Here is a 109,778-nt window from a genome sequence, read left to right on the forward strand (position 1 = left end):
GGGGCCTGACCTTCGGAGGGATATCCGTTCGAGTTGTGGGTTCTCCTCTCGTCTGCGAGGGGAGAACCCACAAGCGAAGGGGTTATCCCCTCGAATGGGAGGTTTCGGCTGGGGACGGGAGGTTCGGGCCGGCGGCGGGAGGTTCAGGCCGGGGCCTACGTCGTTGGGGGCAGGCGGCCGGAGATTGGGGATGGTGCGGGCCCGGGTCAGGGGGTGGTGGTGGGGACGGGGATTAGGTGGCAGGCGACTTCGGTGGGGTCGGTTGCGGGGAGGATGGAGAGGGTCGCGGTTCGGCAGGCGTCGACGCCTTTGCCGGCAGCGACTAGGTGGCAGCGGGGGTGGAAGCGGCAGCCGGTGGGGATTCGGGTCGGGTCGGGTGGCTCGCCGGTGAGGACGATGCGTTCCGGGGACTCCGGCAGGACCGACAGCAACGCCTGTGTGTAGGGGTGTTGCGGGTTCGTGAGGACTTCCTCGGTCGCGCCGGACTCGACGATGCGGCCGAGGTACATGACCGCGACCCGGTCGGCGATGTTCCAGGCCAGGCCGAGGTCGTGGGTGACGACCAGCGCGCCAAGACCGAGTTCGTCTCGCAACCGCAGCAGCAACGCGAGGATCTCACCCCGCACCGACGCATCCAGCGACGCGACCGGCTCGTCGGCGATCAGGAACTTCGGGCTCAACGCCAACGCACCCGCGATCACCACGCGCTGTCGCTGACCGCCCGACAGCTCGTGCGGGTACCGCAGGAAGAACCGCTCAGGCGGCCGCAGCCCAGCACGCGACAGCGCCGACGCGACCACCGCCTCCTCGTCCGGCAGCCCGTGGATCCGCGGCCCCTCGGCCACGGCCTCGTAGACCGTCTGCCGAGGATTCAGCGACCCCATCGGATCCTGCAGCACCAACTGCACTTGTCGGCGGAACGCGCGGAGGCGGCGACCCGTGTAGCTCAGCGGCGTACCGTCGTACGAGATCTGGCCGGAGGTCGGGCGTTCGAGGCCGAGCAGGGTCCGGGCGAGCGTGGTCTTGCCACAGCCGGACTCGCCGACCAGCGCGACGATCTCACCGGCGCCGACGGACAGGTTGACTCCGTCCACGGCCCGCGCCCGCCGGCCGCCGCGACCGTTGAACTCGACCTTGACCTCAGTTGCCTCTAGCAAGTTCCCTCCCCCACCAGGACGCAAGCCGCCGTACGCCCGGAGCCGGCCGGACGCAGGTCGACAGCAACGGTCGAACATGTCTCCAGCGCCACCGGGCAGCGCGGATGGAACGTGCATCCACCCGGCAACTGCTGGGGATCCGGCGGATCGCCGGCCAACCCACGCGGAGCCAGCCGCGACGCCGGATCGCCGACTGTCGGGAACGCCGCCGCGAGCGCCTGGCTGTACGGGTGCTGGAAGTCCCCGGACGACGGACCTGCTTCGACGAGGCGCCCGGCGTACATCACGGCCAGCCGGTCGCACACGTCGGCGAGCACCGACAAGTCGTGCGAGATCATCAGCAGCGAGATGTCGTGCTCGGCGATCAACTGCCGGATCAGCGTCAGCACCTGCGCCTGGACCATCAGGTCGAGCGCGGTGGTCGGCTCGTCCGCGATGATCAGCCGCGGCGAGCACGCCAGCGCCATCGCGATCATCACTCGTTGCCGTTGGCCACCACTGAGCTCGTGCGGGTAACTCCGCTCCCGCCAGGCCGGCAGCCCAACCTGCTCCAGCAACTCCCGCACCCGAGCACGGGCCTGATCCCCCGAGGCCAACCGGTGCACCAGCAGCGGTTCGGCGATCTGATCCCCGATCCGCTGCACCGGGTTCAGCCCATGCTGCGCCCCCTGGAACACGATCGACGCCGCGGACCACCGGACCGCCCGCAGCCGGCCCCATTTCATCGCCAGGATGTCTTCGCCGTCGAGCATCACGCGCCCGCCGAGACGCGCCGATCGAGGCAGCAACCGCAGCAGGGCCATCGCAACGGATGACTTCCCCGATCCCGACTCACCCGCCAGCCCGACGGCTTCACCGGCCGCCAAGGACAGCGACACCCCGCGTACGGCGGGAACCTCGCCGGATGCGATCCGGTACGTCACGGACAGGTCGTCCAGTTCGAGCAGAGTCATCATGCCGCCCTCGTCCGCAGCCGGGGATTGAGCACACTCTCCAGCGCCCGCCCGCAGAGCGTGAACGCCATCACCACGATCACGATGCACAGACCCGGCACCAGGATGTACCACCACGCACCGGCGGTCGCCGCACCCCAGTCGTAGGACCCGCGCAGCATCGTGCCCCACGAGGTCTTGTTCGCACTCACCCCGAGGAACGCGAGCGTCGACTCGGTGACGATCGCGCTGGCCACCTCGAGCGTCGTACTTGCCAACAGCAACGGTGCGACGTTCGGCAGCACGTGCCGGGTGGTGATGTGCCAGTGGCCGGCGCCGAGGGCGAGCGACCGCTCGATGTACGGGCGCGCCTCGACCGCGAGGGTCTGGGCCCGGATCAACCGGGCCGTGGACGGCCAGGACGTCACCCCGATCGCGACGATGATGGTCGCCGTACTGCCGCCGAGGATCGCCGCCAGCACCAGCGCGGTGACCAGCGACGGCAGCACCAGGAACCAGTCGGTGATCCGCAGGATGATCGCCCCGAGCCAGCCGCGGAAGTGCCCCGCCGCGATACCGAGGACGGTCCCGATCACCATGCTCAGCAGGGCCGCGAGGAAACCGATCAGCAGCGAGGTCCGCGAACCCCACCAGATCATCAGCAGCACCGAGCGCCCGGACTCGTCGGTCCCGAGCGGGTAGTCGAGGCTCGGCGGCGCCATCTTCTCGCCGGTGCCGCTGACCACGTTGGTCACGCCGGAGTCGATGAACAGCGGCGCGATCAGCGCAAGCACCACCGCCAGCACGAGGATGGCGAGCCCGGCCACACCGGCCCGGTACGTCCGGAAGTCGGCCCAGAACCGTTTGAACGCCCGCTGCCGGCGCATCCACGCAACGTTACTCATCCACGTCCTCGCTTCGCTCCGGGCGCGGATGAGGCACGAGTACGCTGTGTTTGATGATGAACTCGCTTCGCTCGTTCATGCCGACCTCACTCGCGGATCGAGAACGTGGTAGACCACGTCGGCCAGCGTGTTCATCACGATCACCGACACCGTGATCAGCAGGAACGTGCCCTGCATCAAGGTGAAGTCCGGCACCCGGATCGCCTCGTAGAACAGCTGCCCGAGCCCCGGCCAGCTGAAGATCGCCTCGACCGTCACCGCACCTCCGACCACGAACCCGATCCGCATGAACACCAGCGTCACGGTCGGCAGCAACGCGTTCGGTACGGCGTGCTTCCGCCGGATGTCGTCGTCCCGGAGCCCCTTCGCGCGTGCCGTGGTGATGTAGTCCTGCCCGACCTCGTCGAGCACAGACGACCGCATCACCAGCAGGTACTGCGCGTAGACGACAGCGACCATGGTCAGACAGGGCAGCACCATGTGCTGCGCGACGTCGAGCACGTACGCGAACCCGTCCGGCGCGTCCACGCTCGAGCTCCCCCGGGTCGGGAACACCCCGGGAATCGGCCCGACCCCGGCCGCGAACACCATCAGCAGCAGCAGTCCGAGCCAGAACGTCGGCACCGACCACAGCACCAGCGAGATCGCGGTCGAGAACTTGTCGAACCGGCTGCCCGGTTTCCAGCCCGCCCGCGCGCCCTGCCAGATCCCGAGGCTGACCGCCATCACCAGCGCGGTCCCGGTGAGCAGCAGCGTCGACCCGATCCGCTCCCCGATCAGGTCCAGCACCGGGCGCTTGTACTCGTACGACGTACCGAGGTCGAACTGCAGCGTCTGCTTGACGAACTGCAGGAACTGCTCCGGCAACGACTTGTCCAGGCCGAGCCGGGCCCGTTCGAGGTCGAGCTGCTCCGGCGTCATGTTCCGGCCCTGCGCGAGCGCCCGGACCGGGTCACCCGGCAGCAGCCGGAACAGGAAGAACGTCGCGACGATCACCATTGCGATGCTGAACAGCGCCCCGCCCGCCTTGGTCGCCGCGTACCGCAGCAGACCGTGGCGGGCCGGGGCCTCGTCCAGGACCTCGACGGCCGGTTGACCGACGGTCATTCGCGCTCGTCGGCGGCGCCCTGGCGGCGCCGCATCACGAAGAACCCACCGACCGCGAGTACGGCGGCGCCGCCCGCGACCCCGCCGATCATCCCGGCGCTCGAACCACCCTCGTCCGACGACGCGGCGTCCGTCGTCACGGCCTCCAGCGTGTAGAACGGCCAGTAGCCGCTACCGCCGTACAGCAGGCCCTTGTCCTCGGGGATCGGCGTCACCTTGGCGATCCGGTCCTTGCGGTAGCCCTCGAGGTTGTTCGGGTAGTACAGCGCGATCACCGGCGCGTCGGTGTAGAGGCGCTCCTCCATCTTCTTGATGAAGTCGGCGCGCTTCGGCCGGTCGAGCTCCTTCTGCTGCTGCTTGTAGAGGTCCTCGTACTGCGGGTCGCAGTAGAACGACTCGGTCCCGCCGCCCGTACCGGCTGCGGTCGGCCGCCGGCTGCACAGGTGCGTCGCCAGCACCTCCTCCGGGTCCGGGTTCACCGACCAGCCGCTGATCGCGATGTCGAACAGCGCGGTCGTCCCGGTCTCCTCGGTGAACTTGCTGGAGTCGAGCCGCTTGGTGGTCAGCGTGATGCCGATCTCCTTGAACCACCCGGTCAGGTACTCCGACAGCTTGTCCTCGATCGGGGTGTCGGTGTGGATGCTGAACCGGAACGCCAGCTTCTTCGACCCGTCCGGCATCGTCCGGATGCCGTCGGCGCCCTTCTTGTACCCGGCGTCGTCCAGGATCTTGTTGGCCTTGGCAACGTCGTACGTCACCTTCTTGTCGCCCTCGGCCTGCCAGAAGAAGTCCTTGTACATCGGCGGCACGATCGAGCCGTCGGCCGGGACCGCGAGGCCGTTCTGCACCTCGTCGACCAGCTTCTGCTTGTCGATCGCGTAGTGCAGCGCCTGCCGGACCAGCGGGTCCTTCAGCGCCGGGTGCCCGTCGCCGATCGGCTTGTTGTCGCTGGTCGTCGCGCCGTGGTTGATCTGCAGGTACGTCGCCCGCCGGCCGGCCGTGTTCCACTGCACGATGTTGTCGTCACCCTTGAGCGAGTCGAAGTCCGGCGGCGCGAGCCGGCCGATCAGGTCGATGTCGCCCTTCTTCAGGCCGACGATCGCGGCGGCCGGGTTGTCGTAGAAGATCATCTGCAGCTGGTCGATCTTCGGGGCGCCACGCCAGTAGTTCGGGTTCGCCTCGAGCTTCACGTACTGGTCCTTCTTGTGCTCGACCGCGATGTACGGGCCGCTGCCGACCGCCGGGTAGACGTCGGCCTCGTACTTCGAGATGTCCGAGACCTTCTCCCAGACGTGCTTCGGCATGATCGGGACCGGGTTGTCCAGCATCGAGGCCTGCGGGGCCTTCAGCTTGATGGTCAGCTCCTGACCGTTCGCGCTGACGCTGGCGAAGTTCTCCACCGCCGGTCCGTTGCCGGTCTTGGCTCCGTCGTCGGTCATCATCTTGTTGAACGTCCAGGCCGCGTCCGCCGCGGTCACCGGCTGCCCGTCCGACCACTTCGTCTCCCGGATCTTGAAGGTCCAGGTCAGCCCGTCCGGCGACGTCGTCCAGGACTCGGCCAGGTCCGGGCTCGGCTGCAGGGTCTTGGAGTCGGGCACGGTCAGGAAGCCGTACATCCACCGCTGCAGCGAGCCGGACACCAGCCGGACCGCCAGGAACGGGTTCATCGAGTCGACCGCCTGGGTGACCCCGACCCGGATCACCTTCTCCGACGGTTCGGCCGCCTGCGCCGCCGTCCCGGGTAACACCAGCAGTGCAATGGCAGCCGCAGCCGCCAGGACCTTCCTCATCCGCCCCACGCACCTTCCGCCCTAGTCCGTTTGGGGAAGAAACCACACCAGCAAGCGTTCTCCTGTCAACGAGTTACGGACATTTGTCACTGCTTTGTTTCCGAACGTAGTCATAATTTTCCACTTGACTACACAATCGTGTAGTAGGTGCGGTGAGTGGCGTGCAGCCTGGGCTGTACGACGCGGGCGCCTGCGGAGCACGCAGAGGCCGACCACACCACCCACTGGATGCGCAGCACGCGTGGGCTGGACCACATCCCACCGCCTTGACTACACGATCGTGTAGTAGTTTGCTTTTGTGTGTAGCGAGAGGATCTGAAATGGATCGACCAGCAGATGACCTGACCGCCCGCGCCCGAATCCGCGACGCGGCGATGAAGTTGTTCACCGAGCGCGGGATCGAGGGCGCCTCGATCCGCGACATCGCGGCCGAGGCGGGGGTCTCGTCCGGGCTGGTCCGGCACCACTTCGGCTCCAAGCAGGCTTTGCGCGAGGCCTGTGACCGGTACGCCAAGGAGCGGATGCTGCAGATCGGCGAGGAGCTCGTGTACCAGGGCGGCGCGGCGCACACCGACGTCAGCGCGATGCACCCGATCACGATGCCGCTGCAGACGTACCTGGTGCGCTCGATGATGGACGGCTCGGAGACCGCGACCGCGCTGTTCCTGGAGATGGTCGACGCCGGCGAGGAGTTCACCAAGACCCTGCCCACCGACCCCAGCGACCGGCGGGCGTACGCCGCCGTGCTGGCGGCGATGAAGATGGGCGTCTTCGTGCTCCGCGACCAGGTCTCGAAGGCGATCGGCGAGGACATCGCCGGTCCCTCCGGCTACGCCCGGCTCACCAAGGCCATGCTCGACATCTTCACGATCCCGGTGATGACGCCGGAGCAGGCCGAACAACTACGGAAATACTCAGAGGAGCACTGACAAGCAATGACCGCTGCGATCAGCACCGACGGGCTGGTCAAGACCTTCGGGCGCACCCGCGCCCTGGACGGCCTGGACCTCACGGTCCGCACCGGCGAGGTGCACGGCTTCCTGGGCCCGAACGGCGCCGGGAAGACCACCACGATCCGGATTCTGCTCGGCCTGACCCGCGCATCCTCGGGCAGTGCGCGGCTCCTGGACGGCGACCCGTGGTCGGACGCGACCGAGCTGCACCGGCGGCTGGCGTACGTGCCCGGCGACGTGACGCTGTGGCCGACCCTGTCCGGCGGCGAGGCGATCGACCTGCTCGGCCGGATGCGCGGCGGCGTCGACCAGAAGCGCAAGGCAGAGCTGCTCGAGCGCTTCGACCTGGATCCGCGGAAGAAGGCCCGGACGTACTCGAAGGGCAACCGCCAGAAGGTCGCGCTGGTCGCCGCGTTCGCCTCCGACGTCGAGCTGCTGCTGCTCGACGAGCCGACCTCCGGGCTGGACCCGTTGATGGAGGAGGTGTTCCGCGAGGTCGTGCAGGAGGTGAGCGACCGCGACGGCCGGACGGTCCTGCTGTCCAGCCACATCCTGTCCGAGGTCGAGGCGCTCTGCGACCGGGTCACCATCATCCGGGCCGGCCGCGCGGTCGAGAGCGGCACGCTGTCCGAGCTGCGCCACCTGACGCGTACGTCGATCAAGGCGGAGCTCGTCGGCCCGATGGACGGCCTGGCGCAGCTGACCGGCGTCCACGACGTACGGGTCGAGGACGGCCAGGTCCGGTTCGACGTCGACACCGACGAGATCAACCCGGTGCTGAAGCGGCTGACCGACATCGGCGTACGGAGCCTCGTCAGTCAGCCGCCGACGCTGGAGGAGCTGTTCCTGCGGCTGTACGAGCCGGAGGGATCACGATGAAGACCCTGGCCGGCACCGGCGGCCTGATCCGGCTGATCCTGCGCCGCGACCGCATCGTGCTGCCGATCTGGCTCATCCTGATCATCGGCATCCCGATCAGCTACGTCGGATCCTTCGACGAGCTGTTCCCGACCGCCGAGTCCCGGCTCCAGTACGCGAGCAACGCCGGCTTCGTCACCCTGTACGGCGAGCTGCACGGCACCAGCCTGGGCGAGTTCCTCACCTGGCGACTCGGGTTCGTCCCGGTGATGGTCGGCCTGATCAGCCTGCTGACGGTGATCCGGCACACGCGGGTCGAGGAGGAGACCGGCCGCGCCGAGCTGCTCGGCTCGAGTGTCGTCGGCAGGCACGCCGGCCTCGCGGCCGCTCTGGTGACCACGTTCCTCGCAAACCTGCTGCTCGCCGTACTGCTTGCCTTGGGCATGAACAGCCAGGGTCTACCGCTCGCCGGATCGTTTGCCTTGGGCCTCGAGTTCGCCTGTGTCGGTTGGCTCTTCGGAGGGGTTGGAGCCATCGCCGCGCAACTGACCGCGAGCGCAAGCACGGCGCGTGGGATCGCGCTCAGCGTGCTCGGCGCGGCGTACGTACTGCGTGCCGCCGGTGACACGAGTGCGCACTCAGACGGCCCACTGGCATGGTTGTCGTACCTGTCACCCATCGGCTGGGCACAACGCATCCGCCCGTACGGCGACAACCGCTGGTGGCTCGTCGTCGTGGTGCTCGCGGTGTCCGTCGTACTCGTGGCCGTTGCCGTCCAACTGCAGTCCCGGCGAGACGTCGGCGCCGGCCTGTTGGCGGACCGGCTGGGTCCGGCCGACGGTGCGCCGAGTCTGAGCTCGCCGCTGGCGCTTGCATGGCGTCTGCACCGCGGTCTGCTGATCGCGTGGACGTCCGGGTTCGCCGTACTCGGCGTGCTGTTCGGCGGAGTGGCCGAAGGGGTCGGCGACCTGATGCGGGACGACTCGGGTGTGCAGGAGGTGTTCGCGCGGCTTGGTGGCGCGGCCAGATTGATCGACTCGTACTTCGCCGGCGTGATGGCGATCGTCGGGCTGATCGCCTCGGCGTACGCCGTCCAGGCGACACTGCGGCTGCGTACCGAGGAGATGAGCGGGCGCGCCGAGCCGGTGCTCGTGACGCGTGTTGGACGACTGCAGTGGGCCGCGAGTCACTTGTTCTTCGGCCTGCTCGGGCCGGCGGTGACGTTGCTGGTCGCAGGGCTGGGTGCCGGCTTGGCGTACGGCGCAGCGATCGGTGACGTCGGCGGGCAGGTGCCGCGGCTGATCGGTGCTGCACTCGTGCAACTGCCGGCGGTCTGGGTGCTGGCCGCGATCACGATCGCGTTGTTCGGCCTGTTCCCGCGATGGTCCGCGGTTGCCTGGGTTCCGCCGTCGATCTGTCTGGTGATCGTGATGACGACGACCGGGACCGAGTTGTCCAAGTGGGTCAAGGACATCTCGCCGTTCAGCCATCTTCCGCAACTGCCCGGCGGCTCGGTGTCGGCCGCTCCGGTGATCACGCTGGTCGCGATCGCCGTTGTAGTCGGCGCGGTCGGCCTGGTCGGGCTGCGGCGGCGGGACATGCCGGTCGGCTGATCAGCGGCGGGCGTTGCGGGACCACGCGAACGCGAACACCCCGAAGGCGGCGATTCCGATCGCCAGCACCGACAGCAGGACGGAGCCGAAGGGCTGCTCCTTGATGGTGTGGAGGGCGGCGTCCAGGCCGCCCGCCTTCTCCGGGTCGTAGTCGATCGCTGCCCAGCCGAACAGGGCTCCCGCGACGATGAACGCGATCCCCTTGGCGGCGTACCCGATCCGGCCGAGCAGCACGGTCACCTCGGAGACGCCGCCGACCAGATCCTCCATGAACTTGACCGTGATCGCCTTGTAGATCTGGTGTCCGCCGATCCCGATGATCACCAGCCCGATGACCACGATCAGTGCCCGGCCGGCGCCGTACTCCATCAGCCGGGCGCTGATCGTCTTCTGCTCGCCACTGCTCGAGCCGCCGGACCCGACGGCGACCTTGATCGCCAGGAACCCCAGGCCGAGGTAGACCAGGCCTCGTCCGACGGCGGAGATCTTCTTCGAGGTCTTCAACGATCCGTAGGTGAGTTGCAGGCCTTGCCAGATCACCAGCGCGAACAGGCCGATCGCGACCGCCCAGAGCAGTACGCCGCCGAGCGGTTTGCCGGCCAACTCCTCCAAGGCTCCTTGTTGCGAGGCTTCCTGGTCGGACTTGCCCAGGGCGAGTTGCAGGGCGACCCAGGCGATCAACAGGTGGACGACGCCGTACGCGATGAGGCCGACGGTGATCGCGACGTCGTACGCGCGGCTTTGGCGGGTTTGCTGAGCGGTACTCACCCACCTCTAGTGCCCACGACTATGCAGAAACCGGCGCCGTCGCCTCACGGTCGGCCTCGTCGATGTCGCCGTACTCGCCCGCGCGGAAGGCGCGTCGGCCGAGGATCCAGACGTAGAGGACGAAGCCGATCTCGACCAGTACGCCGACGCCGACCCGGACCGCGGTCGGCAGGCCGGACGGCGTGACGAAGCCCTCGATGATGCCGGTGACCAGCAGGATCGCGGCCAGGCCGATCGCCATCCCGATGGTGGCGCGGCCAGTTTGAGCAAGCGCTTGCATGCGGGTTCGCGGACCCGGGACGATCCAGGACCAGCCGAGTCGCAGACCGGCCGCGGCCGCGACGAAGACCGCGGTCAGCTCGAGCAGGCCGTGCGGGGTGATCAGGCCGAAGAAGACATTCGCGCGATCGTGTCCGATCATCAGGCCGGCGTTGACGCCCAGGTTCAGCGCGTTGTCCCAGAGGATGAAGATCGACGGGATCAGCAGGATGCCGAGTGCGAGCACGGCGGCGCTGATGGTGGCGTTGTTGATCCAGACCTGGAAGGCGAAATCCTGAGCCGGGTTCTCCGAGTAGTAGGCGGCGAACTCGTTGTCGACCAACTCCTGGACCTGCGCCGAGGTGGCGAACGAGTCCACCACCTCCGGGTGCGCGATGATCCGCCAGGCGGCCCAGGCTGCGACCAGGTAGAAGAGCAGGCCGATGGTGAGCCACCAGCGTCTGGATGCGTAGAGCGCGGCCGGGAAGCTCACGAGGAAGTACTTGGAGATGTCACGCCAGACAGGAGCGTGCGCACCGGTGACGGCACCACGTGCGTCGGCGATGAGGCCGGAGAGGCGACCGATGGACACCGGGTCCGCACCGGCTGCCCTGAGCGCGGCCAGGTGAGTGCCGACGCGCTGGTAGAGGGTGACGAGTTCCTCGGCCTCTGCACCGGTCAGCCGGCGCTGACGGCGCGTCAGGTACGCCAGCCGGTCCCACTGCGCCTGGTGCACGGACACGAACGCCTCGACGTCCACAGTGGCCCCTCCTCCCGGTTCTGGCTCCCCGCGCTGGCAGACTAGCCGGAACTGGTGTCTCGGCAGGAGGGGGGCGACGACGAAGTGTCTCAGCTGGTCACGGGCGAGGCGGTCGTCCTTCAGGTGCGGATCGCACGGATGCCGACCCGGGCGCTGGCGTGCGCGATCGACGTGATCCTGCAGGGCGTCGTACTCGGGGTGCTGATCTCGCTGCTGACCGGGTTTCTGATCGGCGGCGAGGCCAGTGAGGCGCTGGCGGTGGCGCTGATCTTCCTCGTCGTCCTGGTCGTCGTGGTCGGCTACCGGGTGGTGATGGAGACGCTGACCCGCGGCCGGACGCTCGGCAAGATGGTGCTCGGGCTCAAGGTGGTCCGCGACGACGGCAGCTCGATCCGGTTCCGGCACGCGCTGGTGCGGACGCTGATGTGGTGCTTCGTCGACTTCGCGCCCTGGTTCGCGGCCTGCCCCGGCATCGTGGCGAGCCTGATGAACAAGCAGGGCAAGCGGATCGGCGACATGGTCGCGGGCACCGTGGTGATCCGCGAACGGCACCAGCCGATGGCGTCGCCGCCGCTGTTCGTGCCGGGGCATCTGGTGCAGTGGGCGCAGTCGCTGGAGTTGTCGCGGCTGTCTGATGAGCTGGCCAATGCTTCGCGGGAGTACCTGGCGCGGTACACCGAGTTGTTGCCGGGGGCTCGGGATGCGATCGGTGATGCGCTGGCCTATCGGGTCAGTCAGGTGACTGCGCCGGTGCCGCCGGTGCCTATGGTCGCGCCGGCGTTTCTGTCCGCAGTGCTGGCTGAGCGTCGGCGGCGCGAGCTGAACCGGCTCGCAGTGCCTCGAGCGGCTGTCAACACCGGTCCGTTTGGGCCGTACGCCGTACCTGCCGGGCAGGCTGGGCCGTACGCCGTGCCTGCTGGGCCGTATGCCGTGCCTGCTGGGCCGTTTGCTGCGCCGAGTCCGTACGGCGCGTTGCCGCCGGCGCCGCCTGCTGGTGTGCCTGCGCCTGGGCCTTTCCCGGCGCCAGCTCCGGTTGCGCCGTACCGGCCTGCTGCGGTCAATCCGCAGGGGTGGGCGGCACCGGGCAGCAACGAGTCTGGACAGTGGTTCTAGTCTTGCGACTATGTCGCAGATAGTGGATTGGGCCGGCTGGCTGAAGCGGTGGGACGACCAGCAGGCCGGTTATCTGCCGGACCGCGAGGAACAGTTCGCGTTGATGCTCGACATCGTCGCCCGCCTGGTCGGCGACCCCAGCCGCTTCGTGGACCTGGCGTGCGGCCCCGGCTCGATCTCGGCCCGCGCCGCCGCCCGCTTCCCGTCGGCCGAGATCATCGGCGTCGAGTGAGCCGGCTTCCTTCTCCCCCCGCCGTAACCTCAGCCCGGGGCGAGCCGGCTTCCTTCTCCCCCGCCGTAACCTCGGCCACCCACAACGGAAAGGCGCCCCACCGGCCGGTGGGGCGCCTGTCTGGCGTACTGAAAACTCAGTAGCGGTAGTGGTCTGACTTGTACGGGCCTTCGACGGGGACGCCGAGGTAGTTGGCCTGCTCCTTGGTGAGCTCGGTGAGCTTCACGCCCAGGGCATCGAGGTGGAGGCGGGCGACCATCTCGTCGAGGTGCTTGGGCAGGACGTAGACCTCGGTCGGGTAGTCGGCGGTCTTCACGAAGAGCTCGATCTGGGCGAGGACCTGGTTGGTGAAGGAGTTCGACATCACGAACGACGGGTGCCCGGTGGCGTTGCCGAGATTCAGCAGGCGGCCCTCGGACAGGACGATCACCGTGTGGCCGTCGGGGAAGCGGAACTCGTCCACCTGCGGCTTGATCGTGACCCGCTCGATGCCGTCCACCTTGTACAGGCCGGCCATGTCGATCTCGTTGTCGAAGTGGCCGATGTTGCCGACGATCGCCTGGTGCTTCATCGCCGCCATGTGGTCGGCGGTGATGACGTCCTTGTTGCCGGTGGTGGTGACGAAGATGTCGGCGGTCCCGACCACGTCGTCCACGGTGCTGACCTGGTAGCCGTCCATCGCCGCCTGCAGCGCGCAGATCGGGTCGATCTCGGTGACGATCACCCGGGCGCCCTGGCCGCGCAGCGACTCCGCGCAGCCCTTGCCGACGTCGCCGTACCCGCAGACGACCGCGACCTTGCCGCCGATCAGTACGTCGGTGGCCCGGTTGATGCCGTCGATCAGCGAGTGCCGGCAGCCGTACTTGTTGTCGAACTTCGACTTGGTCACCGAGTCGTTCACGTTGATCGCCGGGAACAGCAGCGCGCCGGCCTTGTGCATCTCGTACAGCCGGTGCACACCGGTGGTGGTCTCCTCGGTGACACCCTTGATGCCCTGGCCGATGGTCGTCCACAGCTGCGGGTCGTCCTGCAGCGTGCGGGTCAGCAGCTTGAGGACGACGGCGTACTCCTCGGAGTCCGCGGTCGACGGGTCCGGAACGGCGCCGGCCTTCTCGAACTCGGTGCCCTTGTGGACGAGCATGGTGGCGTCGCCGCCGTCGTCCAGGATCATGTTCGGGCCCTCACCGGGCCACCTGAGCGCCTGCTCGGTGCACCACCAGTACTCCTCCAGGGTCTCGCCCTTCCAGGCGAAGACCGGCACACCGGCCGGGTTCTCGGCGGTGCCCTCCGGGCCGACGACGACGGCCGCGGCGGCGTGGTCCTGGGTGGAGAAGATGTTGCAGGAGACCCAGCGCACCTCGGCCCCGAGGGCGACCAGCGTCTCGATCAGCACGGCGGTCTGGATCGTCATGTGCAGCGAGCCCATGATCTTCGCGCCGGCCAGCGGCTTGCTGTCGCCGTACTGCTTGCGCATCGCCATCAGGCCGGGCATCTCGTGCTCGGCCAGCCGGATCTCCTTGCGGCCGAACTCGGCCAGCCCGAGGTCCGCCACCTTGTAGTCGAAGGTCATACCGGTTCCGCTCCCCTGAAGACTGTGATTGCTTCCTGCCTGCCAGAGCCTAGAGGGCCCAGGCCCGGGGTTTGATCGGTGGGGGAGCGTTTCTGACACTGAAATGTCAGGATTGAGGTATGCGCATCACCGAGGCGGCCCGCCGGCTGGGCACCACTCCGCGGATGCTGCGGTACCGGGAGGCCCTCGGCCTGCTCCCCCGTTCCCGCTCCGCGCACACGGCCCAGCGCCAGTACGACGACCGCGACCTGGCCGCCGTACAGCTTGCGCTGGACCTGGAACGCCGGTACGACGTGACGCCGGCCGCGCTGGCGTTCGCACTCCGGGCCCTGGCCGAGCCGTCGGTCGCCGCGGACATCCGCAACCTCGGCTACCGCACCGGCCGCCTCACCGCTCCGCCGACCCGCTCGGAGATCGACCGCGAACGAGCCCTCCGCTGGCTCGGCCGCTCCGGCGTCCTCCCACCCGAACCCCGCTGACCCCGCCGCCTCGCGTTCGAGGGGATAACCCCTCGACTCGTGCCTTCTCCCCGCGTGCACGAGCAGGGAACCCTGCGTTCGCGGGGATATCCCCTCGAACGCCGGCCGCGGGGTGGGGTTAGTGGGAGGGGGCTTCGGGGACGGGGGGGCGTTCGGCGCGTTGGTAGCCCTCGACGTAGATGTCGGGCTCCAGGTAAACGTGGATCGACATCGGCTCGGCTTCCCGGATGGCGCGTTCGGCGGCGTCGATGGTCTGGGCCACCACGGACGCGTCGGTGGTCGGCTCGACGCCGACCTTGGCGGCGACCAGGACCTCCTCCGGACCCAGGTGCAGGGTCTTGATGTGGATCAGCCGCTGCACACCCGGGGTGTTCTCGATCGCGGCGACGATCTTCTGCTGCGACTCCCGGGTCGCGGACTCGCCGAGCAGCAGCGACTTCATCTCGATCGCCAGGAAGATCGCGACGCAGACCAGCAGCGCGCCGATCGCCATCGAGCCCAGGCCGTCGTACACACCGTTGCCGGTGGCAAGCGTCAGGACGACGCCGATCAGCGCCAGCACCAGGCCGGTGAGCGCGGCGAAGTCCTCCAGCAGGATGACCGGCAGTTCGGGCGAGCGGGCGTTGCGGATGAACCTGGCCCAGCCGACCGGCCCGCGGACCTTGTTCGCCTCGACGATCGCGGTCCGGAACGAGAACGTCTCCATGATGATCGCGGCCACCAGGACGACGACCGGGACCCACTTCCAGTCGTCGATCCCGTGCGGGTCGTGGATCTTGTGGTAGCCCTCGTACAGCGCGAACAGGCCACCGACGCTGAACAGCACGATCGCCACGATGAACGAGTAGACGTACCGCTCCCGGCCGAAGCCGAACTGGTGCAGTTCGTCGGCCTCCCGCTGGGCCCGCTTGCCGCCGACCAGCAGCAGCACCTGGTTGCCGGCGTCGGCGACCGAGTGGATCGCCTCGGCGAGCATCGATGCCGACTGGGTCAGGCCCCAGGCGGCGAACTTGGTGATCGCGATCCCGGTGTTCGCCAGCAGTGCCGCGACGACCGCCTTGGTTCCGCCACCAGCCATTTCTCCAGGTCCTCCAACAATCGGGTGATCAGCGCGCGGACACGACGAACGCCGTGCCGGAACCACGCAGGCTACAGGGTCCTTCGGGTCCCGCAGCGAACGCGGACTGACCGGCGGACAACATCACAGCGCCATCGGTGCCCTCGGCATCGACCTCGACACTCCCGGCCACACAGCAGACGATCCGCGGCCCCTCGCCGGTGACCGTTTGTTCACCGCCGTCCAGGTCGATTCGGCGGATGGCGTAGTACTCACAGCCGGTCTCGTACGACGAGACGCCGTCGCTCAGCGGGGTCGCCGTCAGCACCGGGTCGGCCAGTGGCTCGAAGTCGACCACCGAGACCAGTTCGGGTACGTCGATGTGCTTGCTGGTCAGGCCGCCGCGCAGCACGTTGTCGGAGTTCGCCATCACCTCGAACCCGAGCCCGTGCAGGTAGGCGTGTACGTTTCCGGCCGGCAGGTAGACGGCCTGGAACCGCTCCAGGCGGACCCGGTTCAGCAGCAGGGCGGCCAGTACGCCGGGGTCGTCCGGGAAGTCCGCGCACAGCTTGGCCAGCGCCTCCCGCTCCAGCTCGAAGGCCTGGCCGGCGTACTGCGCGATGGCCTCGCCGAGAGCGGCGACCAGCGGCCGGATGGTGTCCCGGTCGCTGCTCATGATCTGGGTGAACACGTCCTGCAGCTTGCCGTTGCGGAGCAGGTCGGTGCACTCCTCGAACCCGGCCGGCGCCAGCGCGTCGAGGAACGCGACCGTGGCCTCCAGCGGCCGGAACCCGACCAGCGCGTCGAACGGGCCGAGCGCGATCAGGATCTCCGGCTTCGGCCAGGCGTCCTTGTAGTTGCGGTCGGCAGCGTCGCGCGGGATCCCGGCGGCCTCGTCCCGCGCGTACCCGTCGATCGCCTGCTCCCGCGAGGGGTGGGCCTGGATCGACAACGGCTGTGCGGCCGCCAGCAGCTTGGCCAGGAACGGGAACCGGCCGTCGAACCGCTCAGCCGTCTCCGGCCCGAGTACGTCGGACGGCCCGGCGGAGACCACGTCGTACAGGGAGTCGCCCGAGGGCAGCACAGACGGCGCGGACTCGTGCGCGCCCATCCACATCTCCGCCTGCGGGCGGCCGTCCGGCTCCACCCCGGTCAACTCGGGGATCGCGGTCGGTGAGCCCCAGGCGTAGTCCCGGATGGTGTTCTGCAGCCGCACTACCACGCTGGGTCCTCCGAGGGGATTCCTGGTTCGGTGGGCTCGGCGTCGGTCGCAGTACCGTAGCGGCCGAGGCCGATGCCGAGGTAGGCCGCGGCGTAGCGGCCGTGCTGGGTCAGGGCGGCGTACCGGGCGATGTCGGTGCCGTCGGCCTGCGTGACGACGTGCACGCGGACGTCGTGGGCCTCCGCCTTCGCCTCCAGCTTGCGCCGGTGCTCGGCGACGCCCGCGTCCTCCACACCGTCGTCGAGGATGACCAGACCGGGCCGCAGCTCCTCCGGCTTGTCGAACGGGTCGGCGAACAGATCGCGCGGCGGCTGGTTGAGCACTGGCATCAGGTGCCCGGCGTCAGCGGCCAGGGCCGGCCGGCCACTCGCCAGCCGCAGGGCCTCCACCACACGACGCGCTGCACGCGCGGACAGCACGGAGCCACCCCAGACCAGCGGCAGCGCATCCGCCAGCATCAGGGCCAGGTCCTTGGCCGGGTTGGACGCGACGTCGTTGTTCGGCGAGCACTCGATGGCCACGTCATCCAGCAGCGCCGCAACCGCCTTGTGGTCGACCTCAGGACCGAGCTCCATCTGGTGCAGACCCTGCAGTACGGCGACAGCCGAAGCCAACTGGTCGTCGGACTGCGACGGCAGCCGGATGGCGTGCCGCGAGCCCGCGGAGGCCTGTGCGACCGGGGAGTCCGGCGGGCAGGCCACCATCAGACCGCAACCGCGGCGCTCCGCCTCCGAGGCGGCCGACACCGCGTCGGAGTCCTCGGTCAGGCCGCCCAGGACGATCACCAGGTCCAGCGGACCGGCCCAGCCCGGCAGACCGGGACCGGGCCAGGCGACGAACGGGACCGGGCAGACCGGCTCCAGGATGGCCCGGACCAACCGGGCGTCCCGGCCGGCCGCCAGCACCGCCCGCGGCCGGAAGCCGTCGGAGTCGACCTTGGACAGGGCCTCCTCGGCCGCTTCCAGCTCGGCCCGGACCCGGGCGCCGGCCATCGCCAGCCGCCGGAGCAGGTGGTCCGCCGCGCCGAGCGCGGCCGGGTCGTCCAGCCGCGAGTCGTCGAAGAAGCTCATCAGTTCTCCGCGACCTCTTTGGTGTCTCGCGCCTCGTCGATCAGCAGCACCGGGATGTCGTCGCGGACCGGGTAGGCCAGCGCGCAGGCGCCGTTCGTGCAGACCAGCTCGTTCGCCTCGTCGTCCACCCGGAACTCCGACCGGCACTTGGGGCAGACCAGGATGCTCAGCAGGTCCGGGTCCAGATTGACTGCCATTCAGTTCTCCTTCACCGATGCGCCGGTGATCAGCGCCAGTACCTCGTCGCGGACGCGTTCCATGGTGGGCCGGTCCGCAGCCTCGACGTTCAGCCGCAGCAACGGTTCCGTGTTCGACGCACGGACGTTGAACCACCACTGTCCCGCCGACACGGTCAGACCGTCCAGATGGTCAACGGTAATGCCGTCCCGGCCGCCGTAGGTGTCCTCGATCGCCGCCACCGTCGCGGCCGCGTCGTCGACCTTGTTGTTCAGCTCGCCGGACGCGACGTACCGCTCGTACTCCGCGAACAGCTCACTGGCCGGCTTGTCCTGCTCACCGAGCGCGGCCAGCACGTGCAGCGCGGCCAGCATGCCGGTGTCGGCCCGCCAGAAGTCCCGGAAGTAGTAGTGGGCGGAGTGCTCGCCGCCGAACACCGCGTCGGTCTCGGCCATCTTCTGCTTGATGTAGGAGTGCCCGACCCGGGACCGGACCGGCGTGCCGCCGTGCTCGGTGATCAGCTCCGGCACGGCCTTGGAGGTGATCAGGTTGTGGATGACGGCCGAGCCGGGGTGCTTGGCCAGCTCCCGGACCGCGACCGCGCCGGTGACCGCGCTCGGCGAGATCGGGTCGCCCTTCTCGTCCACCACGAAGCAGCGGTCCGCGTCGCCGTCGAAGGCCAGGCCGAGGTCGGCCCCGAGCTCGCGGACCTTGGCCTGCAGGTCGACCAGGTTCTTCGGGTCGAGCGGGTTCGCCTCGTGGTTCGGGAAGTTGCCGTCCAGCTCGAAGTACATCGGCACGATCGTGATCGGGCCGGAGGCGAACACGGCCGGCACGGTGTGGCCACCCATCCCGTTGCCGGCGTCGACAACGACTGTGAGCGGACGGCTGCCGCTCAGGTCGACCAGGTCGTGCAGGTGGTCGGCGTACGCGGTGAGCAGGTTCTTGCGGGTCACCTTGCCCGGCACGGAGCCGGTCGACGGGCCCTCGGTGAGCGCCTTGGCGACCAGGTCGGCGATGTCGCGCAGACCGGAGTCCGAGCCGACCGGGGCGGCGCCCGAGCGGCACAGCTTGATGCCGTTGTACTGCGCCGGGTTGTGGCTCGCGGTGAACATCGCGCCGGGCAGCTGCAGCCTGCCGGAGGCGAAGTAGAGCTGGTCGGTGGAGGCCAGGCCGATGTCGATCACGTCGGCGCCGGTGCTGGTCACCCCCTCGGCGAACGCCGCCGCCAGTCCCGGGCTGGACGGCCGCATGTCGTAGCCGACCACGACTGCCCCCGGAGACGAGAGGACGTCCAGGACCTCGACGAAGGCTGCCCCGGTCGCCCGGGCCACCGACTCGTCCAGCTGGTCCGGGACGACCCCTCGTACGTCGTACGCCTTGAAGATCGCAGCAACGTCAACCATGCGTGGACCCTATCCGCCCCGCCCGCAAAGCTGTATTTCAGGTGACGCTGCCCCCCTCGTTCCGTATCTTCGGCCCAGGTCACCGACCCGGGGTGGCATGGCGGCTGGGGGGGTGGCCAGTGATGTTCCTGCGGCAGGCTCTGCGGTACCGGTGGTCCCAAGCCCTGGTCCTGGCCGGCGTCAGCCTCTTGATCGGCACGTGCGCGGCGTTCGCGCCCTGGTTCGCCCGGGCGGTCGAGCAGACGGTCGCAACCGAGACGCTGACCCGTCAGTGGAACGCCGCGGCCTGGCAGCTGGATGCGACCCCGCCGACTGCGGTGTCCGGGCCGACCGATCCGACCCCGCCGGAGGACCTGGCCCAGCTCATCCCGGCGGACCTGAAGCCGTTGTTCACGCCGCCGTCGTACGGGATGACCGTCGGCGTGACGTGGGGTCTCGGCAAGGACAAGGCAACGATCGGAGGCCGACTGGTCTGGCGGGACGGGTACTGCGCCCAGCTCGAGGTGACCGCCGGCCGCTGCCCGACCAGCCCCGGTGAGGTAGTCGCATCGACCGCTGACGCGAAGAACTTCGGCGCCACGGTCGGGACGACGATCAAGGCCGAGACCAGCAGCTACACGGACAGCGGTCTCCGCGTGGTCGGGCTCTATCAGGCGGACGACGAGGCCACCTACTGGTTCGGCCGCGGACCGACCGGCCACTCGAGGCCGGCCAGCGAGAGCAGACCGGCGGAGGCCGACTTCCTGCTCACCGAACGCGAGACGTTCGCCGCCGGGAGATGGGGCTACCACTCGACGCTGGACACCCGCCCGCAGCCGGGAAGCGCGCGAGTCGACGACCTGGACCGCATCCGGCAGGTGACCGATCAGCTCGAAGCCCGGAACTCCGAGCTCAACCTCGACGCCAGGAACAACTCCGGGTTGATCGACGTCATCGACGGGATCCAGGCCGAGCGCCGGCAGGCCGGCACGATCATCCCGTTGGTGATGGTGCAGGTCGCTCTGTTCGGTGTGGTCGTACTGGGCCTGGCGCTGGCAGCGGTAGTCGACCAACGCCGCCCGGAACTGGCTGTCGCACGACTGCGCGGATCAGGTGCCGGCCGGATCGGCCGGACGCTCGCTGTGGAGCTGAGCGTGCCCGTCCTGATCGGTACGGCGATCGGCGTGGCCTCCGGCTTCGTCCTGCTCCTCGTGGTCCGTGCGGCCTGGCTCGGCGGAGCAGCGCCGCTCGAGGTGCCGTGGACCGTTCCCGCAGCGGCCGCCCTCGCGGCGCTGGCCGGGCTGGCGGTGGTCGCGCTGTCGATCCGTGCCGTCGTCCGCCAGCCGATCTCCAGCCTGCTCCGGCGCATCCCGCCCCGCCGACGGCACCGAGCCATCGGCCTGATCGATCTCACCGTCATCGTCCTCGCCTCGGCCGGCCTCCTAAGCGGGCTGACCAGTGGCGGACGCGGCCCCCTGCCTGTGCTGACTCCGACCTTGCTCGCTCTGGCGGCCGGCCTGGCGTTCGCCCACCTGCTGCTGCCAGCAGCCGGTTTGCTGAGCCGGCACGCGCTGCGCAAGGGACGACTCGGACTCGCCCTCGGCGCTCTGCAGGTGTCCCGGCACCCGGCCGTCACGCGACTCGTCGCCGTCGTCGCGGTCGCGACTGGCTTGGTGTCGTTCGCCGGTCAGGCCTCGTCGGTGGCTGACCGCAACCGGGAGACGCGGGCCGGCTACGAGACCGGCGCCGAGGCGGTCCTGGCAATGGACACGACCAACCTCGGCGATTTCACGGCAGCGGTCGACAAGGTCGACCCGGACCGGCGATGGCTGACCCCTGTCGTCCTTTCGCAACCGCCTTCCATCGAGAGCCTGCGCGCCGTACTGATCGAGCCGGACAGCTATCGGCGGATCGCGTTCCGCGGCAACGAGCTGACCGATGCCGAGGGGTTCGGCAACCTCCAGGCACCCACGGAGCCGAAAGCGATCGAGCTGAGCGGCGATCGGCTGATGGTGACCGCGAGCCTCGGCAAGATGACGCCGTACGTGCCGCCCTCCAATGAGGGTGTGCTGCCGCCGCCCGAGGAGCAGGCCAGATCCGTGGTCCTGCAGGCGACCGTGATCAATCAGCGCCGAGGTGCGCGCTACCTGGTGCAGTTCCCTCCGCTGGCGTTGCGCGCCGGCAAGCCGGTCCGGCTGAGTACGCCGATCGACTGCAAGCCGTCCTGCCACCTGATCCGGCTCGGGGTGGCCCGCGAGGTCGGTGACTCCGTGGGCGTCAAGGGCGACATCGCGATCAGCCAACTGGCGACCGACACGCAGCAGTCGGTACCGCTGGGTCGGGCGCAGGACTGGGTGAGCGGTCCGCAGACCGGAGCCGACAACCAGGGCACCATCGAGGCAGGCACGCTGCCGAACGGCCTGACTCTCAAGGTGGCCAGTGTCGGCGGCGACCAGAACCTGCAGTACGCCGCCATCCCTACGCCAGTCCCGGCGCTGGTGAGTCCGGACTTCGCCGTCAGCGAGGTCCAGACCGTGCCCGGCCTCGACGGGCTCTCGATCCCGATCCACAAGCTCGACAGCCTGCACACCCCGATGCCGCGGCACAGCGAGCGCGTCGCCGTCCTCGACCTGGAGACCGTACGGCGGCTCGGCGGCAGCGTCGACGACACCTCGACCGACTTCGAGCTCTGGCTGAACGCCGACGGGCTCGCCAACGTCGACAAGATCGTCGCGGACCTCACCGCGGCCGGGATCACTCCCACCATTGTCGATCGGCAGTCGGACCGCATCGCCGGGTACGGGCGGTCCGCCAGCGCGCTCGCGCTCCAGCTCACCCCGATCGTCGGACTCGCCAGCTGGGCCCTTGCGATCATCGTGCTGCTGCTGATGGGCGTCAGCTCCTGGCGGTCGCGGGCCCAGGACTACGCGAGTCTGCGGATCAACGGCGTACCGGCGACCACGACCGGCGGGGCGGCGCGCTGGGAGCACACCGGACCGGTCGCGCTGGCTGCGCTGCTCGGGTCGGCCTGCGGCGTTGTCGGCGCCCACATCGCACTACCGATGTTCCCGCTCTTCGCGGAGACCTCCGAGCCGTCGCCGGTGCCACTCGACCTGGCGATCAACTGGCCCGGAGCGGTGATTCTCTGGCTGGCCGGCACCGTGGTGCTGACCGCGACCACGCTGGTGCTGGGCACCACTGTGAACCGGCGGGCCGGCTACAGCCGGATTCGGGAGGACCTATGAGTGAGCGCAGCGAACTCATCAAAAAGCAGAGCATGCTCTCATCGGCGCCCGGAGCGAAGCGAGGACGCAGATGAGCGGACTCGCGATCAGCACGAGCGGCCTGGTCCACATCTACCGCAGCCAAGGCCATGACGTCGCTGCACTGTCGGGGATCGGCATCACTGTGCGGCCCGGAGAGCTTGTCGGACTGCTAGGCCCGTCAGGCGCCGGCAAGTCGACGCTGCTTCAGCTGTGCGGTGGTTTGCTGACGCCGAGCGCCGGGCGCCTACAGATCGGCGAGCACAACCTGGCCACGATGACCGAGCCCGAGCTCGACCGGATGCGCGCGCGGGACGTCGGCATCGTGTTGCAGGGCGCCGGACGCAACCTCGTTCCGTACCTGTCCCCGATCGACAACGTCCGGTACGCACAGCGCGCCGCTTCTCGCGATCCGTCCCTGCCGAAGCCGGAGGAAGTGCTCGAGCTGGTCGGCCTGACCGACCAGGCCCGGAGCCCGTTGCCGTCGCTCACGCCCGGGCAGATCCAGCTCTGCGCAGTGGCAGTGGGGATCGCGACCTTCCCCGGTCTGCTGCTGGCCGACGAGCCGACCAGCCAGCTTGACCACCGCGCCCGCGACGAGGTCCTGGCCGCGATCTCGACCATCAACGAGAGCACCGGCATGACAGTGCTGCTGATCACCCACGACCCCGAGGTCGCCGCGGTGCTCCCCCGGACCATCACCATCCGGGATGGCCGGATCGCGTCCGAAGGGCGCAGCGGCGAGGAGTTCGCGGTCGTCGCCACCGACGGGTCCTTGCCGCTGCCGCCGCACGTCGCCGAGCTGTTGCCCCCTGGCACCCTGCTCCGGGTCACCACCACCGAGGCCGGCGAGGTTCGCCTGAGCCCGATCCAGCAAGAAGGACAGTCGTGATCACGGTCACCAACCTCACCGTCGCGTACGACGATCTGATCGCCGTGGCGGACGTGTCCCTGCGTGTGCCGCCCGGGTTCGTCCTCGCGGTCAGCGGGCCGTCCGGAGCCGGGAAGAGCTCGCTGCTCTGGGCGATCGCCGGCGCGGTTCCGGCGAAGTCCGGCACGGTCGAGGTGGACGGCCTCACGATCAGCGACCGGCCGGCGGCCGCGGGGCACGGCGTCGTACTGATCCCGCAGGGCAACGGCCTGGCCCGGGTGCTGACCGCGCGGGAGAATCTCGCCCTGCCACTGCTTGCCAAACGCAACGAACCGGAAACGGTCGACCGCGCCGTCGATCAGGCGCTGGCCGACGTCGGGCTGCAGGACAGCGGCGACCACCTGGTCGAGGAGCTGTCCGGCGGCGAGCAGCAACGCGTCGCCGTCGCCCGCGGGCTGGCCCAGCAGGGCCGCGTCATCCTGGCCGACGAGTCGACCAGCGAACTCGACGGCACGAACCGGGAGCGAGTCCTCGACCTGCTGCGCCGCGAGGCCCGGCGCGGGGCGGCGGTGGTCATCGCCACCCACGACCCGAACGTCGCAGCCGGCGCCGACGGCCACGCCACCATGGACGAAGGCCACCTGACCTGGCAGCGGCGCCTCTGAGGCTCAGAGGCGCCGCTCGATTGCAGGTGTCTCAGGCGTTGTCGAACCAGCCCGGGTGCTTCCGGTGGTGGACCTCCGGGAGTTGTCGCGGGCTCGTCGGAGCCGCCCAGCCCACCGCGTTGGCGATGATCTGCTGGACCTCCGGCTGGTGGTACGTCGGGTACTCCTGGTCGCCGGGGCGGAAGTAGAAGACCCGGCCCTGGCCGCGCCGGTAGCAGCAGCCGGAGCGGAACACCTCGCCGCCGGAGAACGAGCTCACGAACACCAGCTCGTCCGGCTGCGGGATGTCGAACAGCTCGCCGTACATCTCCTCGCGCTCGATCACCAGCGGGTGCGGGACGCCCTGGGCGATCGGGTGGCCGGCGGCCACGGTCCAGAGCAGCTCGCGGTCGTTGTCGGACCGCCAGTCGAGCGAGCAGGTGGTGCCCATCAGCCGGATGAAGATCTTGCTGAAGTGCGCCGAGTGCAGCGCGATCAGGCCCATCCCGGACAGCACGTGCCGCTGCACCCGCTCGACGACCGCGTCGTCAACGTCACCGTGCGCGGCGTGCCCCCACCAGGTGAGTACGTCGGTCTCGGCCAGCACCTCCTCGGTCAGGCCGTGCTCGGGCTGCTGCAGCCAGGCCGTCCGGACCACCACGTTGTCGCCGAGCTTGGCGCGCACGGCGGCCGCGATCGTCTCGTGCATGGTGTCCGGGTAGACCTTCTGCACCGAGGCGTCGCGCTGGTCGTGCACGTTCTCGCCCCAGACGGTGACGCGGATCGGACCTCGAGCTGACTCAGTCATGGAGAACAACCTCTCGTCCCGCCTTCGCCGAGGCGTAGCAGGCGTCGATGACCTCGGTCCGCAGCAGCGCCTCGGACCCGTTGTGTGCGGCCCAGTCGCCGCTCTGGACGATCCGGACGAACTCCTGGACCACCGCGCGGTGGCCGAGCCCGGCGCCGGTCGCCGGCTTCACCTCGGCCGGCACGCCGCCGACGTCGGTGAAGATGCGCAGGGTGTCGACGGTCGTGTAGTTCTGCACCTCGATCTTGGCGCCGCCGTCGGTGCCGAACAGCTCGATCCCGAAGTTGTCGCCGGGGGCGCGGTAGGTCGCCCAGCTGGTCTCCAGCTGCAGCGCGCCGCCGCCCTGCAGCCGCAGGTACGCGGTGGCCAGGTCCTCCACCTCGAACGCGGACCCGAGGGTGTTCGCGTTCGGCACGGTGCTGCCCTTGCCACGCGGGCCGAGCTCGGCGAACGTGTTCGCGCTCACCGTGGTCACCTGCGGCTCGCCCAGCAGGTGCAGGGCCAGATCCAGGATGTGTACGCCGAGGTCGATCAGCGGACCGCCACCGGACAGCTCGCGGTTGGTGAACCAGCCGCCCATGCCCGGGATGCCGTTGCGGCGCATCCAGTGCGCCTTGGCGTAGTAGACCCGGCCCAGCTGGCCCTCGTCGATCTGGTGCTTCAGCGCCGCGACGTCGCCGCGCTCACGGTGGTTGAAGATGACCTTCAGCACCTTGCCGGCCTTCTTCGAGGCCTCGACCATCGCAGTGCCCTCGGCGACCGTGCGGGCCAGCGGCTTCTCGCAGAGGACGTGCAGGCCCTTCTCGAGCGCCTTCAGGGCGATCGGGGCGTGCAGCTGGGTCGGCGTGCCGATGCTGACCGCTTCCAGGCCCTCGGTCTCGAGCAGGTCCTCCCACTTCTCGTACAGGTGCGGGACGTGGTGCTTCTCGCCGAGGCTGGTCAGCGTGTCCTTCTCCAGGCCGGCCAGCGCCAGCACCTCGACGTCCGGCAGCTCGGAGAAGGCCTCCAGCGCCGTCCGCCCGGCGAAGCCCAGGCCGACCACTCCGACGCGCAGTTTTTGATCGTTCACACGCACGATCCTCTCGAATGACAACGACGGACACAAACCGGTTCCCACAGTACGGAACAGGATTGGACACCAGTGCGCAGGTGGTCTTGTCCGGCGCGGCGCCGGCTCAGTCGTCGCCGGCCTCGAACTCGGGGTCGATCTGCTCCGGCGACAGCGCGAGTACGTCGGCCAGTTCGAGCACCAGCGCGGACCGGACCAACCAGGCCAGGCTGGTCGCGGACCGTTCGGCCCGCAGCTCGATCGGGCGGCGGAAGACCACGATCCGGTACGGCTCGTGCGAGGTGCCGCCGCTGGAGTGGGTGAGCGGGATCTCGACCGCGTCCAGGTCCAGGTTCGGCACGTCCTCGATGGCGAACTCGACCCGGGCGACGACCTGCGGCAGCCGCTTCTCCAGCCGGGTCACCTCGACCGCGACCACCTCGTCGAACTGGGCCGCGGCGGATCGCTGCAGCGGCAGGCCGCGGGGCGCGAACTTGCTCGGGCGGCTGATCGGGCCGAGCATGCCGCGGCCGTGGCGGTCGATGTGCCTGCGATGACGGCGAGCCTCGGTCACGCGCTCAGCCTAGTGGGGGTAACGTCTGGTCGTGAGCATCGCCAGGATCTGTTCGCGCGCCGCCTGTCACAAGTCGGCTGTGTCGACGCTCACGTACGTCTACGCCGACTCCACGTGTGTGCTCGGCCCGTTGGCGACGTACGCCGAACCGCACTGCTACGACCTGTGTGCCGACCACGCCGACCGGCTGACCGCGCCGAACGGCTGGGAGGTGATCCGGCTGGCTCCGGACCCGGCTGCGGCCGGACCGTCCTCGGACGACCTCGAGGCGCTGGCGAACGCCGTACGCGAAGCCGCCCGCCCGCTTCCTCCGCGCGAGCCGGGTCGCGGCGCGCCGGGCGCGCCGGTCGAGGTGGCCCGCCGAGGTCACCTGCGGATGCTGCAGGATCCCGGCGCGAACTCGTCCGAAGGCTGACTAGCGCAGCGCGGCCCGGACGTCGGGCTGGGCGCCGAGCTGGGCCCGGAACACCAGCGACGTGTTGAGCGGCCACGCGGCCACCTGGGCGACGTCGTCCTCGTCCGGCTTGGCGGCCGGCATCAACGTGACACCCGCGATCATCGTGCCCCGGGTCTGCTCGACCGTCAGGTACGTCGTGCGCGGCTGAGCCGGGAACGGGATCTGGGTGGTCGCTCCGGCGAGCACGTCCAGCGCCCGGGTGTTCAGAACCTTGCCGTTGGCGTCCCGGAGCTCGAACTTCACGCTCCCGTTCTTGCCCGGCGCGGTCACCTGCAGGATCGCCGGCTGCTTGTGCGCCGGCAGCACCAGGTACGCCGGACCGGTCAGCGCCTCGGCCGACCCGAGTGACGCGAAGTCGCTGCCGCTCGCGTCCACCATCCGCATCGACGCCGTGACCGGCTGGTCGGCCGTCACCGTGACCGCACTCGGGTCGCCGTGCAGCACCGGGTCGAGCCGGAACGTCTTCACCGAGCCTGCCGGGATCTGGACGGTCTCCAGGCCGGCGGGCTTGAACGGCCCGTTCGGCCCGTGCACGGTCAGTCCGGCGGTCGCCTGCAGGTCGCCGGGGTTCGCCACCGACAGGATCCGCAGTCCGGCCCCCGGCGCGACCGCTGGCACGAACACCTTGGCCGCCGGCGGCGCCGACGGGTTCAGCCAGTCCACACCGGCCGGCTTCTTGCCGTTGGTCGCGTTGTCCCGCAGCGCCGGCGCGACCCGGCCGCCGGTGGACTCGACGTGCAGCGCGATGTCCCGCAGGTTCCGGGCGACCAGGCCGAGGTAGAGCTCGGTGGTCCCCCGCGCCGGCACGACGATGCCGCGAGCCGCAGGCAGGTCCTGGGGACCGCTGCGCGCGTAGATGGTGACGTTCACCTCGGCGTTGATGCTGTCCAGGTTCGTCAGCACGAGCACGTCGCGCCGGTCGGTCGCGCCGGAGGCTCCGACGAACCAGAAGTCCGAGCCGGGCAGCTGGCACGGGGTGCTTGCCATGCCCTCGTTCACGCCTTCGATGGAGGTCGTCGTACTCGTGCCGACCGTGCCGGCCGCCAATGGGCCGACGCCGCGGATCGACAACGGCGCGGGCTTGGTGACCGGGGTGCTCGAGCCGATCTTGCCGCGCACCAGCAACGAGCCGACCGGGTCGGCGTTCTCCGACAGGGCCGCGATCGACAGCGGCGTGTCGTCGCCCGCGGCGGTCGGGGTCCCTTCGGGCAGGGTCGGCGACACCGCGTTGACCACGCTCGACAGCTTGCCGCCGCCCGCGAGGGCCGGGCAGGACAGCGCCGTACGGTTCACCACTGTGCGGGCGGGTTCGCCGGTCGTCTCGGCCTGGGTCGACGGCTCCTTGGCGTGAGTCACCACGCCGAGACCAGCCGCGGCAGCCATCGCCAGCACGCAGGCACCGAGCCGGATCCGCGCGTCCGAGAGCAGTCGCCTCATCGGTCCCTCCTCGCGTGGGTGCCGTGCGGCATCGCGACGGTCCGGCGGACCGTCGGGAGGCAGAAGACCAGCGCGATGATCCAGGCGATCAGTCCGAGCACCCGCCACACGCTATGCGTGTCATAGGTGAGCGGCGTACTGCCCGGGTTCTCCGAGCGGTCGACCAGCCAGGCGGCGTCGCCGTCGTCGGCACTGGCCCGGGTGAGACCGGGCAGCGAATCGAGTGTCGCCTGCAGCGTCGGGTCGACCGGCGCGGGCAGGTAGACGTAGTCGATCGCGAGCGCGGCCAACTGCCGGCCCTCCTCACCCGTGCCGCCACCGCCGAGCGTCGACAGCACATCCGTGATCGGCTTGGTCTGCTCCGCCTTGGGCGCGGCCTCCAGCGAACCCATCCGCGGGCCGCCGTCCTTCACCAGCGAGTACCGCATCGGGTTGTTCCCGTCCTTGCGCACCACCAGGACGGACGCGTCCTCCGGCGGATCCTGCGCGGAGATCAGGTACGCCGGGAGGTCCTGAGCCGGACCGCGCCACAGCGGACCGTCGGCGCCACGCACCAGCCAGAACCCGGCCGTCACGATCGTGGTCACCAGCACGATCCCGAGCACGCCCTGCACAAGGAGCGCGGTGGACTTGCCGACCGAGTCCCACGCCACCGTCACCGCGACGATCCAGCCCGCGGTCATCAGGAACATCAGCGGACCACTGCCGCCACCGAGCCGGCTGGCAATGAGCGTCCCGAGCAGACCCAGCAGGGCGGCGAACCATCCGAGCAACTCGTACCGCTGCCGGGACTCCCGCAGCAGGCTCACCAAGGCCACCAGAATCAGCGGTACGACGAACCACCACGGCGTCGGCGCACCAATCGGCGTACCGGTCATGAGATGCGGCAGGCTGTCGCCCGGGCCGACTGCAGCAGTAGGCGGTCCGCCAGCTTCCTGCCCGAGCCGCGACGGGTGCAGCACCAACTGGATCGTCCACGGCAGCACCAGCAACAGACCCAGCACGACGGAGAACACGAGCTGGCGACCCTGTCGACGCCACCCGAGCCCGAGCACAGCGGCGAAGACCAGCGTGACGCTGACCAGCAGACCGAGCGCCGGCGTGAACGCGAACAGCACCGCCTGGCAGATCCCCGCGAACCATGCGGCCCGCCAGCTGCCCTGGATGACGACGCGACGCCGCCGGGCGACCGTGTGGACAGCAGCACCGAGCAGCGGCAGCACGATCGCCGCCACAACCGTGCCGAGCCGCCCCTGCGTGATCGCTCCGTTGGTGAACACAGCAAGCCCGTACGCCGATGCGCCCCAGGCCCGCGCGACACGGTCCATGACGAACGCGCGCAGCAGAACCCATGCGGAGAGTCCGGCCAACGGAACAGCGCCGAGGAGCAGCAGGTTCGTCGCGCCGGACGGACCGAACATCACCGTGGAGAAGGCCCAGAACTGTCCAAGCCAAGCAGGCGGTGTCACACCTGGCGGTGCGGACGCCGCGGCTTGCCAGAGCGCACCGAGCGTTTCGTGCGGAGGCAGCAGCAGGTTGGACCGCAGCACGCCACTGCCGATCAGGCTGCGGCCGGCGACGAACGCACCGATCGCCAGGAAGACCCAGGCGATCAGGAACGGGCGGCGGATCAGCTGCCGGCGCCAGCGCGGCTGGTCGACGGCTACGCGGGCAGTGGACTTCGCACGGCGTGCACTGGTGACGACCTGCTCTTCCGGCTCGTCCGCCCAGGCTTCGCGGATCCGCTCGGAGATCGTGCTGGTCGTCTCCTCCAGGTTGTGCCGCAAGGCGTGCACGGACCGCGAGAACAGGCCTTTGATGTCGTCGTACGGGACTCGGTCGAGGCTGCGGCGGTCCCTGCGGGCCTGGGTCCAGCCACCCGCGAGCAACGTGCCGAGCAAGGCCGTCCACTCGTCGACGGCGCCGGACGGCGTCTTGCCGAGCAGGAACCAGATCGAGCGCAGGATCGTGCCGAACAGGAAACGCAGGATCAGCAGCGGCAGCAGCTTGCCGGGCGCGTTGGCCAGCACGGTGTAGTACGCGTGCGAGCGGTCGAGCTGGTAGGCGTGCCGCCGGGTGCCGGCCAGCGCACGGTCACCGGTCGCCGCGGCCTGTGCGTGGTAGACGACCGCGTCCGGCGCGACGCCTACCTGGTAGCCCGCGCGGCTGGCGCGCCAGCCGAAGTCGATGTCGTCGCGGAACATCGGCAGCCGCGGGTCGAAACCGTGCAGCGCCTCCCAGACGTCGCGACGGACCAGCATGCCGGCCGAGCTGACCGCGAGCACGTTCCGCAGCTGATCGTGCTGGCCCTGGTCGAGCTCACCGTTCTCGATGCCGGTGTCGCGGCGGCCGCCGAGCGAGGTGGTGACGCCGACCTCGAGCAGCTCCCGGTCCCGCGGCCAGAGCCGCAGCTTCGGCCCCCAGACGCCGACCTCCGGCGCCATCGTGGCCTGAAGCAACAACTTCTCCAGCGCCTTCGGGGCCGGCGCGCAGTCGTCGTGCAGCAGCCACAGCCACTCGACCACGGGCATGTGGCCGTCGTCGCCGTATGGGCCGACCGCGGACGGGATCGGCGCGAAGCCGACCGCCTCGATGCCGCGGGACACCGCCGTACCGAAGCCGGTACGGGCGGAGACGCTGACCACAGGCTCGACGCCGGGCATCGCGGCGAGCAGCTCCGCGGTCTCGTCGGTGGAGCCGGTGTCGACCGCGATCAACCGGTCGGGGCGTGGGTTGAGGGCCCAGAGTGCTTCGGACAGCCGGGGCAGCCAGGCCGCGCCCTCGTGCCCGACGACGACCGCGGTGACGACATGCCGGACCCGCGGGCGACCCATCGGGTCGTGGGTGTGGTCGGTCGGGAAGTCGACAGCGTCGAAGAACTCCCAGCCGGCCGGAGCTTCTTGTTCCATGCGGAGCGGTGACACCTTTGCGGGGGAAGGACGGCCTGCACCCGCGACCCCGGGGAGTCGCGACGAGGACTCACCATACAGCCGCGACGGTGAGCGACGCCCCGCTCACCCCAACTCCCTGTGGACAGCCGCGGGCCCCGGCGACAGATGTCGAGCCGGGGCCTCCGCGGGTGTATCTCTCGAGTTGTCCTGCTGTGGTTGCCGAACTGTGCTGATTCCTTCCCCACCCCGCCGCCCCGGTCGGGGCCTGGTGGCAGGGCACCGGACCGGAACGATCAGCGGGGCCTAGACGGCCTTTTTCTTCAGCTTGCGGCGCTCCCGCTCCGACAGCCCGCCCCAGATCCCGAAGCGCTCGTCGTTCTGCAGTGCGTACTCGAGGCACTCGCCCCGGACGTCACAGCCGAGGCAGACCTTCTTCGCCTCGCGGGTGGATCCGCCCTTCTCCGGGAAGAAAGCCTCCGGGTCGGTCTGGGCGCACAGCGCCCTTTCCTGCCAGTTCGGCTCCTCCTCGATCGCCTCACCGTCGACAATCGCCATCAGGCCCTCTGTCACGGTACGACCTCCTCGACCCTGTTCGTTCCCCTGTACATGTGGGTTTGCGGTCCACATGCCTGACCTCGTCCGTCCTGCGCTCTGCAACGGTCCCCGATACCGAGTGTCCAACGAACGACACGGTTGAAATTACATTCCTGCAATCCACGAAAGTCAAGCCGTGGTCTGCTATTGGCATCATCCGCAACACGGCTGCAAAAGAACGAGAGGCCTGCGTACACAGGCCTCTCGCATCCGTGTGGTACCCACCGAACCGGCGGAAAAATGTTGACCCCGCAGGTTGGGTAAGGGCTTGCTGCCTTGTCAGGAAGGCGATTCGGGCGCAGCGGGCTCGATCAGGCAATGGCTTGATTCATCACCTGATGCAGTGCTTGATGCAGTGCTTGATGCAGCGCCTGATGCCGAGCCCGGTCAGGACGGCTGGGACCACCAGCCCTGTCCCTGGCCCTGCTGCTGTCCCGGCTCGTCCTTGTCGGACTCGGAAACCCGCGGATCCACGCGGGTTTCGTCGGCTGCCTCGGCGGCCGGCTGCTCCGGCTGCGTCGCCGGCTGCGCGTCGGCGTCCGGAGTCTCCTCGGCCGACCAGGACTGCTCGCCCGGCTGCCAGGACTGCTGGGCCTCGGGCTGCACCTGCTCCGTCGCACCCTGCTGCCAGGACGGAGCCTCCGGCTCGGCCTGACCCGCGTCGGACTGCTGCGCGGACCACTCCTGCTGTCCCGGCTGGCCGTAGTCCTGACCACTCCACTGCTGCTGACCGGCGTCGCCGCCGCTCCATTGCTGCTCCTGCGGCCACTGCTGACCTTGCTCCTGGCCGGACCACTGCTGCTGACCCTCGGCGCTCCACGCCTGGGTCGGCTCGGCGGCGTGCTGGCCTTCAGCGGACCATCCCTGCTCACCGACCTGGCGCTGAGCCTCGGCGTCACCGGCCGACCAGTTCTGCTGCTCGCCCTGGTTCCAGCCCTGCTCCTGCGGCCACTGCTGCTCGCCGCCTTGCGCGGCTGCGTACCCACCGGCAGCACCCGCGGCTGCTCCACCGGCTGCCGCCGCGCCGTAAGCGCCGTACTGACCCTGGCCCTGGTCCTGGCCGTACTGTCCGTACTGCTGGCCCTGCTGCTGACCGTAGCCACCCTGCTGGCCGTACTGACCCTGCTGTCCGTACTGCTGCTGGCCGTACTGGCCCTGCGGGGCGAACTGGCCCTGCTTCGGCGCGCGAACCGGCGCCGGGAGGGACTGGAAGGTCTTCAGGATGTAGAGCCCGGCGGCGCCGTACAGCGCAAGGCCGCCGAGGGCGTAGATGAAGCCGACGATCTTCAGGCCGGCGGTGCTGGTCTCGGCGAACCCGGCGAAGGCCGTGATCAGGCCGAGCAGCACGACCACGCCGGCGATGACCAGCGCGGCCAGGGTGACGGTCCGCGCGTTGGGGGTGCGCTCGCCGAGCTCGTTGACGAGCCAGACCGAGCCGACCAGCGAGAGAAGGATCACCAGCGCGGTGAGTCCGGGCGGAGTGAGCGTGCCCTGCACGCCTCCGGCGGCAGCCGTGAAGCCGGCGCCGCCGACGAACAGGCGAATCAGCGAAGCCAGCGCGATCAGGCCGGCGAAAGCGAGCAGGATATACGCGACCGGCTCTCTGAGCTTCTTGGTTGCGTCGGTGACCACGAGGGCTCCTCGGGATGTTGGGGGCCGTACAAACAGCTGTGCGGTTGGTTATGACCCACCGCAGCATAGTCGTGCGGTGGTCCGACGCATTGACGACTCGTGCAGACTCTTCTCATGCGATTGACAGTGCTGGCCGGTGGCATCGGCGGTTCCACCTTCCTGCGCGGCCTGCTCAAGGCCCGCCCGGACGCCGAGATCACCGTGGTGGGGAACACCGCGGACGACATCACCCTGTTCGGGCTGCGGGTCTGTCCCGACCTGGACACCGTGATGTACACCCTCGGCGGCGGCATCTCGGCCGAACGCGGCTGGGGCCGGGAGGACGAGACCTGGGTGATCAAGGAGGAGCTCGCCGCGTACGGCGTGGAGCCGACCTGGTTCGGTCTCGGCGACCGGGACGTGGCCACCCACCTGGTCCGCACCCAGATGCTGGACGCCGGCTACGGGCTGACCGCGGTCACCGAGGCGCTGTGCGAGCGCTGGAAGCTGCCGGTGCGGCTGCTGCCGATGAGCGACGACCGGATCGAGACCCACGTCGTGGTGGACGACCCGGACAACCCCGGTCGGCGCAAGGCGATCCACTTCCAGGAGTACTGGGTGCGCCTGCACGCCGAGGTCCCGGCGCACCAGATCGTCGCGGTCGGCCAGGAGAAGGCCAAGCCGGCTCCCGGTGTGCTCGACGCGATCGCGGACTGCGACGTACTGATCATCCCGCCGTCGAACCCGGTGGTCTCGGTCGGCACCATCCTCGGCGTCCCCGGGATCCGCGAGGCGGTCCGGGAGACGCCCGCGCCGGTCATCGGGCTGTCGCCGATCATCGGCACCGGTCCGGTCCGCGGCATGGCCGACAAGGTGCTGGCCGCGGTCGGCGTCGCGTCCACCGCCTCGGCGGTGGCTCGGTACTACGGTTCGCGGACGTCGGGCGGCGTACTGGACGGCTGGTTGATCGACACCTCTGACGCGATCCAGGCCGACTCGATCGCCGGCGCCGGAATTCACGTCCAGGCGGTGCCGTTGTGGATGACTGACGAGAACACGACCGCCGCGATGGCCAACGCGGCGCTGAACCTCGCGGAGGCAGTCCGGCGATGAGGAAGCACCTGGAGATCTACCCGGTCATCGGGCTGCCCGAGGTGGCGGCCGGCGCCGATCTGGCGGCGCTGATCGGTGACGAGGCGGACCTGCGCGACGGCGACGTCGTCTCGGTCACCTCGAAGATCGTCAGCAAGGCCGAGGGCCGGCTCACCACCGCGACCCGCCACGAGGCGGTCGACGCCGAGCTGGTCCGGATCGTCGCTCAGCGTGGCGAGACCCGCATCGTGCAGACCCGCCACGGCCTGGTGATGGCAGCCGCCGGCACCGACACGTCCAACACGGCCGCAGGCACCGTCCTGCTGCTCCCTGTCGACCCTGACGCGTCTGCGCGGGCGCTCCGAGCCGCCTTGAAGGAGCGGTACGACGTGAACGTCGGCGTAGTCATCACCGACACCCTCGGCCGCCCGTGGCGCAACGGCCAGACCGACCTGGCCATCGGCGCCGCCGGGGTGCGCGTGGTGGAAGACCTGCGCGGTACGACGGACAGCCACGGCAACGTCCTCGCGGTCACCGAGCCGGCGTTGGCCGACGAGATCGCCAGTGCGAGCGAGTTGGTCAAGGGCAAGGCCGACGGTGTGCCGGTCGCCGTACTGCGGGGGCTCGGTGACGTCGTACTCCCGATCGGCGAGGACGGACCGGGCGCACGGGCGCTGGTGCGGGACGCCGAGTTCGACATGTTCAGCCTGGGGACGCGTGAGGCCGCGCGGGCCGCCGTACTGGAGCGGAGCGCTCCGGCCGGGCCGCGGGAGGTGGACCCGGCGCTGTGGGACGGGCTGCTGGACGAGGTCGAGGACATCCACCTCGAGGTGCTTGACAACGCTGTCACGGTGTTCGGGGACGAGCCGGTCGCGGTAGGGGTGATCGCCGAGCGGATCGCCGTACTGCTGCATGCCGAGGGGTACGGCGTCGAGGTCCGCACTGGGCCGGGCAGTGAGGCCACGATCACGTTCGGCTCACGGTCGAAGTAGCTTCTAGGCAACCTCTCAGGGTCGGTGCGTACACTGCATCCGCACGGCGGCGTCTTGGCCGCCCCGACCCGGGAAGACGAACACTGTGGGTAAAGCGTCGTCGCAGAAGCAGTCGCGCCGCCAGATGATCGAGAAGATGCAGCGGGACCAGGCGCGGTCCGACCGCAACCGGACGATCCTCATCGTGGTGGCGTCGATCATCGTCGGACTGGCCATCATCGCCTACCCGGCGATCCGGCTGATCCAGGACTCCCGGACCAAGAACCAGGCCATCGCCGAGCTCGGCGTGGACGCCACGGCCGCCTCCTGCGACAAGGTCATCGACGACCAGGCCTCCGGCACCCAGGACCACAAGCCGGACGGCGAGGTCATCGCCTACCCGGTGTCGCCGCCGTCGTCCGGCCCGCACTACGCCGTCTGGGCGCCGTTCGGGAAGAAGTTCTACACCGTCGACGACCGCCCCGCGGTGCCGAACCTGGTGCACAACCTGGAGCACGGCTACACGATCCTGTGGTACCGCGACACCCTTCCCGAGGACCAGATCGACCTGATCGAGAAGATCTCCAAGGCGAAGCTGCCCGACTCCTCGATCGGCAAGTTCATCGCCGCCCCCTTCAAGGAGTCCGACGGCAAGCCCTGGCCCGAGGGCAAGAACGTCGCCTTCTCCCACTGGAGCGGCAACGCCGCCGGCCAGACCACCGCCCTCGGCCACCGCCAGTTCTGCGGCTCCGTCTCCGGCACCGCCCTCCAGCAGTTCATGGACAAGTACCCCGCCTCCGACGCCCAAGAACCCAACGGCGGCTGACCTCCCGCTAGCTCCAGCCGCCGCCGAGGCCCCGTCCAAAAGGACACCGCCTTCGGCGGCGGCTGCTTTTGTTCCGCCTTCGGCGGGGCCGCGCATGGTGGATCCGCCCAACGAGCTCGGCGAGCCAACCGCGGAGGACCGGACACCACCTCCGGCGGGCCGGACATCGCGGATCCGCGGCCAGCTGATCGGCGAACGGACTGCCCCTGTACTCGTGGCAACTGTGGGGGCCTGACCCGCGATGCGGGGACCTTGAACACGTTATTGCTTGTTCAAGGCACCGACTTCCCGTCGCAGCCCCCGCCCGCCGGAGCGTGCGCCGCCACCGCACCAACGCCAACCGCCAGGGGCTTGAACACCCACCGGGGACCGTGAACATCTGACCATGTGTTCAAGGTCCCGACCGCGTCGGCACGGACCCCATTCTCGACCTGCCGACACCGATCTGCAGGGAAATCCACGCTTGGCCGGATCCCACGAACTTCGACAACTCCCTGCGCTCCATCCGGCGCCCTCGCAATCCACAGTTGCCGACCGCAACCCGATCCCGCGACAACAACGCCACCAACCACCTTCGCCCAGAGCTCACCACGGTCCTCGGGTCACACCTCCCGCGGGATCCGCGTAGCTGCGTCCTTCCCGACCAGCACGATCTCGCAGCGGAGCCCGCGGTCCACCCAGGATCCGCTCGGGCAACTCACCACCCACCACAGTTGCCAGCGGCAACCCGATCCGCCAGCAACCACGCCACGCCAAAAGAACAGCCGCCGCCTGGGCGGTGTCCGTCGGCGGCGGCTGTGGGCCTCAGGTGTAGCGCTGGGCGTGGTCGGATTGGACTTGGGCTACCAGGTCCTTGATGCGTTCGCCGTCGGCGAGCGGGCAGACCATGGTGACGTCGTGGGTGTGGACGATGATGTGGCCGCGGAGGCCGACGGCGGCGACGAGGTGGTCGGGGTCGTCGGTGACGATGATGTTGTCGTGGGAGTCGAGCAGGCAGCTCAGCGTGGTGCCGTCGGTTCGGTTGCCGCAGGCATCGACGTCGTACGTGCCGGCCAGGGCGGCCCAGGAGCCGACGTCGAGCCAGTGCACCGGCATGGGTACGACGACCACGTCAGCGTCGACCTTGCCCTGGGAAGCGGGTTCCATCACGGCGTAGTCGACGCTGATCTTGCGCAGCTGCGGGTAGATCTCGGCGAGCGTCGCATCGCGGGTCGGGGTGTCCCAGACAGACGCGACCTGGCGGAGCTGGGCGGCCGACTCGGGCAGCAGGTCGTCGAGGACGCTGAGCACGGTCTCGGCCCGCCAGACGAACATGCCGGAGTTCCACCAGAACCGCCCGGTGGCCAGGTACTCCTCGGCGGTCGCCCGGTCCGGCTTCTCGCGGAACCGATCGACGACGTACGCCGAAGTACCGTCGATCACCTCGCCGCGTTCGACGTACCCGAGGCCGGTGTGCGGATGGGTCGGCTCGATCCCGAACGTCACCAGTGACCGGGGTCGTTGCTCGACGAGCTCGAAGCCGCGGGCGATCGCGGCCCGGAACTCCTCCTCGGGGGTGATCAGGTGGTCGGACCCGACGATCGCGAGTACGGCGTCCGGGTCGTTGCGGGCGACCACCGCGGACGCGAGGCCGACCGCGTTCGCGGTGTCGCGGCCGACCGGCTCGCCGATGATGTTGTGCTCGCCGAGCTCGGGGATCTGCTCGCGGACCAGGTCGGTGTGCGCGGCGACCGTGCACACGTAGATGTTCGCGGGGTCGACGAGCCCCTGCAGGCGGTTGTACGCCACCCGCAGCAGCGAGTTGCCGGCCGCCAGGGGCAGCACCTGCTTGGGTTTGTCGGCCCGCGACAGCGGCCACAGCCGCGTCCCCGAACCGCCGGCCAGGATCACCACGTTTCGCATGAGGAGAGACCCTACCGGTCATCCCCAGGCGGAGACACGGCCCGAGCCACCTCCGACGGCGGAGCGTCGGCGTCGCCGGGTGGTGGGGACAGGCAGTCGTCGCCAGGCGGTGGCGAAGGATGGGCGTGTGTGGGTAGGGAAGGGTGGGCGTCGGGGGGTGGTGGGGGGAGGCGGAGGTGGGCCAGGTCGGGTGGGACTGGGGTGGTGGGGCGCCAGAAGGCGTCGGATTCGCCGTCCAGGGCGGTGGCGGGGGCGTCAGTCAGGCGGAAGCGGTCGCGGAGGCGGCCGTAGAAGTCGGTCGGGCCGAGACGGACCAGGCGGAGCCGCCGGGGCGCGCCGTACACGCCGATCCAGTCGCCGGGATCGAGTACGCCGCGCAGCTGCCCGTCGATGCTGACCGCGGCCTGCCCGGAGTGCGGGAGGACGCGCAGCCCGATCGACTCGTCCGGCGCCGCGACGACGGACCGGTTGAAGGTCATGTGCGGCGCAACCGGAGTGAACACGATCGCCTCGGTGCTCGGCGACAGGATCGGCCCACCGGCGGCGAAGCTGTACGCCGTCGACCCGGTCGGCGTCGCGACGATCACCGCATCGGCCGAGTACGACGCCAGCAGCCGCCCCGACAGGTACACCCCAAGCGCCACCTGGTGGTCCCGCGCCAGCTTCTCCAGTACGACGTCGTTCAAAGCGGTCACGTCCAGCGCGACCCCCCAGCCGTCGCCCTCGGTGCTCTCCGGCCGGACCGTCGGCGGCGGCAGCGACGGACCGTGCCCGTACCGCAGCAGCGACTCGATCCCACTCGGGATCTCCAGCGGCCGGGACGCCCGCATGGTCAGCGTCATCCGCTCCTCGATGGTGGCGCCGCCGTGGTGCACCGCCTCGAGCGCCTCCTCCACGTCCCGGCATGCCACCTCGGTCAGGAAGCCGACCTTGCCGAGGTCCACCCCGAGTACGGCGGCGTCGTTCTTGGCCGCGATCCGGGCACCCCGCAGGAACGTCCCGTCACCGCCGAGAGTGACGACCAGGTCCGGGTCCCCGGCGTGGTGCAGCTCGTCCATGCCGCTGCGCCGGTCCTCGTGCGCCTTCCACACGTCGATGTCGGTACACCCGATCCCGTGCCGGCTAGCCCACTCCCGCACGGTCCCGGCCGTCTGCACGGCCACCGGACGCCCCTGGTGAACAACAAGCCCAAGCCGGCGCACAGGCACGACACTCCTCCTCCGGACGACTACTGCCCCCACGGTAGTCGCCATCCGGAAAGTACTACGCCCCAAAGGACACCGCCTCCGGTGGCGGCTGTTCCGATTGCGCCTCCGGCGGGCCGCACATCCTGGTTCCCCCTCACGCGGTCGGCGAGCCAACTGCGGACCGCGGGTTATCGGACACCGCGTCCGGCGGCGGCTGTCTCTTGCGCCTGCACGTGTGCCAACTGTGGTGGCTGGACCCCGCGAGTCGGAGCCCTTCTACAAGCTATTGCTGGTGCACGGACACCGTTTCCTGTCTCAGCCCCCCGATTAGCAGCACTCATGCCCCGAGCTGGCAGCGGCATCCAACCAGCCTCACCTTGTAGCTCGCCAGAGGCGCAGGAGCGAAGCCCGGTGTCACTGGCGCGGGCGCTGGCGCAGGAGTCCCAGCTGCTGCTGCTCGACGAGCCGACCGCCGCGCTCGACCTGCACCACCAGGAGGCGGTCCTCCAACTCGCGCGCGACCGTGCGGCGGCCGGCGAGGCGGTTGTCGTCGTACTCCATGACCTGAACCTGGCCGCGGGCTACGCCGACCAGGTGGCGGTCCTGTCCCGGGGTGCGCTCGCCGCGTACGGCGTACCGGAGAAGACGCTGACCGCGGAGCTGCTGAGCGAGGTGTACCGGCACCCGGTCCTGGTCTGGCCGCACCCGGAGACTACTGCTCCGGTGATTCTGCCCTCGCGGCGCGGATGATCGGGTCCGTCTCGTCGTCGAACTCCCCGATCACCTCCTCCAGCAGGTCCTCCAGCGCGACCACCCCGAGCGGCTGATCCTGCTCCTGTACGACGGCCAGTTGCGAACGACGATCGCGCATCGTCCGGATCGCCGTCGCCACCGGGGTGTCGGCGGGCAGCTGCAGTGGCGCGGTCATCAGGTCGGAGGCGCGCAGCGTCGTACCGGCGCCGGTGGTCGCGCGGGCCGCGTCGCGGACGTGCACGATGCCGCAGATCGTCGTAACCGAGCTGACGACCGCGAGGCGGGAGCGGCCCTCGCGCAGGCTGGTGACCTCGACCTCGCGGGCGGTCGCGCCGGCCTGGATGGTGCTGAGCTGCGTGATCGGCGTCATCACCTGGACGACCGTGGTGTTCTGCAACGCGAGCATCGCGGTGAGCAACTCGTGCTCGGGCTCCTCGAGCGTGCCGTGCTCACGGGACGACTGGATCAGCAGCCGGAGCTCGGCCGGGCCGTGGGCGCTGGCCAGCTCCTGCTGCGGGGTCACCTTCAGCGCGCGGACGCAAGCGTTGGCGAGCCAGTTGAGGACGATCAGGAGCGGGCGGAAGACGAAGGTGAAACCGCGGAACGGCCAGGCGAGCAGCTGCGCCGAACGCTCGGGATTGCTGATCGCCCACGACTTCGGGGCCATCTCGCCGAGCAGGACGTGCAGCAGGCCGATACCGCCGACGGCGATGATCAGCGCGATCACGTGGCCGACGTTCTCGGGCAGGCCGATCAGCTCGAAGAGCGGGTGCAGCAGGTGCGCGACCGCGGGTTCGCTCAGCGAGCCGAGGCCGAGGGTGCAGAGCGTGATGCCGAGCTGAGCGCCGGCCAGCATCAGCGACAGCTCGCTCACACCGGCGATCGCGGCTCGCGCGGACCGGCTGCCGGCCGCGGCGGCCTCCTCGAGCCGGTGCCGCTTCGACGCGACCAGGGCGAACTCGGCGGCGACGAAGAACCCGTTCAGGATCAGCAGCAGTGCCGAGATGAGCAGGGCGACCGGCGTACTCATGTCACTCGCTCCAGGACGACGATGCCCGGCACGTGCCGCTCGATGCTCTGCACGGTCAGCTGGACGATCTCCGGCGGCACCGGCCGGCCGTCGTGGTCGAACCGCCGGGGCAGCTCCACCATCACGTCGTCACCGACCACCGGAACCCGGCCGAGCTGCGCCATCACCAGCCCGGACACCGTCTCGTAGTCGTCGCTCTCCGGCAGCTGGATCCCGGTCGCCTCCGCGACCTCGTCGAGCCGCCAGCGGGCCGGCAGCACCCAGGACCCGTCCGCGCCCTGCTGCAGCCCGGTCTCGGGCAGGTCGTCCTCGTCCCGGATCTCCCCGACCAGCTCCTCGGCGATGTCCTCCAGCGACACGATCCCGGCGAATCCGCCGTACTCGTCCACGACGATCGCGAGCTGGCGGTGCGCGGTCCGCAGCCGTTCCAGGACGGCGGGCAGCGGCAGGGTGTCCGGTACGACGACCGGCGGCGACGCCAGCGAGCCTGCGCTGACCTGGTCCCGCTCGGCCGGGTCGACCCCGACCACGTCGGCGATCGCGACCACGCCGACCACCTCGTCGACCGTCGCGGCGATCACCGGGAACCGGCTGTGCCCGGTGTCGAGCAGCTCCACGACGCGGGTCAGCGGGTCGTCCTGGTGCACGGTGACCACGTCGACGCGCGGCTTCATCGCCTCGCCGGCGGTCCGGCCGCGGAAGTCCAGGCCGCGGTCGAGGAGCCGCATGGTGTCCTCGTCCAGCAGGCCCTGCTCGTAGGAGGTGACGATGATCCGGTCGAGCTCCTGCGCCGTGGCGCCCTGCGGCAGCTCCTCGACCGGCTCGATGCCGACCCGGCGCAGGATCCGGTTCGAGGCCGAGTCGAAGATCCGGATCACCGGGCCGGCCACCGCCAGGTACATCAGCGTGGACCGGGACAGCCGCAGCGCGATCGCCTCGGCCTTCGCGATCGCCAGGTTCTTCGGCGCCAGCTCGCCGAACACCATCTGGATGATCGTTGCCACGAGCAACGCGAGGATCACCGCGACGGACAGGCTGACCGTCTCCGGCACCCCGGCGCCGCCGAGGAGGTGGGCCAGGCCTTCGCCGAGGTAGGGCTCGGCGACGTACCCGGCCAGCAGCGCGGTGATGGTGATCCCGATCTGGGCGCCGGACAGCACGAACGACAGCCGAGCCGTCACCTTCAGGGCCCGGCCGGCCGCCGCGTCACCGGCGTCGGCCAGCGACTGCAACCGGCTGCGGTCGACCGCGACGTAGGAGAACTCCTGCGCGACGAAGTAGCCGGTGGCAACGGTCAGCACCAGGATGAGGCCCAGGCCGGCCAGGATCAGCATGCATCGACTTTAGTGCACCGTGGTGGGGCTCCTTCGAGCGATTCCGGTGGTCAGGTGCGTGCATCGGGGTGGTCCCGTGCACGGCCACGTCGAAGGTCAGCCGCCGGGTCTCGGGGTCGAACGTCCGGACGGTGAACGCCCGCATCAGCGGCATCGGCCGGTCCTGCGGCCAGACGGGCAGGCCGTCGGGGCTCATCTTCGGCATCCGCACGCTGCCCACGCCGTCCGGCGGGATCATCAGCTTGAACGCGTCCGCCGGAAGGATCGTCCGGTACGCCGCCAGCCCGTCGCCCTGGACGGTCACCCGGCTGAAGTGCGGCGTCAGCGCCTCGACCCGCTGCACCGTCACAGGGCAGATCACCCGGGAGTCCCCGGACCTGGTCAACCGCCGGATCTCACCGCGCATCGTCGTACGACTCATGCCACCCCGATCTCCCCAGCCGCACCCGTCAGAACTTAGGCAACCCTAACTTGCGGCGCGCCCCGGTGCCTGGGGCTGATCGAGGGGTGGACTACTTCCAGGGCAGCACCTTCCCGTCCCGGACCAACTCGCCGTACATCGCCGGATCGACGCGGTCGGCCAGGATCAGGTCGACGATCGGCACGACCGCCTCGGCGGGCGACTTCGCCTGGCTGAAGTCGTCGAACCACGGTCTGGACGCCCGCGTGTCGACCAGCCCCGGACAGACCGCCGCGACCAAGGTGCCGGCGGCCAGATCCCCACTACGGCGAGCTGCGGCGACCGCCCGCACCGCCGCGACCTGAGCGACCTTCGACGGCAGGTTGATCCACTCCGGCCAGCCCTGCTCCGTCGCCGTACCGTCATGGACCGACCGAAGCCAGTCCTCGACAGCCCGCTCGACCTCGGCCAGTGGCACCCCGTCGAAGCGGGGCCGAAGCCGCTCGGGCAGGTGGTCCAGCGTCCCGAGCGAACTCGCGACCACGATCAGCCGGCCGCCGGGCCGGACGATCGGGCCGAACGACCTCAGAACGTACTGCGCGCCGTGGTTGGCCACGTCCACGAACACGTCCACCTGCTCGCGCTGGGGACGCTCCGGCACCAACGGCCCGACCGCGTTCGAGATCACGATGTCGACCGCCCCCAACTCGGCGGCCAAGCCGGCGACCGCGTCCGGGTCGGTCACGTCCAGCACCCGCCCGTCGACCCGGGCGACGCCGTCGATCCGGGTGACCGCCTCCTCCACCCGCTGGGGATCTCTCCCGGTGAGCAGGACGAGGTCACCAGGGTCCATCCGGGCGGCAAGCTCCTGGACGAAGGCGAAGCCGATGCCCTGGTTGGCGCCGGTGACGACTGCTGTGCGAGGTGGTGTCATGCGGCCAACCTAGGTCCGGCTCCGGCATGACTCCAACGAGACTTCGGCACACGTAGTATGCGTAAACGTCATGGATTTCACCGATGTCTCGATGGTCGCGTTACGGGTGTTCCGCGAGGTCGCGGAGCGCGGGACGTTCACGTCGGCGGCGACGGCGCTCGGGTACACGCAGTCGGCGGTGTCCCGGCAGATCGCTGCGCTCGAACGCGCGGCGGGTGCTCGACTGCTGGAGCGGCGCCGGGAAGGCGTGCGGCTGACGGCAGCAGGTCAGGTCGTACTGCGCAGCGCCGCCGGTGTGCTGGATCAGCTCGACGCGACCGCGCGCGAGCTGGCCGGGTTGCCGGAGACGGGCGGGACCGTGCGGCTCGGGTGGTTCCCGAGTGCCGGCGCGGTGGTGTTGCCCAGGGCAATCAGTGCGTTGCGCCGGACCCATCCGTCGATCACAGTGACCACGCGGGAGGGTTCGACGCCGGCGCTGGTGCGGGCGCTGCGGGCCGGCAGCGTGGACCTCGCGCTGCTGGCCTCGGCGCCGCCGTTCCGGCCCCCGGACGCCGAGTCGCCCGCGCTGAAGCTGGAGACGCTCGCGGAGCGCAGCCTGCGGCTGGCGGTGCCGGCCGGTCATCCGCTGGCCGCGAACGACTCGGTGGACGTGTCCGAACTCCGCGGGCAGCGCTGGATCGCCGGGCCGCCGTCCGGCGAGGAACTGCTGATGGGCGTGTGGCCGGGACTCGACGAACGCCCGGAGATCGCTCACACGGTCCGCGACTGGCTGGCGAAACTGCAGCTGGTCGCCGCCGGCGCCGGGCTGACCACGATCTCGGCCTCCATGGTCCCGGCAGCGCCGCCCGGCGTCCGCGTCCTCACTGTCCGCGGCGGACCGCAGGAGTTGCGACGTACCGTCCTGGCCCGGATCCCCGGGCGGCAGTCAGCCGCCGCGGGGCTGCTCGCCGACGCTTTGCGCGCCGCCACTGCCGAGATCGGCGCCTCCTGACTCCGCGGGGGGCGGTTTCTCGTTCTCGTCGGCGGTCGCCTTCTTGAACTCGACCATCGCGCGGGCCGCGTTCCGGCTGAGCTCGGGCAGCTTCTTCGCGCCGAACAGCAGCACCACGATGATCAGGATGACGACCCATTCGCCGCCCTGGGGCAGCTCGAGCAGTGGAACCATGGCAGGCCTTCTTTCCGGAAATCCCCCGCCACCGTAGGCCGGTGCGCGAACCGTAGGGTGGGCCATATGTCACGAGTTCTGCCGGAACTTTTCGCCGCCGCGGTCCGCCGCGACGGCGGTGCCCCGTTCCTCACCTACTACGACGACGCGACCGGTGAGCGGATCGAGCTCAGCGCCGTCACCACTGCGAACTGGGTGGCCAAGACCGCCAACCTGCTGGTCGACGAGTACGACCTGGACTCCGGCGAGACGGTCGCGATCGGGCTGCCGCCGCACTGGCTCGGCGTCGTCTGGGCGCTGTCGACTTGGTCGGCCGGGGCCGCGCTGACCACCGGCACGGGCACGCTCGCGATCACCGGCCCGGACTTCGCGATCCGCGGCGAGCGGGAGACCGTCGCGTCCGCGCTGCTGCCGCTCGGCGGCCGGTTCCGCGAGCCGCTGCCGGCCGGCGTCCACGACTACGGCGCCGAGGTCTACAACCACCCGGACGTATTCGTCCCGTTCGATCCACCGTCGCCCGCGTCACCGGCGTACGACGAACTGACCCACGACGACCTGATCGGTACGGCGGAACCCGTCACCGACCGGATCCTGGTCACGCAGGACCTGGTCAGCCGCGACGGGGTCGGGCTGCTGGTCGGGGTGATCGCCGGAGGTGGTTCGATCGTGCTCTGCCGCAACCTGGACGAGTCCAAGCTGGAGCGGCGGGTGGCAGACGAAAAGGTCGATCGAGTGGTGGGGAGCTGACGTGCAGCGGTTCGAGGGACGGGTGGCACTGGTCACCGCGGCGGCGCAGGGCATCGGCGCGGCCGTGGCGCGCCGGATCGCGGCCGAAGGCGGATCCGTGGTGGTCACCGATCTGCAGGAGGACAAGGTCGGCCAAGTCGCCGCCGAGCTCGGTGAGCAGGCGATCGGGTTGCGGGTCGACGTGACGAACCGCGACGACGTGGACGCGGCGGTCGCGGCGGCGGTCGACCGGTTCGGCCGGCTGGACGTGGTGGTGAACAACGCCGGCGGCTGCATCGTCACGTCGGTGCCGGAGGACGCGTCCGCAGAGGAATGGCACCAGCAGCTGGACCTGACGCTGGTCGGCGCGGCGCGGTGCATCCAGGCCGCGCTGCCGCACCTGGTGAAGACGCGCGGCAACGTGGTCACGATCAGCTCGGTCAACGGCCTCGCCGCGTTCGGCAACATCGAGTACTCGGCCGCGAAGGCCGGCCAGATCGCGATGACGGTGAACTACGCGGCCCGGTACGGCGGGATGGGCGTCCGCTTCAACGTGGTTGCGCCCGGCACGATCCGGACACCCAACTGGGACAACCAACCTGACACCCTGGAACGTTTCCGCGAAATGTACCCGCTCGGGCGCGTCGGCGAGCCCGAGGACATCGCCGCCGCCGTCGCCTTCCTGGCCTCCGACGACGCCTCGTGGATCACCGGCCATACGCTCCCGGTGGAAGGCGGCGTCCTCACCGGGCCCGGCGTCCTCAACCTGACACCTACTGGCGCCTTCCCGAAGGAGTACTAGGCCTTGGGCCAGGCCTCCCAGGCGGTGGAGAACATGTCGTCGACGGTGTAGGAGTTCTTCCAGTCGAGGTCGCGGGCGGCCAGGTCGCCGGCGGCCACGACCCGGGAGGGGTCGCCGGGCCGGCGCGGGCCTTCGGAAGGGGTGAAGTCGATCCCCGTGACCCGGCGGGCGGCGTTCATGATCTCGCGGACCGACGTACCGGTGCCGCTGCCGAGGTTGTAGACACGCTCCAGCGGCGAGCCGGCCTCGAGCGCCCGGGCCGCGGCGACGTGCGCGCGGGCCAGGTCGGCCACGTGGACGTAGTCCTTGACCGACGTGCCGTCCGGGGTCGGGTGGTCGGTGCCGTAGATCTGCGGGATCTTCCCCTGCGTCAGCAGGTCGCAGACGATCGGGAACAGGTTGTACGGACTGGAGTCGTACACCGAGACGTCGCCGGAGCCGACCACGTTGAAGTACCGCAGCGAGGTGTGGTGCAGGTCGACCGCGCGGGACTGGTCCGCGAGCAGCCACTCCCCGACCAGCTTCGACTCGCCGTACGGGCTCTGCGGGTCCGGCGGCGTCTGCTCGGTCACCACCTCGACCTTCGGCGTCCCGTAGACGCCCGCGCTGGACGAGAAGACGATGTTGCGGATCTCCTTGTCCGCCATCGCCTCCAGCAGCGACACCATCGCGGTCACGTTCTGCGTGTAGGTGTGCAGCGGGCGCTCGACCGACACCCCGGCGTACTTGAACCCGGCCAGGTGCACGACCCCGTCGACCCCGTCCAGCGCGTCGCGGACCGCCGTACCGTCGAGCAGGTTCGCCTGCACGAACCGGACGCCCTCCGGGACGAACTCGGCCTTCCCGCTGGACAGGTCGTCGATCACCACCACGTCGATCCCGTCCGCGAGGAACGCGCGCACCACATGCGCCCCGATGTATCCGGCACCACCAGTCACGAGCCACGTCATGTCCTCGATCCTGCCACCGGACCGCAAGCCAGGGCGCACAGACGGGCCGAACCCGTACCATCAGGCAATGATCGGACTTGTGCTCGCCGCCGGAGCCGGCCGGCGCCTCCGCCCGTACACGGACACGTTGCCCAAGGCACTCGTCCCGATCGACCCTGCCTCCGATTCGGGCACCGTTCTGGACCTCACCCTGGCCAACTACGCCGAGGTCGGCATCACCGACGTCGCCGTCGTGGTCGGGTACGCCGCGGACCAGATCGAGTCCCGGGTCCAGACCTTCGAGAAGCGGTACGGCGTCACGCTCGAGCTGATCCACAACGACAAGGCCGAGACCTGGAACAACGCCTACTCGCTGTGGTGCGCCCGCGACGTTCTGCCGCAGGGCGTGCTGCTCGCCAACGGTGACACCGTGCACCCGGCGTCGGTCCAGCGCGCCCTGCTCGGCGCCCGCGGCGACGACCGGCGGATCATCCTCGCCCTCGACACCGAGAAGGCGCTGGCCGAGGAGGAGATGAAGGTGATCTGGTCCGAGGCCGCCGGGGTCGAGCAGATCACCAAGCTGATGGACCCGGCCACCGCCACCGGCGAGTACATCGGCGTCACGCTGATCGAGCCCGAGGCCGCCGACGACCTCACCAACGCGCTGCAGGAAACCTGGGAACGCGACCCGCACTTGTACTACGAAGATGGGTACCAGATCCTCGTGGACCAAGGATTCCGGATCGACGTCACCCCGATCGGCAACGTCGCGTGGGTCGAGATCGACGACCACGACGACCTGGCGCGGGCCCGGGACATCGTATGTCCTACCTAGCCCGGATGATTCCGTCGCCGATCCTGGTCGACGTCCGGCGCGGCGCGCTCGGCGACCTGCGCAAGGTGCTGGCCGACCAGCGGATCTCGTCGTCCGGCCGGATGGCGGTCGCGGTCGGGGCGACGTACGGGCCGGTGGTCCGGGAGAAGTTCCACCTCGGCCTGCCGGGCGCGGACTGGTTCACGGTCGGCGGCGGCACCCTCGACGCGGCGATCAAGCTGGTCGAGGAGGTCAAGCTGCAGCGGTACGACGCGATCGTCGGGATCGGCGGCGGCACGGTGCTGGACGTGACCAAGTTCGCCGCGGCCCGGCTCGGGCTGCCGATGGTCGCAGTCGCCACCAACCTCGCGCACGACGGGTTCGCCTCGCCGATCTGCACGCTCGGCAACGACGCCGGCCGCGGCTCGTACGGCGTGCCGGCGCCGATCGCGGTCCTGGTGGACCTGGACCTGATCGGCCAGGCGCCGCCCCGGTCGGTGCGCAGCGGGATCGGCGAGATCGTCTCGAACCTGTCCGCGATCGCCGACTGGGAGACCTCGCACTTCCTGCGCGGCGAGACGATCGACGGGCTGGCGATCTCGCTGGCCCGGTCGGCGGCGCAGGCGGTGATGAACCACCCGGGCGGGATCGGCGACGACACGTTCCTGACCGCGCTGGCCGAAGGGCTGGTGCTGTCCGGGATCTCGATGGTGGTGGCCGGGTCGTCCCGGCCCTGCTCGGGCGCCTGCCACGAGATCTCGCACGCGATCGACCTGTTGTACCCGGGCCGGCGCGGCTTCCACGGCGAGCAGGTCGGCGTCGGCACGGCCTTCGCCTGGTTCCTGCGCGGCGAGGTCGACCAGTTCCACGCCACCGTCGACTGCCTGTACCGGCACGGCCTCCCGGTCCGCCCGGCCGACCTCGGCTTCACCCTCGACGAGTTCGCCGAGATCGTCGCCTTCGCACCGCAGACCCGGCCCGGCCGCTTCACCGTCCTCGAGGAAGCCGCCCTGACGCCGGAACGCATCATCACCAAGGTCGCCGACTACAACGACCACGCCTACGTCCGCATCACCCAGCCCCGGATCACCCCCGAAGGCCGCAACCTCGACACTTGACGGCTCTGTTTGGATGGCTGTCGTGGACCTTGACTGGCCGGGGTGCCGAAACGTCCGGGATGTGGGTGGGCTGCCGACCGCTGACGGCGGGCGGATCCGGGAGGGGGTGCTGATCCGCGCGGACAGCCTGCAGTTCCTCTCCGCCGACGGGGTCGAGGTGGTACGGCGTTCCGGCGTCGGCCGGATCCTGGACCTGCGCGGCGACGGCGAGGTGGCGCAGTTCCCGACGCCGTTCACCGACGATCCGCTGGCGATTCGGCAGGCGCTGCAGGACCCGGCGGACCCGGAGCACGGGCAGGCGACGATCGTCGACGCGTGCACCTGGATGCTGGATCGGCGCCCGGCGCTGTTCGCGGCTGCGCTGAAGGCGATCGCGGACGCCCCTGACGGCGCGGTGGTCGTGCACTGCCACGGCGGCAAGGACCGGACCGGCATGGTCGTTGCGCTGGCGTTGAGCATCGCCGGCGTACCCGAGGAAGAGATCGTCGCCGACTACTTCCTGACCCAGGCACGGATGGCCGCGTGGCTGGCCGAGCAGTTGGCCGACGAGCCGGACACGTCGAAACATCCCGAGATGATCGAGTTCCGCGACACCCGGGCGGAGTCGATCGTCGCGATCCTGCGCCACCTCGACGACAAGTACGGCGGCCCGGAGGCCTACCTGCGGCTCGGCGGCCTCACCACCGACGACCTGGACCGCCTGCGCAAGCGCCTGACCTGAGTCATCTCCGGGTGACACAGCGCAGTACATTGGCCCGCATGCCAACCGCCGTGCTGAATGCCGCACCTCCGGCGCGGCGGTCACGGGGCCCAAGCTCCCGGCCTTCCCTCATCCCTCCGGTCGCTTCGCTCCCTCCACTCCTCAGTCCAGGCCGGGAGGCCCCGTGACGGGGCCAGCGACAGCCCCGGCGGCGCTGGCCGAACGCTACGGGCTGACCAAGAGCTCACAACGGCCGACGCTCCCCGCCTACCTGCGTGAGCTCTGGAGCCGTCGCAGGTTCGTGCTCAGCTACGCCACTGCGCGCACCTACGCGATGTACGCCGGAGCCCGCCTCGGGTCGTTGTGGCAGGTGCTGACGCCGCTGCTCAACGCGGCCGTCTACTACCTCGCGTTCGGGGTCCTGCTCGGCACCAAGAACGGGATCGACAACTACGTCTCGTTCCTGCTCAGCGGCATCTTCGTCTTCACCTACACGCAGCGCTGCATGACCGAGGGCTCGCGCTCGCTGGCCCTCAACCTCTCGCTGATCCGCACTCTGCACTTCCCGCGCGCGACGCTCCCGCTGGCCTACGTGCTCAACGAGCTCAACCAGATGCTCGTCTCGATGGGCCTGCTGCTCGTCATCGTCGGCGTGACCGACGGACTCGCCTGGAGTTGGCTGCTCGTCGTACCGGCGCTGGTGCTGCAGAGCATGTTCAACGTCGGCATCACCTTGATCTTCGCGCGGATCGGCACCTTCGTCTCCGACGTCAGCCAGCTGCTGCCGTTCGTCACCCGGACCTGGCTGTACGCGTCCGGGATCTTCTTCTCGCTGCCGGCCAAGCTGACCGAGGCGAACGCGCCGGACTGGGTGGTCCACCTGCTTGCGCTCAACCCGATCTCGGCGTACATCGACATCGTCCGGCGGTCCCTGCTCGCGGAGCACGAGGCCAACCAGCTCCCGTACGCGTGGCCGATCGCGATCGGCTGGTCGTTCGTCGTGCTCGCCGGCGGGCTGCTCTACTTCTGGCAGGCGGAGGATCGCTATGGCAGAGGCTGAGCCCACGGTCGTCGCCGACCACGTCGACATCGTCTACAAGGTGATCGCCGGCCAGGGCGGCAAGGGTACGGCGGCCACGGCGTTCCGGCGGATCCTGAAGCGGCAGGACCGGCCGACGATCCGCGAGGTGCACGCGGTCAAGGACGTCACCTTCACCGCCTACCGCGGGGACGCGATCGGCGTGATCGGCCGCAACGGCTCCGGCAAGTCGACGCTGCTGCGCGCGGTCGCCGGCCTGCTGCCACCCGAGTCCGGCGCCATCTACACCGGCGGCCGGCCGTCCCTGCTCGGCGTCAACGCGGCGATGATGAACGACCTCACCGGCGACCGCAACGTCGTCCTCGGCTGCCTCGCGATGGGCATGTCCGCCACCGAGGTCGAACGCCGGTACGACGACATCGTCGAGTTCTCCGGGATCGGCGACTTCATCGACCTGCCGATGTCGACGTACTCGTCCGGGATGCAGGCCCGGCTGAAGTTCGCGATCGCGTCGGCCAAGACGCACGACATCCTGCTCGTCGACGAGGCGCTGGCCACCGGGGACGCCGAGTTCCGGGTCCGGTCGGAACGCAAGATCCGCGAGCTCCGCGACCAGGCCGGCACGGTGTTCCTGGTCAGCCACAGCCTGGACGTCGTCCTGGACACCTGCAACCGCGCCCTCTGGCTGGACCAGGGCGTGCTCCGCGCCGACGGCCCCGCCGACGAGGTGGTCGCCGCCTACATCAAGTCAACGCGCGGCTGACGGCTGCTCGCGCAGACCGACCAGGAAGCCCAGTCCCCAGGAGACATGCATGGTCGCGCAGACCAGCGGCATCCAGAACAGGGCCTTCCAGGGCAGGTAGCGACCCTCGAACGCCGAGCCGGCCAGCAGCAGGAGCGCGTAGCCGAGCGGGGCCAGGAAGCCCAGGTCGAGCCAGCTGATCCCGGTGGCCAGGCCGATGATGCCGAGGATCGTGCCGACCGCCAGCAGGATGACCGCGACCGGCGGCGCCAGGTAGCGCTTGTTCGCGGTCTCCGGGTGCCGTCGGATCACCTCGCGGCGCCACTGGCCGGTGTGGAAGAACTGCTTCGCCACCGCGGACAGCGACGAGCGCGGCCGGTAGGTGACGGACAGGTCGGGGCTGAACCAGATCAGCCCGCCGGTCTTGCGGATCCGGTAGTTCAGCTCCCAGTCCTGAGCCCGGTGCATGGTCTCGTCGAACCCGCCGACCCGCTCCAGCGCGGCCCGCCGGAACACCCCGAGGTACACGGTGTCGGCCGGCCCTGCCTTGCCGCCCTGGTGGAAGGTGGACGCGCCCAGTCCGAGCCGGGAGCGGTACGCGCAGGCGACCGCCATCTCGGTCGGCGTCCGGCCCTCGGCCGCCATCACGCCGCCGACGTTGTCCGCGCCGCTCTCGTCGAGCACCTCGACCGCCCGGGTGATGTACCCGTCGGTGAGGGCGCCGTGGCCGTCCACCCGGACCAGGATGTCGTGCTTGGCGTGCGCGATGCCGACGTTCAGCGCGGCCGGAGTCTTGCCGGTCGGGTTCGGCACGATCGTGATCCGCGGGTCGCGGTCGGCGAGCTTCTCCGCGATCTCCTGGGTCCGGTCCTTGCTCGGGCCGATGGCGAGCACGACCTCCAGCTCGCCGGGGTAGTCCTGGTCGAGGACGCGGCCGACCGCTTCCTCGAGGTGGCGTTCCTCGTTCAGCACGGGCATCACGACGGACACGGGCGGCCAGTGGGACAGCGGCATATCAGGTCAGGCCTTACAGATCGAAGCGACGTCGTCGACGTCGGTGGTGGGTTTGGACGGTGAGCTGCTGGGTTTCGGGGTCTTCTTGGTGGTGCTGGTCGTCGGCTTGCTCGTAGTACTACGCGGAGTACTCGAAGTCTTACCGTCTCCTTCCGGGGCCGCCTTGTCCAGCGCTTCCGACTTTCCGACCGCCTCCGCGACCTTGGTCCTGATCAGCGCGAAGTCGGGATCGCCGGTGCGGATCAACGGCGGGACCGCGGAGAAGCTTGACACCGGGAGCTTCTTCGCGTCCAGCGCGAGATCGGTGAAGGTGCCCAGCTCGCCGGCCGGGATATCGGTCTGGACCACCTGTTTGCTGGCCGCGGCGATGCCCTGGAACTTGGTCAGCACGGTCTGCGGCGACAGCTGGTTCAGCATCGCCGACATCACGCACTTCTGCCGGGTCATCCGCTCGTAGTCGGTCGAGCCCTCCCGGGACCGGGCGAACCAGAGCGCGTGGTAGCCGTCCAGGTGCTGGTTCTTGCCCTCCTCGATGTAGCCCTTGATCGGCGAGCTGCCGCCGCCGATCGGGACCCGCTTGCCGACGTCAAGGGTGATCCCGCCGACCGCGTTCAGCAGGTCCCGGAACCCGGCCAGGTCGATCAGCACGTAGTAGTTCACCTTCAGCCCGGTGGTCGCCTCGACCGCCTGCTTGGTCGCGGTCACGCCCGGGTGCGGGTCGCCGGGGAACAGGTTCTTGTGCTCGGAGGCGTACATGAAGACGCCGTTGAGCAGGCAGTTCGACCCGCAGTTCTTCCAGGTGAAGCCCTCGGGGAACTGTTCGGCCATCGCCGTACCGGCCGGGAACGGCACCTTGGACAGGTTCCGCGGCAGGCCGATCAGCACGGTCCGGCCGGTGTCGGCGTCGATGCTGGCCAGCGTGATGCTGTCCGGCCGGGTGCCGATCCGGTCCGCGCCGGAGTCGCCGCCGAGCAGCAGCACGTTGTAGCGGCCCTTCTCGGCCTTCGACTTCTGCCCGCTGCCGAACACGCTGGCGACGAAGTCGCGCTGCGTGTTCACGATCACGCTGCCGTAGATCAGGGCGCCGACCACCGCGAACACCAGCACCGCGTCCAGGATGCTGGTGGCGAGCCGGTGGTTGCGCTCCAGCGTCAGCGGCTGGCCGAGCCGGTACGCGTCGACGAACAGCGCGGCCCAGCCGATCGCGAGCACGATCAGCAGGATCTGGACGATCCGCAGCGTCCCCGGCCGGGCCATCAGGTTGATCGTCCCGGACCGCCACACCAGGGAGAGCACGACCAGGAAGACGACGATCGCGATCAGCCCGGCGATCACCCGCCAGGCCCAGCGTCCGGCCCGCTTGCTGCCGGCCACGATCTGCGCGGACCCGGGCAGCACCAGGGTCATCAGCACCAGCGTCAACGCCCGCTTGAACCGCACCGGCTCGCTGAGACTGCGCAGGTCAGGCTTCTCCTGCGGCATGACGTCCTTCCGTTCCTTGGTCTCACACAGCACGGCGGACCGATGCTGTTGTCGACCGTACCTTGTCGTCCCACCACCACCCGGTACGACGTGCCGGGCGGCGAGATGGTTCGAGCAGAGGCGGATCCGGAAACGAAGGGTAGCAGCCCTCTCACTCAGCGCAGGAAAACCCGTGCAGACACCCTGTGGACAGCGGGTTTCACGCAGATGTGATGGTGGACGCCGGACGGATGCGTTACGAAGTGCTGCAACCACATTCAGTGAGGACAGGAAACCGCCCCATGAAACTGTTCCGTACCCTCCTGGCTGCCACCGCAGCGGCCACCATCACCCTGCTCGGCACCGCCACGGCTCAGGCCGCCGAGGTCGCCGAAGCCGCCGCGCCCGGCGCCGACTTCACCGGGATCGCCGCCCTGAGCAACTGTTCCGCGTCCCTGGTCCGGTACGCCGAGTCCGTCGACACCGATCGCGCCCTCGTACTCACCAACGGGCACTGCTACGAAGGCGGGTTCCTCAACCCGGGCGTCGTACTGGTGAACCGGGCGTCGAGCCGGTCGATCACGTTGCTCCGGCCGGACTCCAGCCGGGCCGGCACCGTCCGGGCCCGCCGGATCATCTTCGGCACCATGACCAAGACCGACATGCTCGTGTACGAGGTGAACGAGTCGTACGCGTCGATCCGGTCCCGGCTCGACGTCACCCCGCTGACCCTGGCCAAGCAGGGCCCGGCGGACGGCGCCGGCATGGCGGTCGTGTCCGGCTACTGGAAGCGCATCTACACCTGCTCGGTGCAGGCCACGATCCCGCAGCTGCGCGAGGGCAACTGGACCTGGCAGAACTCGATCAAGTACCAGCAGCCCGGCTGCGAGACGATCGGCGGCACCTCGGGATCACCGGTCGTGAGCACCTCGAACGGTGAGGTGATCGGCGTGAACAACACCGGCAACGAGGACGGCGAGCGCTGCACGGTGAACAACCCGTGCGAGGTCGACGCCGATGGCAACATCACGGTCGACCAGGGCGCCGCCTACGGTCAGCAGACCTGGTGGATCTACACCTGCCTGACCGCGACCCGCGCGATCGACCTGAACAAGTCCGGCTGCCAGCTTCCCAAGCCCGCCTCCCGCCGCTGACCGAGCGTGTACGGCGACCACCGCGCGTGGTCGCCGTACACGCCTGACACCGGTGGAGTGACGCATCACACTGCTGATCCGGTAACGTCGCGGCGCATGGCAGTCGACTCCTCCACTGACCAAGTCAGTACGACGAACTGGCCCAGCCCCTTCGGGGTCCGGACCCGGTTGGTCGCGTCCAGTGCGCTGATGCTCTTCCTCGAGCTGGCCCTGATCCGCTGGACCGGATCCAACGTGGTCCACCTGAGCTACTTCTCCAACTTCGTGCTGCTCGGCTCCTTCCTCGGCATCGGGGTCGGCATCCTGCGGTCCAGCCGGGCGAAACGGCTGCCGTACTACTCCCCGGTGATGCTGGGCCTGCTGGTCCTGGTGATCGCCTGGAAGCCGGTCACGGTCAACCGCGGCACCTCCGAGAGCGTCATCTACTTCACCAGCCTGAACACCACCGGCCCGCCGACCTGGGTGATCCTGCCGATCGTCTTCGTCGCCGCCGCCGTGATCCTGGCCGGTCCGGCCGAGCTGGTCGGCCGGTGCTTCTCCGAGTTGCCGCGACTGACGGCGTACCGGTTCGACCTGATCGGCAGCCTGATCGGGATCGGCGCGTTCACCGGGCTGTCGTTCCTGGGCGCGCCGCCGATCTGGTGGGGCGCGATCGTCACCTGGATGTTCGGCGCGCTGATGATCCCGCGGACCGCCGAGTCCGGCCGCCGGACCGTCGCCGTCGGACTGAGCGCGGTCATCACGTTGTCACCGCTGCTGGTGATGCTCGGCGTGCTGTTCCACGAGTCGAGGCAGCCGCAGAACAGCTGGTCGCCGTACTACAAGGTGCAGACCAAGAGCTACACCTGGCAAGGCGTTCCGCTGCTGACGATCACCGTGAACGGCGTGCCGCACCAGCAGGCGATCCCCGCCGACTCCCGGCTGCAGTGGGAGCCGCAGTACGGCCTGCCGTACGAGCGGGCGAACGCCGGCAAAGCCCCGAAGAACGTGCTGATCATCGGCGCCGGCTCGGGTTCGGACGTCGCGATCGCGCTGAAGAAGGGCGCCGAGCACGTGGACGCGGTCGAGATCGACCCGCGGATCCGTGACCTGGGCAAGGAACTGCACCCGGACCGGCCGTACCAGGACCCGCGGGTGACCTCGCACATCGACGACGGGCGCGCGTTCCTGTCCCGGACGGACAAGAAGTACGACCTGATCCTGCTGGCCCTGCCGGACTCGCTGACGCTGGTGAACGGCGCGAGCTCGCTGCGGCTGGAGAGCTACCTGTTCACCGAGGAGGCGTTCAAGAGCGCCAAGGAGCACCTCAACCCCGGTGGCGCGTTCGCGATGTACAACTACTACCGCGAGACCTGGCTGATCGACCGGCTGGCGTCGACCGCGGAGACCGCGTTCGGGCACAAGCCGTGTGTCGACCAGGTCGGCGACGACCTGCAGCAGGCGGTGGTGACGGTCGGGCTGACCGAGGCCGACCAGACCTGCGGCGAGACGGCGTGGGCCGGGGCGACGTCGATCACGCCGCCGCCCGCGACCGACAACCGGCCGTTCCTGTACCTGTTCACCGACCGGATCCCGTCGCTCTATCTGGTCACCCTCGGCCTGATCATGGTGGCCGGCCTGATCGGGGTCGGGATCGCCGGCGGTGGTTCGTCGTACCGGCGGATGCGTCCGTACGCGGACCTGTTCCTGCTCGGCGCCGGCTTCATGCTGCTGGAGACCAAGAGCATCACCGGCTTCGCGTTGCTGTTCGGTACGACGTGGGTGGTGAACGCGATCGTGTTCGCCGGCGTCCTGGTCGCCGTACTGGCCGCTGTCGAAGTGACCAGACGGTTCAAGACACCACCGTTGAAGGTGATGTACGTCGTCCTGTTCGGCGGGCTGGCGTTGTCGTGGATCTTCCCCGACGACTGGTTGCTGGCGATGCCGGTCGGGTTGCGCGCGGTGGTCGCGGTGCTGATCGCGTTCCTGCCGATCTTCGCGGCGAACGTGATCTTCGCCAAGCGGTTCACCGACACCGCGGACGGGACCGCGTCGTTCGGCGCGAACCTGCTCGGCGCGATGCTCGGCGGCTGCCTGGAGTACGCGGCGCTGCTGATCGGGTTCGACGGGCTGCTGATCGTCGCCGCGCTGCTCTACGTCGGGGCGTTCCTGCTGACACCGAAGGTCAGAACGGCGATCCGCAGTTAGCGGTCCTGCGGGCGGTCCTGCGGCCGGTCCGGGTTCGGCCCGGGCCGGTACGGCGGGAAGCCGCCGCCCGGCTGGTTCGGGAAGGTGTTCCCGGGTGGCGGGTAGTTGCCCGGGGCACCTTGCCACGGACCGCCCGGTCCAGGGGTGCCCGGTCCAGGGGCGCCCGGGAAGGTCGGCCCGGGCCGGTTGCGGCGGCGGTTCTTGACCGCGGCGACGGTCAGGAAGGTGATCCCGAGCCCGAGGAAGATCAGCAGCGAGAACACCGTGCCGAGGATCGACACCACGAACGCGAGCACCGACATCTTCGGCCCGGCGAAGTACGTCGCGCTGGTCTCGTCGTCGGCGCAGGAGATGGTGTAGTCACCGGCCGGCACGGTCTCGACCGACCGGGCGACGACGTACCAGGTGTCGGAGTTGACACTGATCTGCTCCGAACCGGTCACCGGCTTGAGCGGGACGTCGGCACCGTCGGCGTTCTTCGCCTCGCACGGCGGCGTGAGCACCGGCACGGACGAGTAGATCGTCAGCCCTTCCTCGTCCAGGTGGACGACACCGCTCTCGCCGATCGGCTCCGGCGTCCGCGGCGCCGTCACGACGATCCGGTAGACGAAGAACCCGGTCAGCCCGAGCCCGATCACGAAACACGCGACCGCGAGCCAGGTCAGCGTCTTGTTCTTCTTCGGCTCCGTCTGCCCGGGATAAGCACTCATGCCTGAACCGTAGCGGGGTTCAGGGTACGCCGAGCAACCGCAGACCCGCCGCGGTCGCGGCGGCGGCCACCACGACGAGGACGAACGGCGCCTTCCGCCAGGCCAGCACGCCGCCGACCAGCACACCGGCGGGACGGGCGACCCCGGCCGGCCCGTGGCCGTCCATCAGGGCCGCCGTCGCCACCAGCGCAGCGAGCAGGACGACCGCCGCGGCAGCGATGAACTGCTGAGCCCGCTCCGGCACCTCGAACCGGCTCCGCATCAACGGCCCCGCGAACCGCAACGAGAAGGTGCCAACAGCAAGCACCGCGATGGCTGCGAGCAACACGGGGGTGTTCGTCATCATCGGGCCACCTCCAGCGCAGGCTTTTCCGCGCGGTAGAACAGCAAGCCGACCAGGGCGAGCAGGACCGGGAGGCCGGCCGGCAGGAACGGCGTGGCAGCGAGCGCGACCACGATCCCGACCAGGGCCGCCGTACGTGTCGCCTTGTCGCGGAGGGCCGGCAGGACCAGCGCGAGAAGCACGGCCGGGAAGGCGGCGTCCAGTCCGAACACGTCGGTGTCGGTGATCACGGTGCCGGCCAGGCCGCCGACCAGGACGCCGAGGTTCCAGCAGACGAAGATCCCGATCCCGGCAGCCCAGTACGCCGCCCGCCGCTGCCGGGGCTCGTCCTGCCCGAGGGCGAAGGCGACGTTCTCGTCGGTCATCAGGTGGCTGCCCGGCACCCGGCGCCAGCCGCTGCCGATCACGTCGCTGACCGCCAGGCCGAACGCGACGTGCCGGCTGTTCACCAGCAGCCCGGCGATCATCGCCGCGATCGGGCTGCCGCCGGCCGCGACGATCCCGACGAACAGGAACTGCGAGGCGCCGGCGAACACCACGATCGAGAGCACCACCGGCACCCACAGCGGAAGGCCGCCGCCGACGCTGATCGCGCCGTACGAGAGCCCGACCACGCCGTCGGCGAGACAGACCAGCCCGATGTCCCGGGCCAGCCGACGGTCGAGTGTTCGCCAGATCGAACGCATGGGCATTATGATGAACAACAGGCCGCCCGTTCGTCAAGCCGAACAATTGGACCGATGGAGCGAACATCGATGGACAGCACCATGCCCGGCAAGGCACCACTCGACGTCATCGCGGCCTCGCTGCGCCGGCACCGGGCGCGTGCGGGACTGTCGCTGACCGAGGTCGCGAAGCGCGCCGGCGTCGCGAAGTCGACGCTGTCCCAACTGGAGTCCGGCACCGGCAACCCGAGCGTCGAGACCCTGTGGGCGCTGGCGGTCGCGCTCGACACCCCGTTCGCCGCCCTGCTCGACCCGCCGCGCCCCAAGGTCCAGGTGATCCGCGCCGGCGAGGGCCCGGTGATCTACTCCGACCAGGCCGAGTACGCGGCCACCCTGGTCGCCTCCTGCCCCCCGAACGCGCGCCGCGACATCTACCGCATCACCGTCTCCCCCGGCCCCGGCCGCAAGTCCGAACCCCACATGCCCGGCGTCGTCGAGCACGTGGTCCTCAGCTCCGGCCGAGCCCTCGTCGGCCCCACCGACTCCCCCATCGAACTGAGCCCAGGAGACTACGTCGCCTACCCCGGCGACCACCCCCACATCTTCCAAGCCCTCGAAGAGAACACCTCAGCCGTCCTCGTCTCCGAACACGTCTGACTTCCTGCCCAGCCCTGACTCAGAGCTTGCGGCCGACGCCGCCGACGATGCACTCCTCGACCTGGTTCAGCGGCTTGACCCGGGGGCCGTCCGGCCACCAGTCGTCGCAGAGCACCAGGCCGGGTGGGATCAATTCCTGGTCGGGGAACAGCTCCAGCAGTTGCTCGCGGGTGCGGAAGACGCCGCTACCCATCGGGCTGTGCGTGAACTTCTCCTCCATCTTGCGCGCGATCTCGGAGTGCTCCGGAGTCTGCGGGTCGAAGAAGTGCGCGATCACGGTGTACGACCCCGGCACCACGGCGTCGACGTACTTCTGCATGATGGCGGGACCGTCGTCGCCGATGTAGTGGTGCAAGGTGCCGTTCTGGATCACGGCGATCGGCTGCGAGAAGTCGAGGAAGTCCTTCACCTCCGGCAGCCCGAGCACCTCGTCGGGCTCGAAGATGTCGGCGCTGACGAACAGCGTGTTCTCGTTCTCCTCCAGCAGCGCGCGGCCGTGCGCGAGCACCACCGGGTCGTTGTCGATGTACAGCACCTTCGCCTCGGGCAGGAGCCGCTGCACGACCTGGTGGGTGTTCTCCGCGGTCGGCAGGCCGGAGCCGCAGTCGAGGTACTGCGTGATACCCGCCTGACCGGCCAGGAAGCGGCAGGCCCGGATCAGGAAGTTCCGGTTCGACCAGGCGAGGTCGTTCACCTGCGGGGCCACGGTGGCCACCTGGCGCAGCACCTCACGGTCGATCTCGTAGTTGTCCTTGCCGTTCAGCGCGGCGTCGTACACCCGCGCGATGCTGGCCCGGGTGGTGTCCACGCCCACCGGAATCGAACTGGGCGCCTTGGTGGCATCGGGCATCGGCGAACCTCGCAGCTGTCGGGATGTGTGTGGCACGACTCTACTGACCGTAGGGGGCCGTGAACACGGGGTGCACGCGCGTCGGGCTGGACCGCGTCACATTCTGTTGTGAAATGATCGATCGGCCGTGATGTGACGATCTGGGGAGGCGAGGGTGACTGAGCCGGGCGCGTACGGCGGGCCGACCGCGCTGCGCATCATGCTCGGGGCCCACCTGCGCCGGCTCCGCGAGGAGTCCGGCATCACCCGCACCGACGCCGGCTGGGCGATCCGCGGCTCGGAGTCGAAGATCAGCCGGCTCGAGCTCGGCCGGGTCGGCTTCAAGGTCCGCGATGTCGACGACCTGCTCACTCTCTACAAACTCGACGACCCGGCCGAGCGCGAGCGCTTGCTCGACCTGGCCCGGGAGGCGAACAACCCCGGCTGGTGGCAGCGGTACGACGACGTCACGCCGACCTGGTTCCACTCCTACCTCGGCCTGGAGATGGCGGCCGACCTGATCCGGACCTTCGAGCTCCAGTTCGTCCCGGGCCTGCTGCAGACCCCGGAGTACGCGCGGGCCGTGTTCCAGCTCGGCCGCGACAAACCGATGCCGCCGGAGGAGCGCGAACGCCTCGTCACGCTGCGGATGTCGCGCCAGCAGGTGCTCACGCGGACGCGTCCGGCCCGGTTGTGGGCAGTCATCGACGAGGCCGTGCTGCGCCGCCCGATCGGCAACAAGCAGATCCTCAAGGCGCAGCTCGAGCACCTGATCGTCGCGTCCAAGCGGCACAACGTGACACTGCAGATCATCCCGTTCGAGACCGGCGGGTACGGCGCCACCGGCGGCGCATTCACGCTGCTCCGGTTCAACGACGCCGACCTGCCGGACATCGTCTACATCGAGCACCTCACCAGCGCGGTCTACGTCGACAAGCGAGACGAGGTCGACGGCTACACGATCACCATGGACACGCTGTCGATCTCGGCCGCCCAGCCCCGCGAGACCGAGCGCCTGATCCGCAACGCGATCGATCTGCTCTAGCTCGCGAGCTCCCGGGGTTTGGCGCCAGGCCCGGGGCGGATCGCGATCTCGCGGGCGCCCGGCTCATGGCCGGCTTCGCAGCGCAGTACGACGCTGACCTGCTCACCGCACTCGCGATGCTGCGGCACGATCGGTGGGCCGCCGTCGAGCGGGAGGTACTGGTCGCCCCACTGGATCATCGCCACAAGCACCGGGTAGAGGTCGAGGCCGGCCTGGGTGAGGCGGTACTCGTACCGCTCGCGCTGCCCGGGCAGGCGGTACGGATGCCGCCGCAGCAGGCCGCGCTCGATCAGCGCCGCGAGCCGCTCGGTGAGCACCTGCCGCGGGATCCCGGCCCGGACCCGGATGTCCTCGAACCGCCGGACGCCGACGAACAACTCCCGCAGCACGTGGAACGTCCACTTGTCGCCGAGGATCTGCATCGTCCGCGAGATCGTGCAGTTCTCGGTCGACCAGCTCATCGCCTCGGGCACCTGCGCAGTCATACCTCGAGGATAAGTCCGCTTGACAGACTCAGCCAAGTCAGGCAAGGCTGAATCCGTGAACCAGACTCAGCGGCCGATGATCCGGCGCGCCGGCGAACCCGACGCGGAGGATCTGACCACGATGCTCACGGGGCTGACCGACCTCAGCCTCTACCTCCGGTTCCAGACCGCCATCGGCCGCCCACCGCGGCCCGCGCTGGTGCTGCGCATGCTCTGCCCGTCCGGCCAGTCCTGGGTCGCCACCCGCGACGACCAGGTCGTCGGTCACGCCATGTGGGCCTGGGCGATCGGGTACGACGAACAGACCGCCGAGCTCGCCGCCGTCATCAGCGAACCCGAGCAGCGGCGCGGTCTCGGCGTACGGATGCTGTCGATCGCCGCCGCGGACGCGATCGCGGCCGGCGCGACCCGGTTCCTGTTCGTGGTCAGCCCGGCCAACGACCGGACCCTGCGGATGATCCGCCGCCGCTGGCCGGACGCCACGGTCGAGCGCGACGGCGCGCTGATCAACTTCCTGGTGTCAGCGAAGCTCCCGGAAGAACGCCCGGATGTCGCCGACGAGCAGGTCTGGCGCCTCGAGCGCGGCGAAGTGACCGCCGCGGGAAAAGTCCGACCAGTGGACGATGCGGTGCCGACGCGCTAGCACCCGCCGGATCGCGGGGTCGGTCGGAAACACCGCCACCCCGGTGGGCGGCCCGGACGGTTCGGCCGGATCGTCGGCCGCCACGCGATTCTCGTAGTACAGGTTGGCGGACGACGCGCTGGTGTTGGTGAACCAGTAGATCGACGCGTCGGTCAGCAGGTGGTCGAGGTCGACCGCGTCCTCGGGCAGCGCACGGGCTGGGTCGGTCCACTCCCAGAGCTTCTCCACGATCCAGGCCAGCTGCCCGACCGGCGAGTCGCTCAACCCGAACGACACCGTCTGCGGCCGCGTGCCCTGCAGTTCGGCGTATCCGGTCCCGACCTCGCGCAGCCGCTCCGCCGCGGCCAGCCGCTCCCGCTCGACGTCGGTCAGCTGGTCGACATCGCCGGGCTCGATCGACGGGAAAGCCAATCCCCCGTTGATGTGTACGCCGATGACGTGGGCCGGATCGACGTGTCCGAGCAGTGGCGACACGACCGATCCGGTGTCGCCGCCCTGGGCGCCGTACCGCTGATAGCCCAAGCGCGCCATCAGTTCGGCCCAGGCGTTCGCGATCCGGCGGTGGTTCCAGCCCGGCGACTCGAGCGGCACCGAGAAGCCGTGCCCCGGGACCGAGGGGGCGACGATGTGGAAGGCGTCGCGCGGATCACCGCCGTACGACGCGGGATCGGTGAGCGGACCGAGGATCGGCAGGAACTCGGCGACCGAACCCGGCCAGCCGTGCGTGAGGATCAGCGGCAGCGCGTCCGGCTCGGCTGATCGCGCGTGCAGGAAGTGAATCGTCTGCTCGTCGATCCGGGTCGTGAACTGCGGATACTCGTTGAGCCGCGCCTCCCAGCCCCGCCAGTCGAAGGATTGCCAGCGCTCGACGAGCTGCCGCAGGTACTCGACCGGAACCCCACGCTCCCACCCGTCTGCAGGCAGTTGCTGCGGCCAACGAACGCGTCGCAGCCGCTCGGCCAGGTCGTCCAGCGCCTCGTCCGGGACGTCGATCCTGAACTCTCGCATGCCCCGAACCTACGCGGCCGGAATAGCGTGCCGCGGCGGGGTTGTGGCCGAGATGATCCTCGTGACCGCCACCACCGGGAACCGCGGAACCGTCATGTGGTGGTCACCGGCGCGGTCCACAGCCCGACGATGCCGTCGATGAGGCCGTCGGCCATCTCCTGCCAGGTCGCTCGCGCGGTCGGGGTGCCCTCGGCCTGCGCGCGCTCGAACTCCGCTGTCATCTGGATGATCAGGTGCCGGGCCATGTCACCGCGCTCCATCCGCACCGGAACCGGCAGGTCCGCCAGGCACTCGTTGAGTCCGTCGAGGATCTGCCGCAGCGTCGGCGAGGTGACCGACTCCTCGATCTGGATCTGACGCAGCGACGGGTCGGTCATCAGCTGGGCGCTGAACCGCGCCAGCCAGCTGGGGTTGCCCAAACTGCCCATATGGTCGGTCGCCGACCGGACCAGGCAGGTCACCCAGTCGCGGACGTCCGCGTCCCTGCCGAGCTCGGCCAGCAACTCCCGGCGGCGCGCCTCGATCGGCTCGGAGTGCTTGCGCACGATCGCCCGGACCAGGTCGGCCTTGGTCCCGAAGTGGTACCCGACCGCCGTGTTGTTGCCCTGGCCGGCCGCCTCGCTGATCTGCCGGTTGGAGACCTCGTGCACCCCGTGCTCCGCGAACAGCCGCTCCGCCGTGCTGAGGATCAGCTCGCGGGTCGCGTTCACGCGCTCGGAGCGGACCGCCTTCGCCATCATCATGTTCGGTCACCGCCTGCCATCGGAAAGCACCTCCGCGTCGATCTGAGTCCAGCCTGCCCGGTCGACTTGTTTAAGTCAACTGCCTGACTTAAAGTCTAGTTGCATAAACCAACTATTCAAGTCGTCCTTCGGAGGCTCGTGATGTCCGCAGTCCCCTCGTCGGTGGAGGCGCCACCAGCGCCTGTGCGCACCGGTGCCGTCGTACCGGTGCTCGCTTCGGCCGGCATCACGGTCGCGCTGATGCAGACCCTGGTGATCCCGCTCGTCCCGGAGTTGCCCCGGCTGCTGAACGCCTCGGCCGCCGGAACCGCTTGGGCGATCACCGCCACGCTCCTCGCGGCCGCCGTCGCGACGCCGATCATCGGGCGGCTCGGCGACATGTATGGCAAGCGCCGGATGCTGTTGCTCAGCCTGGGCATGCTCGTCACCGGCTCGATCGTCGCCGCTCTCAGCGACTCGCTGACCCCGATGATCGTCGGCCGCGCGCTGCAAGGACTTGCCTCCGGCGTGATCCCGCTGGGCATCAGCATCATGCGCGACGAGTTGCCACCGGAGAAGCTCGGTACGGCGACCGCGCAGATGAGTGCATCCCTCGGCGTCGGCGGCGCCCTGGGACTTCCCGCGGCCGCGCTGCTCGCCGAGAACTTCGACTGGCACACGCTGTTCTGGATCTCCGCCGCGCTCGGCGTGATCGTGTTCGGCCTGGTCCTGCGCCTCGTCCCGGAGTCCGCGGTGCGGTCGGGCGGCCGGTTCGACGTACTTGGCGGCGTCGGCCTGTCGACCGGCCTGATCTCGTTGCTGCTGGCCATCTCGCAGGGCGCCGACTGGGGCTGGACCAGCGGCCGCACACTGGGCCTGTTCGCGCTGGCCGTCGTCGCGCTGCTGGCGTGGGGCTGGTGGGAACGCCGTACTCCGGAGCCGCTGGTCGACCTGCGGACCACGGCCCGCCCTCAGGTGTTGCTGACCAACCTCGCGTCGATGGTGTTCGGGTTCGCGATGTTCGCCATGTCACTGGTCCTGCCGCAGCTCCTGCAGATGCCCAAGGCAACTGGTTTCGGGCTCGGCCAGTCGATGCTCGGCGCCGGCCTGGTGATGGGCCCGTCCGGGCTGGTGATGCTGCTGACCGCGCCGCTGTCGGCGAAGATCTCCCGGACCCGCGGCCCGAAGACCACCCTGATGCTGGGCGCCGTGGTCGTCGCCGCCGGGTACGGCGTCGGCGTCGTGCTGATGTCCGCCGTCTGGCAGCTCGTCCTCGTCTCCGTCCTGATCGGCGCCGGCATCGGCCTCGCGTACGGCGCGATGCCCGCGCTGATCATGGCCGCCGTGCCGGTGTCGGAGACCGCGGCCGCGAACAGCCTGAACACCCTGATGCGCTCGATCGGCACCTCGGTGTCGAGCGCCGTCGCCGGTGTCATCCTGGCCCAGCTCACCATCGACCTCGGCGGCTACGCGCTCCCGTCGCAGAACGGCTTCCGCGTCGTCCTGATCATCGGCGCCGCCGCCGCGCTGGCCGCGCTGGCCGTCGCCTCCTTCATCCCGACCCGCAAGGCCGAGGTCGAGTCTCCAGTTCGCTCCGAGGCCGAGGCCACCCGAGCCGCGGTTTCCTGACGAAGAAGGGTCAAGCGGCGGGCTGTGGCGCATACTGGGACCCTGATGGATTCATTCCGCGCGACGACGCGTCGTCACCTGTCCACGAGTCCCTTCAAACCCCGTGTTCCGGACCCGATCAAGGTCTTCGAGGTCGGCCAGCGGGTGTCTCACGACAAGGAAGGCCTGGGCCGGATCAGCACGGTCGACGCCGGCCACGCGGTCGTCGTCGACTTCGGTGGCGGCAAGCTGATCCGTGTCCTCGCCCCGTTCCCCAAGCTGCACGCCCTCTGACACCTACCTCACTCGATTCCGGCCAGGAACACCAACGTCCGCTCCCTGAGGAGGGCGGCAACTGATTCGTCGTACGACGGTAGGGACGAGTCGGCGAAGAGGTGCTCCTTGCCGGGGTAGAGGAAGAGCTCGGCCTGATCGGTCGCGGCGACCAGCGCGCGGGCGGCGTCGAGGTCGCCGCCTTCCTCGGTGAAGAAGGGGTCCTGGTCCATGCCGTGGATCTGCACCGGGACGCCGTCCGGCCACGCGCCGAACTCTTCCACCGGCAGGCAGGAGTAGTAGAACAACGCGCCCTTGGCGCCGGGGCGGGTCTGCGCCAACTGCTGCGCCGGCATCACGCCGAGCGAGAAGCCCGCGTAGACGAGCTCTTCCGGCAGGCTCTCGGCAGCAGCGACCCCGCGCTCCAGGAGCGTGCCGAAGCCGACCTTCTTCGCATACTCCAGCCCCTCCTCCAGGGTGGCGAAGGTGTTGCCGTCGTACTGGTCAGGCAGGTGGACCGTGTGACCCGCCCGGCGTAGCTCTTCGGCGAATGCCTGCACGCCGTCCGTGAGTCCCTGGGCGTGGTGGTACAGCACGATCTCGGCCATTATCAGCTCCAATGATCCAAATATCTCGAACGATTGGCGATGTTAGTCTGATCCGATCATGCCGATCAAGGGGCCGGTGCCGGACTACGAGCTCGAGGACACGATCGAGCTGACCACCGCCGAGCAGGTCCGGGCGATCAGCGACCCGCTGCGGACGACGATCCTCGGCCTGCTGCACGAGCGGGCCGCGACGGTCACCGAGCTGGCGGCCGCGGTCAAGCGGCCGAAGAGCACGGTCGCGCACCACGTGAAGGTGCTGGCGGACGCAGGCATCCTGCGGGTGGTCCGGACCCGGCGGGTGCGGGCGATCGAGGAGCGCTTCTACGGCCGGGCCGCGCGGATGTTCTTCGTCGGCCTGGGTCGCTCCGGACCGGACGGCGAACCGCTGCCGCCGGACTTCAACGACTTCGAGGTCGCGGCGAAGGAGTCCACCCCCGCGTACGACGACGGTCAGCTCCGCTCGTTCATCCGGCACGCCCGCATCCCCGAGGAACGCGCCGCCGAGTTCTGGCAGCAGGTCGACCGCCTCATCCACGACTTCGACCAACTCCCCCGCTCCGGCAACACCACCTACGGCTTCACCGTCGGCCTCTACCCGATCCTCGACTACCCGACCCTGCCACCACCGGACGATGAGGAATCGAGCAGGCGAGCATGAGCACCGCCATGAAGGAGTAGTAGTACAGCGCGACCCACAGACCGGCCGGAGTCTCGAGTCCGAGCTCCGGAGCGAAGGACTCGACCGTCAGCGCCCAGATCGGTACGACGCTGAACGCCAGAACTCCCGCGATCACTCGCCACACCAAGCGACCGCGGCCGGCGATCGCGTACCCGCCGAGCATGCCGAACAGCGGTACGCCGATGGCGCCGCCACCGATGCCGTCTTCCAGCACCCCGAGCGGATCGGGGGTCAGCACGGCCATGAAGAGCAACGGCGACAGTGCGAGCCATCGCCAGTGCGGACGTCCGCCGGTGCGGCGGAGGTACTCGGCCCATCCCAGGAGGACGCCGATGAGTAGGCCAGGCAGCAGGATCCAGACGAACGTGCCGACCCAATCGACACCGGCCTCGTCGCCGGCGACCTGCGCCATGAATCCGCGCAGTCCGGCCGCCCAGGCGAGTCCACAGATCCCACCGACCGCCAGCAGGCCGACCGGATCAACGACTGTCGCCTGAGGCGATTGCGACAACTCGCGCGTCACCACCAGAACCGCCCCCTCACCCCCCAGGCTCGGTTCGACGATAACTCCGGCCGGCTCGATGCGAACCGACTCTGCCCGAAAGGGCCGATCAGAAGATCTCGATGCTGACCGGCGGGGTCGGCCAACCGAAGGCAGCGGTGGCGGTGGTGAGGGCCTCGGGGCGGTGTTCGGTGACGCGGCCGGTGGCGGCGAACTCGGCGAGCGGGCGGCCGCCCAGGTAAATCGCGCCGAGCTCGCGGGCTGACAGGGTGAGGTCGGCCGGGTCGTCGGTCTGGAAGCATTTCGCGGGTGCGGACGGGCCGTCGGCGGTCAGCCGGAAGCGGCCGGCGTTCGCGGGGATCAGGTCGTCGGCCACCTCGAACACCAGGTCGACGGGTACGGCGTACCGGCGTTGGGCCAGCGCCCGCGGGACGTCGGTCACGCGGACCCACAAGGACTCGCTCAGCCGCCGGGTCAGCGCGGTCGGGGTGGTGACGAGCTGCTGCAGCGGCTCATCCACCGCGGCATGCCCGTACTCGAGCTTGGCGGCGAGATCCAGCGTGAGCAGGTAGTGCCACAGCGCCCGGTAGGCGGCCGGCTCGATCGCGACCAGTTCCTCGACCGACACCTCGTTCGACGGGCCGACCGGGTCCCAGTTCATCTTGCCGCGCCACAGCGCGTATCCGTCGATGGCGCCGGACTCATCGCGGTGCACCAGGATCTGCCGGGCGGTCTTCCCACCCCGTGAGTCCGGCTTGTCCTCCAGGTGCTGTTGCCAGCCGAGGCCGGATCGACCGGAGACGCCGGGACGCCGTTCCTGCAGGCGCTTCAGCAGCGGTGCGAGCTGCTCGGCGGCCCCCTCCGCAGCCAGCAGGCCGAGCTCGCCAGGACGGACTCGCACGTCCGGCGGGCCGACCCTGTGCAGATCGATCTCGTAGGACACACCCCAAGCGGCGGGCGCGTAGTCGAACCGCCCGTAGATGCCCGACTCGCTCGCCCACAGCACCGCGATCGCCTCCGGCGCCTCGCGCAACTGCCGGATGATCAGCTCGGACATCACCCCACGCCGGCGATGCGTCGCCCGCACTCCCACGGAGGTGACGTGCGCAGCCGGCACCACCGCTCCCGGCACCGACAGGTCTCGCGTCAGGGCGCGCGTCGTACCGATGATCTCGTCGCCGTCGGTCGCGACCAGTGCGCGCTCGGGCTCGAACAGGGCCCGGCCCAGGTCGTTGGTGGCCGAGGGCTCGAACATCAGCGCCGCGGCGAACAGCGCCCGGAACTCGTCGTAGTCCTCACGCACGGCCGGTCGTACGGCGATCTGCTCGGTCATTCTCCGATCCTCACACGGCCCGCGGACACTTTCGCGTGATTTATCCGGAGGCAGCCTCGGACGCCCGCTCCGCGGCCCAGCGGTCGAGCAGGTCGGCAACGCGGGACAGGACATCGCGCGCGGTCTCGTAGTCCTCGGGACCGAACTCCGCGGCGAAGCGTTCCTCGAGGTCGCGCAGGTGTGCGTACCCGTCGGCGGCGACCTCGCGGCCGTGCTCGCTGTAGGTGACCAGCTTGGCCCGGCCGTCCTCGGGGTCGGGGCGCATCTCGAGGATGCCGAGGCCGACCAGCTCGCGGATCACCTCACCTATCGACTGCCGGGTGATCCCGGCCCGGACCGCCATGTCGGCGGCGCGGGAGCCCTCGATGCTGAGTGTGCCGAAGACAGCGTTGTGGGCCGGCTTCAGCTCCGGATGACCGTCGCGGTGCCCGTGCCGGACCATGTCCGCCTGCAGCGCCCGGTTGGCCCGGTCGACGATCGCAATGAACGGCTTACGCCCAAGCCGAGCAAGCTCAACCCTCGACGGTCTTGACGGCCTGCCCTCTGCCCCCTCCGCTCTTGACATCCGTAAGGATTCCTTTCAACATTTCGACAGGAATCCTTACAGTATCAGGAGCACCCATGGATCCCAAGGAGCTTCGCCCGATCGTCGCCGGCCTGTTCGCCCAGGGCCGTCGCCGGACTGTCCGGGTCGCCGTGGAGCAGGAGTTCCTGGTCGCGGACAGCACCACCGGCGCCGCCGTACCGATCGACCGGGTAAGGCAGGCGGCCGCGACGGCGATCGCCTCGCCGTACGTCGGCTTCGAGCCCGGCGGACAGCTCGAGCTGAGCCTGCCGTGCACGACTGACCCGGTGACGCAGGTCCGCTCGCTGACCGACGACCTCCAGCGCCACCTCACCGCGGAACACCTCAGCATCTACGCACTGCCGGTCGACCCACGGCCGGAGCACGAGGTCCCGCTGCAGCTGACAACGCCGAGGTACGTCGCGATGCACCGGCACTTCGACTCGATCGGTCCAGCCGGCCGGCGGATGATGCGTCGTACCGCGTCCACCCAGGTCTGCCTCGACTGGTGGCCCGGTCGCGCCGGCGCCGAGCAGTGGCGGGTCCTCAACCTCGCCGGCCCGTTCCTCGCCGCCGCGTTCGCACGCAGCGCCGGACCGCACGGACGGCTCACCACTTGGCTCGAGACCGACCCGGCACGGACGGGCTTCGACGATCGACTCCTGTACGGCGACGACCCGGTCACGGCGTACACCGCCTTCGCCGCCGGTGCCACGGTCTTCGTGACCGGCGGTCCGGTCGACCACCTCACCACGATGTTCCCGCCGGTCCGGCCGCGATCGACGTACCTCGAAGTCCGTTTCCTCGACGCCCAGGAACCGCACGCAATCGGCGACGTGATCACTGCCCTGACAAGTCTGGTGTACGACGACGACCGCCGACGCACTGCGTTGCGCGCACTCGAGCCGAAGCGTGCACACCTGGCTGACCACTGGCGCTCGGCCGCTGCCGGAGACGCCGACACCGCGGCTCGTGGTCACGAACTCCTTCCCGAAGTGAAGCTCGTCGCATGACCGGCATCCTGTTCGTCACCGACCCGCTCGCCGGGCTGCACGCTCAGCCACTCGATGGTGAGCCGGCTGGTCACCCAGTACGAAGGAGTCCTGATATGAGCACCGTGACGATTGTCTGCATGGCCCTGATGGGCATCCTGCTGTTCCTGCTGGGTGCCAACGTCACCCGGCACCGGGCGATCCGCGGCGGCGGCAACCAGGCGCCGACCGATCCGGCCTAACCGCTGCGCGATATAGGGGCCCTGGGCACCTATGTCATCGGCATCGCCATCGGCGTCACCGCGATCGCCACGATCTGACGTCCCGCCTGTCAGCTACCTTCGATGACCTCGTAGATGCGCTCGGCAACCAACCCGTGCGCCTCCCGGTGCACCGCGATGGCGGCCTCGGCATCCGGCGCCTCGGCGAGGCAGAACACCTTGTGGTTCGCCTCGTCGACCCAGTAGCGCAGGTACTTCACGCCGTACGCGTCCTGCACCTTCACGTCCGCCTTGTGCGCCTCGGCGACATCCTTGGCCGTCGCACCCTCCGGCAAACTCTCGTGCACATCCATGAACAAAGCCATGACACTCCCCTAGCCACTTGCCCCAAGCCCCAGCTCCAACACCGCCAGTGTCACGCCCCCACCCCCGACCGCCTATACCCCCACCGCACCCGTAACCAACCGGAAAGCCCGCTCAGCCGAGCCTTTCCGAAGCCGCCGAGCCGCGACGGTGGGCGGTGGGCGTGGTGCCGGTGTGGGATCGGAAGGTGCGGGCGAAGTGTTGGCTGGAGCTGTAGCCGAGGGATTGGGCGATGGTGGTGATGCTGAGATCGGTGGTGTCGAGGAGTTGGCGGGCGCGGTCGATGCGGCGTTCGTTGAGGTAGCGGTGGGGTGGCTGGCCGAGGTGACTGGTGAAGAGCTCGGCCAGGTACGACGGTGCGAGGCCGACCCGGTCGGCGAGCCGGCGGAGTGTCCAGCGTTGGTCGAACTCCTGGTCCAGAAGGCGTTTGACGGTCCGCACCGCCGGATGGATCGCGAGTTCCGGCGCGGCGGTCGGAGCCATCGCCCGGTTGACCGCGAGCACCAGGTGGTCGACCGCGAGAGTCAGGCCGATGTCGGCGTACTCGTACCGCGTGGTCAGCTCGCGCACGAGCTGCGCGAACGCATACGCGACCTCACCCGCCTCCCGATGCACCACGATCGCCGGCCAATCCAGGGCCAGTGACGGATGCCGCCGTACGACGGGATCGAGGTCGATCGCGGCGAAGTAGAAGTGATGGTTGCCCGAGGCCCCGGCCAGGTGATGCTCGAGCTTCGGAGGTACGGCGAACAGGTGCCCGGGCTGCAGCAGATAGCTCTCCCCACCGGCGACCCACCGCGTGACGCCGTGCAACTGCAGGTAGATCTCCCAGACCGGATGCTCGTGCGGCTCGATCAGGAACCGCTCCGGCACCCACTGCTCACCCGCATGGACGAGGCCGCTGACCGGGTCGTGGACATCGGCGTGGAAGCCGGCGCGCAACCCGTCCGGTCGGCTCAGAGACACCTGAAGATTGTGCCCAGTCGCCTGAACATCGGCAACGCCGCGTCGCCCAGCTCCTGCCTAGGGTCAAGGCATGCAGCCAGGACCTGATGACATTGCCTTCTACCGGGAGCACGGCTACTGGATTTCGCCGGTGATCGTGCCGGCCGAGGTGCTCGACGCGGCCGAGCGGGGCATGGAGCGTTTCTACGCCGGCGACCACGACCATCAACTCCCCGATGTTCCGGTGACGCGTGGGTGGCAGCCGAGCGATGGCGACGTACTGCGGAAGAACGACTACGCGTCGCTGCGGGTCGACGAGTTGGCGGCCCTGGTTCGGCATCCGGCGATCGCCGCTACAGCCGCTGCGTTGTCCGGCGCCGACGGGATCCGTTTGTGGCACGACCAACTGCTCCGGAAGCCGGTCGATGGGCCGGGTGGGTCGGCACGCGTCGGGTGGCACACGGACCGGCAGTACTGGCAGTCCTGTACGGCGGACACCATGCTCACCGCCTGGGTCGGCTTCCACGATGTCGACGAGGTCAACGGCGCGGTTTCGTTCCTGCCCGGCAGCCACCGGTGGGACGTGACCGGCCTCGACTTCTTCTCCCAGGACAGCGCGGCCCTCGACGCCGCACTCGTCGCGCAAGGCTTCGACCCGACACCCTTCACGCCACGGATGCGTCGCGGCCAGGTCAGCTTCCACCACTGCCGCACCGTCCACGGCAGCTCCGCCAACCGCGGCACCGAACCCCGCCGGTCGCTGGCCATCCACCTGCAACCCACCACCAACCGCTGGCGCCCCGGCTCCGCCCACCCCAACGACGTCCTGGTCCGCACCGACCCACAGACCAACGCGCCCGACTACACCGACCCCACGATCCAGCCCCTCCTCTGGCCCCGCGACCAACAAGCGGACTGCCGACCGCTCAATGGGGAGTGATCAGCGCACGGCGGGAAGGTCGCCGGTCGACTCGGGGTCGAGCGCGGCCGGTGACTCGGGGTCGAGGGCGGCCGGTGACTCGGGGGCCGGGGTTTGCTCGGCCTCCTCGAGCTCGATCTCTTCCTTGAAGACGAACTTGCGGTAGGACCAGAACCGGAACAGCGTGCCGAGGCCCAGGCCGATCACGTTCGCGGAGATGTTGTCGGCCAGCCAGCTGTGCAGGTCCAGCACGTAGCGGGAGAAGCCGAGGCAGGCGGCCGCGATCAGCAGGCCGATGCCGTTCAGCACGAAGAACAGCACGTACTCACGGTGCAGTCCGGAGCGCTCGCGGTGCCGCCAGGTCCAGTGCCGGTTGCCCAGGTACGTCGCGATCGTGGCGGCCGTGACCGAGATGAACTTCGCGGTCAGCGGCTTGTGGTGCAGCATGCCGACTCCGGAGTCGGCGATGACCAGCGGGTTGTTGAAGACCAGCCAGTTGTAGATCGGGAGGTCCACCGCCATGCCGAGCAGACCGACCAGACCGAACTTGGCCACTTCGTGCACCAGGTGCTCGACCTGGCGGTACAGCGTGGTGACGAGCTTCAACGGTCTCCGGAACCTTCTGTGATCACACTGCGACGGGAGGGCAGCTTCCCACGGTACCCGGCGACGGGCCCGACTCCGAAATCGCCCGCGCGCCCCCGCGCGTCCCTGTGGCCCGCTGCCGCTGACCTGATGTATGGACATTAGGCTCCAGGCTGTGAAGTTCGAACGGAAGGACCTCCCGGTCGGGACGCCGGTCGTCGGCATGGTCGGCGGCGGCCAGCTGGCCCGGATGACGCAGGAGACCGCGGTTGCGCTCGGTATCCAGCTCCGGGTGCTCGCCGAGGGCCCGGCGGTGTCGGCGGCCCAGGCGGTGGCCGACGCGCCCGTCGGCGACTACCGCGACCCGGAGACGGTACGGCGCTTCGCCGCCGAGTGCGACGTGGTCACGTTCGACCACGAGCACGTCCCGACCGACCTGCTGCACGCGCTGGAGTCCGAGGGCGTGAAGGTGTTCCCCGGCCCGGACGCCCTGGTGCACGCCCAGGACAAGGCGGTCATGCGCAGCCGGCTGGACACGTTCGACGCGCCCTCGCCCGCACACCAGATGGTGGAGTCGCCGGCGGACGTCGAGGACTTCGCCAAGCGGGTCGGCGGCTTCCCGGTGATCCTGAAGACCACCCGCGGCGGGTACGACGGCAAGGGCGTCTGGTTCGTGGACGGCCCGGACGACGAGGCTGTCGCGGAGGCGTTCGGCAGCGGGGTGCCGATCCTGGCCGAGGAGAAGGTCGACTTCGTCCGTGAGCTGTCCGCGATCGTGGCCCGGTCGCCGCACGGCCAGGCAGTTGCCTACCCGATCGTCGAGTCGGTGCAGAAGGACGGCATCTGTGTCGAGGTCACCGCGCCCGCACCCGGCCTGGCACCGGACAAAGCCGCCCAGGCCCAGCGGACCGCGCTGACGATCGCCGGCGAGCTCGGTGTCGTCGGCATCCTCGCGGTGGAGATGTTCGAGGCCCGTGACGGCCGCCTGCTGGTCAACGAGCTCGCGATGCGTCCGCACAACACCGGCCACTGGTCGATCGACGGTGCCGTGACCTCACAGTTCGAGAACCACCTCCGGGCCGTGCTCGACCTGCCACTCGGGTCGCCGGCAGCGCGAGCGCCGTACACGGTGATGGTCAACGTGCTCGGCGGTGACGTCGAGGACATGCACCGCGGGCTGCTGCACTGCATGGCGCGTGATCCGGGGCTGAAGGTGCACTTCTACGGCAAGTCCGTGAAGCCCGGGCGCAAGGTCGGCCACGTCACGGCGTACGGCGACGACCTCGACGACGTGCGTGAGCGCGCCCGGCACGCGGCGGCGTACCTGACCGGCACCATCGACGAGTAGGAGCGGGCAATGTCTGTTGGCATCGTGATGGGGTCGGACTCGGACTGGCCGACGATGAAGGCCGCGGCCGAGGTGTGCACGGAGTTCGACGTGCCGTTCGAGGCGGACGTCATCTCCGCGCACCGGATGCCGACGGAGATGATCGAGTACGGCCGGTCGGCCCACGAGCGCGGGCTGAAGGTGCTGATCGCCGGCGCCGGCGGGGCCGCGCACCTGCCGGGCATGCTGGCGTCGGTGACTCCGCTGCCGGTGATCGGCGTACCCGTGCCGTTGAAGTACCTGGACGGGATGGACTCACTGCTGTCGATCGTGCAGATGCCGGCCGGGGTCCCGGTGGCCACGGTGTCGATCGGGAACGCGCGCAACGCGGGCCTGCTCGCGGTCCGGATCCTGGCCGCGTCGGACGACAAGCTGCGCGACCGGATGGTCGCGTTCCAGGAGTCGCTGGCCGATCTCGCCCGGGCCAAGGGAAGCACCGTCCGTGACGGGGCCGAACAACTCCGTAAAGGCTGATCACAGCCGGTTTTCCACAGGTCATGGCCGGGTAGTCGTGAGATCCCAACCGACGTCGTCTAAGGTCCTTGATCGTGACTCCGCCCGCTGAATCGGATACGCAGCGCATCCCGGTCCGCTACTGGATCTGGCTGTTCGGTGCTGCCGTGTCCCTGCTCGGCGACCTGACGATGACGTTCGCCATCGGATGGTCGGCCAGCCAACACGGCGGCCAGGCCGCCGGACTGGTCCTGCTCCTCGCCGCCGCGCCTCGTGCCGCCCTGCTGCTGGTCGGCGGCGCCGTCGGCGACCGGTTCGGCGCACCACGCGTCCTCCTGGTCAGCTGTACGGCGATGTTCGCCGTCACAGCCGCCCTCGTCCCGGCCACACTCGCGGTCGGGGAGCCGGTCTGGCTGCTGCTCGGCCTGGCCCTCGTGGTCGGCGTGATCGACGCGTTCTTCCTGCCGTCGTCCCGCTCGATGCCGCGGCTGCTGGTCCCGCCGGAGCAGGTGCCGCGGGCGCTCGCCAGCTTCCAGGTCACCGGTGTGGTCTTCGCGGTCAGCGGCACGGCGGTCGGCGGCGTCGTGGTCAGCTGGGCCGGGCTGGCGGCCGCGTCCGCCTTCGACGCGCTGACCTTCGGCGTGATGATCGTCGTACTGGTCCTGCTCGGGAAGACGATGACCCCGACCGGCCAGATGCCGACCGGGATGATCCGGTCGATCGCGGCCGGGATCAAGGTGGCGTTCGGGCGGCCGCTGACCCGGGCGTTGCTGATCATGATGACGGTGGCGGCCGGATTGCTGATGCCGCTGGACGCGCTGCTGTTCCCGCTGCTGGCCCGGTCGCACGGGTGGGACGCGGCGACCGCGGGCCTGCTGGTGGCCAGCCGGAGTCTCGGAGTCGGGGTGATCGCGCTGCGCATCCTGATGCGCGGAGCGTTTCCGCGGCCGGGAATCTTCGCCGCGGTGGGGCTGCTCGTCGCCGCGGTCGGGCTGCTCGGCCTGGCGGTTCTCGAGCCGCTGCCGCTGGCCTTCGCCGCCGGTGTGCTCAGCGGGATCGGCGTCGGGACGTTCACCGGTCACGTGCTGCCGCTGCTGATGAACTCGGTCGAGCGTGAGTACCAGTCCCGGCTGCAGTCGGTCGTGGTGCTGTGTCAGAACCTGGCACTCGTGGTGATGAACCCGGTCCTCGGCACGCTCGCGGACGTGGACGGCTTCGGCATCACCGGTGTCTGCCTGTTCATCTCGGTCGCGGCTGCGCTGACGGGTTTCGTCGTACTGACGAGACCCGTCCTGCGCACCGCGACCGTCGCTTAGGGCTTGCCGGGCGCCCGGTAGGTCCAGCCGGCCGCGCGCCACCGCTTCGAGTCCAGCTGCAAGCGGGCGTCGACCAGCGCGGGCCTGTCCACGACCTCCTTCAGCTTCACCGGGTCCAGCTCACGGAACTCGGGCCACTCGGTCAGGTGCAGTACGGCGTGCGTACCCTCGCATGCCTCGAGCACGGACGCGGCGTACCGCAGCGTCGGGCGGACCTTGCGGGCGTTCTCCATCGCCTCCGGGTCGTAGACCGTGACGTTGGCGCCGTGCAGCTGGATCCGGCCGGCGATGTCGAGGGCGGGCGAGTCGCGGACGTCGTCCGTGCCGGCCTTGAACGCGGCGCCGAGGACGGTGACGTTCCGCCCGACCCACTCCGCGCCGAGGACCTCGTGGGTCAGGTCGACGATCCGGGCGCGGCGGTGGTGGTTGATGTCGTCCACCTCGCGCAGCAGCGTGATCACCTCTTCGACGCCGAGCTCACCGGCGCGGGCCATGAAGGCACGCAGGTCCTTCGGCAGGCAGCCGCCGCCGTACCCAGGGCCTGCGTTGAGCATGCCGCGGCCGATCCGCTTGTCGTACCCGAGGGCGTCCGCGAGCTGGGTCACGTCGGCGCCGGTCGCGTCGGCCATCTCGGCGAGCGCGTTGATGAACGAGATCTTCGTCGCCAGGAACGCGTTCGCGCCGCCCTTCACCAGCTCCGCGGTCGGCCGGTTGCAGACCACGACCGGCGACCCCTCGGCGATCGGGGTCGCGAACACCTCGCGCAGCCGGGCCTCGGCGGTCGGGGACTCGACCCCGAACACCAGCCGGTCCGGGTGCAGCGTGTCGTCCACGCCGTGCGCCTCGCGCAGGAACTCGGGCTGCCAGGCGATCTCGATCGCCGTACCGGCCGGGGACTCGGCGTGGAAGCGCTGCTCGACGTGCTGCGAGGTGCCGACCGGGACCGTCGAGCGTCCGACCACCAGGGTCGGCTTGGTCAGCAGCGGGGCGAGCATGTCGACGACCGAGTTGACCTGGGACAGATCGGCCGCCTCGCTGCCCTCGAGCTGCGGGGTGCCGACGGCGATGAAGTGCACGTCGGCCCAGTCCGCGATCTCACGGTAGTCCTTGGTGAACCGCAGCCGGCCGGACTCCACGTGCTTCTTCAGCAGCGGGTCCAGTCCGGGCTCGTACAGCGGCGCCTTGCCGTCGTTCAGCAGCTTCAGCCGGTGCTCGTCGATCTCGACGCCGATCACGTCGAAACCGAACTCGGCCATCCCCGCCGCGGTGTTCGCGCCGAGGTAGCTGGTGCCGATCACGGCGATCCGCAGCGGGCGGGAGGTCGCTTCACTCATGTCGGGGACTCTACCCATCGTGGTTATCAGCCGGTGACCGGCACTTGTCCGGCCCGTGCGCTCTTGGTCACTTTCGGCGTACGACGCCCTCCGCTCGCGCGGAGTTCGTCGTACAGTGCAACTCGTGAGTAACTCTTTCGAGCTGTACGCGCTGTCCGAGGAGCACCAGGCGATCCGGGAGGCGGTCCGCGACGTCTGCGACGCCAAGGTCGCCCCGCACGCCGGTGACGTGGACGAGCTGGCCGAGTTCCCGAAGGCGTCGTACGACGCGCTGAAGGCGTCCGACTTCCACGCCCCGCACATCCCGGAGCAGTACGACGGCGCCGGGGCGGACGCGCTCGCCACGGTGATCGTGATCGAGGAGGTGGCCCGGGCCTGCGCCTCCACCTCGCTGATCCCGGCCGTGAACAAGCTCGGCTCGCTGCCGCTGCTGCTGTCGGCCTCCGAGGAGGTCAAGCAGAAGTACCTGCCGCCGGTGGCCGCGGGCGACGCGATGTTCTCCTACTGCCTGTCCGAGCCCGAGGCCGGCTCGGACGCCGCCTCGATGAAGACCCGCGCGGTGCTCGACGGTGACCACTACGTGCTGAACGGCGTGAAGCGGTGGATCACCAACGCCGGGGTCAGCGACTACTACACCGTGTTCGCGGTCACCGACCCGGCGGCGCGGTCCAAGGGAATCAGCGCGTTCGTGGTCGAGAAGGGCGACGAGGGGGTCTCGTTCGGGGCGCCGGAGAAGAAGCTCGGCATCAAGGGGTCGCCGACCCGCGAGGTGTACCTCGACAACGTCCGGATCCCCGCCACCCGGATGATCGGCGCCGAAGGCACCGGTTTCGGCACGGCGATGGCGACGCTGGACCACACCCGGGTGACGATCGCGGCGCAGGCGCTCGGGATCGCCCAGGGCGCGCTGGACTACGCGCTCGGGTACGTGCAGGAGCGCAAGCAGTTCGGCAAGGCGATCGCCGAGTTCCAGGGCCTGCAGTTCATGCTCGCCGACATGGGCATGAAGACCGAGGCGGCCCGCCAGCTTACGTACGCCGCCGCCGCCCGCTCCGAGCGCGGTGACGCCGACCTCACCTACTTCGGCGCCGCCGCCAAGTGCTTCGCCTCCGACGTTGCGATGGCGGTCACCACCGACGCCGTCCAACTCCTCGGCGGCTACGGCTACACCCACGACTACCCCGTCGAACGCATGATGCGAGACGCCAAGATCACCCAGATCTACGAGGGCACCAACCAGGTGCAGCGCATCGTGATGGCCCGCCAGCTCCTGAAGGGCCTCGGCTGAGCGTCGCCCGCGAGGCAGTCGGCTTCGTCAGCCGGCGTACGGTGCGCCGACGATCCATCCGCCGACGGAGTGCGGCCGGGCGCTGGTGCGTTCGAGTGTCACCGGATCGCCGATCCGCACCCGGCCCGGCCGGATCACCCAGGCGTTGAGGCCCAGCTCGCCACCGAAGTCGTGACGAATGCGTCTGAAGACGTCGAGATCTTGGGCTCCGGTGTCGGGATCGATCGAAGTGACGATGCACCTGCCGCGGGTGGAATGGATGCCGATGACCGCCTCGCCGATGACCAGGGCGTGTCCCGGCCAGTGACCCTCTGCTCGTGCCGGTACGCCACCGATCAGCAGGTTCGGACGGAGCCGGCGGACGTCGGCGCCCAGCTCCGCGACTGCCCCGTCGGTGGCGATCAGCAGGTTCAGGACGTCGAACCGTTCGGGTCCGGTGTAGGCGACGAGCTCCGCGTCCGGTCCCGCTGCTGCTCGTACAGCTTCCGCCGCGGCTGATGTGTGCCACGGATGACCCGCAATCAAGGGCACACCGTCGGGTCCGGTAGCGGCCGGAACGGTCAGCAACTGGTGCCGGGTCCGGCCGGTCAGCGGCCCGCGGCGGCCGCGGACGTGGACGGTCCGGTCACCAGCGACCCCGTCCCGGGTCAGACCGGCCTCGCCAAGCGCCTCGCCGCTCAGCGACTTGACCGGATAACGCCAGAGCCCCTCGACGTACACAGCTGCCCTCCTCGTCGATCACATCTCCTAATGTGTTAGAAGACGCCTTAGCATTAGAAGTGAACCATGATCTTCTAATGGGAACAAGGCCAAGTATCGTTAGAAGCCGGAGGTGACGATGAGCCACAGTTTTGCCCTGCCATTGCCCGGCGAGCCGGCGCCGGTGCGATTGATGAACACGATCTGGGCAGACCGCCATGGCGTGTACGACGCGCTCGTGGACGTCGGCGACCTGCGTTCCTGGCTGACGGCGCTCGGCCCGGCGGCGGACCCGGCGGTTCCCGGTCGGTTGGTCACAGCCGACCTCACCGCCTACCGAACCCTCCGCGACGCGCTACGGCGACTGGCCGCCTTGCTGACCGAAGACACCCGGTCGGCCGCCGCCACGGATCTCGACGTCGAGCAGGCGGTCGCGGACGTCAACCATGCCGTCACCGCAGGCAGCAACTGGCCCCAGCTCAGCCTTCGCCGGGGACACCTCGAACAACACGCGGCCGGTACGGCGAGTCCCGCGATGCGGTCGCTGTCGGCCATCGCCACCGAGGCCATCCAGCTGTTCACCGGCGAGGACCCCTTGCAGCTCAAGGCCTGCCAGGCGCCCAGCTGCGTGCTGTACTTCGTGAAGAACCACCCACGCAGGGAATGGTGCTCAACCGCCTGCGGCAACCGCGCCCGCGTCGCCCGTCACTACCAGCGCCACCACTAACCGTCAGCGGCGGTCGTTGTCGTCGGAGCTGAAGAGGGTCTCGGCGTCCGGCTCCGCCTGGGGGCGGCGGCGCATGTGGTCAGGGGGCTCCTCGTTGTCGAGGATCCCGTCGCCGGGGCGGCCTTCGGGGCCGCCGAAGAGGAGGTCGGACATCTGCAGGTGGACGTGCTCCACGTGGGGTACGTCGGGCAGGACGACCTGGCCGCGTTCGCCGGCGGACTCGATGTGGAGGGTGCCGCAGCCGAGGATGCGGTCGATCAGGCCGTGCTCGTAGGAGACGTCGTTGATCCGCATCAGCGGGATGTCCCGGCCGGTCCGGGTGAGGATGCCGTGCCGGGTGATCAGCCGGCGGTTGGTCAGCGTGTAGGTGGAGAAGAACCAGTTCAGGAACGGCTTCGCGGCGAACGTCACCAGCACCACCACCCCGACCGCGAGGACGGCGATCCGGGCCGGGGTCTGCAGGCTGCCGGACGGCACGATCGCGGCCACGAAACCACCCACGCCCGCCACCACGAGCAGCACGAACACCGGGAAGATCAGCGCCTTCCAGTGCGTCCGGGTGCTGACGACGACGTACTCGTCCTCGCCCAACAACTTCGCCGAGATCGCCATGGTCACAGTGTCACAGTTCCCGGGTTCGCTTGTCCTGTCCCGACACGACCGCCTTTCCGCCCAGTGGTTCAACACTTCACAAAATGCATACAGTGGGCCAAGATGCGCGAGGAGTAACCGCCCGAGCATGCAGTGCTGATCTTGGTGCGAAAGGGAGCCATCCATGGCCGTTCTGTCGGTACTCGATCGGGAGCACACCGTCGCTCCGCCGGGATACAGCCGCTGGCTGATCCGCCCGGTCGCCGCCCGGTTCCACGAGCGATCCGAGCCGACGATGGAGGAGGCGAAATGAACCAGACCCCACGCCTGGTGATCTCCTGGCTGCTGGTCGCCGTACTACTCGGCTACGGCGTCATCCAGACGCTCATCACCGCGGCAAAGATCTTCACGAGCTAGTACGCAGATGCGTGACATCCCCGGCGGCGAGCGGTCGGACGCCGCCGGGGGTGTCGACGATCAGCCGGCCGTCGTCGGCCAGATCGCGTGCGGTGCCTTCCAGGAACGTCCCCTCCGGCAACTCCACGCGCACCTGACGCCCGAGCGTCGCGGAGTACTCGCGGTACTCCGGCAGGATCGTCTCCGGGTCGCCGTTTTCCGAGCGCCACGCCTCGTAGCGAGTCGCAAGCTCCCGCAGTACGGCGGCCAGCACGGTCACCCGGTCAGTCGTCGCAGCATGCTCGAGCGCCAGCGACGTCGCAGCAGGATGCGGCTTCTCCGACTCGCGCAGGGTCACGTTGAGCCCGATACCGACCACAGCCGCGGGTCCTTCGACGCGCTCGAGCAGGATGCCGGCCAGCTTGCGGTCCTCGACCAGTACGTCGTTCGGCCACTTCACCTGAGCCGGGATCTCCCCCACCCGTCGTACGGCGGCTGCCACTGCCAACGGGACCAGCAACCCGAGCCACGGCCACCGTGCGGCAGGCACAGCCGTCGGACGCAGCAGAACCGACGTCAGTAGCGCAGACCGCGGCGGAGTGGTCCACGTACGCCCCAGCCGCCCACGACCCGACGACTGATGCTCCGCAGTGACCACCAGCCCCTCAGGAGCGCCGGCAGCCGCAGCAGCGGCCACGACGGCGTTCGTCGACTCCGTCTCGGTCAGTACGTCGATCTGCGTCCAGAGCGAGCCGGGTCGTACCAGCCGCCCACTCAGGAAGCGCGCGTCGAGCGGCGGCCGTTCCAGGTCGCTGAACATCAGCCGGTGTTCTGCAGGCCGGCGGCAACACCCGAGACGGTCAGCAACAGCAGCCGCCGGGTCCGGACGATCTGCTCCTCGTCCAGTGAGTCGTCTGTCCGCAGCGTCCGCAGTGCACGCAGCTGCAGGTAGCTCAGTGCGTCGACGTACGGGTTGCGCAGCTCGACTGCACGGCCCAGCACGCGCCGTCCGGCCAGCAGGCGGTCCTGGTCGAGCACCTTGAGCACCCACTCGGTCGTCAGGGCGTGCTCGTCGAGCATCAGCTGCGTCAGGTCCGACCGGTCGCCCAGCTCCAGGTAGCGGCCGAGGATCCGCCGGTCCGTCTTGGCCAGCGACATCTCCGCGTTCTCCAGCATCACCTGGAACAGCGGCCAGTTCTGGTTCGCGTCCCGCAGTACGGCGACATCCCCGACGGCGGCCAGCGCTGAACCGAGGCCGTACCAGCCGGGCGCGTTCACGCGGGCCTGCGACCACGCGAACACCCACGGGATCGCCCGCAGGTCCTCCAGCGACGACACCGCCACACCACGGCGGGCAGGACGCGACCCGAGCGGCAGCTGACCGAGCTCCTCCAGCGGAGTCACCCGGCCGAACCACTCCGCGAAGCCGTCCGCCTTCACCAGCTGGTGGTACGCCGTACGCGCGGCCTCGTCGAGGGTCTTCTCCACCACCGAGAACCGGTTGGCCGCAGCGGCCGCCCGCTCCTCGACAGCCGGAGTGGATGCCAATAGCGTCGCCGCAGTCACCTGCTCGATGTGCCGCTGGGCGATGGCCGCGTTGCCGTAGCGAGCAGGGATCGCCTCGCCCTGCTCAGTGAGCTTGAAGCGCCCCGACACAGACCCAGGAGCCTGCGCGAGTACGGCGCGGTTCGCAGGACCACCGCCACGGCCGAGGGCACCACCGCGGCCGTGGAACAGGGTCAGCCGGATCGCGTTGCGCTGAGCCCACGCAGTGATCCGCGCCTGCGCGTCGTACAGAGCCAGCGTCGCTGACACCGGCCCGACGTCCTTGGCGGAGTCGGAGTACCCGAGCATGACCTCGAAGCGCCGGTCGTTCGCGGTGAGCCGGTGTCGTACCCGGGTGAGCTGGATCGCGTTGTCCAGCACCTCCACCGAGTTCTGCAGGTCCTCACCGGTCTCGAACAGCGGTACGACGTCAAGCTCGATCGGCCGGCCGTCCATCGCGGCGTCGGCCAGCTCGTAGACCGCAGCGAGGTCACCAGCGTTCCGGGTGAACGAAACGACGTACCGCCGACATGCCTCGGGGCCGAAGCGCTGCTGGATCTGGCCGATCACGCGCAGCGTGGCGAGCACCTCTTCGGTCTGGTCGGAGAGCTCACCACCGCCGAGCACCTCTTCAAGCGCCTTGGTGTGCACCGACGAGTGCTGGCGAACCTCCAGCTCGGCCAGGTGGAAGCCGAACGAGTTCACCTGCCAGATGAGCTGCTGCAGCTCGCCGTACGCCTGCCGTGGAGCGCCTGCGGTGACCAGCGAGTCCTGCAGGACCTTCAGCTCGTGCAGGAAGTCAGCAGCTCGCGGGTAGCCGAAGTCGGCGTCCCGGGCGCGCGTCGCCGCCAGCCGCCGCGCGGCAAGCAGCAGGAGCTGACGGTGTGGTTCGGCGGGCGAGCGGGTTTCGATGTCGGCGATCAGGTCCGGGTTGACCGCGCGAGCGTCCTCCAGGATGCGGCGGACCGGCGCGGACGGCGGAGTGGTCGCCGCGTCCAGGGTCAGCGCCCGGCCGAGCTCGTCGGTGGCTCGCTCGAGCGCCCGCAGGACATGGTCGGCCTGGATCTGCATGGCCTCGCGGGTGATCGCCGCGGTGACGTTCGGGTTGCCGTCGCGGTCGCCGCCGATCCACGAGCCGAGCCGGACGAACGGCGCGACTACGGGCAGCTTCGTCCCGGCCGCGTCACCGGCCAGCGCGTCGTCGAGCCGTCGGTACACGTTGCCAACGACATCGAACAGGGTCTCTTCGAACACCGCCATCGCGGACCGCACCTCGTCCAGCGGTGACGGGCGGCTGGTCCGCAGCTGCGACGTACGCCAAAGGATGTCGACCTGCTCGACCAGGCGGCGCTGGTTCTCGGCCAGCTCGCTGTCCCCGGCGCGCGGGTCGGACCGCTCCTCCAGCAGCGACGAGATCCGCCGGATGGTCGCCAGTACGGCGCGCCGCCGGGCCTCGGTCGGGTGCGCAGTCAGCACCGGGCGGAACTCCAGCCCGTTCAGCAGCGCGCGGGCCTGCTGCTCGCCGCTCTCCAACGAGATCTTCTCGACCGCCTGGGCCAGCTCCGACACCACCGGCGCGTTCCCGACCCGGTCACGCTCGCGCAGCACCCGGGCGCGGTGCAGTTCCTCGCTCAGGTTGGTGAGGTGGAAGTAGCAGGTGAACGCCCGCGCGACGTCCTCGGCCCGCTCGTGCGGCCAGGACGCGACCAGTTGCTCGGCCGCCGCGCCGTCACCGGCGATGGTGAGCTCGCGGAGTTTCTCGACGTCGTCGAGCAGCGGCTGACCGGCGTACTCGACGAGCACCTTGCCGAGGATCTCGCCGAGCAGGCGCACGTCGGCCCGAAGCTCTTCGGGCACCTCGAACCGCGCGCGGGTACGGGTCTCACTACCGGTCTCGGTCACGTTCGCCCACCCTATCGGCGGGCGCACGCCCGCGCCGCCCAGTCCGCCTGCTGGAAGCCTGATCGTGACCGTGTCTGGAGCTACTTCCCAGTACGGCGGGTCAGACGTTGCCGAAGCCGCCGCCGACGACCTGGGAGACGACCTTGGCCAGCTCCGCCGGGGTCCGGTCGGTGCCGTCGACGACGAGCATCCGGGCGCAGGCCTCGGTCATCGACGCGAGCAGCTCGGCCAGCACCGGCAGGTTCGCGTCCGGGGCGGTGACGCCGGGCAGGGACTTCATCAGGGTCAGCCGCACGCCCTCGACCAGGAACGCCCGGGCGGCTCGCACGCGTTCGGCGACGACAGGGGCGGCGCCGTACTGGGCTCCGAAGACGATCCGCCAGGACCGCGGGTGCTGCGCGGCGGTGGTGAGGAAGGCGGTCAGGCCGTCGAGGACGTGCTCCTCGGGGGTGCCGACGCTCGGGTCGGCCGGGAGCGCGGCGACGATCGAGATGACCAGGTGCTGCTCCTCGCGGGCCAGCAGGGCCAGCAGGAGCTCGTCGCGGTTGGCGAAGGAGGCGTAGACGACCGGCTTGGTCACCCCGGCGGCGTCCGCTACCGACTGCATCGTCGTTCCGGCGTAGCCCTTCTCGGAGAAGACCCCCAGGGCGGCGTCCAGGATCATCGGCCGCCGGCGCTCCGGGCCCAGATGGGCCGCCCGGCGGCGCGGTTCGGAGTCCTCCACCACTTGACAAAACCTACCAGATCGTAGGAAATTCCTACGGTCTGGTAGGAACCCGGTCCGGAATGCGCCTACGGTCCCGGGTCTCCACACCTTCGGGGAGGTCGCCATGACCGAGCGAGGCAGCGCGGGCTGGCTGGAGTCCGACGGCCTGACCTCGCTCGACGCGGGTGAGCTCGCCCGGCTGGTGGACCGGACGTCGGAGCGGGAGCTTCGGCATCGGCTCATCGGGGGCGTGCGGGAGGTCGCGTTGCGCGAGATCTTTCGCCGGATGCCGGAGTACCTCCGACCCGCCCGGGCTGCCGGGTTCGACGCAGTCGTCGCCTGGCAGATCACGGGGGCCGGCGGGAACGGTGTCGCGGGGGACGTGGACGAGTTCTGGATCCGGGTCAGCGACGGTCGCTGCCGGCTGCTCGACGATCGGCCCGAGAGCGCCGACATCTCCATCCGCACCGACCCGGCCACGCTGCTGCGCGTCGTCACCGGCATCGAGGACCCCGTGCTGGCGGTCCTCAAACAACGCCTCTCGGTCCGCGGCGATCTGGCCCTGGCCGCCCGCCTCACCAAGATCTTCGCCGTCGGCCCAGCCTGAGCCACCGGCCGGCCTGAAGCCGCGATCAGCTCGAAGCCGCCGGTCAGCTCGAAGCCGCTGGTCAGCCGCGCTCGCCCAGACCGCGGGGCTTGGACTCGGCGGTCCCACGGTTCGCTCCCGGAGCGGCCGCCGGCGCCTTGACGCTGACCGGCCGCGCCGCCGCCGGGTCGTTGGCGAACCGCAGGTGCGGATCGGCCGGCGCCGCGATCGTGAACATGCTGTCCTCACGATCGCGGACCAGGTCGTTGGCCTCCATACCCAGTTCTTGCCCGTACTCGAACGACTTGGCCGCCAGGTCGGCGTCCGTCGTACCCGCCTCCTGCCAGGCCGCGAGCTGAGCCGGGAGGTTGCCGAACGCGTGCCCGATCCGATCCGCGGCCCCGCGTACGGCGGCCGGCCGGTCGGCATCCGGAATATCCGTGTCGGCCACCAACGCCTCCGCGGCGGCCGAGGCGATCCCGGCGCGCGGCTGTCCCGCCAACAGCCGAAGCGTCGTGCCAGGCGCTGCTTCGGTGGCCTCGTCGATGGACTGAGCGAGTCCGCGCGCCGCCGGCGCCCAGGCCGAGTCGACGTACGACGGCCCTGCTGACTTCACCTGGTCCGCGAGCTCGGCCGGCAGCACGCTGTCGATGATCTCGTCGCGGTTGTCCTCGACGAAGGCGTTCCGCACCGACGCCGCGAGCGCGCCGTACTGCGGGTCCGCTTCCGCCCGCGTCTCGTCCTCGCGGGTCTGTCCGGCGGGCACCGCCCACTGTGCGTACGACGCGGTGGCTGCGGTGATGCCCTCGTACGCGTCCGCCAACTGCTCGCGAGTGATGTTGCCAGAGGAGTCACGCAGGGCCGCCACGAGCGGCATGTCCGCGCCATCGGTCAGTTGCACCATCGCGAGGTCGGCGTTGCGCTCGACGTACATCGTGCCCTCGGCGGACGGCGCGACAGCTTCCTGCGGCATCAGTTCGAACTGGTTGTTCCACAGGGAGTCCGGTGCGCCGGTCAGCTCGCCGACGCTGCCTTGGATGCGCTCCATCAGCTGACGAATGTTCGCCGGGCGCTCGGCCGCCGGTTGCAGCCGCAGCGGCGCGGCGGCCTCGGCTGCCTCCTCGGCGAAGTTCTCGGCCATGGACTGGGCCAGCCGGGCGACGTCCGCGCCGTACGCCTGGGCGTCCCGGACCTGCGGGAGGTCGTCGAAGCTCTGGTCGATCGCCTCGGCGATCAGCGTGACCGCGGTGGGCCGCTCTAGGTTCGGGACTCCGGCCGCGATTCGTTCCGCCGCCACGATCGCCATCCCGGCCCGGCCCTGTCCGGCCATCAGGCGAAGGGTCTCGCCGGCCGGCCGCCGGTTGGCCGCGTCGACGGCCGCGGCGAACCCGCGCGCGACAGCCGCAGGCCCGTCCTGGCTCACCTCCCGCGGTCCCTGGAGTTGCGTCGCGAGCGTGGCCGGGAGGGTCCGGCCGACGATCACGTTGACGTTGTCCTCGGCAAACGCCGTACTGACGCCCTGTTCGAGTGTGAGGAACCGCGGCGCGACACTCGCGGCCGCCTCGTCGTACCGCCAGTCGTACTCGTCCGGGACGGCCATGCGGGCCAACTCCGCGGTGGCCTGCCGGAACCCGTCCCGGGCGGCCGTCACCTCCTCCGGCCGGAGCCGGACGGCTTCGGCCAACCTGGCCAGGGCGTGCTCCTGGTCGTCAGTGAGCTGGAGCGACCCGTCGTCACGGGTCCACCGGGACCGCGGAGCGCCGGTCAGCTCACCGACCTCCCGCTCGATGCGTTCCACCAACTGGTGGACGGACTCGGGCCGCTGCACGCCGGTGATCTTCTGCGCCCGCTCCCGCCGAGCCGGATGCCACGTGTCCAACTCGTCCAGGAACCCGTGCAGCTTCTGGATCTCGGTGGCGGCCAGCCGGTGCGCCGTGTCGACCGCGCCCGCTCCCGCGGCGATGTCCTGACGCCGGTTCTCGACCTCCTCGGTCAGTTTGCGGGACCTGGCTCCGGTCAGGTCGCGCGCCGCGAAGCCCGTCTCGAGGTCCTGCGCGAACGCCCGTACGGCGGCCTCCTGCTCGGCATCCGGCAGCGTCGCGAACCCCGGCGTGACGCCCAGCACCATCCGGGCGGCCTCCGGAGCAACGCCGCCGCGGCCGGCCCCGACGAGTGCGGTCAGCACCATGTCGTCACGTTGGTTGACCCGGGCCCCGATCGCGAGGGCCAGCGCCCGCGCAGCCGCGACGTCACCCTCGAGGATCGGCTGCGTGAACCGGCCGAGGTCGTCGGCCCGCCCGTTCGCGAAGAGCTGTGGTGCGAGCCTCGGCGTCGCCGCGGCGGCATACGCCCTGCTCACTGCGATTCCGAGGCGGCTGCGGTGGAACGAGTCGGCAGGCGCCGGCAGCGGACTCGGGGGCTCGAGAGTGTTCGCGCAGCTCGCCACCACCTCGGTCAGCGCGGCCCGGATGCCCACGCGCTGGTCGTACGTCTCGCCGTCGCCGCGGTTGACCACCGCCTCGGGACTCGGCGCGAGGCGGGCCGGGATGTCGAGGTTCTCCGCAAGCGGCAGCAGCCGACGCTGGTTGCCGCGGGTCACGCCGGGCACCTGGTCACCGGTCGCCATCGACCGGCCGCCGGTGTCGTCGACGACGAGCTGGTTGATCTTGCGGATGAGGTCGTTCAGCACCGGGTCGGCCACGCGGAGCAACCTACCGAGGGTGCGGGTTCAGTCACGGCGTTGCGGTGGACGTCACAGGGCAGTACGGCGTACCGGCGCGTAGGCTGCCCGATTATGGGAGAGACGGTGAACATCCACACCACGGCCGGGAAGCTCGCAGACCTCGAGCACCGGCTGGACGAGGCCGTGCACGCCGGGTCGGAGCGCGCGGTGGAGAAGCAGCACGCGCGCGGCAAGAAGACCGCCCGGGAGCGGATCGCGCTGCTGCTGGACGAGGGCTCCTTCTCCGAGCTGGACGAGTTCGCGCGGCACCGCTCGACCGCGTTCGGGCTGGACGGCAACCGTCCGTACGGCGACGGCGTGGTGACCGGGTTCGGCACCATCGACGGCCGCCAGGTGTGCGTGTTCGCCCAGGACTTCACCGTCTTCGGCGGCAGCCTCGGCGAGGTGTTCGGCGAGAAGATCGTCAAGGTGATGGACCTGGCGATGAAGATCGGCTGCCCGCTGATCGGCATCAACGACTCCGGCGGCGCCCGGATCCAGGAGGGCGTGGTCAGCCTCGGCCTGTACGGCGAGATCTTCCGCCGCAACGTCCGCGCCTCCGGGGTGATCCCGCAGATCTCGCTGATCATGGGCCCGTGCGCCGGTGGCGCCGTCTACTCCCCCGCGGTCACCGACTTCACCGTGATGGTGGACGAGTCGTCGTACATGTTCATCACCGGGCCGGACGTGATCAAGACCGTCACCGGTGAGGACGTCACCCAGGAGGCGCTCGGCGGCGCCCGGACGCACAACACGAAGTCCGGTAACGCGCACTACCTCGGCAGCGACGAGGAGGACGCGATCGAGTGGGTGAAGGCGCTGGTCGGGCACCTGCCGCAGAACAACCTGGAGGATCCGCCGGCCTACGACTTCGAGGCCGACCTGGAGCCGGCCGAGACCGACCTGGCGCTCGACACGCTGATCCCGGACTCGCCGAACCAGCCGTACGACATGCACACCGCGATCGAGGCGGTGCTGGACGAGGGCGACTTCCTCGAGGTGCAGGCGCTGTTCGCGCCGAACATGATCGTCGGCTTCGGCCGGGTCGAGGGCCGCCCGGTCGGCGTGGTCGCGAACCAGCCGATGCAGTTCGCCGGCACGCTGGACATCGACGCCTCCGAGAAGGCCGCGCGGTTCGTCCGCACCTGCGACGCGTTCAACCTGCCGATCCTGACCTTCGTGGACGTGCCCGGCTTCCTGCCCGGCACCGACCAGGAGTGGAACGGCATCATCCGCCGCGGCGCCAAGCTGATCTACGCCTACGCCGAGGCGACCGTTCCGATGATCACCGTCATCACCCGCAAGGCGTACGGCGGCGCGTACGACGTGATGGGGTCGAAGCACCTCGGCGCCGACATGAACATCGCCTGGCCGACCGCGCAGATCGCGGTGATGGGCGCCCAGGGCGCGGTCAACATCCTGTACCGTCGGGAGCTCGCCGCGGCCGACGACGCCGAGTCGCGTCGCCAGCAGCTGATCACCGAGTACGAGGACCACCTGGCGAACCCGTACATCGCGGCCGAGCGCGGCTACATCGACGCGGTGATCAAGCCGAGCGAGACCCGCGCCGAAATCGTCCGCGCCCTCCGCCTGCTCCGCACCAAGCGCGACACCCTGCCCCCGAAGAAGCATGGGAACATCCCGTTGTGACCATCCTCCAGGTAGTCAAAGGCGACCCCACTCCCGAGGAGCTCGCCGCGCTCGTCACCGTGATCGCAGCCCGCTCCACGGTCACCGCCGTACCGTCGGAGCCCGGCCGGGCGTCCGACTGGGCGACGTACTGGCGACACGCCCGGCAGCCCTTCCATCCCGGCCCGGGTCGTTGGCGAGCGTCGGCTCACCCGTAACACTGGGGGCATGGCCAAGTACGAGGTCAACCCGGCGGCTGTCGAGCAGGCGAAGCGGCTGATCGAGGGGCGGCAGTATGTGCTGGACAGTGACTGGGGTGAGGTGCAGCCCCGGGCGGACGACCAGAACGCGTACCTGGAGAACCACAGCTGGGAGGAGTACGCGGCCTGGCATCTTGGGCTGACGGTCGGGCCGTCGGACGAGACCAAGGCCCGGTACGGGTTCGTGATCGGGGACTTTCGGCGGATCCATCGGACCGCGCTGATCGCCTCGGTCTACCGGGCCTCCGAGTGGCGGCACAAAGCTGTCGAGCTCGCTGCCCACGACCTTCTGCAGTTGCTCGACGAGAAGTCCGGGCTGACCGCTTAGGCGTCGAGCTTCGTCTCGTCGAACCAGAGTTCCGGCGGGACCCGTTCGGACAGCTCGGTGAGCAGACCGGCGGCGCCGCGGAACATGCCGGCGCCGATCGGGATCGCACAACCGTTCAGGCCGAGTACGACGGTCGGGCCGTCCTCGGACCGCATCACGCCGGCGATCCCGTCCCAGCTGATCTCGTGCACGCCGTCCTCGTCCCGCAGGACGAGTGCGGTATCGGTTCGCACCCACAGCATCGAGCGGGCCTCCTTGACGAAGGCCCGCGCCGTCAGCGGCGGCTTGAACGTCTGACCGGCGGGCATCGCCGGGATCACCGGGCAGAGCGACTCCTGGCGGAAACCGGCCTGCTCCCAGATCACCGGAGCGTCTTCATACGTGTAGCCGATCGCGGCCGGAAGCGCGGCCTTCAGTACGGCGGCAACGTCGGCCGGCAGCAGTCCCGCCAACTCCACGCGATCGACTGCCTCTCGCTCAGGCTCACCGAACCTGCGCGCCATCGCGTTCCCGAAAGTCCGGCGGAGCTCGGGCTCGCCGGCGTCGAGTTGCTCCTGATACCGCGCGAGCTGGAACGCGACCTCGGCCTCGGTCGGGCCGTTCTCGGCCAGGTCGGTCAGTGCCTCGACGAACGCCCGGGACACCGCCTCCTCGCTGCCCTCGCGCGCCTCGGCGTACACCACCCAGTCGGTCCCGACCAGATCGCATCCGATGTCGTAGCTGTGCCCGCCGGCGTGCCGGCACTCCTCCTCGACCCGCTGCCGCAGTACGTCGATCGCCAGGGTGGAACGCCGTACGGCATCGTCCGGCGGCAGCGTGAGCAGGACCCCGGCGGCCGGCATGCCGTACCCGACCACCACCGGACCGTCGAAGGACCGGCCGACCGGGTAGTCCCGAGGAGGCACTGTGCCGCTGGGCAGTTCGAGCCGAAGGTCGTCCGGCAACGGACCGGTCACCTGCAGCACCGCGTTGGACGGGACGAACCACGTCCGAGCAAACGCGGTGACGTGCTCCGCAGTCAGGCCGTCGTACCCAGGACCCTCCAACCACGCCAAGCCTGGGCCACTGGCGCCGTACTTCACGTTCAGCAGCTGAGCCACCACCGGATGGGTGTCATGACCGTCCTCGGCCGCGAGCACACCAACCTCCACAGCCATCCGCTCGACCGATGGCGCGGCGAGCGCGCGGCACAACCCGGACAGGAACTCCCCGACCCGCGCCGCCGACCCGGACGCCACGAACGTGGTCGTCATCAGGTCGACCTCGGCGTTCATCTCGATCGGCAGGTGGCGTACGGCGTGCATCACCAAGTGCTCGAGCAGATGCGCAACCCCGACGGTCCGCAGGGTCTCGTCCCGGGAGCCGACCGCGAAGGTCAGCGTGACGTCGGTGTGGTTCTGGGTGCCGCTGTGCCGCAGCACCCGGACGCCGTCGATGTACTCAGTCACGGCCGAACGTTAGCCGGTCACGGTGCGGCGGAAGCGGACGAGTGGGTAGAGCGCGGGTTGGCCGGAGGTGCGGGGTGGGCCGGGGAAGGTCGTCGCGGCGTCCAGGGTGAGGCCGTGGCGGGCGGCCGTGGCGACCAGGTGGGAGAGGGCGTCCTGGGACCGGGAGTCGTTGGGACCACGGCCGTCCGCGTAGCGGCTGGCCTCGGATTTCTCGGTGGTCGTGATGAAGACGCCGTCCGTGCGCAGCACCCGGGCGACCTCGGCGATCACAGGCTCGCTGTCGTCCAGCAGGTGCAGCAGCCAGATGGCGACCACCGCGTCGCACCGACGGTCCGCGATCGGCAACTGGCCCGCGTTGGCCGCCGCGACATGGCCGGGCAGGCGGATGCGGGCGTGCTTGAGCATCGCCGTGGACAGGTCCACCCCGTGCACGAGGTTGCCGCGGGCAACAAGCTCGGCTCCGACGATGCCGGTGCCGACGGCAAGTTCCAGGACCCGGCCGCCCTTCGGCAGCAGCGAGTCGATCGCATCCGCGGCAGCTTGCGCACGTACGGCGCCGCCGCGGGTGTCGTCGTACCGGGCGGCCTCGGTCTCGTCGTACGAGGTCCGCGGGGAGGACTTCCAGAGCGCCGGCCAGCTGATGCCCACCTCGGCGAGCATCCGGCGGAGCAACGGCAGTGAGACGCCGACGACGTTGTGGTAGTCGCCTTCGATCCCGGTGACGAACGCGCCGCCCAGGCCGTCGACGGTGAAGGAGCCGGCGACCACGAGCGGTTCGCCGGTCTCGACGTACGCGTCGATCTCCTCGTCGGTGAGGTCGGCGAAGTAGACCTTCGTCGACTCGAGCTCGCGCAGCTCCTGCTTGGAGGCGGTGTCGATCAGGCAGTGCCCGGTGTGCAGTACGCCGGTCCGCCCACGCATCGACCGGAGTCGTTCACGCGCGATCTCCGGCGTACCGGGCTTGCCGAAGGGCTCGCCGTCCAGCTCGAGGACCGAGTCGCAGCCGAGCACGGTCGCGTGCTCGGTCAGATCGGCGACCACGGCCCGCGCCTTCAGCGTCGCCAGCACCCGGGCCAGCTCGCCCGGGCTCTCCGCGGTCACGTGGTCCTCGTCGACACCGGAGACGATCACCTCCGGCTCGACACCGGCGCCGCGCAACGTCTTCAGTCGCGCCGGTGACGCCGACGCGAGCACGAACCGGACGCTCACAGCTTCGCCAGGGCGCGCCGCAGCGGGTCGAGCCCGATCGAGCCGAGGTCGAGCGCGTCGGAGTGGAAGCTGCGCAGGTCGAACGCGGATCCCTTCCGCTGCCTTGCCTCGTCCCGCGCCTGCAGCCAGATCCGCTCGCCCACCTTGTACGCCGGCGCCTGGCCCGGCCAGCCCAGGTACCGGTTGAGCTCGGCCTTCAGGAACTCGGTCTCCATCCGGCAGTGCGCCCGCAGGAACTCGAACCCGAGGTCCGCGTTCCACACCTCCCCCGGCCGCCAGCCGAACGAGTTGTCCGCGGGGATCTCCAGCTCGAGGTGCATGCCGATGTCGACGATCACCCGTGCCGCCCGGAAGCCCTGCGCGTCCAGCATCCCGAACCGCGCGCCCGGGTCCTCGAGGTAACCCAGCTCCTCCATCAGGCGCTCGGCGTACAGGGCCCAGCCCTCGCCGTGGCCGGAGACCCAGCAGGCGATCCGCTGCCAGCGGTTCAGCAGGTCGGTGCGCAGCATGGTCTGCGCGCACTGGAGGTGATGGCCGGGCACACCCTCGTGGTAGACGGTGGTGACCTCGCGCCAGGTGGCGAAGTCCTCGAGGCCGCTCGGCACCGCCCACCACATCCGGCCCGGCCGGGTGGTCAGGTCCTCACTCGGCGGCGTGTAGTAGATCGAGCCGTCCGAGGTCGGCGCGATCATGCACTGCAGGGTGCGGATCTCTTCCGGGATGTCGAAGTGGGTGCCGCCCAGCTCGGCCACCGCCCGGTCGGACAACTGCTGCATCCAGTCCCGGAACGCTTCCTTGCCGTGGATCTTGCGGGCCGGGTCGTCGTCCAGCAGCGCGGCCGTGGCCTCGATGCTGCGGTCGCCGTCGTTCAGGCCGGCCGCGATCGCCTGCATGTCCGCCTCGATCCGGGCCAACTCCTGCCAGCCCCAGGCGTAGGTCTCCTCCAGGTCGATCTCGGCGCCGAGGAAGTTGCGGGAGGCAAGCGAGTAGACCTCGCGACCACACGCGTCCCGCTCCGGAGCCCGCGGCGCGATCTCCGAGCGCAGCCAGCCGCCGAACTGCTCGAACGCCTTCCGCGCCGATGCGGACGCCGCCTCCACGGTCGCCTTGACCGGGCTGTCCGGGGCCTGCGCGGCGAGCCCGCCGAAGAAGTCGTCGCCGTCCGCGCCGGTCCAGCTGGCGATCCGGTCGGCCAGGTCGTTCACCTGGCGCAGCGCCGACACCCTGCCCTGACCGGCCTGCTCGAGCAGGGTCTCGCGGTACCCGTCGAGCGTCGTGCCGACCTGGTTGAGCCGGATGGCGATCGTCTCCCAGTCCTCCGGGGTCGCCGTCGGCATCAGGTCGAACACCTGGCGGATCTCGGTCGGGACCGAGGCGATCGCGTTCAGCTGGTGCTGCGGCACGCCGGCCTCGTACGTCTCCAGGTCCAGCCCGAGCCGCTCCAGGAACGCGTCCTTGGCGACCTCCTCGCGCGGGCTGCCGGTCGCCGTCGCCCGCGCCTCGGCCAGCGACCGCCGGGTCAGCTCGATCAACGCCTCGAACCCGGCCGGCGTGTAGTCCGGCAGCTCGTGGTCGTGGCCCTCGATCCCCATGAACGTGGCCGCGGTCGGGGACAGCACGACGAGCTCCTCCAGGTACCGCTCGGAGAGCTGATCGATCGGGCTGCTCGGTGTGGTGGCATCGGTCACCTGGCCGACCCTACCCCCGCGGGCCGGAGTCGGCTGACCTGTTTCTGCCGATACTGTGGCCGTCGCCGTTCAAGGAAGGGACCGGGGTTGAGCCAGACACCGTTCGGCGGTCCGCAGGGCCAGAACCCGCCGTACCCGCCGTACCCGCCGTACCAGCAGCCAGCGCCTCCGCCGGGCCCGCCGCCTCAGCCTTACGGTCCGCCACCGGGCCAGTACGGCGGGCAGCCGCAGTACGCACCGGTGTCGGTCGCGCCCCAGCAGGGACAGGGATTCGGCTGGGGACCCAGCTTCGGACCGCCCGGTCCCGGCGCGCCGGGAGGGCCCGGCTTCCAGCCTGGCTGGCAGCCGCAGCAGCCGCCGAAGAAGAAGTCCAAGGGCCCCGCGGTCCTGGTGCTCGGCCTGCTCGCGGTCGCGGTCGCCGGCGCGTTCATCTGGAGCCAGGTGAGCAAGGACGCCGACGACGACTACACGCCGCCGGTGAGCTCGGGCCGGTACACGCCGTCCCCGACCACGACCTCGGAGCCGACCGGAGAACCCACGTCCGAGCCGACGGAGCAGCCGACCAGCACCACCACGGAGGCGCCGGAGCCGAAGGCGATCGACGTCGTCGCGAAGAACCGGCTCTACAAGGCCGGCCAGATGGCCGCGACGGGTTGCCGCGAGCCCCGGGTCCGCCCGACCAACCAGCGCAACGCCGCCGCCTACTGGGCCGCGGTCAAGCCCTGCCTGGACCGCGGCTGGGCGCCGCTGGTCGCCAAGGCGGGCTACCGGTTCGTGTCGCCGAAGATGGTCTACTGGGCGGGCACCAGCTACTCCAACCCGTGCGGCAGCGGCCCGGTCGCGGTGCCGTTCTACTGCCCGACGAACCAGACGATGTACATGAAGGTCGACGTGTTCGTGAAGACCTACATGGAGTACCCGGACGCGGAGTCCAAGGCGTACTCGCGGATGTGGTACACCCGCTCGATCGCGCACGAGTACGGTCACCACGTCCAGGAGATCACCGGGATCCTGGAGGCCGCACACGACCTGGAGTACGACGCCTCGTCGTACGACGAGCGGTTGCGGATGAATCGCCGTACCGAGTTGCAGGCGAACTGCTTCGCCGGGGTCTTCCTCGCCGTGACCAAGCGCAGCTACCCGATCAACGGGCTGATGCTGCAGGTGTGGAACAAGTGGGTCGTCACCGCCGGCGACAAGCCGAACGAGGGCACCCACGGCAGCAAGGCGAGTCAGGGACGGTTCATGGGCCAGTCCTTCAAGACCGGCAACCCGGCCACCTGCAACACCTTCACCGCGTCACCCAACAACGTCAGCTGACACTTCACGGGAGCCGGACTCGGGGTGCACAGTGGTGACCACGCCGAGACCGCATCCGGGGGCCTGATGAGTATCGAGCTGAACCACACGATCGTGCACGTGAAGGACCGGTGGGCCGCGGCTCGCGATGTCGGCGAGATCCTCGGCCTGCCGGAGGCGCGGGCGTACGGGCCGTTTGCCGAGCTGAAGCTGGACAACGGGGCGAGCCTGGACTTCATGGACACCGAGGGCGAGGTCCACGGCCAGCATTACGCGTTCCTGGTGAGCGAGCAGGAGTTCGACCTGATCCTCGGCCGGTTGCGCGACGACGGCCGCAAGTGGTGGGCCGACCCGTTCAAGCGGCAGCCGCAGGAGATCAACCACGGCGACGGCGGCCGCGGCCTCTACTGGGAAGGCCCCGACGGGCACTGGCTGGAGATCATCACCGTCCCCTACGGCGGCGCCACCTGACGTCCGGGCCAGGCCGAGAGGATGACCGCGATGGCCCACATCTCTGGACAGGTCACGATCGACGCACCCGCCGAGAAGGTGTTCGACCTGGTCGCTGACGAGCGGAACGAGCCGAGGTACAACCCCCGGATCATCCGCGCCGAGAAGGTGAGCGCTGGTCCAGTGGGGCAGGGCGCACGGTTCGTCGCCGAACCCAAGGGGATGGGAGCCCGGGGAAAGATGGTTCTCGAGGTTCTGGAGTACGACAGGCCGCGCCGGCTTCACAACAGGGTGCGCTCGTCGTACCTGCAGGTCGACGGCACGTTGACGTTCGCAGAGGTGGAGGGCGGGACGCGCCTGAGATGGGACTGGGACATGCGCCTGGTCGGACCGATGCGGGTGATGACCCCGGTGCTGGCCCTGGTCGGCCCGGCCTGGGAGCGTCGGAACTGGGTGGGACTCAAGCGGTACCTGGAAGCCGGCGCGGCGGCTGCTGATGACGACTGACTCGATGAACGGCGCGTATCTGGCTCTGCCGGACGGCGTGGGCCCACACCCCGGCGTGGTCGTGATCCATGAGGCATTCGGCCTCAACGACAACATCCGGGAGATCTGCAGGCGATTCGCCGACCAGGGATTCGCTGCCCTGGGTGTCGACCTGTTCCAGGGGCGAAGCCGGGTTGTCTGCATGGCCCGGATGTTCGTGGGCGCGATGAGGGGGAATCTCGACCACTACGGCGTTCCTTCGCTGAAGGACGCCCTGGGAGACCTGGCGAGCCATCCGGACGTCGACGCCGACCGCATCGGCGCCATCGGGTTCTGTCTCGGCGGCTCCATCGTTCTGACCTGGGCCTGCACCGATGGCCGGCTGAGCGCGATTGCCCCGTTCTACGGCGCTGCACCCAGGCCACGAGACGCGATCCGCCGACTGTGTCCCGTCGTCGGCTCCTGGCCGGGCAAGGACTTCACGACCAAGGCGGCCGGCATTCTCGAAACCGAACTGACGGCTGCAGGCGTCGCACACGACCTGAAGGTCTACGAGGGAGCCAAGCACTCCTTCTTCAACGACCAGTGGCGTACCTACGCCCCCGAGGCCGCAACCGACGCCTGGCAACGGGTGCTGGCCTTCTTCGAGGAACACGTCCGCCACGGCACGCGCCCGACCTGAGCGTGGGCGGTGGGTCAGGCGAGGTTGTCGGGTGCGACCTGGCGCCAGGAGTCGATCAGGATGTCGCGCAGCTCGTCGGCGTCCTCGAGCGCGGCGAGGCGGGCCCGAACCCAGTTCGAACCCGCCTCGTGCGGCGGAACCCAGAACTTCTCCGGCTCCGCCTTGATCAGCTCGTCCCGCTCCAGCCGGGGGCACCGCACCGCGAACGACGTCTGGTCGTCCGGGATCGTGATGAACATCCGCCCGGCCACGTCGAACGTCGGGTGTCCCCACCGCTGCTTCTCCACCGTCTCGGGGAAGGACAGCGCGATCTGTCGTACGTCGTCAGCACCCAGCACCCTGACACTCTAGGCGCGCCGGCGGCCAGGGAGGAGGAGGGCGACGACCGTGCCCACCGCGACGATCGCGGCACCGGTCCAGACTGCGGGGACGAGGCCGTCGGTGTAGCTGACCGGGGACTCGTAGGAGCCGGCCGAGGCGAACACCGAGGCCAGTACGGCGACCCCCATCGCGACGCCGACCTCGCGAATCGTGTTGTTGGTGCCGGAGGCAACACCACGGTCAGCGTCGGGCGCACTCGCCATCACCACACTGGCCGCCGGCGCGAAGGTCAGGCCCATCCCGATCCCGGCCAGGACGAACGGCAGCACCATCTCGCCGTACTGGGTCGTGGCCGTGGTGATCAGCGCGAGCCACCCGAGCGCGGCCGCGAGGAGCGCCTGGCCGGTCGCGATCAGCACCCGGGGACCGACCCGGTCGACGATCATCCCGGCGATCGGCGCGACCACCATCGGCGCCATCGTCCACGGCAACGTCCGGACGCCGGACTCCAGCGGGCTGTAACCCTGCACCACCTGGAAGAACTGCGCGAGCAGGAAGACCGCGCCGAAGACACCGACGGAGAACGTGAACGACACGAAGTTCACGACGCTGAACGCCCGGTTCGAGAACAACCGCAGCGGCAGCATCGGCGCCGCGCTCCGCCGCTCCCAGGCGACGAATCCGGCGAGCAGCACCACACCGGCGATCAGCCACCCGAGCACACCGCCGGACGTCCAGCCGTCGTCGGCGCCATGCACGACGCCCCAGACGATCGCGAGTACGCCGGACGTCGCCAGGACCAACCCGGCCAGGTCCAGGCGCTTCGCCGTACCCCTGGACTCGCCAAGGACTCGGGCGGCCAGCAGTACGGCGACCACGCCGACCGGCACGTTCAGCCAGAAGATCCACTGCCAGTTCAGCCCGTCGACGACCGCTCCGCCGACGACCGGACCGACCGCCACACCCAGACCGGAGATGCCGCCCCACGCGCCGATCGCGGCGCTACGCAGCCTCTCGGGTACGGCGCCGGACAGCAACGTCAGCGACAACGGCATGACCGCGGCCGCGCCGACGCCCTGAATCGCACGGGCGCCGATCAGCATCCACGGCTCGGTCGCCAGCGCACAGGCCGCCGACGCCACCGTGAACAGCGCGATGCCGGCCAGGAAGATCCGCCGGCGGCCGAGCCGGTCACCTATTGCGGCCGCGGTCAGCAGCAGGGCGGCGAAGGCCAGCGTGTACGCGTTCACGAACCACTGCAGGTCGGAGAGCGACGCGCCGAGCTCGGCCTTGATCACCGGCAGCGCGTTCGTCACGACCAGGTTGTCCAACGTGACCATGAAGGTGGGGATCCCCACCGCGGTCAGTACGGCGCCCAGCCCGAACCGGCGGCCCGGCGACGCCTGCGGTTCCAGCCTCTCGTCGAGAGCGGTCGAAGTCATGCCCACACCCCTAGTTGTAATTGACTGATAACAAGCTCTCCCAAAGTATGCATTCACTGATAACATGTCAACCAACAGATGGGAGAGAGCATGGGTGCGAGGGTGCGATTGACCGCGGCGGAGCGTGGTGAAGAGGTGCTGGCGGCGGCGGTGCAGGCGTTCGGCGCGGCCGGGTACGCGGGGACGAAGACGGACGAGATCGCCCGGATCGCCGGGGTGTCCCAGCCGTACGTGATCCGCCTGTTCGGCACCAAGCAGCAGCTGTTCCTGGCTGCGCTGCAGTCCGTGTGCGACCGGATCGAGCAGACCTTCCGCGAGGCCGCGGCCGAGGAACCGACCCTGGCCAGCCTGGGCGGCCGCTACGAGACCTTCCTGGCCGAGCGGGAGCTACTCCTGGTCCTGTTGCACGGCTTCTCGGCCAGCGGCGAGCCCGCGATCGGCGACGTGGTCCGCGAGCGCTTCGGCGGCATCTACCGCCTGGTCCGCGACCTCACCGGCGCATCCCCGACCGAAGCGCGCGAGTTCCTCGGCACCGGCATGCTGCTCACCGTGATGACCGCGATGCAGGTCCTCGGCCCGTCCGCCGTACCGGTTCCCTGGGCCGACGAAGTCATCTCGACCCTGGGCGACCCGGCCTAGTCCCGGCCGACCTTCTGGCCGGCGGCGAACCAGATCGCGGCCGTGGCGAGGAGCAGCGCGGCGACCGTGACCAGCATCGAGCCCGCGACGTCGGCCCCCTGGATCAGCGCGGCCGCGACTGCCACCACCGGGACGATCACGACAGCGATTGCCCCCGGCAACCACCATCGCCGGAGCGCGTCCCGGTGCACGAGCGCGTACGACGGGACCTGCGCGGCGAACGCGGTCGCCAGATGCACCACCAGCAAGCCGATCCCGGTCAGCACCACACCCCAGCCCACCTCGGCGGGCGCCCGGATCAGCCATCCACCGGCGACAACGATCATGAAGATCACCCCGGCCAGCGAGTCCGGCAGCACCACCGTCGCCACCAGCAGCGGGATCCCCGCCAAGGGAACCATGTCCAGCTGATTCCACGGCTGCACGGCCGAAACCACCAACGCCACCGCACCGGCCACCGCAATCGTCAACCGGGCAACCACCACAGCCCGCCCGGCTGCCCGTCCCTGCGCCAGCCACAAACTGACCTGCTCCGCCGGCGTCACGACGACCCCCTCAGATCCTGCGCGCGCTTCATGAGCGCATCCGTGGGGCGGCGGCAAGTCTGGAGGCGTCTCGGAGGACTTCGTCGAGAGTGCCGGCGCCGTGCCAGGTGACGGTGGGGACGCCGAGGTCGCTGAGGCGGTCGAGCTCACGGCGGCGTTCGAGCATGCGCAGGCGCCAGGCGAGCGGCCAGGCGCGGGCGTCGTGCTCGCTGAGGTCGATCACCGAGGCGACGTCCGGCGGCAGCGTGTCCACGGCGATGACTGTGCACCCCGAGTGCACGAGCGTGACGACGTACCCCATGATCGCTTGGCGGAGCAGCGGGCTGAGCACGAGGACGAGGCTGTCGGACCTGATCCGGTTCCGGCGGACGAGTTGCTCCTCGTCCTGCTGCCGCCCACGACGATCCGCGTGCACCAGCGCGTCGAGGATCCGGCGCAGATGCCCGCGACCGCTGCCGGAGCGAACGCTGCGGACCAGGTTGCCGGTGTCGATGAGCCGGACGCGGTCGCCGTGGCGCAGGTAGTGCTCGGCGATCGACGCGGCCGCGCGGACGCCGGTGTCCAGGCTGCTCGACCGGCCGTCGATCCCCTCGCTGATGCCGATCTCGCCGCCGGTGTCGAGCAGGATCACCACCTCGGTGTCGCGGTCCGACCAGGTCGACGTGACATGCAGCTCACGGGTGCGCGCCGACACGGCCCAGTTGATCCGCCGCAGCCGGTCCCCGGTCCGGAACGGCCGGACGCCGGCCACCTCGGTCCCCTCGCCCGGCCGCCGCGACCGGTGCAGCCCAACCAGCCCAGCCGGTCGCGGTACGGCGTCGACCGCTTCGAAACCCTCGCGCAACGGCAGAGTGCTGACCGCCAGCGGTTCCGTCGACGTCACCCGGACGCGGTACGCCCCAAGCGTCGACGTAGCCACGACAGTCGGCCGATCCAACGCCCGCAGGCCCCACCGCTTCGACCGCAGGCCCACCTCGAGCGTCACCGCGCCATCAATCACCGGCTCGGCGATCGCGGCCTGCGGTGGGTCGTACTGGAACCACTGCGCCCGCGGCAGCGCCGCCACGATCAGGTCGATGTCCGGATCGAGCGTCCCGGCCACGCGCAACCGGTACGTCGTCGCCTGCCCCTCGAACAGCACATCCGTGTCCAGCTCGGTGTGCACCTCAGGCGCCTCCCGCGGCCGGAAGTACCGCCCCCAGAGCGCGATGAACGCCAACGGCAGCCCGAGTACGGCGGCGTCCGGCCGCCGCGCCAGCACCGCCACGAGCAGCAACAACCCCGCCACACAGATCACCCGGATCTGCGCGTGCGTAGGCTGCCACCTCATCTGGGCGCGCCCACCACGGTCGGCGGGGTCGGAACCGCTCCGAGCACTGCGCGCACGACCGTCGCACCCGTCACCTCGTGCAGCCAAAGCTCCGGCCGGACCGTGATCCGATGCGCCAGAGCCGGTACGGCGACCGCCTTCACATCCTCGGGTACGACGTAGTCCCGCCCCTGGATCACGGCGTACGAACGGGCCGTCAGCAACAACGCCAGCGAGCCCCGCGGGGACGCGCCGACCAGGACCTGTGAGTCGCGACGGGTGGCCGCGGCCAGGTCGACGCAGTACTGGCCGACGGTGTCGTCGACGTTCACGGTCTCGATCGCCCGTTGGGCGGCGAGCAGTCCGGCCGCGTCGGTGACCGCCGCGACGGTCTGGTCCTCCTGCCGGCGGCTCATCCGGCGGCGCAGGACCTCCCACTCCTCCTCCGCACTCGGATAGCCGAAGCCGATCCGCAGCATGAAGCGGTCGAGCTGCGCTTCGGGGAGCGGGTAGGTGCCTTCGTACTCGACCGGGTTCGCGGTCGCGAGGACGTGGAACGGCGTCGGCAGCGGGAAGGTCTGGCCCTCGACGGTGACCTGGTGCTCCTGCATCGACTCCAGCAGCGCGGCCTGCGTCTTCGGCGGCGTCCGGTTGATCTCGTCGGCCAGCAGCAGGCCGGTGAAGATCGGGCCGGGCCGGAAGGCGAAGTCGGACTCCTTCTGGTCGTAGACGAACGCGCCGGTGACATCCGACGGCAGCAGGTCCGGGGTGAACTGCACCCGCCGGAACTCCAGCCCCAATGCTTGCGCGAAGGATCGCGCGGCCAAGGTCTTCGCCAGCCCGGGATAGTCCTCCAGCAGCACGTGCCCACCAGCCAGGATCCCGGCCAGCACCAGCTCAAGGGCTTTGGACTTGCCGACCACCGCCTCGCCGACCCGCGCCAGAACCTCCTGGCTGAGCGTGGAAACCTCCTCCACCCGCAGCTCACGGCCGGCGGGTTCGGTGGCAGGCAGGTCAGCGTCCGTCACGGGTTCCTCACAGGTTCTCGATGGTCTGGACGGCGTACTCGATCTCGTCGAGGGAGGCCGTGAGCTTGTCGTCCCGGGTGATCAGGTCCCACACCCGGTCGCCGGTGAGCTCGCGGGCCCGGGCCGGCTCGCGCTGCGGGTCGACACCGTGGCGGTGCAGCAAGCGGTCGGTGGTCACCTCGAGCAGTAGCGGCTGGATCCGGCGCGCGAACGTCTGCGAGCCCTCACCGGCCCGGCGCTCGCGATTCGACTCCTGCAGCCAGGTGGCGATGAACTGCGTGCGGTTGTCGTTGCTCCGGCTCCGCAAGGCGGAGAGCTTCTCGTCGTGCCGGGCCGGCCAACTGGTCTCCAGCAGCTCCGGCACGAGCAGCCGGATCGCCAGCGACCCGAACCCGATCGCAAGCGCGGTCGCGACGAACCACATCGGCCGCGGCGCCATCCCGAGCGCTCCGAACCCGGCCACCAGCAGCAGGCTCACCAGTACGGTGATCCCGACGTGCTGCACGAGCACCTTGTCCAGCCGCACCGACCGCCGGCCCGGCGGCGGCGCGACCGGAGGCCGTCGCTCCGACTCGTCCAACGGCGTCCACTTGTACGACGTCATCCGCCCACCTCGGTCGTGACGGCGGACAACTCGGCACGCAAGCGCAGCAGCGCTGCCCGGGCCTCGGCACGCGCCTCTTCCGTCGAGCCGTGCGTGGAGTAGCGGGCCTCGCGGTAGAGCTCACCGAGCCGAACGAGCTCGGGCTCGGAGATCCCGCCGACACCGAGGACGCGGACCGTGAACTCCGCCGGAGTCTCCGACTGCTCCCGTGGCACCCCGGCCGATGCCGCCGCGTTCTCCAGCGCGACCCAGCACGCGATCACGGCGTCGGTCGCCGAACCGGAATCGATCCTGGAGAGTCCGCTGTCGACCGCCCCGGCGAGCCGGTCGGCCTTGATCCGCTCCCAGTCGGTGTCCTCGTCCTCGGCCTCCGGCAGCTGGACCTGGCGCACGACCCGGTAGATCAGCCTCCCGATGAGCGCCACGATCGCCGCGATCGCCAACCACACAACGGCCTGCCACAGCGCTTCCACCCAGGCCGGCAGCGGCTTCGGCTCCACATCCTTCAGGGCCGACGGCGGGCCAGGCCTGGGAGTTTGCGCAGTCTCATCAACCGGTTCCGGAGTCACCGGGCGCGGACTCGTCGTCCGCGTGCTCTCGCTGACCGGCCGCACCGGTCCGCCGGCGGACGCGAGCACCACGAAGCCGGCCGCCGCGATGCCGAGCATCAGCACGACAACCAGCACCAGCGCTCCCCGCCGCCTCGGCTGCACCACGGAAGGCTAACCGATCAGAAGCCGGTGTCGAGCCAGGGAAGCCGACTGGCGGAAAACGCTTCCGACACGATCGCGAGCGCGCCGGACGTGTGCTCCTGCACCAGTCCCGCCGCTCCAAGGCGAGCCAGCGACGGCCGGCCGAGGTACACCGCGCCCAGCTCCCGTACGTCGATGGTCAGGTCAGCCGCACGAGTCGTCGGCTCGCAGGTCGCACCCTCCGGACCGCCGGCCAGATGCCACCGGCCCGCGTTCCACGGCAGGAAGCCGTCGGTCACGGCGAGGACGACATCGAGGTCGCGCGCATAGGTCCGCGCGGCGAGCGCACGCCGTACGTCGACCGGCCGGACCCACAGCCCGTCCCGGGTGATCGGTGATGGCGCCCGTGGGTCGAGCAGGAGCTCCAGCAGCGGGTCGTCGGACGGCAGGTGCCCGTACCGGGTCTCGCTCAGCAGGTCCGGCTCCAGCAGGTAGCGCCAGAGCGCGGCATGCGAGGCGACATCCGCCGCGTGGACGCGGATGACGTCGATGAAGCCCTTCTCCTCACGCCGAGTCTGGTAGTGCGCGTAGCCGGTCACGTCGCCGTCCCGCTCGGCCAGGACACACCTCAGCTTGGAACCGCCGGGGTCGTTCGTGACGTTCGGACCGGTCGCGTACTCCTGCCAGCGCTCGTCGTGGACGAACATCCCCGGCTGCAGCGGCACGAGCCGGTTGCGCAGCGCCGTCGTGACCGGGAGCGCCTCGCGCGGGTCGACGTACCTGATCCGTACGTCGTCGATGCCCGCCACCGGGCGGAGCTCGCGGGACTGCTTCCGGATGACGACCGCTTGGTGGTCGGAGGCCAGCCCGTACCCGAAGCGGCCGTAGATCGCCGGCTCGCTGGCCGTCAGCGCCGCGAGGGGCTCGTTGCCCGCCTCGTAGACATCGTTGAGCTGCGCGCGCATCAGCTCGCGCAGCACACCACGACGGCGGTGCGTCGGCCGGACGCCGACCAGCGTGACGCCGGCCACCGGAACCTGCGCACCCGGCACGGTCATCAGGAACGAGAACGTCCCGGTGTGTCCGACCAACTGCCGGTCGTCGACCGCGACGGTGCTGCGCTCCGGCTCCCAAACCCGCCGCTCCGACTCGATCTGAGCGTCGTTCCACGGCGCGGCGAACGCCAGGTCGACGAGCTCCACCAGCTCGTCCCAGTCACCCTTGAACCGCTCGATCTCGATCGCCATACCCCTTGCCTACCAGACGACCCGGACAAACCGCTCAGGATTTCCGAATTCGCGCGAGGGCGGGAATTTTCCCGGTCTGACGGGAAACCCGGGCCTCCCGGCCTCTGGACTGATGAAAACCGTTTTCATATACTGCCTGCATGACCGCCCATGCGAGAACCTCGTTGTCCCTGTTGGTCGGCCTGTCCACAACCCTGCGCGAACCGGTGCTAACCGCGATGGTGGACCCCTCCACCGTGGCCGTCGTGGTGGACCAGGACGAGCTGCCCGGGCGGGGCGTGCTGTCCTGGCGAGTGCTCGACGCGTCCGGCCCGATCGACTCCGGCGAGTTCACCGTGGGCGACGACTGCGGTGCGTGCCAGCTGATCGAGTCATTGCTGCCGCTGCTCGAGACCCTGGCCGCACGCGAGCACTGGGACCACGTCGTACTGGCCGCTCCCCCGGCGATGGAGGCACGGCCGCTGGTCGCGACGCTGGTGGGGACGATGCCGGAGATCGCGGTCGACACGGTCACCTGCGTAGTGGACGCCGTACTGCTGGTCGAGCAACTGTCCGGCGACGAGCTCCTCGACGAGCGCGGGCTCGCACTGGGCCCGCCGGACCGGCGGAACGTGGCTGAGCTGACCGCTCGGCAGATCGAGTACGCCGACGTGTGCGTGCTCGCCAACAGCCACCGCAGCTCGGCGCCGGAGCGGCTGCACCACCTGCTGACCCACCTGAACCCGCGTACGACGGTCGTCGCAGCCGACCCGGCCGGTGTGCCGACCGGTCCGGTCGCGCGGACCGGTCTGTTCGACTTCCAGGCGGCCGAGTTGTGGGCAGGCGAGCTAGCGTCGTCGGACCGGTTGCAACCGAGCGGCGACGGCGTCACCACGGTGCTGTGGCGGTCCACCCGGCCGCTGCACCCGGCCCGGCTGAACGACGCACTCGAGGACATCGTCGACGGCGTCGTACGGAGTCGTGGCGTGGTCTGGCTGGCCAACCGGCCCACACAGCGCGTGCGGTGGGAGTCCGCCGGCTACAGCGCCTCGCTGGGGATGCTTGGCGAGTGGTCGGAGACCGAGCACCTCGCCGAGTGCACGGTGGTCGCGACCGGCATGGGCCTGGATCCGGCGCGACTGCAAGCGGTTCTGGACGCCTGCCTGCTCACCGAGTCCGAGCTGGCCCGCCTGAACTGGCAGGACCTCGACGACCCGTTCGCCGGGGTGCTCTAGGGCGTCAGATACGCCCTAACCCAGCAGCGGGAGACGGGCTGCGTGCGGGCCGAGCATCTCGAGGTCGTCGTCGTCGAGCGGCTCCCGGCCGGTCGCCTTCAGCACGTACGTCGTGGTGTCCCAGTTGATCACGTCCCACGCCTCCGGGCCGAACAGGCCGTCCAGCGTGCGCGCGGTGACCTGCAGACCCTCGGCATCCGGCTCGGGCGCGTCCGGCAGGTCGACGATCAGGTCGAGGTGGTGCACGGTTGCCTCCAGCACCAACGTCGCGACGAAGTCGGTCGCCCGCAGCACGTGCCCCTGCGTCTCCACCCGCCGGCCCTTGTCCGCCAGTCCGGCCTCGGCCGCACGTACGGCGGCCTCGGACAGCTCCCGCCAGTGCTGCACGAGCAGGCCAGGCCTGCGGTACGCCGACGCGACCGCACGCACGAAGGCGTCGTCGCCCTCCGTCCCCGGTGGGGAGTCCAGCCAGTAGGTCACGAAGTCCCGGTCCGGTACGGCGGCGGCCGGGCTGGCGAACGCCATCAGCGCACGCTCCGCGTCGTACAGGAGATGGACGAGAAGGGGACCGACCGGCATCCCCTCGCAGCGGGTCCGGCGGGCGAAGTCCGCGTCGCTCAGCCCTTGCACGGTCTCGGTCACCAGCCCGTACGTCCGGGCCAGCGTCGCGGCCAGCCGCAGCGGCAGTGCTCCTCGCTCGGGCGCCCTCATACCAAGCCTCCTCGGTGCGCGGTCCTCTTCGAACCTAACCCGAGAAGGCTCCGGTGTGTTCCTACGACCGGGCGGTGTCCAGGTGCGCGGCCGCCACGGCCTCCAGGTGCGTGAGGTCGGACGCGACGGTCGCGAACGTGTAGCCCTGGCTCAACCGCCGCTGCGCGGTCTGCCCGTCCGGCGTGTGGATACCGGCCGCGATGCCGGCCTCCTGCGCCGTCCGCGCGATCAGCGCGACCGCTTCCTCGAACGGCTCGGCGACGGCCGGGTCGCCGGGGAATTTCGCCCCGACGGACAGCCCAAGGTCCGAC

At 69.9% G+C, this 109,778-nt stretch carries 112 protein-coding genes and 1 pseudogene (1 of these 113 running past the window's edge); 49 read left to right on the top strand and 64 right to left on the bottom strand.

Annotated elements, in window-relative coordinates; translation table 11 throughout:
• Positions 1–206: 206 nt before the first annotated feature.
• From ACIBGM_RS39665 to ACIBGM_RS39685, 5 genes are all read right to left on the bottom strand, one after another.
• The gene (locus ACIBGM_RS39665; protein WP_396388489.1) at positions 207–1,157 is read right to left on the bottom strand and encodes an ABC transporter ATP-binding protein; all 951 of its coding nucleotides are present in this window, start codon (positions 1,155–1,157) and stop codon (positions 207–209) included.
• Positions 1,151–2,113, bottom strand: a complete 963-nt coding sequence (locus ACIBGM_RS39670; RefSeq protein WP_396388490.1) for an ABC transporter ATP-binding protein — start codon at positions 2,111–2,113, stop codon at positions 1,151–1,153. Before ACIBGM_RS39670 ends, ACIBGM_RS39665 begins: the two co-directional genes overlap by 7 nt.
• Entirely contained in the window at positions 2,110–2,994 is an 885-nt protein-coding gene (locus ACIBGM_RS39675) for an ABC transporter permease (protein ID WP_360521652.1), read from the bottom strand. The genes ACIBGM_RS39670 and ACIBGM_RS39675 overlap by 4 nt, the downstream gene beginning before the upstream one ends.
• 75 nt (positions 2,995–3,069) lie before the next feature.
• Positions 3,070–4,101, bottom strand: coding sequence for an ABC transporter permease (locus ACIBGM_RS39680; protein ID WP_396388491.1), 1,032 nt, complete (start codon positions 4,099–4,101; stop codon positions 3,070–3,072).
• Complete coding sequence (locus ACIBGM_RS39685) at positions 4,098–5,891, bottom strand: ABC transporter substrate-binding protein (protein ID WP_396388492.1); 1,794 nt, start codon at positions 5,889–5,891, stop codon at positions 4,098–4,100. The genes ACIBGM_RS39680 and ACIBGM_RS39685 overlap by 4 nt, the downstream gene beginning before the upstream one ends.
• A gap of 320 nt (positions 5,892–6,211) precedes the next feature.
• Here ACIBGM_RS39685 and ACIBGM_RS39690 point away from each other — a divergent pair, with 320 nt between their 5' ends.
• Genes ACIBGM_RS39690 through ACIBGM_RS39700 form a run of 3 tightly spaced genes read left to right on the top strand, consistent with a single transcriptional unit; the run spans position 6,212 to position 9,315 of the window.
• On the top strand, positions 6,212–6,820 hold the full coding sequence (locus ACIBGM_RS39690; RefSeq protein ID WP_396388493.1) for a TetR/AcrR family transcriptional regulator: 609 nt from the start codon (positions 6,212–6,214) through the stop codon (positions 6,818–6,820).
• Between the two features lie 6 nt (positions 6,821–6,826).
• Complete coding sequence (locus ACIBGM_RS39695) at positions 6,827–7,723, top strand: ATP-binding cassette domain-containing protein (protein WP_396388494.1); 897 nt, start codon at positions 6,827–6,829, stop codon at positions 7,721–7,723.
• Complete coding sequence (locus tag ACIBGM_RS39700; RefSeq protein WP_396388495.1) at positions 7,720–9,315, top strand: ABC transporter permease; 1,596 nt, start codon at positions 7,720–7,722, stop codon at positions 9,313–9,315. The genes ACIBGM_RS39695 and ACIBGM_RS39700 overlap by 4 nt, the downstream gene beginning before the upstream one ends.
• On the opposite strand, the gene ACIBGM_RS39705 is transcribed toward ACIBGM_RS39700, so the two are convergent.
• Both ACIBGM_RS39705 and ACIBGM_RS39710 read right to left on the bottom strand, forming a co-directional pair.
• Positions 9,316–10,083 (bottom strand): DUF1206 domain-containing protein, encoded by a 768-nt coding sequence (locus ACIBGM_RS39705; RefSeq protein WP_360521670.1) that lies wholly within the window; start codon positions 10,081–10,083, stop codon positions 9,316–9,318. It abuts the gene before it with no gap.
• A 19-nt stretch (positions 10,084–10,102) separates the two neighbouring features.
• On the bottom strand, positions 10,103–11,101 hold the full coding sequence (locus tag ACIBGM_RS39710) for a stage II sporulation protein M (RefSeq protein WP_360521673.1): 999 nt from the start codon (positions 11,099–11,101) through the stop codon (positions 10,103–10,105).
• Positions 11,102–11,155: 54 nt separating this feature from the next.
• Here ACIBGM_RS39710 and ACIBGM_RS39715 point away from each other — a divergent pair, with 54 nt between their 5' ends.
• Entirely contained in the window at positions 11,156–12,214 is a 1,059-nt protein-coding gene (locus ACIBGM_RS39715; RefSeq protein WP_360521676.1) for an RDD family protein, read from the top strand.
• 10 nt (positions 12,215–12,224) lie between these two features.
• The gene (locus tag ACIBGM_RS39720; protein ID WP_396388496.1) at positions 12,225–12,446 is read left to right on the top strand and encodes a hypothetical protein; all 222 of its coding nucleotides are present in this window, start codon (positions 12,225–12,227) and stop codon (positions 12,444–12,446) included.
• Positions 12,447–12,582: 136 nt separating this feature from the next.
• Here ACIBGM_RS39720 and ahcY read toward each other — a convergent pair whose 3' ends face one another.
• Entirely contained in the window at positions 12,583–14,016 is a 1,434-nt protein-coding gene (ahcY, locus tag ACIBGM_RS39725; protein WP_360521682.1) for an adenosylhomocysteinase, read from the bottom strand.
• 119 nt (positions 14,017–14,135) lie between these two features.
• Here ahcY and ACIBGM_RS39730 point away from each other — a divergent pair, with 119 nt between their 5' ends.
• Positions 14,136–14,495, top strand: coding sequence for a MerR family transcriptional regulator (locus tag ACIBGM_RS39730; RefSeq protein WP_360521686.1), 360 nt, complete (start codon positions 14,136–14,138; stop codon positions 14,493–14,495).
• A 118-nt stretch (positions 14,496–14,613) separates the two neighbouring features.
• On the opposite strand, the gene ACIBGM_RS39735 is transcribed toward ACIBGM_RS39730, so the two are convergent.
• Genes ACIBGM_RS39735 through ACIBGM_RS39755 form a run of 5 tightly spaced genes read right to left on the bottom strand, consistent with a single transcriptional unit; the run spans position 14,614 to position 19,427 of the window.
• Complete coding sequence (locus ACIBGM_RS39735; protein ID WP_360521689.1) at positions 14,614–15,573, bottom strand: cation diffusion facilitator family transporter; 960 nt, start codon at positions 15,571–15,573, stop codon at positions 14,614–14,616.
• A gap of 28 nt (positions 15,574–15,601) precedes the next feature.
• Entirely contained in the window at positions 15,602–16,774 is a 1,173-nt protein-coding gene (gene manA, locus ACIBGM_RS39740; protein ID WP_396388497.1) for a mannose-6-phosphate isomerase, class I, read from the bottom strand.
• Positions 16,768–17,844: an SIS domain-containing protein gene (locus ACIBGM_RS39745; RefSeq protein WP_360521695.1), complete on the bottom strand. Its 1,077-nt coding sequence runs from the start codon at positions 17,842–17,844 to the stop codon at positions 16,768–16,770. The genes manA and ACIBGM_RS39745 overlap by 7 nt, the downstream gene beginning before the upstream one ends.
• Positions 17,844–18,041, bottom strand: coding sequence for a Trm112 family protein (locus ACIBGM_RS39750; protein ID WP_360521698.1), 198 nt, complete (start codon positions 18,039–18,041; stop codon positions 17,844–17,846). The genes ACIBGM_RS39745 and ACIBGM_RS39750 overlap by 1 nt, the downstream gene beginning before the upstream one ends.
• Positions 18,042–19,427 (bottom strand): phosphomannomutase/phosphoglucomutase, encoded by a 1,386-nt coding sequence (locus ACIBGM_RS39755; RefSeq protein WP_396388498.1) that lies wholly within the window; start codon positions 19,425–19,427, stop codon positions 18,042–18,044.
• A 122-nt stretch (positions 19,428–19,549) separates the two neighbouring features.
• On the opposite strand from ACIBGM_RS39755, the gene ACIBGM_RS39760 reads away from it, so the two are divergent.
• From ACIBGM_RS39760 to ACIBGM_RS39770, 3 genes are all read left to right on the top strand, one after another.
• On the top strand, positions 19,550–22,651 hold the full coding sequence (locus ACIBGM_RS39760; RefSeq protein ID WP_396388499.1) for an FtsX-like permease family protein: 3,102 nt from the start codon (positions 19,550–19,552) through the stop codon (positions 22,649–22,651).
• A gap of 70 nt (positions 22,652–22,721) precedes the next feature.
• Positions 22,722–23,561, top strand: a complete 840-nt coding sequence (locus tag ACIBGM_RS39765; RefSeq protein ID WP_396388500.1) for an ABC transporter ATP-binding protein — start codon at positions 22,722–22,724, stop codon at positions 23,559–23,561.
• Positions 23,558–24,205 carry an ABC transporter ATP-binding protein gene (locus tag ACIBGM_RS39770; RefSeq protein ID WP_396388501.1) on the top strand — a complete coding sequence of 216 codons (648 nt, stop codon included), beginning with the start codon at positions 23,558–23,560 and terminating at the stop codon, positions 24,203–24,205. The genes ACIBGM_RS39765 and ACIBGM_RS39770 overlap by 4 nt, the downstream gene beginning before the upstream one ends.
• A gap of 31 nt (positions 24,206–24,236) precedes the next feature.
• On the opposite strand, the gene ACIBGM_RS39775 is transcribed toward ACIBGM_RS39770, so the two are convergent.
• From ACIBGM_RS39775 to ACIBGM_RS39785, 3 genes are all read right to left on the bottom strand, one after another.
• Positions 24,237–24,992: a ThuA domain-containing protein gene (locus ACIBGM_RS39775; protein WP_360521713.1), complete on the bottom strand. Its 756-nt coding sequence runs from the start codon at positions 24,990–24,992 to the stop codon at positions 24,237–24,239.
• Positions 24,985–26,061: a Gfo/Idh/MocA family protein gene (locus tag ACIBGM_RS39780; RefSeq protein ID WP_396388502.1), complete on the bottom strand. Its 1,077-nt coding sequence runs from the start codon at positions 26,059–26,061 to the stop codon at positions 24,985–24,987. The genes ACIBGM_RS39775 and ACIBGM_RS39780 overlap by 8 nt, the downstream gene beginning before the upstream one ends.
• Before the next feature lie 106 nt (positions 26,062–26,167).
• Complete coding sequence (locus ACIBGM_RS39785) at positions 26,168–26,614, bottom strand: metallopeptidase family protein (RefSeq protein ID WP_360521719.1); 447 nt, start codon at positions 26,612–26,614, stop codon at positions 26,168–26,170.
• Positions 26,615–26,645: 31 nt separating this feature from the next.
• Between ACIBGM_RS39785 and ACIBGM_RS39790 the strand changes: the two genes are divergently transcribed.
• A complete protein-coding gene (locus ACIBGM_RS39790) occupies positions 26,646–27,029 on the top strand; it encodes a DUF3499 domain-containing protein (protein WP_396388503.1) in 384 nt (127 codons plus the stop codon).
• Here the strand turns inward: ACIBGM_RS39790 and ACIBGM_RS39795 are convergent, their stop codons facing one another.
• The 4 genes from ACIBGM_RS39795 to ACIBGM_RS39810 form a co-directional block, all read right to left on the bottom strand.
• Positions 27,030–28,508, bottom strand: a complete 1,479-nt coding sequence (locus tag ACIBGM_RS39795; RefSeq protein ID WP_396388504.1) for a DUF5719 family protein — start codon at positions 28,506–28,508, stop codon at positions 27,030–27,032. It abuts the gene before it with no gap.
• Positions 28,505–31,417 (bottom strand): glycosyltransferase family 2 protein, encoded by a 2,913-nt coding sequence (locus tag ACIBGM_RS39800; protein WP_360521728.1) that lies wholly within the window; start codon positions 31,415–31,417, stop codon positions 28,505–28,507. Before ACIBGM_RS39800 ends, ACIBGM_RS39795 begins: the two co-directional genes overlap by 4 nt.
• Positions 31,418–31,702: 285 nt before the next feature.
• Positions 31,703–31,954: a WhiB family transcriptional regulator gene (locus ACIBGM_RS39805; RefSeq protein ID WP_020389877.1), complete on the bottom strand. Its 252-nt coding sequence runs from the start codon at positions 31,952–31,954 to the stop codon at positions 31,703–31,705.
• 426 nt (positions 31,955–32,380) lie between these two features.
• On the bottom strand, positions 32,381–33,625 hold the full coding sequence (locus ACIBGM_RS39810) for a hypothetical protein (protein WP_360521731.1): 1,245 nt from the start codon (positions 33,623–33,625) through the stop codon (positions 32,381–32,383).
• Positions 33,626–33,739: 114 nt separating this feature from the next.
• Between ACIBGM_RS39810 and cofD the strand changes: the two genes are divergently transcribed.
• The 3 genes from cofD (at position 33,740) to ACIBGM_RS39825 (ending at position 36,493) form a co-directional block, all read left to right on the top strand.
• Positions 33,740–34,717, top strand: coding sequence for a 2-phospho-L-lactate transferase (cofD, locus tag ACIBGM_RS39815; RefSeq protein ID WP_396388505.1), 978 nt, complete (start codon positions 33,740–33,742; stop codon positions 34,715–34,717).
• Positions 34,714–35,688, top strand: a complete 975-nt coding sequence (locus ACIBGM_RS39820) for a coenzyme F420-0:L-glutamate ligase (protein ID WP_396388506.1) — start codon at positions 34,714–34,716, stop codon at positions 35,686–35,688. The genes cofD and ACIBGM_RS39820 overlap by 4 nt, the downstream gene beginning before the upstream one ends.
• Before the next feature lie 124 nt (positions 35,689–35,812).
• Positions 35,813–36,493, top strand: a complete 681-nt coding sequence (locus ACIBGM_RS39825; RefSeq protein WP_360521739.1) for a DUF3105 domain-containing protein — start codon at positions 35,813–35,815, stop codon at positions 36,491–36,493.
• 804 nt (positions 36,494–37,297) lie between these two features.
• Here the strand turns inward: ACIBGM_RS39825 and ACIBGM_RS39830 are convergent.
• Complete coding sequence (locus ACIBGM_RS39830) at positions 37,298–38,395, bottom strand: mannose-1-phosphate guanylyltransferase (RefSeq protein WP_396388507.1); 1,098 nt, start codon at positions 38,393–38,395, stop codon at positions 37,298–37,300.
• Positions 38,396–38,406: 11 nt separating this feature from the next.
• Entirely contained in the window at positions 38,407–39,558 is a 1,152-nt protein-coding gene (locus ACIBGM_RS39835) for an NAD(+)/NADH kinase (protein WP_396388508.1), read from the bottom strand.
• A gap of 435 nt (positions 39,559–39,993) precedes the next feature.
• Here ACIBGM_RS39835 and ACIBGM_RS39840 point away from each other — a divergent pair, with 435 nt between their 5' ends.
• Complete coding sequence (locus tag ACIBGM_RS39840; protein ID WP_396388509.1) at positions 39,994–40,332, top strand: hypothetical protein; 339 nt, start codon at positions 39,994–39,996, stop codon at positions 40,330–40,332.
• On the opposite strand, the gene ACIBGM_RS39845 is transcribed toward ACIBGM_RS39840, so the two are convergent.
• The 4 genes from ACIBGM_RS39845 to ACIBGM_RS39860 form a co-directional block, all read right to left on the bottom strand.
• Entirely contained in the window at positions 40,295–41,365 is a 1,071-nt protein-coding gene (locus ACIBGM_RS39845) for a hemolysin family protein (protein WP_396388510.1), read from the bottom strand. The two genes, ACIBGM_RS39840 and ACIBGM_RS39845, sit on opposite strands and share 38 nt — an antisense overlap.
• Positions 41,362–42,690: a hemolysin family protein gene (locus tag ACIBGM_RS39850; protein WP_360522095.1), complete on the bottom strand. Its 1,329-nt coding sequence runs from the start codon at positions 42,688–42,690 to the stop codon at positions 41,362–41,364. The genes ACIBGM_RS39845 and ACIBGM_RS39850 overlap by 4 nt, the downstream gene beginning before the upstream one ends.
• The gene (locus ACIBGM_RS39855; RefSeq protein ID WP_360521754.1) at positions 42,572–43,120 is read right to left on the bottom strand and encodes a siderophore-interacting protein; all 549 of its coding nucleotides are present in this window, start codon (positions 43,118–43,120) and stop codon (positions 42,572–42,574) included. Before ACIBGM_RS39855 ends, ACIBGM_RS39850 begins: the two co-directional genes overlap by 119 nt.
• 91 nt (positions 43,121–43,211) lie before the next feature.
• The gene (locus ACIBGM_RS39860; protein ID WP_396388511.1) at positions 43,212–44,033 is read right to left on the bottom strand and encodes an SDR family NAD(P)-dependent oxidoreductase; all 822 of its coding nucleotides are present in this window, start codon (positions 44,031–44,033) and stop codon (positions 43,212–43,214) included.
• Between the two features lie 70 nt (positions 44,034–44,103).
• On the opposite strand from ACIBGM_RS39860, the gene ACIBGM_RS39865 reads away from it, so the two are divergent.
• Positions 44,104–45,024 carry a LysR family transcriptional regulator gene (locus ACIBGM_RS39865; protein ID WP_396388512.1) on the top strand — a complete coding sequence of 307 codons (921 nt, stop codon included), beginning with the start codon at positions 44,104–44,106 and terminating at the stop codon, positions 45,022–45,024.
• Here ACIBGM_RS39865 and tatA read toward each other — a convergent pair.
• Entirely contained in the window at positions 44,959–45,198 is a 240-nt protein-coding gene (gene tatA, locus ACIBGM_RS39870; protein ID WP_396388513.1) for a twin-arginine translocase TatA/TatE family subunit, read from the bottom strand. The two genes, ACIBGM_RS39865 and tatA, sit on opposite strands and share 66 nt — an antisense overlap.
• A 66-nt stretch (positions 45,199–45,264) precedes the next feature.
• Here tatA and ACIBGM_RS39875 point away from each other — a divergent pair, with 66 nt between their 5' ends.
• Together ACIBGM_RS39875 and ACIBGM_RS39880 are read left to right on the top strand one after the other, a co-directional pair.
• Positions 45,265–45,945 (top strand): TIGR03089 family protein, encoded by a 681-nt coding sequence (locus tag ACIBGM_RS39875; RefSeq protein WP_396388514.1) that lies wholly within the window; start codon positions 45,265–45,267, stop codon positions 45,943–45,945.
• Between the two features lies 1 nt (position 45,946).
• Positions 45,947–46,726, top strand: coding sequence for an SDR family NAD(P)-dependent oxidoreductase (locus ACIBGM_RS39880; RefSeq protein ID WP_360521769.1), 780 nt, complete (start codon positions 45,947–45,949; stop codon positions 46,724–46,726).
• Here ACIBGM_RS39880 and galE read toward each other — a convergent pair.
• Complete coding sequence (galE, locus tag ACIBGM_RS39885) at positions 46,723–47,676, bottom strand: UDP-glucose 4-epimerase GalE (protein WP_360521772.1); 954 nt, start codon at positions 47,674–47,676, stop codon at positions 46,723–46,725. The genes ACIBGM_RS39880 and galE overlap by 4 nt on opposite strands.
• A 67-nt stretch (positions 47,677–47,743) precedes the next feature.
• Between galE and ACIBGM_RS39890 the strand changes: the two genes are divergently transcribed.
• The 5 genes from ACIBGM_RS39890 (at position 47,744) to ACIBGM_RS39910 (ending at position 52,089) form a co-directional block, all read left to right on the top strand.
• Complete coding sequence (locus tag ACIBGM_RS39890) at positions 47,744–48,490, top strand: sugar phosphate nucleotidyltransferase (RefSeq protein ID WP_396388515.1); 747 nt, start codon at positions 47,744–47,746, stop codon at positions 48,488–48,490.
• A complete protein-coding gene (locus tag ACIBGM_RS39895) occupies positions 48,478–49,587 on the top strand; it encodes an iron-containing alcohol dehydrogenase family protein (RefSeq protein WP_360521778.1) in 1,110 nt (369 codons plus the stop codon). The genes ACIBGM_RS39890 and ACIBGM_RS39895 overlap by 13 nt, the downstream gene beginning before the upstream one ends.
• Positions 49,588–49,600: 13 nt before the next feature.
• The gene (locus ACIBGM_RS39900; protein ID WP_360521781.1) at positions 49,601–50,308 is read left to right on the top strand and encodes a tyrosine-protein phosphatase; all 708 of its coding nucleotides are present in this window, start codon (positions 49,601–49,603) and stop codon (positions 50,306–50,308) included.
• Positions 50,309–50,471: 163 nt separating this feature from the next.
• The gene (locus ACIBGM_RS39905) at positions 50,472–51,347 is read left to right on the top strand and encodes an ABC transporter permease (protein ID WP_396388516.1); all 876 of its coding nucleotides are present in this window, start codon (positions 50,472–50,474) and stop codon (positions 51,345–51,347) included.
• Complete coding sequence (locus ACIBGM_RS39910) at positions 51,334–52,089, top strand: ABC transporter ATP-binding protein (RefSeq protein WP_360521787.1); 756 nt, start codon at positions 51,334–51,336, stop codon at positions 52,087–52,089. The genes ACIBGM_RS39905 and ACIBGM_RS39910 overlap by 14 nt, the downstream gene beginning before the upstream one ends.
• On the opposite strand, the gene ACIBGM_RS39915 is transcribed toward ACIBGM_RS39910, so the two are convergent.
• Together ACIBGM_RS39915 and ACIBGM_RS39920 are read right to left on the bottom strand one after the other, a co-directional pair.
• Positions 52,075–53,082 (bottom strand): glycosyltransferase family 2 protein, encoded by a 1,008-nt coding sequence (locus tag ACIBGM_RS39915; RefSeq protein WP_396388517.1) that lies wholly within the window; start codon positions 53,080–53,082, stop codon positions 52,075–52,077. The two genes, ACIBGM_RS39910 and ACIBGM_RS39915, sit on opposite strands and share 15 nt — an antisense overlap.
• A 6-nt stretch (positions 53,083–53,088) precedes the next feature.
• Positions 53,089–54,564 carry an LCP family protein gene (locus ACIBGM_RS39920; protein WP_396388518.1) on the bottom strand — a complete coding sequence of 492 codons (1,476 nt, stop codon included), beginning with the start codon at positions 54,562–54,564 and terminating at the stop codon, positions 53,089–53,091.
• Between the two features lie 281 nt (positions 54,565–54,845).
• Here ACIBGM_RS39920 and ACIBGM_RS39925 point away from each other — a divergent pair, with 281 nt between their 5' ends.
• Both ACIBGM_RS39925 and ACIBGM_RS39930 read left to right on the top strand, forming a co-directional pair.
• Entirely contained in the window at positions 54,846–55,697 is an 852-nt protein-coding gene (locus tag ACIBGM_RS39925) for a serine protease (protein ID WP_360521792.1), read from the top strand.
• A gap of 96 nt (positions 55,698–55,793) precedes the next feature.
• Entirely contained in the window at positions 55,794–57,884 is a 2,091-nt protein-coding gene (locus ACIBGM_RS39930; RefSeq protein WP_360521794.1) for a spermidine synthase, read from the top strand.
• On the opposite strand, the gene ACIBGM_RS39935 is transcribed toward ACIBGM_RS39930, so the two are convergent.
• From ACIBGM_RS39935 to ACIBGM_RS39945, 3 genes are read right to left on the bottom strand one after another with little or no spacing between them, the layout of a single operon-like run.
• A complete protein-coding gene (locus ACIBGM_RS39935; RefSeq protein WP_360521796.1) occupies positions 57,881–58,594 on the bottom strand; it encodes a hypothetical protein in 714 nt (237 codons plus the stop codon). The two genes, ACIBGM_RS39930 and ACIBGM_RS39935, sit on opposite strands and share 4 nt — an antisense overlap.
• A gap of 19 nt (positions 58,595–58,613) precedes the next feature.
• Complete coding sequence (locus tag ACIBGM_RS39940; RefSeq protein ID WP_360521799.1) at positions 58,614–58,937, bottom strand: AzlD domain-containing protein; 324 nt, start codon at positions 58,935–58,937, stop codon at positions 58,614–58,616.
• Positions 58,937–59,623, bottom strand: a complete 687-nt coding sequence (locus ACIBGM_RS39945; RefSeq protein WP_360521802.1) for an AzlC family ABC transporter permease — start codon at positions 59,621–59,623, stop codon at positions 58,937–58,939. The genes ACIBGM_RS39940 and ACIBGM_RS39945 overlap by 1 nt, the downstream gene beginning before the upstream one ends.
• A 54-nt stretch (positions 59,624–59,677) precedes the next feature.
• Here ACIBGM_RS39945 and ACIBGM_RS39950 point away from each other — a divergent pair, with 54 nt between their 5' ends.
• Entirely contained in the window at positions 59,678–60,259 is a 582-nt protein-coding gene (locus ACIBGM_RS39950; protein WP_360521805.1) for an XRE family transcriptional regulator, read from the top strand.
• Between the two features lie 19 nt (positions 60,260–60,278).
• Here ACIBGM_RS39950 and ACIBGM_RS39955 read toward each other — a convergent pair whose 3' ends face one another.
• The gene (locus ACIBGM_RS39955; protein WP_360521808.1) at positions 60,279–61,109 is read right to left on the bottom strand and encodes an SAM-dependent methyltransferase; all 831 of its coding nucleotides are present in this window, start codon (positions 61,107–61,109) and stop codon (positions 60,279–60,281) included.
• Positions 61,110–61,263: 154 nt separating this feature from the next.
• Between ACIBGM_RS39955 and ACIBGM_RS39960 the strand changes: the two genes are divergently transcribed.
• Complete coding sequence (locus ACIBGM_RS39960; protein ID WP_360521811.1) at positions 61,264–62,133, top strand: helix-turn-helix transcriptional regulator; 870 nt, start codon at positions 61,264–61,266, stop codon at positions 62,131–62,133.
• Here ACIBGM_RS39960 and ACIBGM_RS39965 read toward each other — a convergent pair.
• Positions 62,130–62,618 carry a helix-turn-helix domain-containing protein gene (locus tag ACIBGM_RS39965; RefSeq protein WP_360521814.1) on the bottom strand — a complete coding sequence of 163 codons (489 nt, stop codon included), beginning with the start codon at positions 62,616–62,618 and terminating at the stop codon, positions 62,130–62,132. The genes ACIBGM_RS39960 and ACIBGM_RS39965 overlap by 4 nt on opposite strands.
• A 208-nt stretch (positions 62,619–62,826) precedes the next feature.
• Here ACIBGM_RS39965 and ACIBGM_RS39970 point away from each other — a divergent pair.
• Positions 62,827–63,069: pseudogene (locus ACIBGM_RS39970) on the top strand (GNAT family N-acetyltransferase); the annotation flags it as partial.
• A gap of 69 nt (positions 63,070–63,138) precedes the next feature.
• Here ACIBGM_RS39970 and ACIBGM_RS39975 read toward each other — a convergent pair.
• Complete coding sequence (locus tag ACIBGM_RS39975; RefSeq protein ID WP_360521817.1) at positions 63,139–64,269, bottom strand: epoxide hydrolase family protein; 1,131 nt, start codon at positions 64,267–64,269, stop codon at positions 63,139–63,141.
• A gap of 92 nt (positions 64,270–64,361) precedes the next feature.
• Complete coding sequence (locus tag ACIBGM_RS39980; RefSeq protein WP_396388519.1) at positions 64,362–65,012, bottom strand: TetR/AcrR family transcriptional regulator; 651 nt, start codon at positions 65,010–65,012, stop codon at positions 64,362–64,364.
• A 141-nt stretch (positions 65,013–65,153) separates the two neighbouring features.
• Between ACIBGM_RS39980 and ACIBGM_RS39985 the strand changes: the two genes are divergently transcribed.
• Both ACIBGM_RS39985 and ACIBGM_RS39990 read left to right on the top strand, forming a co-directional pair.
• The gene (locus ACIBGM_RS39985) at positions 65,154–66,620 is read left to right on the top strand and encodes an MFS transporter (protein ID WP_360521823.1); all 1,467 of its coding nucleotides are present in this window, start codon (positions 65,154–65,156) and stop codon (positions 66,618–66,620) included.
• A gap of 45 nt (positions 66,621–66,665) precedes the next feature.
• The gene (locus ACIBGM_RS39990; RefSeq protein WP_360521826.1) at positions 66,666–66,893 is read left to right on the top strand and encodes a hypothetical protein; all 228 of its coding nucleotides are present in this window, start codon (positions 66,666–66,668) and stop codon (positions 66,891–66,893) included.
• An 8-nt stretch (positions 66,894–66,901) separates the two neighbouring features.
• Here the strand turns inward: ACIBGM_RS39990 and ACIBGM_RS39995 are convergent, their stop codons facing one another.
• Positions 66,902–67,480 carry a dienelactone hydrolase family protein gene (locus tag ACIBGM_RS39995; RefSeq protein ID WP_360521829.1) on the bottom strand — a complete coding sequence of 193 codons (579 nt, stop codon included), beginning with the start codon at positions 67,478–67,480 and terminating at the stop codon, positions 66,902–66,904.
• Between the two features lie 58 nt (positions 67,481–67,538).
• Between ACIBGM_RS39995 and ACIBGM_RS40000 the strand changes: the two genes are divergently transcribed.
• Entirely contained in the window at positions 67,539–68,138 is a 600-nt protein-coding gene (locus ACIBGM_RS40000; RefSeq protein ID WP_360521832.1) for a winged helix-turn-helix domain-containing protein, read from the top strand.
• Here ACIBGM_RS40000 and ACIBGM_RS40005 read toward each other — a convergent pair.
• From ACIBGM_RS40005 to ACIBGM_RS40015, 3 genes are all read right to left on the bottom strand, one after another.
• A complete protein-coding gene (locus ACIBGM_RS40005; protein ID WP_360521835.1) occupies positions 68,059–68,682 on the bottom strand; it encodes a hypothetical protein in 624 nt (207 codons plus the stop codon). The genes ACIBGM_RS40000 and ACIBGM_RS40005 overlap by 80 nt on opposite strands.
• 88 nt (positions 68,683–68,770) lie before the next feature.
• Positions 68,771–69,994, bottom strand: a complete 1,224-nt coding sequence (locus ACIBGM_RS40010; RefSeq protein WP_360521838.1) for a GNAT family N-acetyltransferase — start codon at positions 69,992–69,994, stop codon at positions 68,771–68,773.
• 40 nt (positions 69,995–70,034) lie between these two features.
• On the bottom strand, positions 70,035–70,559 hold the full coding sequence (locus ACIBGM_RS40015; protein ID WP_360521841.1) for a MarR family winged helix-turn-helix transcriptional regulator: 525 nt from the start codon (positions 70,557–70,559) through the stop codon (positions 70,035–70,037).
• A gap of 56 nt (positions 70,560–70,615) precedes the next feature.
• Here ACIBGM_RS40015 and ACIBGM_RS40020 point away from each other — a divergent pair, with 56 nt between their 5' ends.
• Positions 70,616–71,572: a glutamate-cysteine ligase family protein gene (locus tag ACIBGM_RS40020; protein ID WP_396388520.1), complete on the top strand. Its 957-nt coding sequence runs from the start codon at positions 70,616–70,618 to the stop codon at positions 71,570–71,572.
• On the top strand, positions 71,569–71,793 hold the full coding sequence (locus ACIBGM_RS40025) for a hypothetical protein (RefSeq protein ID WP_396388521.1): 225 nt from the start codon (positions 71,569–71,571) through the stop codon (positions 71,791–71,793). The genes ACIBGM_RS40020 and ACIBGM_RS40025 overlap by 4 nt, the downstream gene beginning before the upstream one ends.
• An 89-nt stretch (positions 71,794–71,882) precedes the next feature.
• Here ACIBGM_RS40025 and ACIBGM_RS40030 read toward each other — a convergent pair whose 3' ends face one another.
• Positions 71,883–72,137 carry a DUF4242 domain-containing protein gene (locus ACIBGM_RS40030; RefSeq protein WP_360521850.1) on the bottom strand — a complete coding sequence of 85 codons (255 nt, stop codon included), beginning with the start codon at positions 72,135–72,137 and terminating at the stop codon, positions 71,883–71,885.
• A gap of 112 nt (positions 72,138–72,249) precedes the next feature.
• Positions 72,250–73,101, bottom strand: coding sequence for a helix-turn-helix domain-containing protein (locus ACIBGM_RS40035; RefSeq protein ID WP_396388522.1), 852 nt, complete (start codon positions 73,099–73,101; stop codon positions 72,250–72,252).
• Positions 73,102–73,171: 70 nt separating this feature from the next.
• Here ACIBGM_RS40035 and ACIBGM_RS40040 point away from each other — a divergent pair, with 70 nt between their 5' ends.
• A complete protein-coding gene (locus ACIBGM_RS40040; RefSeq protein ID WP_396388523.1) occupies positions 73,172–74,020 on the top strand; it encodes a phytanoyl-CoA dioxygenase family protein in 849 nt (282 codons plus the stop codon).
• On the opposite strand, the gene ACIBGM_RS40045 is transcribed toward ACIBGM_RS40040, so the two are convergent.
• The gene (locus ACIBGM_RS40045) at positions 74,021–74,605 is read right to left on the bottom strand and encodes a GtrA family protein (protein WP_360521859.1); all 585 of its coding nucleotides are present in this window, start codon (positions 74,603–74,605) and stop codon (positions 74,021–74,023) included.
• A 154-nt stretch (positions 74,606–74,759) separates the two neighbouring features.
• On the opposite strand from ACIBGM_RS40045, the gene ACIBGM_RS40050 reads away from it, so the two are divergent.
• The 3 genes from ACIBGM_RS40050 to ACIBGM_RS40060 all read left to right on the top strand — a co-directional run bounded on the left by ACIBGM_RS40050 (position 74,760) and on the right by ACIBGM_RS40060 (position 77,740).
• A complete protein-coding gene (locus ACIBGM_RS40050) occupies positions 74,760–75,932 on the top strand; it encodes a 5-(carboxyamino)imidazole ribonucleotide synthase (RefSeq protein WP_396388524.1) in 1,173 nt (390 codons plus the stop codon).
• Between the two features lie 9 nt (positions 75,933–75,941).
• Positions 75,942–76,445, top strand: a complete 504-nt coding sequence (gene purE, locus ACIBGM_RS40055; protein WP_396388525.1) for a 5-(carboxyamino)imidazole ribonucleotide mutase — start codon at positions 75,942–75,944, stop codon at positions 76,443–76,445.
• 74 nt (positions 76,446–76,519) lie between these two features.
• Positions 76,520–77,740 carry an MFS transporter gene (locus ACIBGM_RS40060; protein ID WP_396388526.1) on the top strand — a complete coding sequence of 407 codons (1,221 nt, stop codon included), beginning with the start codon at positions 76,520–76,522 and terminating at the stop codon, positions 77,738–77,740.
• On the opposite strand, the gene ACIBGM_RS40065 is transcribed toward ACIBGM_RS40060, so the two are convergent.
• A complete protein-coding gene (locus tag ACIBGM_RS40065) occupies positions 77,737–79,074 on the bottom strand; it encodes a UDP-glucose dehydrogenase family protein (RefSeq protein ID WP_396388527.1) in 1,338 nt (445 codons plus the stop codon). The genes ACIBGM_RS40060 and ACIBGM_RS40065 overlap by 4 nt on opposite strands.
• A gap of 124 nt (positions 79,075–79,198) precedes the next feature.
• On the opposite strand from ACIBGM_RS40065, the gene ACIBGM_RS40070 reads away from it, so the two are divergent.
• Positions 79,199–80,362, top strand: coding sequence for an acyl-CoA dehydrogenase family protein (locus tag ACIBGM_RS40070; protein WP_396388528.1), 1,164 nt, complete (start codon positions 79,199–79,201; stop codon positions 80,360–80,362).
• A gap of 27 nt (positions 80,363–80,389) precedes the next feature.
• On the opposite strand, the gene ACIBGM_RS40075 is transcribed toward ACIBGM_RS40070, so the two are convergent.
• Entirely contained in the window at positions 80,390–81,082 is a 693-nt protein-coding gene (locus ACIBGM_RS40075) for an MOSC domain-containing protein (protein WP_360521877.1), read from the bottom strand.
• Between the two features lie 118 nt (positions 81,083–81,200).
• Between ACIBGM_RS40075 and ACIBGM_RS40080 the strand changes: the two genes are divergently transcribed.
• Entirely contained in the window at positions 81,201–81,788 is a 588-nt protein-coding gene (locus tag ACIBGM_RS40080) for a CGNR zinc finger domain-containing protein (protein WP_360521880.1), read from the top strand.
• A gap of 3 nt (positions 81,789–81,791) precedes the next feature.
• On the opposite strand, the gene ACIBGM_RS40085 is transcribed toward ACIBGM_RS40080, so the two are convergent.
• Positions 81,792–82,400, bottom strand: a complete 609-nt coding sequence (locus tag ACIBGM_RS40085; protein ID WP_360521883.1) for a PH domain-containing protein — start codon at positions 82,398–82,400, stop codon at positions 81,792–81,794.
• A 163-nt stretch (positions 82,401–82,563) separates the two neighbouring features.
• On the opposite strand from ACIBGM_RS40085, the gene ACIBGM_RS40090 reads away from it, so the two are divergent.
• The gene (locus ACIBGM_RS40090; RefSeq protein ID WP_360521886.1) at positions 82,564–82,692 is read left to right on the top strand and encodes a hypothetical protein; all 129 of its coding nucleotides are present in this window, start codon (positions 82,564–82,566) and stop codon (positions 82,690–82,692) included.
• 93 nt (positions 82,693–82,785) lie between these two features.
• Here the strand turns inward: ACIBGM_RS40090 and ACIBGM_RS40095 are convergent, their stop codons facing one another.
• The 3 genes from ACIBGM_RS40095 to ACIBGM_RS40105 all read right to left on the bottom strand — a co-directional run bounded on the left by ACIBGM_RS40095 (position 82,786) and on the right by ACIBGM_RS40105 (position 86,949).
• Complete coding sequence (locus ACIBGM_RS40095) at positions 82,786–83,595, bottom strand: biotin--[acetyl-CoA-carboxylase] ligase (RefSeq protein ID WP_396388529.1); 810 nt, start codon at positions 83,593–83,595, stop codon at positions 82,786–82,788.
• Positions 83,595–86,222 carry a phosphoenolpyruvate carboxylase gene (locus ACIBGM_RS40100; protein ID WP_360521892.1) on the bottom strand — a complete coding sequence of 876 codons (2,628 nt, stop codon included), beginning with the start codon at positions 86,220–86,222 and terminating at the stop codon, positions 83,595–83,597. Before ACIBGM_RS40100 ends, ACIBGM_RS40095 begins: the two co-directional genes overlap by 1 nt.
• A gap of 100 nt (positions 86,223–86,322) precedes the next feature.
• Positions 86,323–86,949: a TetR/AcrR family transcriptional regulator gene (locus tag ACIBGM_RS40105; RefSeq protein WP_396388531.1), complete on the bottom strand. Its 627-nt coding sequence runs from the start codon at positions 86,947–86,949 to the stop codon at positions 86,323–86,325.
• A 103-nt stretch (positions 86,950–87,052) separates the two neighbouring features.
• On the opposite strand from ACIBGM_RS40105, the gene ACIBGM_RS40110 reads away from it, so the two are divergent.
• Entirely contained in the window at positions 87,053–87,535 is a 483-nt protein-coding gene (locus ACIBGM_RS40110; RefSeq protein ID WP_360521898.1) for an SCP2 sterol-binding domain-containing protein, read from the top strand.
• Positions 87,536–87,596: 61 nt separating this feature from the next.
• Here ACIBGM_RS40110 and ACIBGM_RS40115 read toward each other — a convergent pair whose 3' ends face one another.
• Positions 87,597–90,215 (bottom strand): hypothetical protein, encoded by a 2,619-nt coding sequence (locus ACIBGM_RS40115; RefSeq protein WP_396388532.1) that lies wholly within the window; start codon positions 90,213–90,215, stop codon positions 87,597–87,599.
• 93 nt (positions 90,216–90,308) lie between these two features.
• Between ACIBGM_RS40115 and ACIBGM_RS40120 the strand changes: the two genes are divergently transcribed.
• From ACIBGM_RS40120 to ACIBGM_RS40130, 3 genes are read left to right on the top strand one after another with little or no spacing between them, the layout of a single operon-like run.
• On the top strand, positions 90,309–91,886 hold the full coding sequence (locus ACIBGM_RS40120) for an acyl-CoA carboxylase subunit beta (protein WP_360521904.1): 1,578 nt from the start codon (positions 90,309–90,311) through the stop codon (positions 91,884–91,886).
• A complete protein-coding gene (locus tag ACIBGM_RS40125; RefSeq protein ID WP_360521907.1) occupies positions 91,883–92,083 on the top strand; it encodes an acyl-CoA carboxylase subunit epsilon in 201 nt (66 codons plus the stop codon). Before ACIBGM_RS40120 ends, ACIBGM_RS40125 begins: the two co-directional genes overlap by 4 nt.
• Positions 92,084–92,093: 10 nt before the next feature.
• Positions 92,094–92,453, top strand: coding sequence for a hypothetical protein (locus tag ACIBGM_RS40130; RefSeq protein WP_360521910.1), 360 nt, complete (start codon positions 92,094–92,096; stop codon positions 92,451–92,453).
• On the opposite strand, the gene ACIBGM_RS40135 is transcribed toward ACIBGM_RS40130, so the two are convergent.
• The 3 genes from ACIBGM_RS40135 to ACIBGM_RS40145 are packed head-to-tail and all read right to left on the bottom strand — an operon-like array spanning position 92,450 to position 96,798.
• The gene (locus ACIBGM_RS40135; RefSeq protein ID WP_360521913.1) at positions 92,450–93,901 is read right to left on the bottom strand and encodes an insulinase family protein; all 1,452 of its coding nucleotides are present in this window, start codon (positions 93,899–93,901) and stop codon (positions 92,450–92,452) included. The two genes, ACIBGM_RS40130 and ACIBGM_RS40135, sit on opposite strands and share 4 nt — an antisense overlap.
• 9 nt (positions 93,902–93,910) lie before the next feature.
• Positions 93,911–95,110 carry a Maf family nucleotide pyrophosphatase gene (locus ACIBGM_RS40140; protein ID WP_360521916.1) on the bottom strand — a complete coding sequence of 400 codons (1,200 nt, stop codon included), beginning with the start codon at positions 95,108–95,110 and terminating at the stop codon, positions 93,911–93,913.
• Positions 95,107–96,798: a DUF885 domain-containing protein gene (locus ACIBGM_RS40145; protein WP_360521919.1), complete on the bottom strand. Its 1,692-nt coding sequence runs from the start codon at positions 96,796–96,798 to the stop codon at positions 95,107–95,109. The genes ACIBGM_RS40140 and ACIBGM_RS40145 overlap by 4 nt, the downstream gene beginning before the upstream one ends.
• 87 nt (positions 96,799–96,885) lie before the next feature.
• Here ACIBGM_RS40145 and ACIBGM_RS40150 point away from each other — a divergent pair, with 87 nt between their 5' ends.
• The 4 genes from ACIBGM_RS40150 (at position 96,886) to ACIBGM_RS40165 (ending at position 99,715) form a co-directional block, all read left to right on the top strand.
• Positions 96,886–98,118 carry a neutral zinc metallopeptidase gene (locus ACIBGM_RS40150; RefSeq protein WP_360521922.1) on the top strand — a complete coding sequence of 411 codons (1,233 nt, stop codon included), beginning with the start codon at positions 96,886–96,888 and terminating at the stop codon, positions 98,116–98,118.
• 66 nt (positions 98,119–98,184) lie between these two features.
• A complete protein-coding gene (locus ACIBGM_RS40155) occupies positions 98,185–98,568 on the top strand; it encodes a VOC family protein (RefSeq protein ID WP_360521925.1) in 384 nt (127 codons plus the stop codon).
• A gap of 30 nt (positions 98,569–98,598) precedes the next feature.
• Positions 98,599–99,054 (top strand): SRPBCC family protein, encoded by a 456-nt coding sequence (locus tag ACIBGM_RS40160; protein ID WP_360521928.1) that lies wholly within the window; start codon positions 98,599–98,601, stop codon positions 99,052–99,054.
• Complete coding sequence (locus ACIBGM_RS40165; RefSeq protein WP_360521931.1) at positions 99,044–99,715, top strand: dienelactone hydrolase family protein; 672 nt, start codon at positions 99,044–99,046, stop codon at positions 99,713–99,715. Before ACIBGM_RS40160 ends, ACIBGM_RS40165 begins: the two co-directional genes overlap by 11 nt.
• 14 nt (positions 99,716–99,729) lie before the next feature.
• Here ACIBGM_RS40165 and ACIBGM_RS40170 read toward each other — a convergent pair whose 3' ends face one another.
• Both ACIBGM_RS40170 and ACIBGM_RS40175 read right to left on the bottom strand, forming a co-directional pair.
• Complete coding sequence (locus ACIBGM_RS40170; protein ID WP_360521934.1) at positions 99,730–100,053, bottom strand: MmcQ/YjbR family DNA-binding protein; 324 nt, start codon at positions 100,051–100,053, stop codon at positions 99,730–99,732.
• Positions 100,054–100,062: 9 nt separating this feature from the next.
• Positions 100,063–101,478, bottom strand: coding sequence for an MFS transporter (locus ACIBGM_RS40175; protein WP_360521938.1), 1,416 nt, complete (start codon positions 101,476–101,478; stop codon positions 100,063–100,065).
• A 90-nt stretch (positions 101,479–101,568) separates the two neighbouring features.
• On the opposite strand from ACIBGM_RS40175, the gene ACIBGM_RS40180 reads away from it, so the two are divergent.
• Positions 101,569–102,117, top strand: a complete 549-nt coding sequence (locus tag ACIBGM_RS40180; protein WP_360521941.1) for a TetR/AcrR family transcriptional regulator — start codon at positions 101,569–101,571, stop codon at positions 102,115–102,117.
• Here ACIBGM_RS40180 and ACIBGM_RS40185 read toward each other — a convergent pair.
• From ACIBGM_RS40185 to ACIBGM_RS40210, 6 genes are read right to left on the bottom strand one after another with little or no spacing between them, the layout of a single operon-like run.
• Entirely contained in the window at positions 102,114–102,662 is a 549-nt protein-coding gene (locus ACIBGM_RS40185) for a hypothetical protein (protein ID WP_360521944.1), read from the bottom strand. The two genes, ACIBGM_RS40180 and ACIBGM_RS40185, sit on opposite strands and share 4 nt — an antisense overlap.
• A 28-nt stretch (positions 102,663–102,690) precedes the next feature.
• Positions 102,691–103,992, bottom strand: coding sequence for a DUF58 domain-containing protein (locus ACIBGM_RS40190; protein ID WP_396388533.1), 1,302 nt, complete (start codon positions 103,990–103,992; stop codon positions 102,691–102,693).
• Entirely contained in the window at positions 103,989–104,999 is a 1,011-nt protein-coding gene (locus ACIBGM_RS40195) for an AAA family ATPase (RefSeq protein WP_396388534.1), read from the bottom strand. Before ACIBGM_RS40195 ends, ACIBGM_RS40190 begins: the two co-directional genes overlap by 4 nt.
• Before the next feature lie 7 nt (positions 105,000–105,006).
• Positions 105,007–105,603 (bottom strand): hypothetical protein, encoded by a 597-nt coding sequence (locus ACIBGM_RS40200; RefSeq protein ID WP_360521953.1) that lies wholly within the window; start codon positions 105,601–105,603, stop codon positions 105,007–105,009.
• Entirely contained in the window at positions 105,600–106,316 is a 717-nt protein-coding gene (locus ACIBGM_RS40205; protein WP_360521956.1) for a DUF4129 domain-containing protein, read from the bottom strand. Before ACIBGM_RS40205 ends, ACIBGM_RS40200 begins: the two co-directional genes overlap by 4 nt.
• Before the next feature lie 17 nt (positions 106,317–106,333).
• Entirely contained in the window at positions 106,334–107,542 is a 1,209-nt protein-coding gene (locus ACIBGM_RS40210; protein WP_396388536.1) for a GNAT family N-acetyltransferase, read from the bottom strand.
• Between the two features lie 140 nt (positions 107,543–107,682).
• Between ACIBGM_RS40210 and ACIBGM_RS40215 the strand changes: the two genes are divergently transcribed.
• Positions 107,683–108,756, top strand: a complete 1,074-nt coding sequence (locus ACIBGM_RS40215; protein ID WP_396388537.1) for a CobW family GTP-binding protein — start codon at positions 107,683–107,685, stop codon at positions 108,754–108,756.
• Positions 108,757–108,771: 15 nt separating this feature from the next.
• Here ACIBGM_RS40215 and ACIBGM_RS40220 read toward each other — a convergent pair whose 3' ends face one another.
• Together ACIBGM_RS40220 and ACIBGM_RS40225 are read right to left on the bottom strand one after the other, a co-directional pair.
• Positions 108,772–109,467, bottom strand: coding sequence for a maleylpyruvate isomerase N-terminal domain-containing protein (locus ACIBGM_RS40220; RefSeq protein ID WP_360521965.1), 696 nt, complete (start codon positions 109,465–109,467; stop codon positions 108,772–108,774).
• 61 nt (positions 109,468–109,528) lie between these two features.
• On the bottom strand, positions 109,529–109,778 hold the end of the coding sequence (locus tag ACIBGM_RS40225) for an aldolase/citrate lyase family protein (protein WP_360521968.1). Its footprint extends 524 nt past the window's final position; 250 of the gene's 774 nt are visible here — the last part of the coding sequence; the start codon falls outside the window, past its right edge; it ends in the stop codon at positions 109,529–109,531.

The sequence above is a fragment of the Kribbella sp. NPDC050470 genome, assembly GCF_044458365.1.
GTDB lineage: Bacteria > Actinomycetota > Actinomycetes > Propionibacteriales > Kribbellaceae > Kribbella.

Bases quoted from the DNA above. Each gene is read 5' to 3' on its own strand.
- ACIBGM_RS39670 (WP_396388490.1), bottom strand. From the start codon at position 2,113: ATGATGACTCTGCTCGAACTGGACGACCTGTCCGTGACGTACCGGATC.
- ACIBGM_RS39675 (WP_360521652.1), bottom strand. From the start codon at position 2,994: ATGAGTAACGTTGCGTGGATGCGCCGGCAGCGGGCGTTCAAACGGTTC.
- ACIBGM_RS39680 (WP_396388491.1), bottom strand. From the start codon at position 4,101: ATGACCGTCGGTCAACCGGCCGTCGAGGTCCTGGACGAGGCCCCGGCC.
- ACIBGM_RS39685 (WP_396388492.1), bottom strand. From the start codon at position 5,891: ATGAGGAAGGTCCTGGCGGCTGCGGCTGCCATTGCACTGCTGGTGTTA.
- ACIBGM_RS39690 (WP_396388493.1), top strand. From the start codon at position 6,212: ATGGATCGACCAGCAGATGACCTGACCGCCCGCGCCCGAATCCGCGAC.
- ACIBGM_RS39695 (WP_396388494.1), top strand. From the start codon at position 6,827: ATGACCGCTGCGATCAGCACCGACGGGCTGGTCAAGACCTTCGGGCGC.
- ACIBGM_RS39700 (WP_396388495.1), top strand. From the start codon at position 7,720: ATGAAGACCCTGGCCGGCACCGGCGGCCTGATCCGGCTGATCCTGCGC.
- ACIBGM_RS39720 (WP_396388496.1), top strand. From the start codon at position 12,225: ATGTCGCAGATAGTGGATTGGGCCGGCTGGCTGAAGCGGTGGGACGAC.
- ahcY (WP_360521682.1), bottom strand. From the start codon at position 14,016: ATGACCTTCGACTACAAGGTGGCGGACCTCGGGCTGGCCGAGTTCGGC.
- ACIBGM_RS39730 (WP_360521686.1), top strand. From the start codon at position 14,136: ATGCGCATCACCGAGGCGGCCCGCCGGCTGGGCACCACTCCGCGGATG.
- ACIBGM_RS39735 (WP_360521689.1), bottom strand. From the start codon at position 15,573: ATGGCTGGTGGCGGAACCAAGGCGGTCGTCGCGGCACTGCTGGCGAAC.
- ACIBGM_RS39745 (WP_360521695.1), bottom strand. From the start codon at position 17,844: ATGAGCTTCTTCGACGACTCGCGGCTGGACGACCCGGCCGCGCTCGGC.
- ACIBGM_RS39750 (WP_360521698.1), bottom strand. From the start codon at position 18,041: ATGGCAGTCAATCTGGACCCGGACCTGCTGAGCATCCTGGTCTGCCCC.
- ACIBGM_RS39755 (WP_396388498.1), bottom strand. From the start codon at position 19,427: ATGGTTGACGTTGCTGCGATCTTCAAGGCGTACGACGTACGAGGGGTC.
- ACIBGM_RS39760 (WP_396388499.1), top strand. From the start codon at position 19,550: ATGTTCCTGCGGCAGGCTCTGCGGTACCGGTGGTCCCAAGCCCTGGTC.
- ACIBGM_RS39765 (WP_396388500.1), top strand. From the start codon at position 22,722: ATGAGCGGACTCGCGATCAGCACGAGCGGCCTGGTCCACATCTACCGC.
- ACIBGM_RS39775 (WP_360521713.1), bottom strand. From the start codon at position 24,992: ATGACTGAGTCAGCTCGAGGTCCGATCCGCGTCACCGTCTGGGGCGAG.
- ACIBGM_RS39795 (WP_396388504.1), bottom strand. From the start codon at position 28,508: ATGAGGCGACTGCTCTCGGACGCGCGGATCCGGCTCGGTGCCTGCGTG.
- ACIBGM_RS39800 (WP_360521728.1), bottom strand. From the start codon at position 31,417: ATGGAACAAGAAGCTCCGGCCGGCTGGGAGTTCTTCGACGCTGTCGAC.
- ACIBGM_RS39805 (WP_020389877.1), bottom strand. From the start codon at position 31,954: ATGGCGATTGTCGACGGTGAGGCGATCGAGGAGGAGCCGAACTGGCAG.
- cofD (WP_396388505.1), top strand. From the start codon at position 33,740: ATGCGATTGACAGTGCTGGCCGGTGGCATCGGCGGTTCCACCTTCCTG.
- ACIBGM_RS39820 (WP_396388506.1), top strand. From the start codon at position 34,714: ATGAGGAAGCACCTGGAGATCTACCCGGTCATCGGGCTGCCCGAGGTG.
- ACIBGM_RS39825 (WP_360521739.1), top strand. From the start codon at position 35,813: ATGATCGAGAAGATGCAGCGGGACCAGGCGCGGTCCGACCGCAACCGG.
- ACIBGM_RS39830 (WP_396388507.1), bottom strand. From the start codon at position 38,395: ATGCGAAACGTGGTGATCCTGGCCGGCGGTTCGGGGACGCGGCTGTGG.
- ACIBGM_RS39845 (WP_396388510.1), bottom strand. From the start codon at position 41,365: ATGAGTACGCCGGTCGCCCTGCTCATCTCGGCACTGCTGCTGATCCTG.
- ACIBGM_RS39855 (WP_360521754.1), bottom strand. From the start codon at position 43,120: ATGAGTCGTACGACGATGCGCGGTGAGATCCGGCGGTTGACCAGGTCC.
- ACIBGM_RS39860 (WP_396388511.1), bottom strand. From the start codon at position 44,033: ATGACACCACCTCGCACAGCAGTCGTCACCGGCGCCAACCAGGGCATC.
- ACIBGM_RS39865 (WP_396388512.1), top strand. From the start codon at position 44,104: ATGGATTTCACCGATGTCTCGATGGTCGCGTTACGGGTGTTCCGCGAG.
- tatA (WP_396388513.1), bottom strand. From the start codon at position 45,198: ATGGTTCCACTGCTCGAGCTGCCCCAGGGCGGCGAATGGGTCGTCATC.
- ACIBGM_RS39875 (WP_396388514.1), top strand. From the start codon at position 45,265: ATGTCACGAGTTCTGCCGGAACTTTTCGCCGCCGCGGTCCGCCGCGAC.
- galE (WP_360521772.1), bottom strand. From the start codon at position 47,676: ATGACGTGGCTCGTGACTGGTGGTGCCGGATACATCGGGGCGCATGTG.
- ACIBGM_RS39890 (WP_396388515.1), top strand. From the start codon at position 47,744: ATGATCGGACTTGTGCTCGCCGCCGGAGCCGGCCGGCGCCTCCGCCCG.
- ACIBGM_RS39895 (WP_360521778.1), top strand. From the start codon at position 48,478: ATGTCCTACCTAGCCCGGATGATTCCGTCGCCGATCCTGGTCGACGTC.
- ACIBGM_RS39900 (WP_360521781.1), top strand. From the start codon at position 49,601: ATGGCTGTCGTGGACCTTGACTGGCCGGGGTGCCGAAACGTCCGGGAT.
- ACIBGM_RS39910 (WP_360521787.1), top strand. From the start codon at position 51,334: ATGGCAGAGGCTGAGCCCACGGTCGTCGCCGACCACGTCGACATCGTC.
- ACIBGM_RS39915 (WP_396388517.1), bottom strand. From the start codon at position 53,082: ATGCCGCTGTCCCACTGGCCGCCCGTGTCCGTCGTGATGCCCGTGCTG.
- ACIBGM_RS39920 (WP_396388518.1), bottom strand. From the start codon at position 54,564: ATGCCGCAGGAGAAGCCTGACCTGCGCAGTCTCAGCGAGCCGGTGCGG.
- ACIBGM_RS39925 (WP_360521792.1), top strand. From the start codon at position 54,846: ATGAAACTGTTCCGTACCCTCCTGGCTGCCACCGCAGCGGCCACCATC.
- ACIBGM_RS39930 (WP_360521794.1), top strand. From the start codon at position 55,794: ATGGCAGTCGACTCCTCCACTGACCAAGTCAGTACGACGAACTGGCCC.
- ACIBGM_RS39935 (WP_360521796.1), bottom strand. From the start codon at position 58,594: ATGAGTGCTTATCCCGGGCAGACGGAGCCGAAGAAGAACAAGACGCTG.
- ACIBGM_RS39940 (WP_360521799.1), bottom strand. From the start codon at position 58,937: ATGACGAACACCCCCGTGTTGCTCGCAGCCATCGCGGTGCTTGCTGTT.
- ACIBGM_RS39945 (WP_360521802.1), bottom strand. From the start codon at position 59,623: ATGCGTTCGATCTGGCGAACACTCGACCGTCGGCTGGCCCGGGACATC.
- ACIBGM_RS39950 (WP_360521805.1), top strand. From the start codon at position 59,678: ATGGAGCGAACATCGATGGACAGCACCATGCCCGGCAAGGCACCACTC.
- ACIBGM_RS39955 (WP_360521808.1), bottom strand. From the start codon at position 61,109: ATGCCCGATGCCACCAAGGCGCCCAGTTCGATTCCGGTGGGCGTGGAC.
- ACIBGM_RS39965 (WP_360521814.1), bottom strand. From the start codon at position 62,618: ATGACTGCGCAGGTGCCCGAGGCGATGAGCTGGTCGACCGAGAACTGC.
- ACIBGM_RS39975 (WP_360521817.1), bottom strand. From the start codon at position 64,269: ATGCGAGAGTTCAGGATCGACGTCCCGGACGAGGCGCTGGACGACCTG.
- ACIBGM_RS39980 (WP_396388519.1), bottom strand. From the start codon at position 65,012: ATGATGATGGCGAAGGCGGTCCGCTCCGAGCGCGTGAACGCGACCCGC.
- ACIBGM_RS39985 (WP_360521823.1), top strand. From the start codon at position 65,154: ATGTCCGCAGTCCCCTCGTCGGTGGAGGCGCCACCAGCGCCTGTGCGC.
- ACIBGM_RS39990 (WP_360521826.1), top strand. From the start codon at position 66,666: ATGGATTCATTCCGCGCGACGACGCGTCGTCACCTGTCCACGAGTCCC.
- ACIBGM_RS39995 (WP_360521829.1), bottom strand. From the start codon at position 67,480: ATGGCCGAGATCGTGCTGTACCACCACGCCCAGGGACTCACGGACGGC.
- ACIBGM_RS40000 (WP_360521832.1), top strand. From the start codon at position 67,539: ATGCCGATCAAGGGGCCGGTGCCGGACTACGAGCTCGAGGACACGATC.
- ACIBGM_RS40010 (WP_360521838.1), bottom strand. From the start codon at position 69,994: ATGACCGAGCAGATCGCCGTACGACCGGCCGTGCGTGAGGACTACGAC.
- ACIBGM_RS40015 (WP_360521841.1), bottom strand. From the start codon at position 70,559: ATGTCAAGAGCGGAGGGGGCAGAGGGCAGGCCGTCAAGACCGTCGAGG.
- ACIBGM_RS40020 (WP_396388520.1), top strand. From the start codon at position 70,616: ATGGATCCCAAGGAGCTTCGCCCGATCGTCGCCGGCCTGTTCGCCCAG.
- ACIBGM_RS40025 (WP_396388521.1), top strand. From the start codon at position 71,569: ATGACCGGCATCCTGTTCGTCACCGACCCGCTCGCCGGGCTGCACGCT.
- ACIBGM_RS40030 (WP_360521850.1), bottom strand. From the start codon at position 72,137: ATGGCTTTGTTCATGGATGTGCACGAGAGTTTGCCGGAGGGTGCGACG.
- ACIBGM_RS40040 (WP_396388523.1), top strand. From the start codon at position 73,172: ATGCAGCCAGGACCTGATGACATTGCCTTCTACCGGGAGCACGGCTAC.
- purE (WP_396388525.1), top strand. From the start codon at position 75,942: ATGTCTGTTGGCATCGTGATGGGGTCGGACTCGGACTGGCCGACGATG.
- ACIBGM_RS40065 (WP_396388527.1), bottom strand. From the start codon at position 79,074: ATGAGTGAAGCGACCTCCCGCCCGCTGCGGATCGCCGTGATCGGCACC.
- ACIBGM_RS40080 (WP_360521880.1), top strand. From the start codon at position 81,201: ATGAGCCACAGTTTTGCCCTGCCATTGCCCGGCGAGCCGGCGCCGGTG.
- ACIBGM_RS40085 (WP_360521883.1), bottom strand. From the start codon at position 82,400: ATGGCGATCTCGGCGAAGTTGTTGGGCGAGGACGAGTACGTCGTCGTC.
- ACIBGM_RS40090 (WP_360521886.1), top strand. From the start codon at position 82,564: ATGGCCGTTCTGTCGGTACTCGATCGGGAGCACACCGTCGCTCCGCCG.
- ACIBGM_RS40095 (WP_396388529.1), bottom strand. From the start codon at position 83,595: ATGTTCAGCGACCTGGAACGGCCGCCGCTCGACGCGCGCTTCCTGAGT.
- ACIBGM_RS40110 (WP_360521898.1), top strand. From the start codon at position 87,053: ATGACCGAGCGAGGCAGCGCGGGCTGGCTGGAGTCCGACGGCCTGACC.
- ACIBGM_RS40120 (WP_360521904.1), top strand. From the start codon at position 90,309: ATGGGAGAGACGGTGAACATCCACACCACGGCCGGGAAGCTCGCAGAC.
- ACIBGM_RS40130 (WP_360521910.1), top strand. From the start codon at position 92,094: ATGGCCAAGTACGAGGTCAACCCGGCGGCTGTCGAGCAGGCGAAGCGG.
- ACIBGM_RS40155 (WP_360521925.1), top strand. From the start codon at position 98,185: ATGAGTATCGAGCTGAACCACACGATCGTGCACGTGAAGGACCGGTGG.
- ACIBGM_RS40160 (WP_360521928.1), top strand. From the start codon at position 98,599: ATGGCCCACATCTCTGGACAGGTCACGATCGACGCACCCGCCGAGAAG.
- ACIBGM_RS40165 (WP_360521931.1), top strand. From the start codon at position 99,044: ATGACGACTGACTCGATGAACGGCGCGTATCTGGCTCTGCCGGACGGC.
- ACIBGM_RS40175 (WP_360521938.1), bottom strand. From the start codon at position 101,478: ATGACTTCGACCGCTCTCGACGAGAGGCTGGAACCGCAGGCGTCGCCG.
- ACIBGM_RS40180 (WP_360521941.1), top strand. From the start codon at position 101,569: ATGGGTGCGAGGGTGCGATTGACCGCGGCGGAGCGTGGTGAAGAGGTG.
- ACIBGM_RS40190 (WP_396388533.1), bottom strand. From the start codon at position 103,992: ATGAGGTGGCAGCCTACGCACGCGCAGATCCGGGTGATCTGTGTGGCG.
- ACIBGM_RS40200 (WP_360521953.1), bottom strand. From the start codon at position 105,603: ATGACGTCGTACAAGTGGACGCCGTTGGACGAGTCGGAGCGACGGCCT.
- ACIBGM_RS40210 (WP_396388536.1), bottom strand. From the start codon at position 107,542: ATGGCGATCGAGATCGAGCGGTTCAAGGGTGACTGGGACGAGCTGGTG.
- ACIBGM_RS40215 (WP_396388537.1), top strand. From the start codon at position 107,683: ATGACCGCCCATGCGAGAACCTCGTTGTCCCTGTTGGTCGGCCTGTCC.
- ACIBGM_RS40220 (WP_360521965.1), bottom strand. From the start codon at position 109,467: ATGAGGGCGCCCGAGCGAGGAGCACTGCCGCTGCGGCTGGCCGCGACG.